This is a genomic window from Streptomyces sp. NBC_00572, from assembly GCF_026341815.1.
Lineage (GTDB): Bacteria > Actinomycetota > Actinomycetes > Streptomycetales > Streptomycetaceae > Streptomyces.
Genome location: NZ_JAPENX010000001.1, coordinates 6,432,289 through 6,547,631 on the forward strand (window position 1 = coordinate 6,432,289; position 115,343 = coordinate 6,547,631).

The 115,343-nt window shown below is 72.1% G+C and carries 83 protein-coding genes and 1 pseudogene (2 of these 84 only partly in view); 44 read left to right on the top strand and 40 right to left on the bottom strand.

Annotated features, from left to right (window positions below; genetic code table 11):
- Positions 1 to 966: the 3' portion of an ABC transporter ATP-binding protein gene (locus tag OG514_RS29275; RefSeq protein ID WP_266899961.1), read on the top strand. The gene continues 843 nt to the left of window position 1, outside the view; 966 of the gene's 1,809 nt are visible here — the last part of the coding sequence; the start codon falls outside the window, past its left edge; its stop codon occupies positions 964 to 966.
- Positions 967 to 1,025: 59 nt separating this feature from the next.
- Here OG514_RS29275 and OG514_RS29280 read toward each other — a convergent pair whose 3' ends face one another.
- Entirely contained in the window at positions 1,026 to 1,730 is a 705-nt protein-coding gene (locus OG514_RS29280) for a MarR family winged helix-turn-helix transcriptional regulator (RefSeq protein ID WP_266899963.1), read from the bottom strand.
- A 26-nt stretch (positions 1,731 to 1,756) separates the two neighbouring features.
- Complete coding sequence (locus tag OG514_RS29285) at positions 1,757 to 2,704, bottom strand: methionyl-tRNA formyltransferase (RefSeq protein ID WP_266899965.1); 948 nt, start codon at positions 2,702 to 2,704, stop codon at positions 1,757 to 1,759.
- A gap of 239 nt (positions 2,705 to 2,943) precedes the next feature.
- Here OG514_RS29285 and OG514_RS29290 point away from each other — a divergent pair, with 239 nt between their 5' ends.
- The 4 genes from OG514_RS29290 (at position 2,944) to OG514_RS29305 (ending at position 20,155) form a co-directional block, all read left to right on the top strand.
- Positions 2,944 to 4,320: a lysine N(6)-hydroxylase/L-ornithine N(5)-oxygenase family protein gene (locus OG514_RS29290; protein WP_266899967.1), complete on the top strand. Its 1,377-nt coding sequence runs from the start codon at positions 2,944 to 2,946 to the stop codon at positions 4,318 to 4,320.
- A 160-nt stretch (positions 4,321 to 4,480) separates the two neighbouring features.
- On the top strand, positions 4,481 to 5,491 hold the full coding sequence (locus OG514_RS29295) for an iron-siderophore ABC transporter substrate-binding protein (RefSeq protein ID WP_266899969.1): 1,011 nt from the start codon (positions 4,481 to 4,483) through the stop codon (positions 5,489 to 5,491).
- A gap of 133 nt (positions 5,492 to 5,624) precedes the next feature.
- Complete coding sequence (locus OG514_RS29300) at positions 5,625 to 19,949, top strand: non-ribosomal peptide synthetase (RefSeq protein ID WP_266899971.1); 14,325 nt, start codon at positions 5,625 to 5,627, stop codon at positions 19,947 to 19,949.
- Entirely contained in the window at positions 19,946 to 20,155 is a 210-nt protein-coding gene (locus OG514_RS29305; RefSeq protein ID WP_073904918.1) for an MbtH family protein, read from the top strand. The genes OG514_RS29300 and OG514_RS29305 overlap by 4 nt, the downstream gene beginning before the upstream one ends.
- Before the next feature lie 177 nt (positions 20,156 to 20,332).
- Here OG514_RS29305 and OG514_RS29310 read toward each other — a convergent pair whose 3' ends face one another.
- Positions 20,333 to 22,168, bottom strand: a complete 1,836-nt coding sequence (locus OG514_RS29310) for an ABC transporter ATP-binding protein (protein ID WP_266899977.1) — start codon at positions 22,166 to 22,168, stop codon at positions 20,333 to 20,335.
- Positions 22,169 to 22,242: 74 nt separating this feature from the next.
- Positions 22,243 to 23,940: an ABC transporter ATP-binding protein gene (locus OG514_RS29315; RefSeq protein WP_266899979.1), complete on the bottom strand. Its 1,698-nt coding sequence runs from the start codon at positions 23,938 to 23,940 to the stop codon at positions 22,243 to 22,245.
- A 227-nt stretch (positions 23,941 to 24,167) separates the two neighbouring features.
- Here OG514_RS29315 and OG514_RS29320 point away from each other — a divergent pair, with 227 nt between their 5' ends.
- The 5 genes from OG514_RS29320 (at position 24,168) to OG514_RS29340 (ending at position 29,160) form a co-directional block, all read left to right on the top strand.
- Positions 24,168 to 25,268 carry an iron ABC transporter permease gene (locus OG514_RS29320; protein ID WP_266899981.1) on the top strand — a complete coding sequence of 367 codons (1,101 nt, stop codon included), beginning with the start codon at positions 24,168 to 24,170 and terminating at the stop codon, positions 25,266 to 25,268.
- Complete coding sequence (locus OG514_RS29325) at positions 25,265 to 26,383, top strand: iron chelate uptake ABC transporter family permease subunit (protein WP_266899982.1); 1,119 nt, start codon at positions 25,265 to 25,267, stop codon at positions 26,381 to 26,383. Before OG514_RS29320 ends, OG514_RS29325 begins: the two co-directional genes overlap by 4 nt.
- The gene (locus OG514_RS29330) at positions 26,380 to 27,300 is read left to right on the top strand and encodes an ABC transporter ATP-binding protein (RefSeq protein WP_266899983.1); all 921 of its coding nucleotides are present in this window, start codon (positions 26,380 to 26,382) and stop codon (positions 27,298 to 27,300) included. The genes OG514_RS29325 and OG514_RS29330 overlap by 4 nt, the downstream gene beginning before the upstream one ends.
- A gap of 64 nt (positions 27,301 to 27,364) precedes the next feature.
- Complete coding sequence (locus OG514_RS29335) at positions 27,365 to 28,936, top strand: amidohydrolase (RefSeq protein WP_266899984.1); 1,572 nt, start codon at positions 27,365 to 27,367, stop codon at positions 28,934 to 28,936.
- Entirely contained in the window at positions 28,933 to 29,160 is a 228-nt protein-coding gene (locus OG514_RS29340) for a hypothetical protein (protein WP_266899985.1), read from the top strand. The genes OG514_RS29335 and OG514_RS29340 overlap by 4 nt, the downstream gene beginning before the upstream one ends.
- A 290-nt stretch (positions 29,161 to 29,450) precedes the next feature.
- Here the strand turns inward: OG514_RS29340 and OG514_RS29345 are convergent, their stop codons facing one another.
- The 6 genes from OG514_RS29345 to OG514_RS29370 form a co-directional block, all read right to left on the bottom strand.
- Positions 29,451 to 30,662 (bottom strand): acetylornithine transaminase, encoded by a 1,212-nt coding sequence (locus tag OG514_RS29345; RefSeq protein ID WP_266899986.1) that lies wholly within the window; start codon positions 30,660 to 30,662, stop codon positions 29,451 to 29,453.
- The gene (argB, locus tag OG514_RS29350; protein ID WP_266899987.1) at positions 30,659 to 31,642 is read right to left on the bottom strand and encodes an acetylglutamate kinase; all 984 of its coding nucleotides are present in this window, start codon (positions 31,640 to 31,642) and stop codon (positions 30,659 to 30,661) included. The genes OG514_RS29345 and argB overlap by 4 nt, the downstream gene beginning before the upstream one ends.
- A gap of 17 nt (positions 31,643 to 31,659) precedes the next feature.
- Positions 31,660 to 32,811: a bifunctional glutamate N-acetyltransferase/amino-acid acetyltransferase ArgJ gene (argJ, locus tag OG514_RS29355; protein ID WP_266899988.1), complete on the bottom strand. Its 1,152-nt coding sequence runs from the start codon at positions 32,809 to 32,811 to the stop codon at positions 31,660 to 31,662.
- Entirely contained in the window at positions 32,808 to 33,848 is a 1,041-nt protein-coding gene (argC, locus tag OG514_RS29360) for an N-acetyl-gamma-glutamyl-phosphate reductase (protein ID WP_266899989.1), read from the bottom strand. Before argC ends, argJ begins: the two co-directional genes overlap by 4 nt.
- Before the next feature lie 221 nt (positions 33,849 to 34,069).
- Complete coding sequence (locus OG514_RS29365) at positions 34,070 to 34,852, bottom strand: hypothetical protein (protein ID WP_266899990.1); 783 nt, start codon at positions 34,850 to 34,852, stop codon at positions 34,070 to 34,072.
- 250 nt (positions 34,853 to 35,102) lie between these two features.
- Complete coding sequence (locus OG514_RS29370; RefSeq protein WP_266901003.1) at positions 35,103 to 35,741, bottom strand: beta-glucanase; 639 nt, start codon at positions 35,739 to 35,741, stop codon at positions 35,103 to 35,105.
- A 309-nt stretch (positions 35,742 to 36,050) separates the two neighbouring features.
- Between OG514_RS29370 and OG514_RS29375 the strand changes: the two genes are divergently transcribed.
- The 5 genes from OG514_RS29375 to OG514_RS29395 all read left to right on the top strand — a co-directional run bounded on the left by OG514_RS29375 (position 36,051) and on the right by OG514_RS29395 (position 41,116).
- Entirely contained in the window at positions 36,051 to 36,695 is a 645-nt protein-coding gene (locus OG514_RS29375) for a TetR family transcriptional regulator (RefSeq protein WP_266899991.1), read from the top strand.
- A gap of 9 nt (positions 36,696 to 36,704) precedes the next feature.
- The gene (locus OG514_RS29380; protein WP_266899992.1) at positions 36,705 to 37,478 is read left to right on the top strand and encodes an SDR family NAD(P)-dependent oxidoreductase; all 774 of its coding nucleotides are present in this window, start codon (positions 36,705 to 36,707) and stop codon (positions 37,476 to 37,478) included.
- Positions 37,479 to 37,529: 51 nt separating this feature from the next.
- Entirely contained in the window at positions 37,530 to 38,570 is a 1,041-nt protein-coding gene (locus tag OG514_RS29385) for an NAD(P)-dependent alcohol dehydrogenase (RefSeq protein ID WP_266899993.1), read from the top strand.
- A 98-nt stretch (positions 38,571 to 38,668) separates the two neighbouring features.
- Entirely contained in the window at positions 38,669 to 40,297 is a 1,629-nt protein-coding gene (locus OG514_RS29390; protein ID WP_266899994.1) for an FAD-dependent monooxygenase, read from the top strand.
- A 105-nt stretch (positions 40,298 to 40,402) separates the two neighbouring features.
- Positions 40,403 to 41,116 (top strand): TetR/AcrR family transcriptional regulator, encoded by a 714-nt coding sequence (locus OG514_RS29395; protein ID WP_266899995.1) that lies wholly within the window; start codon positions 40,403 to 40,405, stop codon positions 41,114 to 41,116.
- A gap of 187 nt (positions 41,117 to 41,303) precedes the next feature.
- On the opposite strand, the gene OG514_RS29400 is transcribed toward OG514_RS29395, so the two are convergent.
- Positions 41,304 to 44,018, bottom strand: a complete 2,715-nt coding sequence (locus OG514_RS29400; RefSeq protein WP_266899996.1) for a patatin-like protein — start codon at positions 44,016 to 44,018, stop codon at positions 41,304 to 41,306.
- Between the two features lie 116 nt (positions 44,019 to 44,134).
- Positions 44,135 to 44,494: a hypothetical protein gene (locus tag OG514_RS29405; protein ID WP_266899997.1), complete on the bottom strand. Its 360-nt coding sequence runs from the start codon at positions 44,492 to 44,494 to the stop codon at positions 44,135 to 44,137.
- A 131-nt stretch (positions 44,495 to 44,625) separates the two neighbouring features.
- On the opposite strand from OG514_RS29405, the gene OG514_RS29410 reads away from it, so the two are divergent.
- Positions 44,626 to 45,306, top strand: a complete 681-nt coding sequence (locus tag OG514_RS29410; RefSeq protein ID WP_266899998.1) for a hypothetical protein — start codon at positions 44,626 to 44,628, stop codon at positions 45,304 to 45,306.
- 118 nt (positions 45,307 to 45,424) lie between these two features.
- Here the strand turns inward: OG514_RS29410 and OG514_RS29415 are convergent, their stop codons facing one another.
- Positions 45,425 to 46,984, bottom strand: a complete 1,560-nt coding sequence (locus OG514_RS29415) for a polysaccharide lyase family 1 protein (RefSeq protein ID WP_266899999.1) — start codon at positions 46,982 to 46,984, stop codon at positions 45,425 to 45,427.
- 456 nt (positions 46,985 to 47,440) lie between these two features.
- Between OG514_RS29415 and OG514_RS29420 the strand changes: the two genes are divergently transcribed.
- Positions 47,441 to 47,815: a VOC family protein gene (locus OG514_RS29420; RefSeq protein WP_266900000.1), complete on the top strand. Its 375-nt coding sequence runs from the start codon at positions 47,441 to 47,443 to the stop codon at positions 47,813 to 47,815.
- A gap of 42 nt (positions 47,816 to 47,857) precedes the next feature.
- Here OG514_RS29420 and OG514_RS29425 read toward each other — a convergent pair whose 3' ends face one another.
- From OG514_RS29425 to OG514_RS29435, 3 genes are all read right to left on the bottom strand, one after another.
- Positions 47,858 to 49,171 (bottom strand): amidohydrolase, encoded by a 1,314-nt coding sequence (locus tag OG514_RS29425; RefSeq protein ID WP_266901004.1) that lies wholly within the window; start codon positions 49,169 to 49,171, stop codon positions 47,858 to 47,860.
- Between the two features lie 491 nt (positions 49,172 to 49,662).
- Positions 49,663 to 50,958, bottom strand: coding sequence for an amidohydrolase family protein (locus OG514_RS29430; protein WP_266900001.1), 1,296 nt, complete (start codon positions 50,956 to 50,958; stop codon positions 49,663 to 49,665).
- 162 nt (positions 50,959 to 51,120) lie between these two features.
- Positions 51,121 to 51,876 carry a GntR family transcriptional regulator gene (locus OG514_RS29435; protein ID WP_266900002.1) on the bottom strand — a complete coding sequence of 252 codons (756 nt, stop codon included), beginning with the start codon at positions 51,874 to 51,876 and terminating at the stop codon, positions 51,121 to 51,123.
- 259 nt (positions 51,877 to 52,135) lie between these two features.
- Between OG514_RS29435 and OG514_RS29440 the strand changes: the two genes are divergently transcribed.
- A complete protein-coding gene (locus OG514_RS29440) occupies positions 52,136 to 53,797 on the top strand; it encodes a BCCT family transporter (protein WP_266900003.1) in 1,662 nt (553 codons plus the stop codon).
- Positions 53,798 to 53,813: 16 nt separating this feature from the next.
- Here the strand turns inward: OG514_RS29440 and OG514_RS29445 are convergent, their stop codons facing one another.
- The 3 genes from OG514_RS29445 to OG514_RS29455 form a co-directional block, all read right to left on the bottom strand.
- Complete coding sequence (locus OG514_RS29445; protein WP_266900004.1) at positions 53,814 to 55,103, bottom strand: sugar ABC transporter permease; 1,290 nt, start codon at positions 55,101 to 55,103, stop codon at positions 53,814 to 53,816.
- Positions 55,103 to 55,885: an ATP-binding cassette domain-containing protein gene (locus tag OG514_RS29450; RefSeq protein ID WP_266900005.1), complete on the bottom strand. Its 783-nt coding sequence runs from the start codon at positions 55,883 to 55,885 to the stop codon at positions 55,103 to 55,105. The genes OG514_RS29445 and OG514_RS29450 overlap by 1 nt, the downstream gene beginning before the upstream one ends.
- Before the next feature lie 112 nt (positions 55,886 to 55,997).
- A complete protein-coding gene (locus tag OG514_RS29455) occupies positions 55,998 to 57,086 on the bottom strand; it encodes a substrate-binding domain-containing protein (protein ID WP_266900006.1) in 1,089 nt (362 codons plus the stop codon).
- Positions 57,087 to 57,335: 249 nt separating this feature from the next.
- Between OG514_RS29455 and OG514_RS29460 the strand changes: the two genes are divergently transcribed.
- A complete protein-coding gene (locus OG514_RS29460; RefSeq protein WP_266900007.1) occupies positions 57,336 to 58,100 on the top strand; it encodes an ankyrin repeat domain-containing protein in 765 nt (254 codons plus the stop codon).
- Positions 58,101 to 58,127: 27 nt separating this feature from the next.
- Here the strand turns inward: OG514_RS29460 and OG514_RS29465 are convergent, their stop codons facing one another.
- Both OG514_RS29465 and OG514_RS29470 read right to left on the bottom strand, forming a co-directional pair.
- On the bottom strand, positions 58,128 to 62,327 hold the full coding sequence (locus OG514_RS29465; protein WP_266900008.1) for a bifunctional nitrate reductase/sulfite reductase flavoprotein subunit alpha: 4,200 nt from the start codon (positions 62,325 to 62,327) through the stop codon (positions 58,128 to 58,130).
- A 163-nt stretch (positions 62,328 to 62,490) separates the two neighbouring features.
- Positions 62,491 to 63,264, bottom strand: coding sequence for a hypothetical protein (locus OG514_RS29470; protein ID WP_266900009.1), 774 nt, complete (start codon positions 63,262 to 63,264; stop codon positions 62,491 to 62,493).
- A 192-nt stretch (positions 63,265 to 63,456) separates the two neighbouring features.
- On the opposite strand from OG514_RS29470, the gene OG514_RS29475 reads away from it, so the two are divergent.
- Positions 63,457 to 63,909, top strand: coding sequence for an SRPBCC family protein (locus tag OG514_RS29475; protein ID WP_266900010.1), 453 nt, complete (start codon positions 63,457 to 63,459; stop codon positions 63,907 to 63,909).
- Between the two features lie 119 nt (positions 63,910 to 64,028).
- Here the strand turns inward: OG514_RS29475 and OG514_RS29480 are convergent, their stop codons facing one another.
- From OG514_RS29480 to OG514_RS29490, 3 genes and pseudogenes are all read right to left on the bottom strand, one after another.
- Positions 64,029 to 65,279: a serine hydrolase gene (locus tag OG514_RS29480; protein ID WP_266900011.1), complete on the bottom strand. Its 1,251-nt coding sequence runs from the start codon at positions 65,277 to 65,279 to the stop codon at positions 64,029 to 64,031.
- A gap of 139 nt (positions 65,280 to 65,418) precedes the next feature.
- Positions 65,419 to 66,300: a DUF4436 domain-containing protein gene (locus OG514_RS29485; RefSeq protein ID WP_266900012.1), complete on the bottom strand. Its 882-nt coding sequence runs from the start codon at positions 66,298 to 66,300 to the stop codon at positions 65,419 to 65,421.
- A 62-nt stretch (positions 66,301 to 66,362) separates the two neighbouring features.
- A pseudogene (locus tag OG514_RS29490) lies at positions 66,363 to 67,547 on the bottom strand (agmatine/peptidylarginine deiminase).
- Between the two features lie 403 nt (positions 67,548 to 67,950).
- Here OG514_RS29490 and OG514_RS29495 point away from each other — a divergent pair.
- From OG514_RS29495 to OG514_RS29520, 6 genes are all read left to right on the top strand, one after another.
- A complete protein-coding gene (locus OG514_RS29495; RefSeq protein WP_266900013.1) occupies positions 67,951 to 69,507 on the top strand; it encodes a serine/threonine-protein kinase in 1,557 nt (518 codons plus the stop codon).
- Positions 69,508 to 69,581: 74 nt separating this feature from the next.
- Positions 69,582 to 70,163: a TetR/AcrR family transcriptional regulator gene (locus tag OG514_RS29500; RefSeq protein WP_266900014.1), complete on the top strand. Its 582-nt coding sequence runs from the start codon at positions 69,582 to 69,584 to the stop codon at positions 70,161 to 70,163.
- A 291-nt stretch (positions 70,164 to 70,454) separates the two neighbouring features.
- Entirely contained in the window at positions 70,455 to 70,943 is a 489-nt protein-coding gene (locus tag OG514_RS29505; RefSeq protein ID WP_266900015.1) for a DUF1269 domain-containing protein, read from the top strand.
- Positions 70,944 to 70,995: 52 nt separating this feature from the next.
- Positions 70,996 to 72,090 carry a chemotaxis protein gene (locus OG514_RS29510; protein WP_266900016.1) on the top strand — a complete coding sequence of 365 codons (1,095 nt, stop codon included), beginning with the start codon at positions 70,996 to 70,998 and terminating at the stop codon, positions 72,088 to 72,090.
- Between the two features lie 63 nt (positions 72,091 to 72,153).
- Positions 72,154 to 72,795: an FxLYD domain-containing protein gene (locus OG514_RS29515; RefSeq protein WP_266900017.1), complete on the top strand. Its 642-nt coding sequence runs from the start codon at positions 72,154 to 72,156 to the stop codon at positions 72,793 to 72,795.
- Between the two features lie 17 nt (positions 72,796 to 72,812).
- Positions 72,813 to 73,316 (top strand): DUF1269 domain-containing protein, encoded by a 504-nt coding sequence (locus OG514_RS29520; protein WP_266900018.1) that lies wholly within the window; start codon positions 72,813 to 72,815, stop codon positions 73,314 to 73,316.
- A 73-nt stretch (positions 73,317 to 73,389) separates the two neighbouring features.
- Here the strand turns inward: OG514_RS29520 and OG514_RS29525 are convergent, their stop codons facing one another.
- Together OG514_RS29525 and OG514_RS29530 are read right to left on the bottom strand one after the other, a co-directional pair.
- On the bottom strand, positions 73,390 to 74,652 hold the full coding sequence (locus tag OG514_RS29525; RefSeq protein ID WP_266900019.1) for an arginine deiminase: 1,263 nt from the start codon (positions 74,650 to 74,652) through the stop codon (positions 73,390 to 73,392).
- Between the two features lie 67 nt (positions 74,653 to 74,719).
- Entirely contained in the window at positions 74,720 to 76,180 is a 1,461-nt protein-coding gene (locus OG514_RS29530; RefSeq protein WP_266900020.1) for a basic amino acid/polyamine antiporter, read from the bottom strand.
- A 635-nt stretch (positions 76,181 to 76,815) separates the two neighbouring features.
- Between OG514_RS29530 and OG514_RS29535 the strand changes: the two genes are divergently transcribed.
- The 3 genes from OG514_RS29535 (at position 76,816) to OG514_RS29545 (ending at position 80,822) form a co-directional block, all read left to right on the top strand.
- Positions 76,816 to 78,225 carry a family 2B encapsulin nanocompartment shell protein gene (locus tag OG514_RS29535; protein WP_266900021.1) on the top strand — a complete coding sequence of 470 codons (1,410 nt, stop codon included), beginning with the start codon at positions 76,816 to 76,818 and terminating at the stop codon, positions 78,223 to 78,225.
- Between the two features lie 342 nt (positions 78,226 to 78,567).
- On the top strand, positions 78,568 to 79,923 hold the full coding sequence (locus tag OG514_RS29540) for a family 2 encapsulin nanocompartment cargo protein terpene cyclase (RefSeq protein ID WP_266900022.1): 1,356 nt from the start codon (positions 78,568 to 78,570) through the stop codon (positions 79,921 to 79,923).
- A gap of 14 nt (positions 79,924 to 79,937) precedes the next feature.
- Positions 79,938 to 80,822, top strand: coding sequence for a geranyl diphosphate 2-C-methyltransferase (locus OG514_RS29545; RefSeq protein ID WP_266900023.1), 885 nt, complete (start codon positions 79,938 to 79,940; stop codon positions 80,820 to 80,822).
- Positions 80,823 to 80,895: 73 nt separating this feature from the next.
- On the opposite strand, the gene OG514_RS29550 is transcribed toward OG514_RS29545, so the two are convergent.
- Positions 80,896 to 81,801 (bottom strand): adenosine kinase, encoded by a 906-nt coding sequence (locus OG514_RS29550; RefSeq protein WP_266900024.1) that lies wholly within the window; start codon positions 81,799 to 81,801, stop codon positions 80,896 to 80,898.
- 273 nt (positions 81,802 to 82,074) lie between these two features.
- Between OG514_RS29550 and OG514_RS29555 the strand changes: the two genes are divergently transcribed.
- The gene (locus OG514_RS29555) at positions 82,075 to 83,217 is read left to right on the top strand and encodes a S1 family peptidase (protein WP_266900025.1); all 1,143 of its coding nucleotides are present in this window, start codon (positions 82,075 to 82,077) and stop codon (positions 83,215 to 83,217) included.
- Positions 83,218 to 83,317: 100 nt separating this feature from the next.
- Here OG514_RS29555 and OG514_RS29560 read toward each other — a convergent pair whose 3' ends face one another.
- Complete coding sequence (locus OG514_RS29560; RefSeq protein WP_266900026.1) at positions 83,318 to 83,773, bottom strand: cupin domain-containing protein; 456 nt, start codon at positions 83,771 to 83,773, stop codon at positions 83,318 to 83,320.
- Between the two features lie 147 nt (positions 83,774 to 83,920).
- Between OG514_RS29560 and OG514_RS29565 the strand changes: the two genes are divergently transcribed.
- Both OG514_RS29565 and OG514_RS29570 read left to right on the top strand, forming a co-directional pair.
- Positions 83,921 to 84,802, top strand: a complete 882-nt coding sequence (locus OG514_RS29565; protein ID WP_266900027.1) for a LysR family transcriptional regulator — start codon at positions 83,921 to 83,923, stop codon at positions 84,800 to 84,802.
- Between the two features lie 113 nt (positions 84,803 to 84,915).
- On the top strand, positions 84,916 to 85,974 hold the full coding sequence (locus tag OG514_RS29570) for a chitinase (RefSeq protein ID WP_266900028.1): 1,059 nt from the start codon (positions 84,916 to 84,918) through the stop codon (positions 85,972 to 85,974).
- 93 nt (positions 85,975 to 86,067) lie between these two features.
- Here OG514_RS29570 and merB read toward each other — a convergent pair whose 3' ends face one another.
- Positions 86,068 to 86,313, bottom strand: a complete 246-nt coding sequence (gene merB, locus OG514_RS29575; protein WP_266901005.1) for an organomercurial lyase — start codon at positions 86,311 to 86,313, stop codon at positions 86,068 to 86,070.
- 35 nt (positions 86,314 to 86,348) lie between these two features.
- Between merB and OG514_RS29580 the strand changes: the two genes are divergently transcribed.
- Positions 86,349 to 86,753 carry a heavy metal-responsive transcriptional regulator gene (locus OG514_RS29580; RefSeq protein WP_266900029.1) on the top strand — a complete coding sequence of 135 codons (405 nt, stop codon included), beginning with the start codon at positions 86,349 to 86,351 and terminating at the stop codon, positions 86,751 to 86,753.
- 314 nt (positions 86,754 to 87,067) lie between these two features.
- Complete coding sequence (locus OG514_RS29585) at positions 87,068 to 87,949, top strand: DUF1684 domain-containing protein (protein WP_266900030.1); 882 nt, start codon at positions 87,068 to 87,070, stop codon at positions 87,947 to 87,949.
- Between the two features lie 51 nt (positions 87,950 to 88,000).
- Here the strand turns inward: OG514_RS29585 and OG514_RS29590 are convergent, their stop codons facing one another.
- The 3 genes from OG514_RS29590 to OG514_RS29600 form a co-directional block, all read right to left on the bottom strand.
- Positions 88,001 to 89,371, bottom strand: a complete 1,371-nt coding sequence (locus tag OG514_RS29590; protein WP_266900031.1) for a hypothetical protein — start codon at positions 89,369 to 89,371, stop codon at positions 88,001 to 88,003.
- 76 nt (positions 89,372 to 89,447) lie between these two features.
- A complete protein-coding gene (locus tag OG514_RS29595) occupies positions 89,448 to 91,403 on the bottom strand; it encodes a BTAD domain-containing putative transcriptional regulator (RefSeq protein WP_266900032.1) in 1,956 nt (651 codons plus the stop codon).
- Positions 91,404 to 92,006: 603 nt separating this feature from the next.
- A complete protein-coding gene (locus tag OG514_RS29600; protein ID WP_266900033.1) occupies positions 92,007 to 92,360 on the bottom strand; it encodes a hypothetical protein in 354 nt (117 codons plus the stop codon).
- Positions 92,361 to 92,566: 206 nt separating this feature from the next.
- Here OG514_RS29600 and OG514_RS29605 point away from each other — a divergent pair, with 206 nt between their 5' ends.
- From OG514_RS29605 to OG514_RS29630, 6 genes are read left to right on the top strand one after another with little or no spacing between them, the layout of a single operon-like run.
- Positions 92,567 to 93,166 carry a flavoprotein gene (locus tag OG514_RS29605; RefSeq protein WP_266900034.1) on the top strand — a complete coding sequence of 200 codons (600 nt, stop codon included), beginning with the start codon at positions 92,567 to 92,569 and terminating at the stop codon, positions 93,164 to 93,166.
- Between the two features lie 25 nt (positions 93,167 to 93,191).
- Entirely contained in the window at positions 93,192 to 93,914 is a 723-nt protein-coding gene (locus tag OG514_RS29610; protein ID WP_266900035.1) for a hypothetical protein, read from the top strand.
- Between the two features lie 7 nt (positions 93,915 to 93,921).
- Complete coding sequence (locus OG514_RS29615; protein ID WP_266900036.1) at positions 93,922 to 95,502, top strand: radical SAM protein; 1,581 nt, start codon at positions 93,922 to 93,924, stop codon at positions 95,500 to 95,502.
- Positions 95,499 to 96,587, top strand: coding sequence for a hypothetical protein (locus OG514_RS29620; RefSeq protein WP_266900037.1), 1,089 nt, complete (start codon positions 95,499 to 95,501; stop codon positions 96,585 to 96,587). The genes OG514_RS29615 and OG514_RS29620 overlap by 4 nt, the downstream gene beginning before the upstream one ends.
- Positions 96,562 to 97,170, top strand: a complete 609-nt coding sequence (locus tag OG514_RS29625; RefSeq protein WP_266900038.1) for a hypothetical protein — start codon at positions 96,562 to 96,564, stop codon at positions 97,168 to 97,170. Before OG514_RS29620 ends, OG514_RS29625 begins: the two co-directional genes overlap by 26 nt.
- A gap of 11 nt (positions 97,171 to 97,181) precedes the next feature.
- Complete coding sequence (locus OG514_RS29630) at positions 97,182 to 98,576, top strand: M48 family metallopeptidase (RefSeq protein ID WP_266900039.1); 1,395 nt, start codon at positions 97,182 to 97,184, stop codon at positions 98,574 to 98,576.
- 17 nt (positions 98,577 to 98,593) lie between these two features.
- On the opposite strand, the gene OG514_RS29635 is transcribed toward OG514_RS29630, so the two are convergent.
- Positions 98,594 to 99,157, bottom strand: coding sequence for a hypothetical protein (locus tag OG514_RS29635; RefSeq protein ID WP_266900040.1), 564 nt, complete (start codon positions 99,155 to 99,157; stop codon positions 98,594 to 98,596).
- Positions 99,158 to 99,378: 221 nt separating this feature from the next.
- Between OG514_RS29635 and OG514_RS29640 the strand changes: the two genes are divergently transcribed.
- Positions 99,379 to 100,626 (top strand): MFS transporter, encoded by a 1,248-nt coding sequence (locus tag OG514_RS29640; RefSeq protein WP_266900041.1) that lies wholly within the window; start codon positions 99,379 to 99,381, stop codon positions 100,624 to 100,626.
- Between the two features lie 99 nt (positions 100,627 to 100,725).
- Here OG514_RS29640 and OG514_RS29645 read toward each other — a convergent pair whose 3' ends face one another.
- From OG514_RS29645 to OG514_RS29675, 7 genes are all read right to left on the bottom strand, one after another.
- Positions 100,726 to 101,118, bottom strand: coding sequence for a hypothetical protein (locus OG514_RS29645; protein ID WP_266900042.1), 393 nt, complete (start codon positions 101,116 to 101,118; stop codon positions 100,726 to 100,728).
- Between the two features lie 132 nt (positions 101,119 to 101,250).
- Positions 101,251 to 102,855 carry a hypothetical protein gene (locus tag OG514_RS29650; protein WP_266900043.1) on the bottom strand — a complete coding sequence of 535 codons (1,605 nt, stop codon included), beginning with the start codon at positions 102,853 to 102,855 and terminating at the stop codon, positions 101,251 to 101,253.
- 52 nt (positions 102,856 to 102,907) lie between these two features.
- Positions 102,908 to 104,809, bottom strand: a complete 1,902-nt coding sequence (locus OG514_RS29655) for a DUF2264 domain-containing protein (RefSeq protein ID WP_266900044.1) — start codon at positions 104,807 to 104,809, stop codon at positions 102,908 to 102,910.
- A 27-nt stretch (positions 104,810 to 104,836) separates the two neighbouring features.
- On the bottom strand, positions 104,837 to 107,284 hold the full coding sequence (locus OG514_RS29660; RefSeq protein WP_266900045.1) for a polysaccharide lyase 8 family protein: 2,448 nt from the start codon (positions 107,282 to 107,284) through the stop codon (positions 104,837 to 104,839).
- Between the two features lie 67 nt (positions 107,285 to 107,351).
- The gene (locus OG514_RS29665) at positions 107,352 to 108,626 is read right to left on the bottom strand and encodes a M60 family metallopeptidase (RefSeq protein WP_266901006.1); all 1,275 of its coding nucleotides are present in this window, start codon (positions 108,624 to 108,626) and stop codon (positions 107,352 to 107,354) included.
- A gap of 310 nt (positions 108,627 to 108,936) precedes the next feature.
- Complete coding sequence (locus OG514_RS29670) at positions 108,937 to 110,034, bottom strand: LacI family DNA-binding transcriptional regulator (RefSeq protein WP_266901007.1); 1,098 nt, start codon at positions 110,032 to 110,034, stop codon at positions 108,937 to 108,939.
- A gap of 251 nt (positions 110,035 to 110,285) precedes the next feature.
- A complete protein-coding gene (locus OG514_RS29675) occupies positions 110,286 to 111,272 on the bottom strand; it encodes a hydroxyacid dehydrogenase (protein ID WP_266901008.1) in 987 nt (328 codons plus the stop codon).
- Between the two features lie 349 nt (positions 111,273 to 111,621).
- Here OG514_RS29675 and OG514_RS29680 point away from each other — a divergent pair, with 349 nt between their 5' ends.
- From OG514_RS29680 to OG514_RS29690, 3 genes are all read left to right on the top strand, one after another.
- Positions 111,622 to 112,623, top strand: a complete 1,002-nt coding sequence (locus OG514_RS29680) for a sugar ABC transporter permease (protein WP_266900046.1) — start codon at positions 111,622 to 111,624, stop codon at positions 112,621 to 112,623.
- Positions 112,624 to 112,828: 205 nt separating this feature from the next.
- On the top strand, positions 112,829 to 113,689 hold the full coding sequence (locus OG514_RS29685) for a carbohydrate ABC transporter permease (protein WP_266901009.1): 861 nt from the start codon (positions 112,829 to 112,831) through the stop codon (positions 113,687 to 113,689).
- Positions 113,690 to 113,741: 52 nt separating this feature from the next.
- Positions 113,742 to 115,343, top strand: the 5' portion of a protein-coding gene (locus tag OG514_RS29690) for an extracellular solute-binding protein (RefSeq protein WP_266900047.1). The gene runs 114 nt beyond the window's last position; 1,602 of the gene's 1,716 nt are visible here — the first part of the coding sequence; the start codon lies at positions 113,742 to 113,744; its stop codon lies off the right edge, out of view.

A 115,343-nucleotide genomic window follows, 5' to 3' on the forward strand; every position in this document is an offset into this window, starting at 1 on the left:
CTCTACGCCTTCGCCCTCATGGACCCGATCACCGAACTCAGCCAGAACGTGACCACCCTGCAGTCCGGCATCGCCGCGGCCGAACGTATCCGGCAGGCCGACGCCCTGCCGACCGAGCACACCTCCCCGTCCTCGGGCGAGGGCACGGTTCCCGGCGCACGCACCAGAGCCTCCGGTGTACGGGCCGAGGCTTCCGGCGGAGACAGCGAGGCGGCCGGTGACGACATACCCGTCCTGGAGCTGCGGAACGTCACCGCCGCCTACGGTCCCGACGCCGCCGCGGCCGTACGGGACGTCGACCTCGTCATCCCCCGGCGCGGCCACACCGCCGTCGTCGGCCCCTCGGGAGCGGGCAAGACCACCCTGCTCTCCCTGGTCCTGCGGTTCCTGGAGCCGACCGGCGGTGAACTGCTCCTCGACGGGCGGCCGTACCGCGACCACGCCCATGCCGACATCCGGGCCAGGCTCGCGTACGTCGAGCAGGACACCCCGGTGGTCCCCGGCACGATCCGCGACAACCTGCTGCTCGCCCGCCCCGACGCCACCCCGGAGGAACTGCGGCGCGTGCTGCACGACGTACGGCTCGCGGAGAAGGTCGACGCGCTGGACGAGGGCCTGGACACGCCCCTCGCCGCGGCGAACGTGTCGGGAGGGGAGCGGCAGCGCATCGCCCTGGCCCGGGCGCTCCTCGCCACCCCCGACGTCCTGCTCCTGGACGAGGCGACCGCGCAGTTGGACGGCCTGACCGAGGCGGCCGTGCAGGAGTGCGTGCGCTCCCGTGCGGACACCGGCGCCGTGGTGACGATCGCCCACCGCCTGTCGACGGTGGTCGACGCGGACACCATCGTCGTCATGGAGGCGGGCCGGGTCCGTGCGCGGGGCCGGCACGAGGAACTCCTCGCCTCGGACACCCTCTACCGCGACCTGGTCGAGTCCCTGCGCATCGCCGCGCACACCGGCGCCTGAGGACAGGAGGGGCGGGTGTTGCCGCGCCGGCCCGGCGCGGCAGCACCCGCCCGTGCCGCTCAGGTCGAGGAGACCGGTCGCTCGCGCGCCAGGTCGGCCGGTGCCGGTTCGAGATGGCCGTGCACCCGGCGCAGCAGGGAGGCGAGTTGCTCGCGCTCCCCGGCGTCGAGGGGGGCCAGGATCTCGTCGTCCGTCCGCGCGATCTCCGCGTTCAGACTCCGGAGCGACGTCTCGCCCTCCGGGGTGAGCCGCACGACGACACGGCGCCGGTCCGCGTCGTCCCGGACGCAGTCGACCTGTCCGATCCGGACCAGGTCGTTGACGACCTTCACCAGGTCGCTGGCGTTCATGGCCAGCCGGGTGGCGAGGGCCGTCTTCATCTGCGGGCCGAGGTCGGCGAGCAGCGCCATCACGGTGAGGTGCCAGAGCCGTAACCCCCGGGCCTCCAGCGTCTCCGCCAGGCGGCGGCGCGCGGCCCTGCCGACGGCGTGCATGAGATACGCGTTGAGGTCGAGCACGCTGGGCGGCGTCATGCTCTGCGAGGGCGGCGTGATGGTGCGGGAGGGCGGGGCCACCCCCGGGACCGCACCAGGGCCCGGGTGCGTACTCGTGCCCGCGCCTGTCAGCGCGTCGAGGGTCAGGTCGGTGTTCGCGAGTGACCCGAAGACCTTCGCCCAGTCCATCGGCACGCTCGCGATGCCGACGACGGCGAACGTCGCCCCCGAGAGGTCGTGCGCGACACCGGAGACGACCGGCTGTTCCATCGGCTGCTCCTCACTCTCCCCGCTCGTCAGGGGCGGCCGGTGAGGTAGCCGCCCATGGAGGTGAAGTACTCGGTCGCGGGCAGCTCGCGGCCGTCCTCCGTCCGGACGCGGGTGATGGCCAGGCCGTGGTTGCGGCCGGTGCGCGCGTCGGCGCCGGCGACGATCACGACACCCTCGCCCTCGCGGTAGAAGACACGGCCGGGCGTGCCGCCGTAACGGCCCTCGGAGACCACGGCGGAGAGGACTTCGAGGCGCTTGCCCCGGTGGAAGGTGAAGGCGCTCGGGTAGGGCGCCGACTGGGCGCGGACCAGGCGCTCCAGGACGTCGGCCGGCCAGTTCCAGTCGATCCGGATGTCCTCCTCGGCACGCTTGTGGAAGAAGCTGGCCCGGGAGCGGTCCTGGCGGGTGAACTCGGCCTGGCCGGAGGCGATCTGGTCGAGTGCGCCGATGGTGACCGGGGCGATGAGGTCGACCGTCTTGTGGAAGAGGTCGGTGGCCGTGTCGGTCGGTCCGACGGGCACGGCCCGCTGCTGGACGATGTCGCCGGCGTCGAGCACCTCGTCCATCATGTGGGCCGTGACGCCGACTTCGGTCTCGCCGTTGATGAGGGCCCAGATGAGCGGCGAGAAACCGGCGTACTTGGGCAGCAGCGAGTCGTGGATGTTCAGCGTGCCGTGGCGGGGCAGGTTGTAGATGTGCGGCGGGATCCACGTACGCCAGTTGTTGGCGACGATGATGTCCGCGTCGGCCTCCTTGAGCCGCGCGAACAGCTCTTCGTCGTCGGGCCTGTTGCGGATGACGACCGGGACGCCGTGCTCCTCCGCCAGGTCGGCGACCGAGTCGCTCCAGATCTTCTCGTAGGCGTGCTCGCTCTTGGGGTGCGTCACGACGAGAACCACGTCGTGTTCGGAGTCCAGGAGCGCTTGGAGGGTGCGATGGCCCCAGGTCTGATAGCCGAACATGACGACCCGCATCGGGTTCCTCCTCGGAAGAGCGATTGACCGCCAGCAAGTAAAGCAAGGCTTACCTAACAGTGCAACTGGCTTGATTTATGCGGTCGTTCGGGACGCGCGTCCAGGCGTTGTCCGCTTTGCCCCGTCGACAGCATCGCTAGATCAGGTTAGCTTTACCTAAGTTCCGCTCGGCTGTCGGCAACACCGCTGTGCCCGACGCCGGTTCCCCCTCAGCCTTCATCCCGCACGATGGGAGTGACATGTCGCAGGTTCCTCCTGGTGACGCACCTCTGGTCCACGACCTCATTGGCATCGGCTTCGGCCCGTCCAATGTGGCCATGGCGATAGCGCTCAGCGAGCACAACGCCCGCGTCGGAAGGCAGGAAGCGGTCACCGCCCACTTCTTCGAGCGCCAGCCACGGTTCGGCTGGCACCGCGGCATGCTGATCGACGACGCGACCATGCAGGTGTCCTTCCTCAAGGACCTCGTGACGCTGCGCAACCCGACCAGCGAATACAGCTTCCTCTGCTATCTGCAGAGCAAGGGCCGGCTGATCGACTTCGTCAACCACAAGAACCTCTTCCCGCTGCGCGTCGAGTTCCACGACTACTTCGAGTGGGCCGCGTCCAAGGTCGACGACATGGTCTCCTACGGCCACGAGATCATCTCGGTGGAGCCCGTCGAGCGCGACGGCGTCATCGAATACCTCGACGTGACCGCCCGCTCGGGATCCGAACTGGTCGTCCACCGCGCCCGAAACCTCGTCCTCGGTACGGGACTTCGCCCGCGCATGCCGGAAGGCGTCGAGCGCAGCGACCGCGTCTGGCACAACTCCGACCTGCTCGCCAAAGTCGAGGGCCTGGAGGGCACGAACCCCGAGCGGATCGTCGTCGTGGGCGCCGGACAGAGCGCCGCCGAGAACGTCGCCTATCTGCACCGCCGTTTCCCCGAGGCCGAGATCTGCGCCGTCTTCTCCCGCTACGGCTACAGCCCCGCCGACGACAGCGCCTTCGCCAACCGGATCTTCGACCCGGGTGCCGTCGACGAGTACTTCACGGCACCGGACGACATCAAGCGCAAGCTGATGGACTATCACGGAAACACCAACTACTCCGTGGTGGACATCGACCTCATCGACGACCTGTACCGCCAGGCGTACCAGGAGAAGGTCCTCGGCACCGAGCGCCTGCGCTTCATCAACATCTCCCGGCTCACCGGCGTCGAGGACGGCCCGGCCAAGGTCCGCGCCTTCGTCACCTCCCTCGTCACCGGCGAGGAGACCGTGCTCGAAGCCGATGTCGTCGTCTACGCCACCGGATACAGCCCCGCCGAGCCCCTCGGGCTCCTCGGCCCGGTCGCCGACCGCTGCCACCGCGACGACCAGGGCCGCGTGCGCGTCGAGCGGGACTACCGGCTCGCCACCGACTCCGAACTGCGCTGCGGCATCTACCTCCAGGGCGGCACCGAGCACACCCACGGCATCACGTCGTCGCTCCTCTCCAACACCGCGATCAGGGTCGGCGAGATCCTCGACTCGGTCCTCGACCGGGCCTCCGACGCCCTCGCCGCCACCGTCATGGCACCCCCCGCCGACGAGATCCGGCCCATGGCCGACGGCGTCGGCACGGCGCGCTGACGCCACCCCCGCTCCACCCCCCACGCAACACAGCCACCCCGCCGGGCGGCACCCTTCGCACCCGGCGGGCGTGGCACGCACTGTGAATCCCCCGAAAGGAACGTCCGTGTCCGCTGGTGCACGTCCCGCTCTGGCTCGGTTCGCCAGAACCGCCCCCCGTGTGGCTGTCCTCGCGGTGGCGGCTCTCGCCCTCGCCGCCTGCGGCGGAGGGACCGAGAAGACCGAGTCGCCGTCCGCCACCACCTCCTCCTCGGCCTCGGCCGACGGGGGCGGCAAGCCCGCCGCGTTCCCCGTCACGGTGGCGCACAAGTACGGCTCCACGACGATCGACAAGGAGCCGAAGACGATCGTCACCCTCGGTCTCTCCGACCAGGACGCGGTCCTCGCGCTCGGTGTGAAGCCGGCCGGCTCCGTCGACTGGTTCAAGGAGAAGCCGTACGGCAAGTGGCCCTGGACCAAGGACAAGTGGGGCTCCACCCAGCCCGCGATCGTCGGTGAGCGCGACGAGTACAACATCGAGAAGATCGCCGCGCTCAAGCCCGACCTGGTGATCGCCCAGTACTCGGGGATGAAGAAGGAGCAGTACGACACGCTCTCCAAGTTCACCAAGGTCGTCGCCCAGCCCAAGGACCACCCGGACTACGGTGCGCCCTGGCAGACGATGACCCAGCAGATCGGCAAGGCGCTCGGCAAGGATGCCGAGGCCACCAAGCTGATCGCCGACATCGACGCCCGGTTCAAGGCCGCCCGCGACAAGCACCCCGAGTGGGCCGCCAAGACGCTCGCCGTCGCCGACAGCTTCGAGGCCGGCAAGTACTCGGCGTTCACGAAGACCGACCCCAAGTCGATCTTCTTCCAGGAGCTGGGCTTCAAGCTCAAGCCGGAGATCGACACCCTGGCCAAGCCGGGCTTCAACGTCGCCGAACTCAGCGCCGAGAAGCTCAACGTCCTCGACGTCGACCGGCTCGTCTGGGTGACCTCCAGCACCGAGGCCAACGACCGCATCAAGGCCGAGCCGCTCTACAAGAAGCTCAAGGTCAACCAGGAGAAGCGCGACCTGTTCGTGCCCTACCAGGGCCCGGACATCGGCGCCGCGTTCTCCTTCAACACCGTTCTGTCGATCCCGTACGCCATCGACGAGATCGAGCCGCTCCTCACGGCCGTCAAGTGACGCCCACCAGCTGACGCGCCACCGACCCACGAACCGACCCGACCGACGGCGTGGCGGAACCACTCGCCACGCCGTCGGCGGTTCGTGCCGTCACCGCCTGCCACGCACTCCCAGGGAAAGGCCACTTCGTACGATGTTTGACGTCGAGCCGTCGGACCGGAACACCCCCTCCGGCCTCCCCGTCACCGGCGGGCAATCCGGCGTCTGGCTGGCCCAGCAGATCGAACCGGACAGCTCCGCCTACAACATCGTCTTCGCACTCCACCTCCGCGGCGCCCTCGACCTCGACCGGCTCACCGCCGCCGTCCGCCAGGCCGTCGAAGAGGCCGAGTGCCTGCACGTACGGGTCACCCCCGGCGACGACGGGCCGCGCCAGACGCCCCGTACCCCCACCCACCCCGTCGACGTCACCGTCGTGGACCTGCGCCATGCCGTCGACCCCGACGAGGCCGCCGCCGCGTGGGTGGCCGCCGACCGCGACCGGCCCGTCGACCTCGCGCTCGACCCGCTCTTCGCCCACGCCCTGCTGCGGCTCGCGGACGACCGCGTCCTGTGGTGCCAGCGCTACCACCACATCGTGGTGGACGGGATGGGCGTCGCCCTCATCACGCGCCGCGCGGGCGAGCTGTACACGGCCGGGGAGGCGTCCCGGCCCCGCGACTGGTCCCTCGCCCGGCTCGTCGCCGCCGACCGCGCCTACCGCGCGTCCGAGCGGCACGCCGCCGACCGCGCCTGGTGGCTGGAGCGGATGGCGGGCCGGACCGAGCCCGTACGGCTCGTCGACCGGGCCGCCACCCCCATGACCCGACGGCTCCGGCGGACCTCCGAGCTGTCCCCGGAGACCGTCCGACGGCTGAACGCCGCCGCCCGGACCGCGGGCGTACGACCGTCCCGGCTCCTGCTCGCGGCCGTGGCCGCCCATCTGCACCGCGTCAGCGGGGAGCAGGACCTCGTCCTCGGCCTGCCGATCGCCGCCCGCGAGGACGAGGTCTCCGCGACCGTCCCCGGCATGGTGTCCAACATCGTCCCGCTGCGCCTCGCCGTCCACCCCGGCACCACCGGCGCCGCCCTCGTGGCCCAGGTGCGCGACACCGTCGCCGCCGCCGTCGCCCACGGCCGCTACCGCGCCGAGGACCTCGCCAGGGAACTGGGCCTGGTCGACGGCGTCCCGGAACTCGTCGGCCCCACCGTCAACATCCTGCCCCGCTCCGAGGACCTGCGCTTCGACGACCACGAGGCCGAACTCCGCCCGGAGTGGCTCGGCCCGGTCAGCGACCTCGCGTTCAGCTTCGCCGAGGGCCCCGACGGCCGGGGACACACCGTCCACCTCGACGCGGACGCCGACGTCTGCGACGCGACCACGCTCGCCGACCACGAGCGCCGCTTCCTCGCCCTCCTCGACTCCTTCGCCGGGGACCTCGACCGTCCCGTCGGCCGTATCGAGCTCACCTCCGACACCGAACGCGCCGGGCTCCTCGAAGAGTTCGGCGTCGCGCCCCGCAAGGTCCCCGAACTGTCCTGGCCCGCCGCGTTCGAGCGGCAGGTCCGCCGCACCCCCGACGCCGTCGCGCTCGTCTGCGAGGACCGGGAGCTGACGTACGCCGAACTCGACGACGCCACCGACCGGCTCGCCCGGCTGCTCCGCTCCCGAGGCGTCGGCGCCGAGGACGTGGTGGGCGTGGCCCTGCCCCGCTCGCCCGAGCTGGTGGTGGCCCTGCTCGCCGTGATGAAGGCGGGCGCCGCCTACCTGCCGCTGGACGCCGACCACCCCCGGGACCGCATCGCCTACATGCTGTCCGACGCCCACGCACGCACCGTCGTCACCGTGCGCGACCTCGCCGGTGAACTCCCCGACACGGCGGGCGTCGGCCGGCTGCTCCTCGACGACCCGGCCACCGTGGACGCCCTCGCCGCGGCGACCGACGTCGGCCCCGGACCCGCGGTCGCCCTCGACCAGGCCGCGTACGTCATCTACACCTCCGGCTCGACGGGCCGCCCCAAGGGCGTCGTCGTCTCCCACGACGGCGTCGGCAGCCTCATCGCCACCGCCACCGACCGGATCGGCATCACCGCGGAGAGCCGGGTCGTGCAGTTCGCCTCCGTCGGCTTCGACGTGACGGTCTGGGACCTGATCATGTCGCTGTGCGTCGGCGGACGGATCATCCTCGTCCCCGCCGAGCGCCGCGTGGCCGGCCCCGCGCTCACCGAGTACATCGCCCGCCACCGCGCCACCCACATGATCCTGCCGCCCTCGCTCGTCTCCGCGCTGCCGCAGGAGTGCGAACTCCCGCAGGGCGCGGTGCTGATCGTCGGCACGGAAGCGGTCCCCAGCGAACTGATCGCCCGCTGGGACGGACGGCTCCGCGTCGTCGTCGCCTACGGGCTCACCGAGGCGACCGTCAACTCCACGCTCTGGCTCGCCGACCCCGATCGGCCCGGCCCCGCCCCCATCGGCCGGCCCGACCCCAACACGCGCGCGTACGTCCTCGACACCGCGCTCCGGCCCGTCCCCGTCGGCGCGGAAGGCGAGCTGTACGTCTCCGGGCGCGGCCTCGCACGCGGCTACCTGGGTCGTGAGGGTCTCACCTCGGAACGGTTCGTCGCCGATCCGTACGGCCCTCCCGGCACCCGCATGTACCGCACCGGCGACCGGGTCCGCTGGGGCGCCGACGGCAACCTGGAATTCCTCGGGCGCGCCGACGGCCAGATCAAGATCCGCGGCCACCGCGTCGAGCCGGGCGAGATCGAGAGCGCCTTCATGGCCTGCGAGGGCATCGCCCAGGCCGCCGTCCTCGCCCGCGAGGACCACCGGGGCGTGAAGCGGCTGGTCGCGTACCTGGTACCGGAGGGAGGGGCCGACGAAGGCGACGAGGCGGCCGTGACCGCCGCACGCGCGCGCGTGACCGACGCGCTGCCCGACCACATGGTGCCGACGGCGGTCGTCGTCCTCGACGGCCCGCTGCCGCTGACTCCCAACGGCAAGCTCGACGCCAAGGCCCTGCCCGAGCCCCGCTGGACGTCCCTGACCGGCACCGACACCCCGAGCACCCCCGCCGAACACGCCCTCGCCGCGCTGTTCGCCGACCTCCTCGGCCTGCCGGCCGTGGGCGTCCACGACAGCTTCTTCGAACTGGGCGGCGACAGCATCGTCGCCATCCAGCTGGTCAACCGCGCCCGCGAGGCCGGTCTCGCCATCACCCCGCGCGACGTGTTTCGCAGCCGGACCGTGGCGGCCCTCGCCCGGACCGCCGGAGAGACCGTCGCGGCCCCGGCGCGGCCGCGGGTGGAGCTCGACGCGGACGCACTGCCCGTCTCCCCGCTCCAGGAAGGTTTCTTCTTCCACTCGGAGTTCGACCGGCAGGCCGCGGACCTCTACTTCGTGCAGGAACTCCTCGACCTGACCGGGAACGTCGACCCCGTCCGCCTCCGCCACGCACTCCAACTCCTCCTGGACCGGCACCCGCTGCTGCGCGCCGCGTTCCGCCAGCTGCCCGGCGGCGGGGTCGTCCAGCGGCTCGCGGACCACGTCACCCTCCCGTGGCGGGAGGCCGACACCGCCGTGACCGGCCTCGACGACATCCTCCGCGCCGACCGGGCCGAGCAGTTCGCCCTCGACCGGCCGCCGCTGCTGCGCGCCACCCTGGTCCGGGACGGACAGCGCCACCGGCTGCTGCTCACCCTGCACCACATCGTCGCCGACGGCTGGTCGGTCGCCGTCCTGCTGCGGGAACTGACCGACGCCTACCGGGGCGTCGAACTCCCGGAGCCCGCGCCCCCGGAGCCGTACCTCTCCTGGCTCGCGGGCCGCGACCGCGACACCGCACGCGAGGCATGGCGCCGGGCGCTCGACGGCCTCACGGGCCCGACCCGGCTCCCGGCGCTCACCACCGGCGACGGCGCCCCCCGGACGCCCGCCCGCCCCGAGCACGTCGACACCCGCCTGCCCCACGACCTGACCGGCGCGCTGGCCTCCTACGCCAGGACCCACGGGCTGACCCTGAGCAGCGTCTTCCACGGTGTGTGGGGCCTGCTGCTCGGCGCCCTCACCGGCGGCCGGGACGTCGTCTTCGGCACCACCGTGTCCGGGCGGACCACGGAGGTCGCGGGCCTCGACTCCGCCGTCGGCCTGTTCATCAACACCGTCCCCGCCCGGGTGACCGTCCGCCCCGAGGAGACGCTGACCGAGCTGCTCCGCCGCGTCCAGGACGAGCACTCCGCCCTCCTCGACCACCAGCACCTCGGACTCGCCGACATCCAGCGGATCGCGGGCGGCGGTGAACTCTTCGACACCCTCGTGGTGTTCGAGAACTACCCCGTCGGCGAGCGGGACGGCGCCGGGGAACCGCTGATCACCGGCGCCGAGGTCTTCGACGCCGTGCACTATCCCCTCGCACTCGTCGTCGAGCCCGCCGACGCCGGTCTGCTGCTGCGGTTCAAGCACGACGCGGGCCGCCTCGACCAGGTCGCGGTGGCCGTCCTCGCCAACCGGTTCACGGCCCTCCTGCGGACCGTGGTCGCCGAGCCCGCCCGGCTCGTCGCCCGGACCGACCTGCTGTCCGCCCGCGAGCGCGAGCACCTCACGGAACTCAACGCCACCGCCAGGCCCGTACCCGAGGCGACCCTCGCCTCGCTCTTCGCCACGTGGGTCGTCCGTACCCCGGACGCCCCGGCCGTGGTCTTCGACGACTCCACCCTCAGCTACGCCGAACTCGACCGGCGGGCCGAGGCGTTGGCGCGACGACTGCGGGCACGCGGCGCCGGTCCCGAGCGGTACGTGGCCGTCGCGGTGCCCCGCTCGGCCGAGCTGATGGTCGCGCTGCTCGGCGTCCACAAGGCGGGCGCCGCCTACCTGCCCGTGGACCTCGACTACCCCGCCGACCGGGTGGCGTTCATGCTCGCCGACTCGGGCGCCCGCCTCGTCGTGACGACCGCCGAGGCCGCCGGGCGGATCCCTGCCGCCGCCGACCTCGAACACCTCGTCATCGGGGCGGGGGAGCCCGAGGAGACCCCGGCGGGGGAACCCGGGGAGACCTTCGCGGGGGAGCCCGTGCGGCCGGCCGGCCCCGACCACCCGGCGTACCTCATCTACACCTCGGGTTCCACCGGCCGGCCCAAGGGCGTCGCCGTCACCCACCGCGCCATCGTGAACCGGCTCGCCTGGATGCAGAGCGCGTACGGGCTGACCGCCGACGACCGGGTCCTCCAGAAGACCCCGTCCAGCTTCGACGTGTCGGTGTGGGAGTTCTTCTGGGCGCTGACCGAGGGCGCCACCGTCGTCCTCGCCCGCCCGGACGGCCACCGCGACCCGGAGTACCTGGCCCGCCTCATCGCGGACCGGGGCATCACCACGACGCACTTCGTACCGTCGATGCTCGCCGCGTTCGTCCAGGTCATGGAGTCGACCGCGGACGCCCCCGACTGGGCGGCGAGCCTGCGCCGGGTGTTCTGCAGCGGCGAGGCCCTCACCGGCGCCGACGCCCGCCGCTGGTGGGAGCTGACCTCCCGCTCCGGGCGCGCGCCCGTACCCCTGCACAATCTGTACGGCCCCACCGAGGCGGCCGTCGACGTCACCTTCTTCCCGTACGAGGGCGGCACCGAGCCGGCCGTGCCGATCGGCCGGCCCGTGTGGAACACCCGGCTGCACGTCCTGGACCCCTTCCTGCGCCCGGTGCCGGACGGGGTGTCCGGTGAGCTGTACCTCGCCGGTGTCCAGCTGGCCCGCGCCTACCACGACCGTCCCGGGCTCACCGCCGAACGGTTCGTCGCCGACCCGTTCGGAGCGCCGGGGGAGCGGATGTACCGCACCGGCGACCTGGTGCGCCGCCGCGCGGACGGCGCCGTCGAGTACCTCGGCCGCACCGACCGCCAGGTCAAGATCCGCGGCAACCGCGTCGAACTGGGCGAGATCGAGACCGCGCTCGCCGCGCTGCCCGGTGTGGCCCGTGCCGCCGTCGTCGTCCGCGACGGCTCACTCGTCGGCTACGCCGTCCCGGCCCCCGGCACCGCTCCCGGCGCGGAGCCCGCATCCGAGGCCCTGCACGCGGCCCTCACCGAGGCGCTGCCCGCCGCGATGGTGCCGGGTGCCGTCGTCGTCCTCGCCGAACTGCCGCTGACGCCCAGCGGCAAGCTCGACCAGAACGCCCTGCCCGCACCCGAGATCGCGCCCCGGGCCGCCGGCCGCGCACCCCGCGACGACCGCGAGCGAGCGCTGTGCGAGATCTTCGGCGACGTCCTCGGAGGCCGGCGGACGAGCGTCGACGACGACTTCTTCATGCTCGGCGGCGACAGCCTCAGCTCGATCACCGTCGCCACCCGCGCGCGTGAGCGGGGTCTGACGCTCAGCCCCCGCGACGTGTTCGAGCACCGCACCCCCGCCGCCCTCGCCGCGGCCGCCACCACCCTCGGGGACGCCGAGGCGCCCCCGACCACCGACTCCACCGAGGTACCCGTGCACTCCGACGGTGTGACCGTCTCCGCCTCCGACGCCGGGCAGGCAGCCGCCGCGCTCCAGGCCGTCCTCGCCCTCCAGCAGCAGTCCGGCGCGGCGGTCGACCCCGCCCTGCGGGCCCTCCTCGACCAGTTGACCGCCGCCGCGCCGCCCACAGAGCCCCCGGCTCCCGAGTCCCCGGCCCCCGCCCCGCTCGGCGGACCGGAGCTCACCGAGGAGGAGACCGCGCGGGTCCACGCCGTCGCCGGGCTGCCCGTCGCGGACATCTGGCCGCTCTCCCCGCTCCAGGAGGGCATGTACTTCCACGCCACCTACGACGCGGGCGACGCACTCGACGTCTACCAGTCGCAGGAGACCCTGGACCTCGACCGCCGGATCGACGCCGACCGGCTGCGCGCCGCCTGCCGGACCCTCCTCGACCGCAACACCGGGCTGCGCGCCGGATTCACCAGCGACGGCCTGCCCCGCCCCGTCCAGTTCATCGTGGACGGCGCCGAGATCCCGCTCGTCGAGGCCGACCTCTCCGGACTGGCCGCCGAAGAGCAGCGGACCCGCACGGAGGAACTCCTCACCGCCGACCGCAGGCAGCGCTTCGAGCTGTCCGCCGCCCCGCTCTGCCGCCTGCTCCTCATCCGCCTCGGCGACGGCCGGGACAAGCTCGTCGTCACCCACCACCTCATCCTCTGGGACGGCTGGTCGGCCTGGCTGTTCCTGGAAGAGCTGTTCACGCTGTACGAGCGGGCCGGCGACCCCACCGGTCTGCCGCTGCCAGGTTCGTACCGCGACCACCTCGCCTGGCTGGAGGCGCAGGACACCACCGTCGCCCTCGACGCCTGGCGCGGGGCCCTCGCCGGTTTCCACGAGCCGACGCTGCTCGCCCCGTCCGGGCGCGACACCGGCCCGGTCATCCCGGTGGACTTCGACGCCTTCCTCACCCAGGAGGCAGGCGACCGGCTGCGGGCCGTCGCCCGCAGCCACGGACTCACCCTGAACACCGTCCTCAACGCGGCCTGGGCCCTGGTGCTCTCGGCCATGACGGGCCGCGCCGACGTCGCCTTCGGCACGGCCGTCGCCGGACGCCCGGCGGACGTCCCGAACGTGGCCGGCATCATCGGCATGTTCCTGAACACGATCCCCGCCCGGGTCGCCTTCACCCCGGACGAGCCCCTGCTCGCCCTGCTGCGCCGCATGCAGTCCGAGCGCGCCGCCGTCATGCCGTACGAGCACGTGGGCCTGGGCACCCTCCAGCAGGAGTCCGGCCACCGCCGTCTCTTCGACACCCTCTTCGTGCTCCGCTCGGCCGACGGCGAGGACCGCGCCGCCGCCCTCCGCGACCGCCACGGCATCACCGACGTGTCGAACGTGGACGGCACCCACTTCCCGCTCACGCTGATCGTCACCCCGGGCGCCCGCCTGAAGGTCACCCTGGCCGCCCGCCCCGACCTCTTCGACGCCGACGCCGCCGGCACGATCCTGGCCCGGTTCACCACGGTCCTCGACCGCCTCGGCCAGGCCCTCGCCGGGCCCACCGCCGCATCCGCCCGCACCGCCGGCGTGGACCTGCTGCTCCCGGAGGAGAGCGCCGCCCTGGGCACCGCCCGGGAGTCCGGTCGCGAGCCGGTGCCGGACGAGACCGTCGCCGACATGCTCACCGCCCAGGTCGCCCGTACCCCCGACGCGGTCGCGCTGGTCTTCGGCGAGCGCGCCCTCACGTACGCCGAACTCGACGCGCACGTCAACCGGCTCGCCCGGCTGCTGCTCGCCCGGGGAGCCGGGCCGGAGAAGGTCGTGGCGCTGGCGCTGCCCCGGTCGATCGAGATGGTCGCCGCACTGTTCGCCGTGCTGCGGACCGGCGCCGCGTACCTGCCGCTCGACCTCGACCACCCCGCCGACCGGCTGCGGCTCATGGCCGAGGACACCGGACCGCTCTGCCTGCTGTCCACGACCGCCGTCGCCCCGACGCTGCGGCGGGAGGACGGCCCCGTCGCCCTCGAAGTCCTCCTCGACGACGAGGCCGTGCTCGCCGAACTCGCCGCGCTGTCCGGGGACGGGATCGCCGACGCCGAGCGGCCCGCCTTCGCCCACGGGGTGCCGGACCGCCTGGAGTTCCCGGCGTACGTCATCTACACCTCCGGCTCCACCGGCCGCCCCAAGGGCGTCGTCACCCCCTACCGGGGTCTGACGAACATGCAGCTCAACCATCAGAAGGAGATCTTCGACCCGGCCATCGCCTCCGCCGGCGGACGCCGCCTGCGCATCGCGCACACCGTGTCCTTCGCCTTCGACATGTCGTGGGAGGAGCTGCTCTGGCTCGTCGAGGGCCATGAGGTCCACGTCTGCGACGAGGAACTCCGCCGCGACGCCGAAGCCCTGGTCGCCTACTGCGACGAGCACCGCGTCGACGTCGTCAACGTGACCCCCACCTACGCCCAGCTCCTCATCGAGGAGGGCCTCCTCGACCGGGACGAGGCCGCGGGCAAGCACCGGCCGGCACTCGTCCTGCTCGGCGGCGAGGCCGTCTCCGACACGGTCTGGACCCAGCTGCGCCGCACCGAGGGCACCTACGGCTACAACCTCTACGGCCCCACCGAGTACACGATCAACACCCTCGGCGGCTCCACCACCGAGAGCGCCACCCCGACCGTCGGCCGGCCCATCCGCAACACCCGCGCCCATGTCCTCGACACCATGCTGCGACCCGTCCCGCCGGGCTGCCCCGGCGAGCTGTACATCGCGGGCACCGGCCTCGCCCGCGGCTACCACGAGCGGGCCGCGCTGAACGCCGAGCGGTTCGTGGCCGACCCCTTCGGCGAGCCCGGCGAGCGGATGTACCGCACGGGCGACCTCGTACGCCAGCGCCCCGACGGCCTGCTCGACTTCCTCGGCCGCACCGACGACCAGGTCAAGATCCGCGGCTACCGCATCGAACTCGGCGAGATCTCCACGGCCCTGTCCGACCACCCCGAGATCGCCCACGCCGCCGTCGTCGTCCACGAGACCGCGGGCACCAAGCGACTCGTCGGCTACTTCGTACGGGAGGAGGGCACCGAGTCGGACGAGGAACTCGTCGCGCACCTTCGCGACCACCTCAAGTCCCGTCTGCCCGACTACATGGTCCCGTCCGCCCTGGTCCCCGTCGCCACCCTGCCGCTGACCGTCAACGGAAAGCTCGACGTCAAGGCCCTCCCCGCCCCCGACCTCTCCGGCACGGGCCGGAGCCGCGCCCCCCGCACCCCGCGGGAGGAGACCCTGTGCGGGCTCTTCGCGGAGGTCCTCGGCCTGCCCGAGGGCAGCGTCGGCATCGACAGCGACTTCTTCGACCTCGGCGGGCACTCGCTCCTCGCGACCCGGCTCGTCAGCCGGGCCCGCACCGCGCTCGACGCCGAGCTGGCGATCCGCGACCTGTTCGAGGCGCCCACCGTCGCCGAACTCGTCGAGCGCGCGGCCGCCTCCCGAGGCGCCGCCCGCCCGGCTCTGGTCGCCGCAGAGCGCCCCGGCGAACTGCCGCTCTCCCACGCCCAGCAGCGCCTGTGGGTCATCCAGCAGATCGAGTGCACCTCGGCCGCGTACAACTTCCCGCTGGTCATGCGGCTGAACGGCACCTTCGACCGCGAGGCGTGGAGCGCCGCCCTCGCCGATGTGACCGACCGCCACGAAGCACTGCGCACCCTCTTCGCCGAGCGCGAGAGCGACGGCCAGGCGTACCAGCGGATCCTGCCCGCCGGTTCGGCCGCCCCGGTCGTGGAGCACGTGCGGGCGACCGAGGACGAGGTGCCCGGCATCGTGGACGCCGCCGTCCAACGGCCGTTCGACCTCGCCGCCGAGCTGCCGATCCGCGCCACGGTCGTGGAGGTGGCACCCGACGAACACGTCGTCGTCCTGCTGCTCCACCACATCACCACCGACGAGTGGTCCGACCGCCCCTTCCTGCGGGACCTGACCACCGCGTACACCGCGCGCCTCGACGGCGGCGCCCCCGACTGGGAGCCGCTGCCCGTCCAGTACGCCGACTACGCCCTCTGGCAGCAGACGCTCCTGGGCGACCCGGCCGACGCGGAGAGCCTGGCCGCCAGGCAGCTGGAGCACTGGCGTACGGTCCTGGCCGGCGCCCCCGAGGAACTGGAACTGCCCACCGACCGGCCGCGGCCCGCCCGCCCGGCGTTCACCGGGGCCGAACTCGACATCTCCTTCGACCGCACGGTCCACGAGGGCCTGCGACGGCTCGCCCGGGACACCGGCGCCAGCATGTTCATGGTGACGCACGCGGCCGTCGCCGCACTGCTCCACCGGCTCGGCGCGGGCACCGACATCCCGCTCGGCGCGCCCATCGCCGGGCGTGGTGACGAGGCCCTGGACGAGCTGGTCGGCTTCTTCGTCAACACGCTCGTACTCCGCACCGACCTCGGCGGCGACCCCAGCTTCACCGAACTCCTCGGCCGGGTCAGGGAGACCGACCTCGCCGCCTTCTCCCACGCGGACGTGCCCTTCGAGTCGGTCGTGGAGAAGCTCAACCCGACCCGCTCCCTCTCCCGGAACCCGCTGTTCCAGGTGATGGTCGGCTACCACGCCCGCACGGACGAGGCACTGCGCCTGCCGGGGCTCCGGGCCGGCTATCTGCCGCACCGCATCGGCACCGCCAAGTTCGACCTCGTGTTCGGCTTCACCGAGCACACCACCGCCGACGGCGCGGGCGACTCGCTCGGCTGCCGCCTGGAGTTCGCCACCGAACTCTTCGACCAGGAGACCGCCGAACGCATCGCGGACCGCCTCCGCAGGCTCGTCGGGATCCTCGTCGAAGCCCCCGACGAGCCGCTCTCCCGGGCAGGAATCCTCACCGACGAGGAGCACCGACTCGTCCTCGAAGGCTTCAACGGCCGGCCCCGCGAGGTCGACGAGGAGACCCTGCCCGCGCTCTTCGCCCGGTGGGTGGCCGAGAGCCCCGACGCCGTCGCCGTCGTCGAAGGCTCCCGCTCGGTGACGTACGCCCAGCTCGACGCCCGCGCCGACCGGATCGCCCGGCTGCTCGCCGTCCGCGGGGTCGGCGCCGAGAGCGTCGTCGGCGTGGCCGTCCCGCGCTCGGTCGACATGATCGCCACCGTCGTCGCCGCCCTGAAGCTCGGAGCCGCGTTCCTGCCGCTGGACCTCGTCCACCCCGGCGACCGCCTCAGCTACATGATCGAGAACTCCGGCGCCGCCGTCGTGGTCGGCACCGAGCCCGTCGCCGGGAAGATCCCGGACGCCGACGGGGTACCGGTGGTCCTCCTCGACGCCCCCGACATCGCGGCCGAGCTGGACACCCTGCCCGGGACCCCGCCGGTCGGCGGACCCGTGGGCCTCGAACAGGCCGCGTACGTGATCTACACCTCCGGCTCGACCGGCCGCCCCAAGGGTGTCGTCGTCCCGCACGAGGGCATCGCCAGCCTGGTCGCCACCGCCGTCGACCGGATGGGCCTGGAACACGACAGCCGCGTCCTCCAGTTCGCCTCCATCGGCTTCGACGTCTTCGTCTTCGAACTCGCCATGGCGCTCTGCCACGGCGGCCGGCTGGTCCTCATCACCGAAGAGGCCAGGGTCGCCGGACCCGCCCTCACGGACTTCCTCGAAGACCAGCGGATCACCCACATGATCCTGCCGCCCTCGCTGGTGTCCGCCCTGCCGCCCGGCTGCCGACTGCCCGAAGGGTCGACCGTCCTGGTCGGCACCGAGACCGTGCCGCCGGACCTCTTCGAACGCTTCGGCGCCACCGCGAACCTGATCTGCGCGTACGGGCTCACCGAGGCGACCGTCAACTCCACGCTGTGGCCCGCCCGTGAGCACGGCGGCCGCGCCACCGGCCGGGTGCCCATCGGCCGCCCGGACCCCAACACCCGCTGCTACGTCCTCGACGAGCACCTCCGGCCCGTCCCGCCCGGTGTGATCGGCGAGCTGTACGTCGCCGGCCGCGGCCTCGCCCGGGGCTACCTCGGGCAGGCCGGGCTCAGCTCGGAACGGTTCGTCGCGGACCCGTACGGCGCCTCCGGCAGCCGCATGTACCGCACCGGCGACCGTGCCCGCTGGCGCGCCGACGGCAACCTCGACTTCCTCGGCCGGGTCGACACCCAGGTGAAGATCCGAGGCTTCCGCATCGAGCTGGGCGAGATCGAGGCCGCCCTCGCGGGCCACCCGACGGTCGCCCAGGCCGCCGTCCTGCCCGACCGCGACGGCGACATCGTCCGCCTCGTCGGCTACGCCGTCCCCGAGCCGGGCACGGACCTCGCCCTCGACCCGCAGGAGCTGCGCGCCCACGTCGCCGCCGTCCTGCCGGAGTACATGGTCCCCGCCCTCGTCGTCCCCCTCGACGGCCCGCTGCCGCTCACCCCGAACGGCAAGCTGGACCACAAGGCCCTGCCCGCACCGGACTGGTCGGCCATGACCGGCGACGCCGCTCCCGCGACCGAGACGCAGGCGCGGATCGCGGAGCTGTTCTGCGAGATCCTCAAGCTGGACTGCGTGGGCGTGCACGACAGCTTCTTCGCCCTCGGCGGCCATTCCATGGCCTCGATGCGTCTCCTGGGCCGCATCCGGGCCGAGTTCGGCGTCGAGCTGAGCATCCGCGACGTCTTCGACGCGCTGACCGTCGCCGGGATCGCCGGAAAGCTGGACGGTGCGAGCGCCGCCCGGCCCGCCCTGCGCCCGGCCGAGCCCGGGGCCCTCGACGGTACGGACCTGCCGGTGGCGCCCGTACAGCAGTGGCAGTGGCAGGCGTACCGGCGGAGCCCCGGCTTCGACCACGCGCTCGTCCTGCGCTCGCCCGGCGGCCTGGACGCCGACGCGCTGGCCTCGGCGCTCGCCGATGTGACCAGCCGTCATGAGCCGCTGCGCACCGCCTTCGCCGAGGCCGACGGAACCCTGCTCCGCCGGACCGTCGAAGCCCCGGTCCTGGCCGTGGAGCAGTGCGCGGACCTGGACTCCCGACTTGCGGAACTCGCCGCCTCCACACCAGAGTTGAGGCAGGAGCCTGCGCTGCGGGCCCGGCTGCTCACCGACCCCGACGGCGCCCAGGCGGTCCTGCTCACCCTGCACTACCTCGCCGTCGACGAGTGGTCCGTGGTCCCGCTGTTCCGCGACCTCACCACGGCGTACCGGGCGCGTACGGCCGGAGGGACGCCCGACTGGCAGCCGCTCCCCGTGAGTTACTCCGACTACGCCCGCTGGGCCCGCGAGGTCCTCGGCGACCTGACCGATCCCGAAAGCCGGGGCGGACGCCAACTGGCGTACTGGCGAAGCACGCTCAAGGACGCACCGCGCGAGCTGGCCCTGCCGACGGAGGCCCGGACCTCCGTCCCCGGCCGGGGCGGGCGCCAGAGCGCGGGCATCGTCGAGTTCGTCCTCGACGAGCGCCTCCACGCGGACGTGGACCGGCTCGCCCAGGCCACCGGCACCAGCATGTTCATGGTGCTGCACGCGGCCCTCGCGGCCCTGCTCACCAGCCATGGAGCGGGCACCGACCTGCCCATCGGCACGATGGTCGCCGGGCGCGACGACGACCAACTGGCCGACCTCGTCGGCTGCTTCTTCAACACGGTCCTCCTGCGCACCGACACGGCCGGCGACCCGAGCTTCGCGGAGCTCCTGACCCGCGTACGGGAGACCACGCTGAGCGCCCTCGACCGGCAGCAGGTCCCCTTCGACGAGGTGGTTCGGACGGCCGGTCTGCGGCCCGAGGGGCCCCAGGTGATGGTGATCCACCACGAGCAGGCCGACCTGGCACGCCTGGAGGGCGGCGTCGGAGACCTCCTCGCCGTACCGACCGGCTCGACCCGGGCCGAACTGACCCTCAGCTTCTACGAGCCCCGTGGCGAAGGCCCCGTGCACTGCGGGCTGATCCACGCGACGGAGCGGCTCGGCGCGGCGAAGGCCCGCCGGCTCGCCGAGGAGCTCCAGACCCTGCTGCGCACCGTGACAGACGACTCCGAACAGCCCCTGTCCCAGCTGTTCGGCGTGACACACAAGAGGAGTGAGAACGCATGAGCACCAACCCGTTCGAGGACCCGCAGGGCCGCTTCCTGGTTCTGGTCAACGACGAGAACCAGCACTCGCTGTGGCCCTCCTTCGCCGAGGTCCCCGCCGGGTGGCGGACCGTCTTCGGCGAGGACACGCGCGAGGGCTGCCTGGCCTACGTGGAGGCCCATTGGACCGACCTGCGCCCGGCGAGCCTCATCGCCCTCCAGGACTGACGCACCGACACCGAGACCGGCACCACCGGCCGCCCGCGGGGGAGTACCCCTCGCGGGCGGCCGTGTACGTGGGGGCGGACGGTGACGGACAGCGGAAGGGAGCAGGGGAAGGGGGACAGCGGAAGGGGGCGGTACGACGATGCGTCGTACCGCCCCCTGGCCCTCGGGAGAGTCCCCTCAGCTGACCGGTGAGACCGAGAGGTCCGAGTCCGAGTCCGCGGCCGGCCGCGGCACCTGCTCCCCGGGCTCCCGGCGGCTGGCGGACCAAGCGGCCCACAGGTCGGCGTACCGGCCGCCGGCCGCCACCAGTTCCTCGTGGGTGCCGGTCTCGACGACCCGGCCCTGGTCGAGCACGACCACCCGGTCGGCGGCCGCGGCCTGCGGCAGCCGGTGCGCGACGAGCAGCCCCGTGCGGCCCTCAAGGGCCCGAGCGGCCGCGTCCTCCAGGACGCGCGCTCCCGCGCTGCCCGCGTCGGCGGTGGCCTCGTCGAGGATCGCGATGGGCGGATCCGCCAGCACGAGCCGCGCCAGGGCCAGGTGCTGCGCCTGGGTGACCGTCAGTCGGTGCCCGCCCTCGCCGACGACCGTGGCGAGGCCCTCGGGCAGCGCCTGCGCCCATTCCAGGGCTCCGACCCGGTCCAGCGCCGCGTGCAGTGCCTCGTCGTCGGCCTCGGGCCGGGCGAGGCGCAGGTCGTCGGCGAGGGTTCCGGCGAAGACGTGCACCTCCTGGCTGATGAGTGCCACGGCGCGGCGGACCCCGGCCGGGCCCAGTTCCCCGGCGTCGACCCCGCCGAGCGCGATCGAGCCCTCGATGGGGCTGTGCACGCCGGCGATGAGCTTGGCCAGGGTGGTCTTGCCGGCGCCGCTCGCGCCCACCAGGGCCACCCGCTCCCCGCTCCCCACCCGCAGGTCGACCTCGTGCAGGACCGGTGCGCCGGAGCCGTACGCGTGGCTGAGCCCGGACACCTCGACCGAGCCGTCGGCGAGGGCGCGCGCCTCGCTCTCGGCCCGCTCCGCGGGGAGGTTCGACACGCCGACGAGACGGGCGAAGCTCGCCCCCGCCGACTGGGCGTCGTCCAGCAGGTAGAGGGTCGCGTTGATCGGGTTGAAGAGGCTGTGGAAGTACAGCGCGGCGGCCGTGGCCGTACCGATGCTGACGGAGTTGTCGTCGACCAGCAGGAACCCGGTCGTGAGCATCGCGGCGAGACCGATGAACTCTCCGAGGTTGAGGCGGGAGAAGAACCCGGTGACGATGTGGATGCCCCGCAGGCCCAGGTCACGGGCGGCCCCGGACCGCTTCTCCAGCAGCTCGGTGTGGGTGTCGTCGAGGCGGAACGCCCGTACGGTCCGGACACCGCCGACGCTGTCGAGCAGCTGGTGCTGCAGGGCGCCGGTGGCGACGCGGTGCTCGCCGTACACGGGCGCGGCCCGGCGCATGTACCAGCGCACCGACATCACCTGGACCGGGGAGGCGAGGAGCGCCGCGATCAGGAAGCGCCAGTCGAGGACGGCGAGCCCGACGAAGGTGAGCAGGATGGTCAGGGCGGAGCGGCTGAACTCCGGCAGCGCCTGACGCACCGACTTGCCGATCATCGACACGTCGCTGGTGACCCGGGAGACCAGGTCGCCCGAGCCGGCCGCCTCGACCCGGTCGAGCGGCAGCCGCAGCGCCCGCTCGATGAACTGCTCCCGCAGCGCGGCCAGGACGGTCTCGCCCAGCCGGGCCACGAGGGTGCTGCCGACGGCCGCGGCCGCGCCCCGCGCGACGGCGACGACGACGAGCAGGACCAGGGGGACGGTGAGTGCGGCCGCGCCCTTCTTGTCGACCACGAGGTCCACGATGTGTCCGAGCAACGGAGCGGTGAGCAGTCCGACGGCGGTGCCGGCGACGAGGACGGCGATCGCCACCGCGGCGAGGAGCCGATGGCCGTGCAGCATGGTGCGGAGCGCCGCGACGGACTCGGCGCCGGTGGCGGTCGGCAGGAGCACGCGGTCCGGGCTGGTTCCGCTCATGGTCTGTTCCGTCTCCCTCGTCCGTCCTTCGTCCGGCTGCGGCCGGCTGTCGGTCCGTGTCTCGTCGGCGAGCGTCATGCGAGCACCGCCGCACGGTACGTCGCGTCGGCCGCGAGGAGTTCGGTGTGGCGGCCGGTCGCCCGTACGGCGCCGTCCTCCAGGACGATCACGCGGTCGGTCACGGCGAGGAGAGCGGGGCTGGTGGTGACCAGGATCGTGGTGCGGTCGCGGCGGACCTCGCGCAGCCGGGCGGCGATATGGGACTCGGTGACCGTGTCCACCGCGGTCGTCGGGTCGTGCAGTACGAGGACGGGCCGGTCGGCGGCGAGGGCGCGGGCGAGGGCGACGCGCTGGCGCTGACCGCCGGAGAGCGAGCGGCCGCGTTCGGCGAGGAGGGTGTCCCCGCCGTTCGGCAGGAGCCGGGCGACGTCGTCGGCGGCCGAGGCCTTGAGAGCCCGCTCGACGGCCGGGGCGTCGTCGGCGGCCCCGGCCCGGACGTTGTCGAGCAGCGTGCTCTCGAACAGGTCGGCGTCGTGGTGGGCGACCAGGACGACCCGGCGCAACGCGTCGGGGTCGAGCGAGGTCAGCGGCGTGCCGTCGAGCTCGACGGCGCCCTCGGAGGGGTCCGCCTCGCGGGCCAGGCAGACGAGGAGGTCGTTCGCGGCGGCGGCGTCCCGGGCGACGATCCCGGTCAGGCTGCCGGCCGGGAGTTCGAGGTCGACGCCCCGGAGCGCGCCGAGCGTCACCCCCCGCAGGGTGACATGTCCGGCGGCACCGTCGGCGGGCACGTCGTGTCCGGTCCCGACGGCCTCGGGCGAGGCGAGCACTTCGGCGATCCGTTTGGCCGAGGCGCGGCCCTGGGCGAGCTCGGCGTTCACGTAGCCGAGGAGCTGGAACGGGCCGAGGAGGAACTGCGCGAGACCGACGGCGGCGACCAGGTCGCCGACGCTGATGCTGCCGTCCATGGCGAGGTACGCGCCGACCACGCCGATGACGGCGATGAAGACGCCGGTCAGGGCGAGGACGGCGCCCTCGTGTCCGGCCCGGCTGCGCGCGGCGCGCAGGGCGGCGGACAACGAGTCCTGGCTCGTGGTGCGGTAGCGGGCCACGGCCGCCGACTCGGCGCCCATGCCCTTGAGGACGCGGAGTCCGGAGACGAGGTCGGCGGCGACGCCCGAGGCGTGGGCGGCCCGCTCCTGCTCGGCCTCGCTGCGCTGTTCGAGGGGCCGGCTGATGCGGTGCCCGAGCCACAGCAGCGGCGGGATGCCGAGGAGGACGAGCAGGCCGAGGGGGACGGAGATCCTGAGGAGTGCGACGGCGCTGATCACGAGGGCGGCGACCGCCGACACCCCGTACGCGATGACGGTGGCCACCGAGCCCACGCGGCGGGCGTCGTTGGTGGCGATGCTGGTCAGCGCGCCGGGGAGGCGGTTCGCGTCGGCGCCGCCCCGGGGGTCGAGCACCCGGGTGGCCAGGTCGAGCCGGAGCCGGTGCGCGGCGAGTTCGCCGCTGCCCTCGGTGATCCGGGCGCTGGTGCGGTAGCAGGTCGACAGGACCAGGAAGAGCACGGCGAGGACGATGAGCAGGCGCAGCAACGCCGAAGAGGAGCCGGTGGCGACCGCGGTGTCGATGGTGGCGCCGATGACCACCGGCACCAGGGCTTCGCAGCCTTGATGGGTCATACCGAGCAGAGACGCCGTGATCACTCGGCGGCGTTGTCCTCTGATCGCCTGGCGGAGGACAAGTCCCCCCGTCGGTACGCCCGTTGGCATGAGACTCCTTCGCGGAGGTAGGTGGCCGGTTAGGTAAGCCTACTCTGAGTTCGGTAGGGGTCGGGGTGGGTCGCGGGGAGGTTGGAGGGCCCCGGTCGGGGTGCCGGACGGGTCCTGTCCGGCGCGTTGACCACTCGACACGGTTCGGTTAGCCTCACCTAAGTCGCGATCCGTCGGTCTGTGCGCCGTGGGCTCTCGCCGTACATCTGTACCGCCGCCAGGGGGAGTTGTCGTTGTCCGTCGAATCCCGGGTGGTGTCGGGACAGCAGGCCGAGGAAGACCCCGTGGACAAGGCCGTCGATCCCGCCGGGCCACCGCGCATCGGCCGCGTCGGGACCGCGTACCGGGGCTTAGGCCTGGTCCTCGCCCTCGCCGCGCTCGTCCTGGTCGGACTCCTCAGCGTCTGGGTGGGCACCAGGGGCATCCCCTTCACGGCCACCTGGAACGCCCTGTGGAATCCTGACGGCTCCGAGACCTCGGTGATCATCCACGACTACCGGATCCCCCGCACGCTCCTCGGCATCCTCGTCGGCACGGCGCTCGGCCTGGCTGGCGCCCTCATGCAGGCCCTGACGCGCAATCCGCTCGCCGACCCCGGCATGCTCGGCGTCAACCTGGGGGCCTCCGCCGGCGTCGTGGTGGCCATCGCCTTCTTCGGCGTCGCGGCGCCGATCGGCTACGTGTGGTTCGCCCTCGCGGGCGCCGCCGCCGCGTCCGTCGGGGTGTACCTGCTCGGCTCCTCCGGACGGAAGCTCGCCTCCCCCGAGCGGCTCGTCGTCGCCGGCGCCGCCCTGACCGCCGTGCTGTACGCCTTCAACTGGGCGGTCCTGCTGCTCGACCCGAGGGCCTTCGACCAGTTCCGCTTCTGGACCGTCGGCTCCCTCGCGGGCCGCTACGACGACATCGTCCTGATGGCACTGCCGTTCATCGTCGTCGGCCTGGTCGTCGCCCTCGTCCTCGCCCCGTCGCTCAACGCCCTGGCCATGGGCGACCAGGTCGGCCGGGCCCTCGGGGTGAACGTCGGCCTGACCCGCGCCCTCGGCGCCGTCGCCGTGATGCTCCTCTGCGGGGCGGCCACCGCCGCCGCCGGACCGATCGGCTTCATCGGCCTCGCCGTCCCGCACATCGCCCGGTTCGTCGTCGGCCCCGACCAGCGCTGGGTGTTCGCGTACTCGATGCTCATCGCCCCCGTCCTCCTCGTCGGCTCGGACGTCGTCGGCCGGGTGCTCGGCGCCCCCGGCGAGGTACAGGTCGGCATCGTCACCGCGTTCATCGGCGCCCCTCTGTTCATCACCCTGTGCCGTCGCCGAAAGCTGGTCATGCTGTGACTGCCGTACGGGAGGCGAAGGCCTCCGCGCCCGACCCGGCGCCAGGACCCCCCGGCGCTGCGGGCAGGCCCCGAGTCATCAGCGGTCGGGTCGTCCGCACCCGGTCCGGGGGCATCTCCCTGCGCGTACGGAGCCGCACCGTCGCCGTCACCGCCGCCCTCCTCGCCGCGCTCGTCGCCGTCGCGGGCGTCACCCTGACCACCGGCGACTTCGACCTGTCCGTCGGCGAGGTCCTCCAGGCGCTCACCGGCGAAGGCACCGGCATCGCCGACTTCGTCGTCAACACCCTGCGCATGCCACGACTGGTGACCGCGCTGTGCGTCGGCGCGGCCCTCGCCGTGAGCGGGGCCATTCTCCAGAGCATCACCGGCAACCCGCTGGGAAGCCCCGACATCATCGGCTTCACCAACGGCTCCGCAGTCGGCGCACTCGTCGTCATCGTCGTGCTGCACGGCAGCATGACGCAGATCGCCCTCGGCGCGCTGATCGGCGGCCTCGCCACGGCCCTCGCCGTCCACCTCCTCATGGTCGGCCGGGGCATCCAGGGCTTCCGCCTCGTCGTCGTCGGCATCGGCGTCAGCGCCCTGCTCCTCGCCGTCAACTCGTACCTGATCACCCGCGCCACCTTCCAGGAAGCCCTGGAGGCACAGGCCTGGCTCATCGGCAGCCTGGGCAACCGGCTCTGGACACACGCCAATGCCATCGGCATCGCCGTCGCCGTCCTGCTGCCCCTCGCCTTCTTCCTCTCCCGCCGCCTCTCCATGGTCGAGATGGGCGACACCACCGCCATGGCCCTCGGTGTCGACGTGGCCCGCACCCGCACCGTCCTGCTCGTGATCAGCGTCGCCCTGGCCGCCTTCGCCACCGCCGTGACCGGACCCATCTGGTTCATCGCCCTGGCCGCACCCCAGGTGGCCCGCAGGATCACCGGGTCGTCCGGGCCCGCGCTCCTGCCGTCCGCCCTCATGGGCGCGGTCATGCTCGCCCTGAGCGACCTCGCCGTGCAGCGCCTCTTCGCCCCCGCACTCCTCCCGGTGGGCACGGCGACCGGCTGCGTCGGCGGTCTCTACCTCATCTGGCTGCTGGTCTCCGAGTCGCGAAAGAGCCGCGCATGACTGCGAACAACGACAACCGTCCCGTCGCCGGCCGCGAGCCCCGGCTGCGCGCCGAGCACCTCACCCTCTCCTACGACCAGCGGACGGTGGCGACCGACCTCTCCGTCGACATCCCCGACCGCTCCTTCACGGTGATCATCGGGCCCAACGCCTGCGGCAAGTCCACCCTGCTCACCGCCCTCGCCCGGATGCTCAAACCGAAGGCCGGACAGGTCTACCTCGACGGCGCCGCCATCGCCTCGTACCGCTCCCGCGAGGTAGCCCGCAGGCTCGGCCTGCTCCCGCAGTCCTCGACCGCCCCCGGCGGCATCACGGTCGGCGACCTGGTGGCCCGCGGCCGCTACCCCCACCAGGGGATGCTCAAGCAGTGGTCCGCCGAGGACGAGGCCGCCGTCGTCGAGGCCATGCGCCAGACCGGCGTCCTCGAACTCGCCGACCGGCCCGTCGACGACCTGTCCGGCGGCCAGCGCCAGCGCGTCTGGCTCTCCATGGTCCTCGCCCAGCAGACCTCCATCCTGCTGCTCGACGAACCGACCACGTTCCTCGACATCGCCCACCAGGTCGAAGTCCTCGACCTCTGCGCCGAACTCCACGCCCACAAGGGCCACACGGTCGTCGCGGTCCTCCACGACCTCAACCAGGCCTGCCGCTACGCCACCCACCTGATCGTGATGCGCCCCGGCGGCATCATCGCCGCCGAGGGCGACCCGAAGACGGTCATGACCGCCGAGCTCGTCGAGGACGTCTTCGGCCTGCCCTGCCGGATCATCCCCGACCCCGAGACCGGCACGCCCCTGATGGTGCCCGCCGCACCCAAGTGGTACGCCCCCGCGGCAGCGGGCCCCGAGCACACCGACGAGAACGCGAACGGCAGCGGGCACGCCACGGCGGACACCGCGATGGCCAAGACCTCCTGACGACAGCACCGCACCACAGGCGACAGCGACAGCACCAGCGACCGCGACCGGGAACGGACTGCCCATGCTCTGTACGAGGCTGACGAACGCGCGCATTCTCACCATGGATCCGGACCGCCCCGTCGCCCACGACATCGGCATCTGGCGCGGCCGGATCGTGGGCCTCGACGCGGCCGTGACCTCGCTGCCCGCCCGCGAGACCGTCGACCTCCAGGGCGCCACCGTGCTGCCCGGCTTCATCGACAGCCACGTCCACCTGGCCTGGGCGGGCCTGAAGGCCGACACCCCGAGCATCGCCCCCTGCGAGCGCGTCGAGGACGTCCTCGACGTCGTGGCGGCGGCCGTCACCCGCAAGGAACCCGGCGCCTGGGTGGACATCGCCGGTTACGACCAACGGGCCCTGGGACGCCATCTCACCGCCACGGAACTGGACCGCGTCGCCCAGGGCCGCAAGATCTTCCTCATGCACGACTCCGGACACGCCTGCGTCGTCGACAGCGCCGTCCTCGACCTGCTCCCGGCCGAAGTCCCGCACCAGGACGGCTTCCTCGCGGAGAGTGCCATGACCGCGGTACGGCGGCTCCGGTTGCCGTACTCCCAGGAGGAACTCGCCGACGCGATCGAGCGGGCCGGCCGCGCCTGCCTCGCCGAGGGGATCACCGCCTGCGCCGAGGCGGGCATCGGAGGCGGCCTCCTCGGCCACAGCCCGGTCGAACTCGGCGCCTACCAACTCCTCAGGGACCAGGGCCGGCTGCCCCTCCGCGTCCAGCTCATGGCCGCCGGCGACACCCTCCACCCGCTCGCCGCGCACCGCGACGACGGCATCCCGCGCTCCCTCGACCTCGGCCTGCGCACCGGCTTCGGCGACGACTGGCTCTCCCTCGGCGCCCTCAAGATCTACACCGACGGCGGCATGATGGCCCGTACGGCGGCACTCACCGACCCGTACGAGGGGATGTCCACCTCCGGACAGTTCCAGGACGACCCCGAGCGGATCGCGGAGCTCATCGTCGACGGCCACCTCGCCGGCTGGCAGCTCGCCGTCCACGCCATCGGGGACCGCGCCGCCGACCTCGCCCTGGACGCCCTGGAGCGGGCGCAGGAGCGCAGGGCCCGCCCGGACGCCCGGCACCGGGTGGAACACGCCGGTCTGATCCGCCCGGACCAGCTCCCGCGTTTCGCCCGGCTCGGCGTCAGCGCCGTGGTCCAGCCGAACTTCCTCCGCTACTTCGGCGACGACTACGCGGACGTCATGGGGGAGCGGCGGGCGCCCTGGATGTACCGGGGCCGGGGATTCCTCGACCACGGCGTCACCCTCGTCGGCAGCTCCGACCGGCCCGTCACGGACGGCTCGCCGCTCCGCGCGATCCAGTTCATGGTCGAGCGCGCCTCGACCTCCGGCCGGCCGATCGGACCGGACGAGGGCGTCACCGTCGACGAGGCCCTGCACGCCTACACCGTGGCGGGTGCGTACGCCTCCCACCAGGACGACAGCGCGGGCAGTCTCACGCCCGGCAAGCGCGCTGACCTGGTGGTCCTCGGCGACGATCCCCGGGCCGTCGGCACCTCACGGATCGGGGACATCGAGGTCGTGGCGACGTACGTCGACGGGCGCACCGAGAAGGGGAAGGCATGAGCGGCGGAGAGCACGGCCTCGCGGCGTTCGCGGCCCTGTGGGAGGTGCCCGCGTCACCGCCCCGGTGGGTGATCTGGCACCCGGACGCGGACACCATGGTCTTCGACAGGGAGCTCAACCTCCCCGTGCACGTCGACGACGCGTCCCTGGACGAGGTGCTGCGCCGGATGCGCGAGGCCGGCGTGCCGGAGAGCGAGGAGTACCCGGGGCGGGCGTGCGGGTAGGGGGACGGCCGGTCAGTCGGTGTACGTGAACTCGTCGGCCGGGCCGGCGGGGGACAGGTAGCCGTTCGTCAGCACCCTGACGCCCGTCGTCTTGCTGCGGGCCGAACCCGACGACGGCGCCCTCACACTGATCAGCGTCGGCGAGTGGTAGGGGGCGCCTGCAGCTGCTCCAGATACGTCGAGTCGGCGCGCTGGTATCCGACTTGGGCCAGGAAGTCGTCAATCTATTTTCCGCCAGGGGCGTCTGAGGTCATATCTGCCCCCACGCCGCCCAGGGCCAGGCGATTGGGCTACGACCTGTCCGCCGGATCAGGGTCGGACACGATCTGGCGCCGGTCCAAGATCCCCGGCAGCGCCTCCACCAGCTCCCCGATCTGGCGCGCCGAGACCGTCAGCGCCGGAGCCAGGCGTACGGTCCCGGGACCGGCGGCGTTGACGAGGAACCCGGCCTCCTGCGCCGCGCCCTGGACCCGGGCGGCGACCGGCTCGGTCAGGACGACACCGAGCAGCAGCCCCGCGCCCCGCACCTCCGCCACCAGGGGGTGCTTCAGCGCCTCCACCCCGGCCCGCAGCAGCTCACCCATGCGCACGGTGTGCTCCAGGAGGCCCTCGGCCGCGATGGTCTCCAGGACGGCCGAACCCGCCGCGCAGGCGATCGGGTTGCCGCCGAAGGTGGACCCGTGCTGGCCGGGACCGAGCAGCTCGGCGGCCGCTCCGAACGCGACCGTGGCACCGATCGGAAGGCCACCCCCCAACCCCTTGGCCAGGGTCACCACGTCCGGGTCCGCACCCGCCTCGGCCTGGTGCGCGAACCAGTGCCCGGTCCGGCCGATCCCGGTCTGCACCTCGTCGAGGACGAGGAGGCTCCCCACGGCGCGGGTGATCTCGCGGGCGGCCCGCAGAAACCCGTCGGGCGCGGGGATCACGCCCGCCTCACCCTGTACGGGTTCGACGAAGACCGCCGCCGTGTCCTGCGAGACGGCCGCGCGCAGCGCTTCGACGTCGCCGAACGGCACATGGGTCACGTCCCCCGGCAGCGGCAGGAACGGCTCGCGCTTCGCCTGCTGACCCGTGACCGCGAGGGCGCCCATCGTGCGGCCGTGGAAGCCGCCCTCCATCGCGACGACCCGCGTGCGCCCGGTCCGCCGGGCGGCCTTGAACGCAGCCTCGACCGCCTCCGCCCCGGAGTTGGAGAAGAACACCCGGCCCGGCCTGCCGAACCGTCCGAGGAGCCGTTCCGCCAGGGCGACCGGCGGCTCGGCGACGAACAGGTTCGAGACATGACCGAGCCGCGCGACCTGCTCGGTGACGGCCGCGACCACGGCGGGATGGCCGTGTCCGAGCGTGTTGACGGCGATCCCGCCGGTGAAGTCCGTGTACGCGCGGCCGGCTTCGTCCCAGACCGTGCAGCCCTCGCCGCGGACCAGGGCCAGCGGAGGAGTTCCGTACGTGTCCATCATCACGGCACGCCAGCGGTCCGTGAGCGGGGTGGAGCCGGTCATGCGGGGATCTCCTCGTCGTCCTTCGATCGGTTCTGTGCGTGGTCCTGCGCGTCGTCGGGCAGGACCGTGGTGCCGGGGTTCTCCTCCGTGAGGACGCCCCGGAGGACGGCGTGCGGCGTGCGACCGTCGAGGACGTGGACCCGGCCGACTCCCGAGCGGACCGCCCGCAGGCAGCCCTCCATCTTCGGCAGCATCCCGCCCGCGAGACCGGGCAGCAGCGCGTCCAGTTCGCCGGCGGTCAGCCGGGGGATCACCTCGGTGCTGCGCGGCCAGTCGGCGTAGAGCCCGGGGACGTCCGTGAGCATCACGAGCCGGTCGGCGCCGAGGGCGACGGCCAGGGCCGAGGCCGCGAGGTCGGCGTTCACGTTGTAGATCTGCCCGTCCGTGCCGCGCGCCACCGGGGAGACGACCGGTATGCGACCTCCGGCGAGGAGGTTCCGGACGGTGTCCGGCGCGACGTTCACGATGTCGCCGACGAGACCGATGTCGACCGGCCGACCGTCCACCCAGGCCGGGCGGCGTACGGCGGTCAACGTGTGGGCGTCCTCGCCCGACATGCCGACGGCGAAGGGCCCGTGGGCGTTGATGGCACCGACCAGGTCCCGTTGCACCTGCCCGGTGAGCACCATGCGGACCACGTCCATGGCCTCCGGCGTCGTCACCCGCATGCCCGCCTCGAACCGGACCTCCAGGGCGAGCCGGTCGAGCATCGAACTGATCTGGGGACCGCCGCCGTGCACCACGACCGGGTGCAGACCCGCATGCCACAGCTCGACGACGTCCTGGGCGAAGGACCGCCGGAGAGCGGGGTCCACCAGGGTGCTGCCCCCGCACTTCAGGACGACGGTCCGACCCTGGAGCTCCTCCGACCACGGGACGTCCGTGGTCGGCAGGACCCCGGCGGTCGCCCCCCTCGCACCCCGCACGGTGGCCACACCCTCCGCGTCCCGCACGGCGGGCTGCTCACCGAGCGTCCTCATTCCCGTACCCCCTCCGCTCATGAGCTGTAGGCGCTGTTCTCGTGCACGTACTCGGCCGTCAGGTCGTTGGTCCAGATCGCGGCCGACGCGTCCCCGGCGCGCAGGTCGACCGTGATCGTGATCAGGCGGCCCGACATGTCGACCTTCTCCCTGGGTTCCCCGGCCGCGCCGTCCCGGCAGACCCAGACGCCGTTGATGGCCACGTCCAGGCGGTCGGGGTCGAAGGCCGCGTCGGTCGTGCCGATGGCCGAGAGCACCCGGCCCCAGTTGGGGTCCTCGCCGTGCAGGGCGCACTTGAGGAGGTTGTTCCTGGCCACCTCGCGGCCCACGGTCACGGCGTCCTCCTCGGACGCGGCGCCGACGACCGCCACCTCGATCTCCTTCGACGCGCCCTCGGCGTCCGCGATCAGCTGCCGTGTCAGGTCGAGACAGACGGCGTGCACCGCCGCGGTGAGGTCCTCGTCCTCCGGGGTCACCCCGGAGGCGCCCGAGGCGAGCAGCAGCACGGTGTCGTTCGTGGACATGCAGCCGTCGGAGTCCACCCGGTCGAAGGTGGTCCGTACGGCCGCGCGCAGCACGGAGTCGAGCGCCGGCCCCGCCGCGACGGCGTCCGTGGTGAGGACCACGAGCATGGTGGCGAGACCGGGGGCGAGCATGCCCGCGCCCTTCGCCATCCCGCCGACGGTCCAGCCGGACCGGGACACGACCGCGGTCTTGTGCACCGAGTCGGTCGTCTTGATGGCGACGGCCGCGTCCCGGCCGCCGTCGGAGGTCAGGCGGTCCGCCGCGAGGGCGATGCCGGACGCGATCCGGTCCATGGGCAGCGGGACACCGATGAGCCCGGTGGAGCAGACGGCCACGTCGGCCGGAGCGACACCGACGGCGAGGGCCGTGAGCTCGGCCATCGTCCGTGCGTCGTCGGCTCCGGCAGGGCCGGTGCAGGCGTTGGCGCCGCCGGAGTTGAGGACGACCGCGGAGACCCTGCCGTCGGCGAGGGCCCGGCGCGACCAGTGGACCGGTGCGGCCTGGACGCGGTTGGAGGTGAAGACTCCTGCGGCGGCCGGTGCGGGGCCCTGGTTCACGACCAGGGCGAGATCGGGATCGCCGGACGTCTTGATGCCGGCGGCCACCCCGCTGGCGAGGAATCCTCGGGCGGCGGTCACGGTCACGGAGCCACTCCATTCATGGGCAGGCCGAGCCCTTCGGGCAGGCCGAGGGCGATGTTCATGCTCTGCACCGCGCCACCGGCGGTGCCCTTGGTCAGGTTGTCGATCGCGCTCACGCAGATGAGGCGGCGGGCGGCCGGATCGAGGGCCACCTGCACCTGCACGGTGTTGGATCCGAGCACCGAGGCCGTGGACGGCCACTGGCCCTGCGGTAGCAGCCGGACGAACGGTTCGTCGGCGTACGCGGCCTCGAAGACCTCGCGCACCTCGTCGAGACCGCCGTCGGCGGCCACGTGCGGGCGCAGCCGGGCGGAGCAGGTGGCGAGGATGCCGCGGGGCATGGGCGCGAGGGTCGGGGTGAAGGACACGGTCACCGGCTCGCCCGCCACCAGGGACAGGTTCTGCGTCAGCTCGGGGGTGTGGCGGTGGCCGCCGCCGACGCCGTACGGGGTCATGGACCCCATCACCTCGGAGCCGAGCAGATGAGGCGCGGCCGACTTCCCGGCGCCCGAGGTCCCGCTGGCGGCGACGATGACGACCTCGGGTTCGACCAGGCGCGCGGCGTGTGCTGGGTAGAGCGCGAGGGTGACCGCGGTCGGGTAGCACCCCGGCACGGCGATCCGGTTGGCTCCCTTCAACTCGTCCCGGGCGCCGGGCATTTCGGGAAGTCCGTACGGCCAGGTCCCCGCGTGCCGGGTGCCGTAGAAACGGGTCCACTCGGCCGGGTCGCGCAAGCGGAAGTCCGCCCCGCAGTCGACGACGAGGGTGCCGCCGCCCAACTCCCCGGCGAGCGCCCCCGACTGCCCGTGCGGCAGGGCGAGGAACACGACATCGTGCCCGCCGATCGCCGCCGCCGATGTCTCCGCCAGCACCCGGTCGGCGAACGAGGCCAGCTGGGGCTGCACCTGTCCGAGGGTGCGCCCGGCACTGCTGTGCGCGGCCAGAACGCCGACTTCGACACCGGGATGTGAGGCAAGCAGGCGGAGGATCTCCCCACCCGCGTAGCCACTGGCTCCGGCCACCGCGACCCGTAAGGTCATGCTCTTCCGTCTCTCCTGATGAATGGGGACGTGGCACACGACGGGGGGTGGTCACCCCAAGTCGGCGCACAGGAACTTAACTTAGCCTAACCTAAGTAGTTCTGGTGCGGAACTGCCGCGATCTCGCACGCCGGTGGGGTGGGCGAGGGCAACTGCTCATCAGGTGGGACAAGTTGACGGTGAGATCACCGCCCGTCAGGGCGGGGACCCCTGCGCCGTCGTCAGGCCGGGGACCCCCACGCCGTCGTCAGCCCGTCCAGCCAGGCCGGCGGGAGCTCGGCCGCGTCCCACTCCTCGTGCAGGGCCGACGGTGTCACGGCGAGACGTTCCAGGACGGCGACGCTGGTGGGGGAGTGGATGAGGGAGTAGCGGCCGTGGATCGCGATCGGGCTGCCGGGGCCGTACTCCGCGTACAGCCGCTCCAGGTGCGCGTGATGGGCGGTGGCGAACTCCGTCAGCCGCCCCGGGTATCCGGCCCGCTGTCGGGGACTCATCGTGCGCAGGACCGCGCCGAGCACCTGCTCGGTGACCTCGGGGTCGAGGTCGGACACATCGGTGTACGAGAGGTAGAGCGGCGTGACGGCCACCCTGGCCCGCTCCATCTCCGCCCTGCGGACGGGGGAGCGCTCGTCCGGGGATTCGGTCGACGAGGCGGTGGTGACGGCGCGGACCAGCGCCCGCTCGGCGATGGCGCCGAGCTCCTCGGTGACGGCCAGGACGCCGTCGGCCCAGCCGGACGCGTAGGGCTCCTTCCTCGGCTCCTCCTTCCTCTCTTCCGCCTCCTGCTGCCCCTCCTGTGCTTCCGTCGGCTCCGGGGCGCTGCGCCGGGCTTCGGTGATCTCCGCGTGCGCGAGGGCCAGCGCGCCGGCCTCGACGAGCCCGATGAGCTCCTCCGCGTCACCGGTGTAGACCCCTGCCCGGGCGAGGAGCTGGAGGAGCGTGCTCTTCGCGTTGAGGACGCTGGCCGCGTCGAGCTGCTGCCGTCCCTCGTCGGCGCTGTTCAAATGGGGGCCCTCCTCGTCGTACGGGCGGCACGGTGCGGGTGCGCGGAACGTTCTGTTCGAGCCTACGCAACGCCCGTTCGCTCAGAGCCCGCATCCCCCCTCCATCGCGCGCGTCGCCCACGAGCGAAGCGCCCGCGCGGGTGGCCCGTCACGTCACCGCCCGGCTCCCGCCGGCCGTCCGCGCGGACGATGCGGAGCCCCGCCGGCGCGACCGCGGGCCTGACCCGATGCGAGTCGATCCGAAGCGAGCTCAGTTCCTGTACACGCGCAACGCCGTCACCTCGTACGACATCTGCGACGTGTCCGGGGTGGGCGCCGGGTGGTAACGGCCCGCGCAGACCGACAGGTTCACGATGAGGTGGGCCCGCCAGGAACGCCCCACCCCACGGCGGTCGTCGAAGACCCGCGCGCCGTTCACCCACCACACCACGTTCCGGGCGCCGAACTCGACCCGCAGGTCGACCCACGCCCCGGGGCGTACGGCGGGGTCGCGGAAATAGAGGTGGCGCCCCCGGATCCGGTTCGACAGTTCGAGGAGGTCCGGATTGTCGGGGTGGTACTCGAAGACGTCGATCTCCTGGCCCCCGTCGAGCCAGGTCCAGATCGCCGGCCAGGCGCCCGTCTCCGCGGGCAGGCGCACGCGCGCCTCCAGGACGTCATCGGTCTGCACCAGGAAGGCCTCCGCGCTGCCCTCCGTGGTGAGCAGCCCCGCGTTCCAGTTCCCGTCCGGGCGGCGGGTTGCCCGGAAGATCCCGGTCCGGCTGTACGAGGAGTCCTCCACCAGGTGGTCGAGCTTGTTGTCGCCCGGATTGGTCGGCCCGCCGTCGGGATAGGCCCAGGAACGGCCCGCGACCCACTGTTCGGCGGAGGAGAAGTCCGCGTCGAGCACGAGCCTCCCCGGTGAGTGCGCGGGCCCCCGCCCATCCGTTCCTCCGACCGCTCCTGCGTCGGAGTCGGAGTCGGTGCCGCGTCTGAACAGCCGGTCGAAGAAGTCGGACAGCACGGCACGCTCCTCTCGCACGGGCACACGTCGGCCCGTAAGCGAATTGCCCCACACTGCCCCATCCATGCAAGGAAGGTCACTCATTGGCGACAAGTCGTCACAACAGTGTTGGTCTCCGCGGTGTCGGTTTCATCGCCACAGCGCCTAGATCTCCCTAATGTCCCACTGGGACATTAATCGGTGTACGGTGCAAATATGGGCACGGAGCGAGAACGCCGCAGCCCGCGGCGCGGCCCCAAGGGGTTGCGGACACGGGAGGCACTCGGTGAGGCCGCGCTGAAGCTCGTCCTGGAGCACGGCACGGCCGGGGTCTCCGTCGAGGACGTCACCGACACGGTCGGCGTCTCCCGACGCACCTTCAGCCGCTACTTCGCCTCCAAGGAGGAGGCCGTCCTCGACGGCATCCGCGCGGACTGCACACGGATCAACGAGGCCCTCGCGGCCCGTCCCGCGAGCGAGGCCCCGCTCACCGCCTACCGCGCGGCCCTGCGGAGCTGGCTCGCCGACCCTGTCGCCCCGGCCTGGCACCGCCGTGACGGAGTCCGGGAGCTCTTGCTTCTCGCCGAGGGGGAGGCGTCCCTGCGCGCCGTGCTCCGCCGGATCCTCCTGGAGGGCGAGGCCGCGTCGGTCCGGCTCGTCGCGGCCCGACTCGGCGTCGATCCCGAAGGCGACCTGCGGCCCGCCGTCGCCGTCGGATCCGGCGCCGCCACGCTCCTGGCCGCCACCCGCGCCTGGGTGCTCGGCGGCCCCCGGGAGGCGCTGCCCACCCTCGTGGAGGAGGCCTTCGCGCTGCTCGCGACGGAACCACCCCCCACGGACGAACCCCGTACACCCCTGTAAGGAACCACCATGACGCACCCTCGGACCATCGACCCCCAGGAGTTCGCCGGCAGGATCGCGCTCGTCACCGGCGGCGCCTCCGGCATCGGACGTGCCGTGGCCCGCCGCCTCGCGTACGCCGGTGCCGCCGTGGCCGTCGCCGACCACGACGCCGACCGCGCGGCCGAAGCCGTCACCGAACTGACCGATCGGGGCGCCAAGGCCCTCGCCGTACGGATGGACGTCACCGACGACGACTCCGTCAGGGCGGGCGTCGAGGCCACGGTCGCCGCCTTCGGCGGCCTCCACCTGGCCGTCAACAACGCGGGCGTAGCCGGAGCGCGCGTCCCGCTCGCCGAGACCCCGGCGGAGGAGTGGCGACGCGTCGTCTCCACCAACCTGGACGGCGTCTTCCACTCGCTGCGCCACGAACTCCCCGCGATCCTGGCCGCCGGCGGCGGTGCCGTCGTGAACATGTCCTCCATCCTCGGCACCAACGGCTCCGCCGGCAGCGCCGCGTACGTCGCCGCCAAGCACGGCGTCGTCGGCCTCACCAAGACGGCGGCGCTCGAGTACGCCTCCCAGGGGGTACGCGTCAACGCCGTCGGCCCCGGCTACATCGACACGCCCCTCCTCGCCGGCATCGGGCAGGAGGCCTACGACGCCCTCGTCGCCCTGCATCCGGCGGGCCGACTGGGCCGCGCCGAGGAGGTCGCCGAGCTCGCCGCGTTCCTGCTCTCGGAGCGTGCGTCCTTCGTCCACGGCAGCTACCACCTCGTCGACGGCGCCTACGCCGCCCGCTGAGGCACCCCGACTCCGCACGTCCGCGCCACGCGAGAGGAAGAGGAAAGCGTCATGAAGGCATTGCAGTACCGCACGGTCGGCGCCCCGCCCGAGGTCGTCACCGTTCCCGACCCGGAACCCGGGCCCGGCCAGGTGCTCCTGAAGATCACCGCCGCCGGGGTCTGCCACTCCGACATCGCGGTCATGAGCTGGTCCGCCGACCAGCTGCCCTTTCCGCTGCCGCTGACCCTGGGGCACGAGGGTGTCGGCACCGTCGCCGCCCTCGGCCCCGGCGCCGGGGGATTCGCCGTCGGTGACGCCGTCGCCGTCTACGGCCCGTGGGGCTGCGGCAGCTGCTTCATGTGTGCCCAAGGCAAGGAGAACTACTGTCTGCGGGCCGCCGAACTCGGCATCAGGCCGCCCGGACTCGGCGCCCCGGGCGCCATCGCCGAGTACATGATCGTCGACAGTTCCCGCCACCTCGTCCCGCTCGGCGGTCTCGACCCCGTCCAGGCCGTCCCGCTCACCGACGCCGGCCTCACCCCGTACCACGCGGTCAAGCGGTCCCTCCCCAAGCTGGTTCCCGGGAGCACCGCCGTCGTCATCGGCGCGGGCGGGCTCGGCCACGTCGCCGTCCAGCTCCTGCGGGCCGTGACGGCGGCCCGGGTCATCGCCCTGGACGTCTCGGAGGAGAAGCTCGCCCTCGCCCGCACCGTCGGCGCGCACGAGACGGTCCTCTCCGACGCCGCGGCAGCCCCCACGGTCCGCGAACTGACCGGCGGGCGCGGTGCCGAGGTCGTCCTCGACTTCGTGGGCGTCCAGCCCACCGTGACGGCCGCCGGCGCGATGGTCGCGGTCGAGGGCGACATCGTGATCGTCGGTCTCGGCGGCGGCACCCTGCCCGTCGGATTCGGCGCCCTGCCGTACGAGGTCTCGGTCACCTCCCCGTACTGGGGGACCCGGCCCGAGCTGATCGAGGTGCTCGACCTGGCCCGCTCGGGCGCGGTCGACGTCCACGTCGAGACGTACGGCCTGGACGAGGCGCCGAAGGCCTACGAGCGGCTCCACGAGGGACGTGTCAACGGCAGGGCGGTCATCCTTCCGCACGGCTGAGCGCGCCCGATCTCCCGAGCTTTCGGATACGTTGTATCCGTAAAACCGAGGTGCGCGTACCCCTGCGCGCACCCGGGGGACGGCAAGGAGCGTCGGACATGCCGGAAGCGAAGGAAGCGGTCGCGGTGGTCGCGGAGGTCACAGAGACGACGGCGGTCATGGCGGTGAAGGCGGCAGACACCGCCGTCACCGCCGTCACCGTCATCGGCGCGGGACCCGTCGGGCTCGCCCTCACCCTCGACCTCGCCCGCCGAGGCATCGCGGTACGCCTGGTGGAGCGCGACGAGAAGCGGTTCCAGGGCTCACGTGCCAAGGGCGTCCAGCCCCGCACCCTGGAAGTCCTCGACGACCTGGGCCTCGCCGACGCCGCCCGCGCGGCAGGTGGCCCCTACCCTCCGATGGGACTGCACCTCGGCCCGTTCACCAAGGGCTGGCGGATGCACGCCACCGCCCCGGACAGCATCGGGACTCCCTACCCCGACGTTCTCCTGCTCCCTCAGTACGCCACCACCGCCCTCCTCCACGACGCCGTCGAACGCCTGGGAGTACGCGTCGACTTCGGCGCCCGCGCCGTGGAGATCACCCAGGACGAGGAGGCGTGCACGGTACGCCTGGAGGACGGCCGGCTGCTGAGAAGCCGTTACGTCGTGGGCGCCGACGGCGGCTCCAGCACCGTCCGCAAGGCCGCGGGCATCGCTTTCGAGGGCACCACCGACGAGACCGACCGGATGATCCTCGTGGACGCCGCCGTCGACGGCCTCTCCCGCGACCACTGGCACATCTGGCCCCGCCCCCGCGGCCGCAGCGTCGCGGCCTGCCCCCTGCCCGGCGCCGACGGCCGCTTCCAGATCATGATCAAAGTCCGGCCCGGCGACCCTGTCGACCTCACCGGGACCGCACTCACCACCCTCCTGCGCCGCCGCGTCGGACCCTCCCTCACCCTCCGCGACATCAGCTGGTCCTCGGTCTTCCGCCCCAACATCCGCCTCGCCGAGCATTACCGCAACGGCCGGCTCCTGCTCTGCGGCGACGCCGCCCACGTCCACACGCCCGCCGGGGCGCAGGGCCTCAACACCGGCGTCCAGGACGCCCACAACCTCGGCTGGAAACTCCAGCAGGTCCTCGCAGGCGCCGACGACGCACTCCTCGACAGCTACGAGCAGGAGCGGCGACCCGTCGCCGCCCAGGTCCTCGGCCGCTCCACCGAGCTGTACGAAGGCCTGCGCCGCACTCGTCCCAGCGGGCTCACCCGGGGCCCGGACGAACACCAGCTCGGCATCTCCTACTTCGGCGGCCCGCTCGCCCCCGCCGACGCGGCCCGCACGGCGACGCTGCGCTGCGGCGACCGCGCCCCCGACGCCACCCTGCCCGGGGCCATGGGCACGGCGAGCCGCCTCTTCGACCTCTTTCGCGGCCCGCACTTCACGGCCCTCGCGTTCGGAGCCCGCGCCGCGGCCGCCGTCGACCGCCTACCCTGGCCGCCCGGCGGTGTCCCGCTGCGCCGCCACACCGTGCTGCCGCACACCACACCCGGTACAGCACAGGAAGCGGCCCTGCTCGCGGCGTACGGAATCACCGAGGACGCCGTCGTACTCATCCGCCCGGACGGCTACGTCGGTCACATCGGTCACGTCGCAGGTACGGCGGACGGGCCGGGCGGCGACGGCACGTCGGATCCGCGGCCCACGATCGGCCTGATGACCGCCGGGGTCGGGGCCGAGTCCTGACAGGGCCGGTCGACCGATACGGTGTCACCGCACCACGGATGGCCGCCGGGAGCCGCGACGCGCAGGGCGGCGCCGCCCCGGCACAGCGAGAGAGGGCCCCACCGCATGGCCGCCACCCCGCCACCCCCCGGCAGCCCGGCCTGGTGGGCCGCCCGCCCGGCCCCCGCCTCTGCCGCGCCCCGGCGGGGTCGGCCCTCGCTCGACACCGCGGACATCGTCACCGCGGCCCTGCGCCTGGTCGACGAGCACGGCACCCAGGCGTTCTCCCTGCGCATGCTCGCCGAGGCCCTCAACTCCGGTACGGCCACCCTCTACCGGCACTTCGACGGCAAGGACGAGATCCTGGCGTACGTCGTCGACCGCGTCCTGGGCGAGGTCGACCTCGACGCGCTCGCAGGCTCCGCCGACTGGCGCGAGGCGCTCACGGTGACGGCCCATCGGTTCCACGACACCCTGCGCCGCCATCCGAACACCCTGCCGCTGCTCATGGCGTACGTCCCCGTCGGCCCCCACGGACTCGCCCGACGCGAACGCGTCCTGGCGACCCTGCTGACGCACGGCCTGCCGGCCGACCTGGCCGCCCGCGCCTTCACCGCCGTCACGCACTACGTCATCGGCTTCACAGCCCAGCAGTACGGACCTGCCGCCGCCCCCGACCACGGCGCCGAACTCGCCGCCTTCTACGGTGGCCTCGACCCGGCCTCCTACCCCGCCCTCCTCCAGGCCGCCCGGTCCCTCACCTCCGTGGCCGTCGCGGAGGAGTTCGACTTCGGCCTCACCCTCCTCGTACAGGGCCTCACGCACCTCGCCCCGGCCTAGGGGGTGTCTTGTCGATCAGCCGCCGCGGAGGCCCCACTCGTCGAGGCCGCCGTACACATGGGCTTCGAGGCACTGAGGTGCGTCAAGGCCGACGGCCTCGCCGCGATAGACGGCGATGCCCGGAGAATCTCCGGCAGGCCTCGCCGCGGACGCCCGGACCACCATCAGGTGATCCGGAGTGGACCGCTCAGCCGGCTTCCCCGGCGGGGCGCTCCGTGCCGGCGCACTTCTTCTCGTGCCGTCGCGCTCGCCGTTGCCGCCATCGTTTGGTGCACCAGCTGACGGCCACGGTGGCCAGGAACTCGGCCAGGAACACCAGGGCCACTCCGAGACCGGCGAGGACCAGCATGAGCCAGCCCCAGTCGTCGTGCCAGAGCCACTTGATGAGGCCCGCGACCGCAACGGCGCCCATGACGGCGACGCCGTACGACACGATGGCCGTCCACACCGTCCACTGCAGGATCGCGGCGGGGTCCTTGGTGACCCGCCACCACCAGAGCCATCGTCCAGGCAGGCCGGCGAGCCGGGACGGCCATGGCCAGTGCACCGGGGGCACCTTGCGGCCGAACCCCCGCCAGAACATGGTCCGGCCCGCTTCCGCCCAGGGCCCGTGGATCGGGGAGCCCTTGCCCACCAGGATGCTGAGCACCGCTTCGAGGATCCTTCCCGCGGTGTGCCGTCCCTGGCCGGTCTTCAGATAGTCGGTGAACAGCTGTTTGTCGTCCGGCTCGGAGAGCTCGTCGAGGTTGCGGCTCATCCGCTCCCTGCCGATCTCGCCTGCGAGGATGGCCTCGTGCAGCTCCAGTTCGAGGGAGCGGCGCTCCTGGTGGCCCGCGACGAACAGGCGCAGCAGGTGGTGCGCTCCGTCGAGCCGCCCCCACGTGAAGTCGGACTCGCGCCAGAGCGGGTCGACGAACGCTCCGAAGTGGTCGAGGCGGACCCCGTACAGCTTGCGCTCGCCGAGGGGCGCGTACTTGTCCAGGGGGAAGACCGGACTGTGCGCGTCAGGGCCCAGCCGCAGGAACTCGAACTGGGACGTGTGCTCCACCAACTCCTCGGGTGAGGAGAAGGACTCTGCGACCACTTCGGCGACGAGGCAGGCTTTGAGAACGGACCGCCGGCGCTCTTCGTCCGGCCGCTCCGGATCCTTGCCGGGGCCGGCCGTCGCCCTCGCGTAGGCGTCGAGGGCCGCCTCGACCTGCTCGCCGAGGACACGGTCCAGGCCGAGTTCCTGGTAGATCGAGTTCATCGTGGCGAGCGGACCTCGGTCGGCCCCCTTCCTCCTGGCGGGATCGCCTCCGGCCGTGGCGGCGTTGCGCAGCAGCCCGAAGACGCGGTCGATCACGGCGTGCACGTCCCTGACACAGGTGCTGAGTTCCTCCAGGCCCCCGGCGAGACGGTGGTCCTCCAGCTGCCGTTCCTGTGCCTCCTCCTGGGTGGGGTCGCAGGGGGGCGCGGTCCCCTCACCCCTCGTCGCCTTCAGTCGATGTTCGAGGTCCGCCACGAGTGTCCACAACAGTCGCTCCACACCGTGGACGCCCCACTCCCAGGGGCTGGGGCTCGGCTCGCGCAGCGCCAGCGCGGACGCCGGCACCCATCCCTTCGGCGGTGCGCCGGTTTCGAGGATGACCTCGGCCTTCTCGTGCGGGATGCCGATCAGGGGCCTGACCCCGCGTCCCTCTTCCCGTAGTTGCCGGATCTTCCACACGGCGGCGACGATGCGGCTGTGCCGGTACTCGGTGAAGAGGTGCTCGGCGACGGTGAGCAGGGTTGCGCGCTGGGCCTCCCCCTTCTCGGGGTCGAGCTGTCGCTCGAAGAGATCCTGGTGGCGGGTGTGGGAGTGTCTGCCCATGCGCTCGCGAAGCTCGGTCGTGCCGGTGCGGAAGTCCGCCTCGCGTGGGTAGTTGATGGCCGTGCCGAGGACCGACGGCCATTCGGTGGCCCGCGGGGGCCGGTTCTCGACATGCCGCTGGGCGACGCCGGACGAGGGCACCACGAAGACGAGGACTCGCCGCACCGGGCCGTCGACGTGCCGGTCCGAGATCGCTTCGAGCACCGGCCCGAAGGGAGCGTTGTTGAGCAGGCCCCCGTCGACGATCCAACTGGCCCGGTCCCGGCCGCGACTCGGGATCTGGGGGTGGGGCCGGACACGCTGTTCCAGCAGGGGCGACTCGTCGACGGGTGCGAAGGCCAGCGGGAATCCGGCTGAGGCGCGGGCCGCCAGGCTGAGTCGGTCAAGAACCTTGTCGTCCAGGAAGTCCCTGCGGCCCTGGGGCTCTGTCTTCCAGATCTCGCACGGGGCACTGGCCTTGCGGAAGACGACCGCGTCCGGGTCGTGCTGGAACTTGTAGATCCTGCGGTGGTCGGCCACGTCGAAGCGGCCGCCGAAGCCGTCCTGGAAATCCTCGGGCAGGCCGTCGAGCGCTGTCGCGGTGACGAAGAGCGTCACCGGCTCGGCGTCGCGCTCGCTCCCGTCCATGCCGTGCAGGATGTCGCTGATGGTCTCGTGGAAGAACCGGCCGTCGAGGACACTGTTGTGCGGCGGGTTCCTCAGTAGTTTGTCGTCCGTGAGTGCTGCCGCGTTGCGCCACGTCCTGCGCAGATTCGGCAGTGCTGTTCCCCGACCGATCGCGGCAGCGAGCAGGGAGCCGTTGAGGCCGCCGGCCGATGTGCCCGCGATGACGTCGACGAGGACATGTGTGTTCGCCTCGCGGACGACACGTTCCCAGAGCTCGAAGACGGGCCGGTCGCTCGGGTCGACGTGTTCGGGGATGCCCGAATGGACGGCGCGGGAGGCCCGCCGGAGGAGGTCGATCTCGTGCGTCACCCCGCCCATCCAGACGGCCAGGCTCACACCGCCGTTGAGAACGAGGGCAAGACGTGTCTGCTCGAGAGCCGTCATGTCCGCAGAGTATGCATATTCACGCATACGTCGGAGTCATGTCTACGGCGTGTCCGTCGCTCCGGGTCGCCCGGCCGGCGGTATACGCCGGAGTCGGCCCGATCCGGAGTCCCCACTCACGAGACCATGATCGTCCAGGCGCCGACGAGCGAGGCCAGGTACAGCAGGACGCCGAGCGGGAGATGCACCCACGGTGTACGGCCGCGCCGCCAGGCCATCAGCCCGAGCCCTGTGGAGACTGCCGTGGCGACGCCGAGACCGATCCACGGCAGTGCCCACATCGACAGCATTCCGAACGTGGTGCAGACGGGAGCCGGGTTGTCGGTGCCGCAGCTGTCGGTCGCGAAGATCGAGAGGTAGAAGGCGAACATGTCGATCATCAGGCCGCCCCCGGTCAGCACCGCGATCGTCACCAGGTATCCCGTGGGCCACCTGCGCCGGGTGTCGCCCGGGGCGTTCCGCATCCGAGTGCTCATGAGACCTCGTTCCGCTCCGTCTTGTGCCGTGAGAACACGGTAGGAGCGGCGGCCCCGGCCGGGGATGAGCACAGGTACTCATCTCCGGGTGGGTGACGCAACGATCACCGGCCCGACTCGTTGGTCACGCCATGAATAACGTGACCACCACCAGGCGCCGGATCCACATCCTGGCCACCGGACTCGCCGCCCTCGTCCTCGGCGTCACGGGTGCGCAGAGCACCCAGGCCGCCCCCGTCGACCAGGACTGCCCGACGGCGGAGATCTTCGCCACCGACAACACCTCGATCATCACGGACCCGGACGACCCCCGGCTCCGGACCCGTCTGACGCGCTTCGACCACGAGGTGCGGGCGATCATCCGCGCCCACGGTGCGCGGCCGGCCGCCTCGACGCTCCTCGACGGCGTCTTCTGGTCCGACGACCTGAAGCAGGCCACGTACGAGCGGTCCCGGGAGTTCGACGTCAACAGGGTCGGGCGGGACGGTCTCCAGCACATCGCGGGCGTCATCGCCAAGGAGTACGACCAGGAGTCCGTGCTCACCTTCCGCTGTCTGCCGAGGACGTCACCGGAGACCGACGCGGTCGAGATCGAGGTGCCCGGCGTACGGGCGAGCAGCCTGCGCGAGGCGCTGGTGGCCGACCCCGAGGCCCGGGAGAAGCTGGGTGGCGGCTCGGTCACCCTCGACGGCCGCCTCGTCCTGGTCGCCCCGATCGCCGATCTGCCCCTGGCGCGAAAGTTCACGGTGTCGCTCGGCGCCGACTGGAACGAGGCCGAAGTGCGTTACGGCGACCGGGAGTTCGTGAGCTGAACCGGAGGTACGCGCGCGGGGCGCCGCCGGTCCGGCAGACCAGGTCCACCGGACCAGCAGGGCGCCCGCCGGTCCGGCAGACCGGTCCACCGGACCGGTCTGCCGGACCCCGGAGCGACTATCCGGCGTAGGTCTCGAACTCGGCGACGCGGGGCGTGCCGGTCGAGCCGACGATCTCGAAGGTGATCTTCTTCAGTGCTGTGCGGGGGACGGCGATGACACCGGCCCCGCTGCCGGAGGTGAGGACGGCTCCGGTGTCGCCGTTGAGGACCCTCCAGGACCCGATCGCGCCGGCCGAGCCCGCCGCCTCACGGATGGTGATTCCGGAGACGGTCGTGGCGGAGCCCCACTTGATCGACACCGATCCGGTCGCGCCCGCCGGTGACCAGTAGGTGCCGAGGTCGCCGTCCCGCACGTTGCCGTAGCTCGTGCCGTCGGCCTTGCTCGAACCGTCGGAGCCCGCCCCGATGCTGAGGTTGGTTCCGCCGGGCTGGGTGGGTTCGGGCGTGGGGGTGGTGGGGCCGGGCGTGGGAGTGGTCGGCTGGGTGGTGGGGGTGGGTGTGGGGGTCTGCGGTGAGCAGCTGCCGTCCGACACCTGAAGCCCCTTGCCGGCTCCTGCCGTTCGGCTGAGAAGGTTCGGAACGCAGTCGGCGGCGTCGAGGGTGTAGGCGTACGGGATGGCGATGGTGGTGTTGGACTGCGGGTCCGGTCCGGCCGGGTTGTTGTCGGAGCTGCGGGCTGACCAGGTCACGTTGTCGAAGATGTTGCCGCCGACCTGCCAGTACCCGGCGGCGTCCGTGTAGAAGGTGCCCAGGACGTCCTTGGAGTCCTCGAAGTAGTTGTTGTCCACCTTGGCGTGCGCCCCGGCGCGGGAGTTGATGCCGGACTCGTTGATCCGTAGGTAGTGGTTGTTGTACATGTGGGCGGTGCCGCCGCGCAGGAGGGGGGCGCGCGAGTCGATGTTCTCGTACAGGTTGTGGTGGTACGTGATGAAGCTGTTCGACAGCTCGGTCTCGCTCGAACCGACGAGGCCGCCACGGCCGGAGTTGCGCAGGACGCTGTAGGACAAGGTCACGTACTGGGTGTTGTCCTTCATGTCGAAGAGGCCGTCGTAGCCCTCCGATTCGCCGCCCGACGCCTCCAGGGTGGTGTGGTCGACCCAGACGTTGCGGACGTCGCTCTCCATGCCGATGGCGTCACCGCCGTTGGAGATCGGCGAGCCGGACTTCTTGACGTTCCGTACCGTCACGTTCTGGATGATGATGTTGCTGGACTCGCGTATGTGGATACCGAGTTGGTCGAAGACGGCGCCTGCGCCGACCCCGACGAGGGTGACGTTGCTGATCTGCTTGAGCTCGATCACGCCGGCGGCGGTGTTGCAGCTGGTGCCCGAGACCTTCGCGGTGTTGGCGTGGTTGATCGTGCCCTCGACCTCGATGGTGATCGGCGTGCTGCTGCTGGCCCGTGCGCACAGGGCCGCGTGGATCGCGGTTCCCGTGGTGGCCCGCACGGTCTGCCCGCCGGCGCCGCCGGTGGTCCCGCCGTTCTGCGTGGCGTAACCGGTGGGGCCGCCGGTCGCCGCGGATGCCTGGGGCATCGACAGCACCACGCCGGTCGTGGCCGCGAGGGCCAAGGTGGCCAGTGCCGCGTGGAGCCGGAGTGCGACTGGTCGTTTCATGCTCGCCGTCCTTTTCGTCTTCGAACGCTGGGGGTTGTTCCTGCGTGCCGTGCTCGCGCAACGCGGTGCCGCGCTGCGCCCGTGCCGTGCCTGTGGAACGCCGTTCGGTGCAGAAGAAACCGTCCATGGGCAGCCTTCGGCGGGGCGGCCCATGGACGGACAGAAAGCGCTTTCTTTCCGGGAGAATAGGGTGACCCCGGGGGAGTGGCAAGGCTCTGCGCAACACCTCGGCGGGCGCGATGCGCTTGTCGCCGCCGTCTTGATCACGTAGCGTCTTTCGACGTGAACACCGGACCGGCGATTCGACGCCATACACAGACGGGCCATCCGGTGGACGACTGATCGCTCCGTGGGTGCGCGACAAGCACCCCCACGGTTCGGCACGAGGACCCCCGTCAGTGCTCAGGCACTGCGACAAGTCCCCTTTCGTGTCGAATCAACAGCGAGGTCATCCGTATGGCAGTCACCTTCAACCACACCATCATCGCGGCCAAGGACAGCGCCGAGTCGGCGCGCTTCTTCCGGGAGTTGCTGGAACTCCCCGAGGCGCCGTCCTGGGGCCCCTTCGTCAACGTCCAGCTCGCCGACGGCGTGCTGATCCAGTTCGCCGCACCCCCGGTCGAGATCCAGATGCAGCACTACGCCTTCCTCGTCGACGACGAGCTCTTCGAGCGGGCGTACGCGCGGCTCTGCGACCAGGGGATCGAGCACTGGGCCGACCCGCAGATGAAGCGCCCCGGCGAGACGAACACCGAGCACGGCGGCCGGGGGGTCTACTTCAAGGACCCCGCAGGTCACGCGTTCGAGCTGATCACGCGGCCGTACCTGTAGAAGGTCCGGGCGGGTAGAGCCGGTCCATGGCCGGTCGCGGGATCAGTCGAGGAACTCACCGTCGCGGGCCACGACGACACCGCCGTGCACCACCATGTCGCGCCGGGGCATGTCCACGACCACCTGAGGCAGGCACTCGCCCCGGACGAGCACGAAGTCGGCCGGGGAGCCGGCCTTGAAGTCGGCGTGTGCCAGGCCCATCACGTCCGCGCCGCCGTGCGCCGCGACGCTGTAGCAGTCCGTCAGCTCCTCGTCGAGACGTACGTCCGTCACCCAGCCGAGGATGTGCGCGCGGTGCATCATGTCGGCGTTGCCGAACGGGCTCCACGAGTCACGCACGCCGTCGGAACCGAGCCCGACGCGCACCCCGTGCTCGCGCAGTCGCGCGATCGGCAGGACCAGCGAGTCGGACGGCGCGACCGTGGTCAGGGCGATGTCCTGATCACCCAAGTCGGTCGCGATCGAACCGAGTTCACGGTCCGTCAGGCCCGGCAGGCAGAACACGTGGCTGACGGTGACCTTCCCCGCGAGGGAGAGGGCGCGCGTGCGGTCGACGATGCCGCGCATCGCCTTCATGCCCTTCTCGCCGCGATCGTGCAGATGGATGTCCACGCCGACACCGTGTCGGTCCGCGATGCCGAAGACGACGTCGAGCTGCTCGTCGAGAGCGTCGTCGAAACCGATCGGGTCGATGCCGCCGATCATGTCGATGAGCCCCTCGCGCGCCGCCTTCTCAAGGAGCGCGGCCGTACCCGGGGTGCGGATGACACCGTGCTGCGGGAAGGCGACGATCTGGACGTCGAGTGCGTGACGCAGCCGCTCACGGGCCGCCGCCACACCCTCCACCCCGGCCAGACCGTAGGCGGGTGCCACGTCGGCGTGGGCGCGCATGCCGCGGGTGCCCCGGGAGACGGCGTGCGACATCAGCCCGTACGCCCGCTCGACGACCGGTCGCCGCTGGCTGCGGAACAACTCCACGTCCTGCGCGACGTAGTCGGCGATGCCGCTCGCCGGCCGCCGCGACACCCAGGAACCGCCCCAGGTCGTCTTGTCGGGGTGGATGTGCGCGTCCACGAGCGACGGCAGCGCTATCCGGCCGCCCCCGTCGACGACCTTCGCGCCACGGGGCGCCGGGCGGTCCGAGACGCGGCCGTCGACGACCACGAGGTCCACGGCCTTCGCCCTGCCGAACGGACGCACGTTACGGAAGACCACGGTCCTTTCCCGGCGCCCCGAAGCGCCGGAGGGCGTTGCGGCTTGGGCGGCGCCCGGGGCAGCGGTCACGGCTTGCGCGGGCGTGGCGGTCGCGGCAGCGGTGGCCGTAGCACCTGCCAGCGCGGCGGCTCCGGCCAGCATCGTGCGACGGGAGAGGGCGCCGGCGGAGAGCACGGACGGGGACGAGGAGGGGGACGGCGACGAGGAGGAGGACGAGGACGGGGTCGGCTGCATGGGGACTCCTTCGAGGGGACGGTGGTGCGGACGGGGGCGGTGCGGGCCGGACGGGAGTGGAGGCCGGCACGGGGAACCAGGGCAGGGGGCATCGAGCCGCGTGTGGCGCGAGCGGCTCGCAGTGGCGCTCTCCGGCGCAAGGTGGGCAGGCGGAGGGCGGGCAGGCGGAGGGTGGCCCGGTGGCCGCAGCCCGACGGGGCGGGGTGTGGCGGGGCGGGTCGAGCGGGCTTCGTACAGGCCGTGGCCGGTCGTGCGGGTCGTGGCGCAACGCGAGTCGGTGGCCTGTCGGGGTCAAGCCCGACGTCGGCGGCCCGTCGGCGCCAAGCTCGGCCTCGGTGTCACCGCCCCCGACACCCGTTGCGTACGGCCAAGGCTCAGGCCACGCGTACGGCCAAGGCTCAGGCCACAACCCCCGCCCGTACGACTGCAACCGGCTGCTTCAGCACCGTCAGGTCGGCGAGCGGGTCCCCTGCCAGGAGGATCGCGTCGCCCGCGTAGCCGCGGGTGAGGCGGCCCGCCGTACGGTCGATGCCCAGGAGGCGGGCGGCGCCCGTGGTCGCCGTGCGGATCGCGTCCAGGGGCGACAGGCCGGCGGAGTGCATCAGTGCCACCTCGCCGCCGATCGGGTCCACGACGCCGCCCGACGAGTCGGTTCCGGCGGCGAGCGGGACGCCCAGTTCGTGCGCGGTGAGGACCGCGCGCTTCAGGACCGGGAGGTAGGTGCGTCCGCGTTCGGCGAGGATCGGGTCCGAGGACTCCGCCAGGCCGGCGATGGCGGTGAGGGTGGGCGTGAAGTACGTGCCCCTGCGCCGCATTTCGTGCAGGGTGCGCTCGCCGACGAACGTGCCGTGTTCCAGGGAGCGGATGCCCGCCGTCACGGCGTCGTGGCAGCCCCGCTCGCTGTAGCTGTGGCAGAGGACGCCCTTGCCGCGCCGGCGGGCCGCCGCGACGATCTCGGCGAGCTGTTCGCGCGAGTAGACCTGGGCGAGCGGGTCCTGCTCGGGGAGCCCGGCGCGTTCGTTGACCCGGGTCTTGATCACGTCGGCGCCCCGGGCGAGGTTCACCTCCACCACGCGTCGCAGGGCTTCGGCGGAGCGCACACCGTCCTTGAGGCGGGCGAGCGGGGTGAGGTCGGGGTCGGCGAGCACGGTGTCGCCGAGGTTCGGGGTGACGAAGACGCCGGCGGCCTTCAGTCGGGGCGCGAGCGCGGGGCTGTGCCGGGCGAGTTCGCGGACGGCGATGTCCTGGTAGAACGCGGTCGAGCCGCTGCGCGCGCTGGTCACGCCCTTGCGGACGGCGTCCCGGGCCTCGGCGGCGGTGCTGAGGTGGATGTGGGCGTCCACCAGGCCCGGCAGGATCCAGCGGCCGTGGGCGTCGAGGACCTGGACGCCCTGCGGTACGGCGACGTCGCCCCGGCCGCCGGCCGCTCGGACGGTGCCGTCCTCGATGACGACGACGGCGTTCTCGGTGACGTCGCCGGTGGCCGGGTCGAGCAGGGTGCCGCCCTCGATCACGAGGTGGCCCACGCGCGCGGTGCCACCGGAGGCGCGGCGACCCGGGGCGGCTCCGTGGTCACCGACGGCGGCCGCCGCCTGGCCGGCCGCGGCCACCGTGCCGGCGAGGGCGGCCGCTCCGGCGAGGATGCCGCGGCGGGTCAGCTTGCTGGAGGGCGGCGGGGTGGCTTCGACGCACATGGGTGCTCCTTGGGGGAGTGGGCCGACGGCTTCCCCGTTTTGTATACCAAGCTGAAGGTGGCGGACAAGGGTGGTGATCGGCTCATCCGGAAACACCCGTTCCGTACCGTCAATGCGCGCAGGGCAGGTGCGTGATTGCTCGTCTTGGTATACGAATGACTCTCAGGGGCTCTCGGTGTGGTCCCCGAAAAGGGAGCGCAGGGCGACGGCCCTGCTGTCCCGTACGTGCAGCAGTGCGCTCGCCGCCGCCGCCTCCGTGTCCCCCGCGGCGATGTGGCGGTACATCTCGGCGTGCTGGGCCCGCATGTGCGCGGGCTCCTCGCGCAGACCGAAGACCAGCCGCAGCTGCCAGCTCAGCTGTTCCATCGTGCGGGCGAGCAGCGGGTTGCCCGACATGGCCACGAGGCTCTCGTGGAACGCCGTGTGGGCGGCCACCTCGCGGGTCGCCTCGTCCGCGGCTGCGGCCGACTCGGCCTGGTGCAGGGTGGCCTCAAGGGCGGCGAGCCCCTCGGCCGCGCCCGCCGCGCGCGCCCGCGCCGCCAGCCGGGCCGCCTGGACCGTGAGCGGCTCCCACACCTCGTACAGGTGCTCCACATCGATGCGCTCAAGCTGTCGTACGCGCACGCCGCTGTGCGGAAGCAGCTCAAGAAGCCCCTCGGTGACCAGTGCGCGCAGCGCCTCCCGCACCGGTACGCGGGACATGCCCAGCTCCTCGGCGACCTCCCGCTCGACGAGGCGGGCGCCCTGCGCGTACCGCCGGTCGACGATGCGCTGCAGGACGGCCTCACGCGCGCGCGTGCTGAGCGGGGTCGGCGCCGACCCCGGGGCTGACGCCGCTGCCGAGACCGGGGCCGGTGCCGATGCCGGGGTCGCTGCCGAGACCGGTGTCGCCGAGCCGGTCCTGTGTCTGTCCGCCACCTGTTCCGACCTCTTCCGTCGTGCGTTCGGGGTGCCCGGGGCGAGGATACGTCGGGCCGCCGACGGCCACCGGTCAAGCCGTCGGGGTCTGTTGGTCCGCACCGTTCGGGCTCGGCTGTGGTACTGCCTTACAGAGACATCGTCATGTTTGTGATGAATTGCCGCATTGCCGTGAAAGGTGCCATCTGTGTCGCAGGAAGATCAGAGGCCGGACGGTCGCCGAACAGGCGCCGAACGGGGTGGCAGGGAAGGGCTGCCGGTGACGGCGGACCTCCCGGGCCGCCCCGACCACCACCATCGCGCCCGTACCGACCGGGTCGTGTTCGGTGTCACCGCCGTCCTCACCGTGGCGTTCGTCGTCTGGGGTGCCACGGCCACGGACAGCCTGGAGAGCGCGTCGAGCGACCTCCTCGACGGGCTCATCCGCAACGGCGGCTGGGCGTTCATGCTGGCCGCGTCCGGCTTCGTCGTCTTCGCGCTCTGGCTGGCCATCAGTCGCTACGGCCGTATCAAGCTCGGCCAGGAGAGCGAGGGCCCGGAGTTCCGGACGGTGTCATGGATCGCCATGATGTTCAGCGCTGGTATGGGGATCGGCCTGATGTTCTACGGGGTGAGCGAGCCGCTCGCCCACTACGGCACCCCGCCGCCCGGCACCCACCCCGCGGACTCGGCCGAGCGCATGCAGACCGCCATGGCCACCACGCTCTTCCACTGGACGCTCCACCCGTGGGCGATCTACGCGGTCGTCGGCCTCGCCATCGCGTACTCCACGTTCCGGCGGCGGCGCCGGCAGACCATCAGCGCCGTGTTCGTCCCGCTGATCGGCGAGAAGGCGGCGTACGGCGGGCCCGGGCGGGTCATCGACATCCTGGCCATCTTCGCCACGCTGTTCGGCTCCGCCGCCTCGCTCGGGCTGGGCGCGCTCCAGATCGGCAGCGGCTTCGAGGAGCTGGGCTGGATGGAGAAGACCGGCACCGGGCTGCTCGTCGCCATCATCGCCGTACTGACCGTGGCGTTCGTCTTCTCCGCCGTGTCCGGTGTGGAGAAGGGCATCCAGTGGCTCTCCAACATCAACATGGTGCTCGCCGGGGTGCTCGCCCTGTTCGTGTTCATCGTGGGCCCCACCATCATCGTGCTCGATCTGCTGCCCACCTCGATCGCCGCCTACATCGACGACCTGCCGCAGCTGGCCGGCCGTACGGAGGCGACCAGTGGGGCGAACATCCATGACTGGCTGGGTAGTTGGACCGTCTTCTACTGGGCCTGGTGGATTTCCTGGACGCCTTTCGTCGGCATGTTCATCGCCCGGATCAGCCGGGGCCGCACGATCCGCCAGTTCGTCGGCGGCGTCATCCTGGTGCCCAGCACCGTCAGCCTGGTGTGGTTCGCCGTCTTCGGCGGTACGGCGATGAAGCTCAGCGAACAGGGCGACCTGGCGGGCGAGACGACCCCGGAGGGTCAACTCTTCGGCGTGCTGCAGGAGTTCCCGCTCACCGGCACCATGAGCCTGCTCGTGATGATCCTCGTCGGCATCTTCTTCGTGTCCGGCGCGGACGCCGCCTCGATCGTCATGGGCACGCTCTCCCAGCGCGGCGCCTTCGAACCCACCCGCCCCGTGGTGGTGTTCTGGGGCGTGGTGACGGGCGCGGTCGCCGCCATCATGCTCCTCATCGGCGACGGCCAGGGCGACGCCCTCGCGGGCTTGCAGAACCTCACGATCCTGGTGGCGGCACCCTTCGTCCTGGTGATGATCGGGATGTGCGTGGCTCTGATGCGGGACCTCCGCAAGGACCCGCTGATCGTCCGCGGTGAGGTGGGTGTGGAGGTCGTCGAACTCGCCGTGATCGCCGGACACGAGCAGTACGACGGCGACTTCGAGCTGAGGATCGGCCCCGGCACCCAGGACTCCGACGGGCCCTGAGTCACGCGCCGGACGCTCACGCCCTGCCCGCCGCCTTCTGGGTGCGGCGGGACAGGGAGTCGACCACCACGGCTGCCAGCAGGACCGAACCCGTGATCATGAACTGGACGGCGTTGCTGACGCCCATGATGTTCATGCCGGACTGGATGGACCCGATCACCAGCGCGCCCAGCAGCGCGGACCACACCGTGCCGCGGCCGCCGAAGAGGCTCGTGCCACCGATGACGGCGGCGGCGATCACGTTCATCAGGAGGTTGCCGCCGCCGGAGGTCTGGCTCGCCGACTGGATCTGCCCGGCGAGGAAGATGCCGCCGACCGCCGCCATGGTCCCGGCGATCGAGAAGACGGACATCCGGACGAACGGCACGCTGATGCCCGCCCTGCGCGCGCCCTCGATGTTGCCGCCCACCGCGAAGATCCGGCGGCCGTACGTGGTGCGCCGGAGCACGAAGTCCAGCAGCACCAGCACGATCAGGAAGATCAGCAGGGCCAGCGGCAGCCCCTGGTACTGGTTGAGGATGTACGCCGTGGCGAAGGCGAGGGCCGCGATCACGACGGTCCGCAGGACGATCTCGGCGATCGGACGGAACGGCACCCGGGCCTTCCGGCGGCGCCCGGCGTCCAGGAGCGAGGCCGTCAGGAACAGTCCGACTCCGACGGCCGCCGTCACATAGGCGGCCGCCGGGCTGTGGTAGATCGTCGAGTACAGCTTGGACACGATGCTCTCGCTCGGGATGTTGACGGTGCCGCTGCTGCCGAGCACCTGGAGCATGAGTCCGTTCCAGGCGAGGTTGCCCGCCAGGGTCACCACGAACGCCGGTACGCCGACTTTCGCGAAGAAGAACCCTTGGATGAGCCCGACGGCGGCGCCGCCGGCGATGGCGACGAGCAGCGCGAGCCACTGGTTCATGCCGTTCAGGACGTTGAGTACGGCGAAGATCGCGGCGCACAGACCGCTGACCGAGCCGACGGAGAGGTCGATCTCGCCGAGCAGCAGGACGAAGACGATCCCGATCGCGATCATGCCCGTGCCGACGATCTGCTGGCTGAGGTCGGACAGGTTCTGGGCCGAGAGGAACGTGCTGTTCAGGCTGCCGAAGACCGTCCAGATGATGATCACGGCGAGCACGACGGGCAGCGAACCCAGTTCGCCGCTGCGCATCTTGCGCCGGAACTCGTCGAGATACCCCTTGACACCCTCCTCGCGGACGAGGAGACGGGTGTCGACGGCGGGCACGGCGCCGGGTGCCGGTTCCTGGCCGGCGTCGTCGGCGGCGGAGGGGCCGCGGCTTCGGTCGCGTCTCATCACTCCTCCTCCTGCTCGGCCTTGCGCGCCTGGCGGCGGGTGACGGCGCTGTCGGTGGCCCCCGTGATCGCGGAGATGATCTCCTCGGTGGTCGTCGAGCGCTTGTCGAAGAAGCCGTTGTTCCGGCCGAGGCGCATCACCGCGATCCGGTCGGCGACCGCCATCACGTCCACCATGTTGTGGCTGATCAGGATGGTGCCGAGGCCCTGCTCACGGAGCCGCTCGACCAGGTCGAGGACCTCCGCGGTCTGCTCCACCCCGAGCGCGGCGGTCGGCTCGTCGAGGATGACGACCTTCGGCGAGCCGATGAGTGAGCGGGCTATCGCCACCGTCTGGCGCTGGCCGCCGGAGAGCGAGGCCACGGGGATGCGGACGCTCGGGATGCGGATGGAGAGGGTCTCCAGGAGTTCGCGCGCCCGCTGGTCCATGCGGACCTCGTCGAGGACGCCGAAGCGGCGCAACTCCCGCCCCAGGAACAGGTTGGCGACCACGTCGAGGTTGTCGCACAGCGCCAGGTCCTGGTAGACGGTGGCGATGCCGAGGTTCTGGGCGTCGTGCGGCCGGCTGATCGTGACCGGCCTGCCCTCCCAGGTGATGACGCCCTCGTCGGGCGGGTTCACCCCGGCGATCGACTTGACGGCGGTCGACTTGCCGGCGCCGTTGTCGCCGACCAGCGCGACCACCTCACCGGGGTGGACGTCCAGGTCGAAGTCCTTGAGCGCCTGGACCGCGCCGAACCGCTTGGAGATGCCCCGGAGTGTGAGCACGGGTGACTCCGGCAAAGGAACCGCCTCCTCCGCTCGCCCGCTCGCGCGGGTCCGAGCCCCGCCGGGACGGCAGTCGCCCGGGCGGGTCGTCCCGGGCCGAAGCGCCCGGGACGGAAACGCCGTGCCGCTACTGGAGGCCGGCCTCCTTGCAGGCAGCGGCGTACGTCGGGGTGCAGATCTCCTGAACCGTGTACAGGCCGTCCTTCACGACGGTGTCCTTGATGTTGGTCTTGTCGACCACGACCGGCGTGAGCAGGTTGGCCGGGACCTTCTGGCCACTGCCGCTGGTGACGGTGGTGGGTACCAGATCGGCCGGCAGCGGCTTGCCCTCGGCGAAGTCGACGGCCATCGTGGCCGCGATGTCCGCCTCCGGCTTGTACGGCTTCATGATGGTGATCGTCTGGGTGCCGAGCAGGATCCGCTGGATCGCGTCGAGCTGGGCGTCCTGGCCGGTCAGCGGCACGTTCATGCCCGCCGACTTCAGGGCGGTGGCGATACCGGCGGCCAGTCCGTCGTTGGCCGAGTAGACACCGACGATCTTGTCCTTGCCCAGGGCGCTGATCGCACCGGACATCTGCTGGTTGGCGTTGTTCGGGTCCCAGTTCGGTGTGTCGTACTCCTTGCCGATCTCCACCTTGCCGTCCAGGACCGAATGCGCGCCGGCCTTGAACTCCGCCGCGTTCGGGTCGGTCGGCGACCCGTTGTGCATCACGATCACGCCGCTCCCGGCCTTGTCGCCGAGCGCGTCGAGGAGCGCCTGGCCCTGAAGCTCGCCCACCTTGCGGTTGTCGTACGAGACGTACGAGTCGACCGGGCCCTGCGCGAGACGGTCGTACGCGACGACCTTCACGCCCGCGTCATGGGCCTTCTGAACGGAGGACTGGATCGACTTGGCGTCCACGGCGTCCAGGATCAGGACCTTGTCGCCCTTGGCGAGCGCCGTGTTCACCTGCTGCTGCTGGGTGGTGGCGCTCTCGGCGGCGTTGTAGTAGTCGATCTGGGCGTCGGGCGCCAGTTCCTTGATCTTGGCCTCGATGTACGGCCGGTCGAACTTCTCGTACCGCGTGGTCTTGCTCTCCGGCAGCAGCAGGCCGATCTTCACGTCTTGCCGCGCCGAATCCGCGCCCGGCTGGACGGCCCCGCTGGTCGCCACTGCGCCCAGGCAGAGGGCGGTGGCTCCGGCCAGGGCTATCGCGCCCCGCAATGTACGGGTCATGGGAGGCTCCTTCCGTACTCCGCCTTCCCGCCGCTGATGAGTGCGGGACGCAGGAGGCACATGCGGCCTATATATCGACATTAGCGTCAAGCTGAGGACCGGCAAGCGGGTGAACCGGCTCCGGCCCGGCGGCCGTACCACCCCGGACACGGGATCGCAGGTCGGGCCGGTGCGTGCCGTCCACGGACGCATCAGTGCAGGTCGGGCCCGGTTCGTGCGCCGACGTCTCCGGTGCGGCACCCTGTCGGCATGCCGAATCCGCATACGCTCAGTTCTCAGGATCCGGTGGCCGTCGCCGTCACCGAGGCCATCGTCACCGGCGACCTCGACGCCCTCCGCGGGCTGCTCGCCGAGCATCCCGGACTCGCCCGGGCCCGGGTCGTCGAGGAACGGGAGGGCTGCGGCCCGGGTGGCCGGAGCCTGCTGCACCTGGCCACCGACTGGCCGGGCAACCGGCCGCGCGGACCCGAGACCGTCGCCGTCCTCGTCACGGCCGGAGCCGATCCGGACGCCCGCTTCACCGGGGCCCACCGGGAGACGCCCCTGCACTGGGCGGCGAGCAACGACGACGTCCCCATGATCGACGCGCTCGTCGCCGCCGGAGCCGACATCGAGGCCGACGGATCCGTCATCGCCGGCGGTACGCCGCTGGCCGACGCCCGCGCCTTCGGGCAGTGGCGCGCGGCCCGCCGACTGCTCGAACTGGGCGCCCGCCCCACCTTCCAGGACGCCGCGACCCTCGGCCTCCTCGACCTGGTCGAGGCCCGCCTCACCACCGACCCCGCCCCCTCGCCCGAGGAGATCACCCAGGCGTTCTGGGGCGCGTGCCAGGGCGACCGGCTCCCCGTCGCCGTACGACTCCTGGAATCCGGCGCAGACCTCGACTGGATCGGCTGGAACGACCTCACCCCGCTCGACATCGCCCGCGCGGAGAAGGCCGAGGAGGTCGTCGGCTGGCTGACGGCGCAGGGCGCACGGACCCGCGCGGAGCGCGCGGCGGCCGACGGGAGCTGAGCCCGGCCGCCGCTCCTCCACCGGGCCTCAGTACACGTCCCGGACGTACCGCTTGTCGGCGGCCAGCTGCTTGACGTACACCCCTGCCGACTCCTCGTCGAGCCCGCCGTGCGTGACGGCGATGTCGCGCAGCGCCCGGTCGACGTCCTTCGCCATCCGGGCCGCGTCGCCGCAGACGTAGAAGTGCGCGCCGGACTGGAGCCAGGACCACAACTGCGGCCCGTGCTCCCGCATCCGGTCCTGGACGTAGACCTTCGCGCGCTGGTCGCGGGAGAAGGCGGTGTCGAGGCGGTCGAGCGTGCCGTCGGCGAGGAGCGCGGTGAGCTCCTCCTCGTAGTAGAAGTCCGTCGCGCGGTGCTGCTCGCCGAAGAACAGCCAGTTCGGCGCGCGGTGGCCGAGCGCCCGGCGCTCGTCGAGGAAGCCGACGAACGGCGCCACGCCCGTGCCGGGGCCGACCATCACCATCGGGGTGGTGGGGTCGGCCGGGGGCCGGAAGTGCGGGGCGCGCTGGACGAAGACCGGGACGGGGGCCCCGGCTTCGGCGTCGGCCAGGAACGGCGAGCAGACGCCCTTGCGGGGGCGCCCGCGAAGGTTCTCGTAGCGGACCACGGACACGGTCAGGGACACCTGGTGGGGATCGGTGAGCGGGCTCGACGAGATCGAGTACAGACGCGGCCTGAGGCGGCCCAGGATGTCCGCCCACTCCTGCGCGGCGGCGCGCACGGGGTGCTCGGCGAGGACGTCCACGGCCTGTCGGCCCCAGGTCCACTGGGCGAGCCCGTCCTTGTTGTCCGGCCGGAGCAGCCGTTTCAGGTTCTGGTTGCCGGTCCGCTCGGTGACGAAGCCGAGGAGGGCGGGGGTGGCTCGGGTGATGTCGAGGTGGCGGTGGAGGGCCTCGCCGAAGGGAACGGGATCGAGGCCGGGCAGTTCCACGGGGGAGTCCGCGTCGAGACCGGTGACGGCCAGCCATTCGGCCACGAGTTCGGGGCAGTTGACGGGCTGCACGCCGAGCGCGTCGCCGCTCTCGTAGCCGAGCGGCGCCCCGCTCTCACTGGTGTCGAAGGTGAACCGCCGCACCTCCTTGACCGCGCCCGGCAGGCTGAGCAGCCGGTTGCCGACGAGCCGGGCGGCGGTGGTGGCCGGGCCGGAGCGACGGGCGGGGGACGGGGTGGGAGCGGGGACCGGGGCAGGGGCCGGGGACGGTGCCGTCGGCTCGTCGGAGAGACCGGCCAGGACCTGGTCCAGCCAGGCGAGGGCGGAAGGCTCGTAGTCGGGTTCGCAGTCGGTACGGGGCGCCAGGCGGACGCCCCCGAGCTCGTCCAGGCGATGGTCCAGGCGCCGCCCGTGCCCGCAGAAGTCGCCGTACGAGGAGTCCCCGAGGGCGAGCACGGCGAAGCGGCGACCGTCGAGGCGCGGGGTGTCGGGCGCGGCGAGCGCGTCCCAGAAACCGGAGCCGTTGTCGGGCGCGTCCCCGTCCCCGAACGTGCTGGTGATCAGCAGCAGATCGGCGGCCGGCGGCAGGGTCGTGAGATCGGTCTCGTCCATGCCCGCGAGCGCGGCCCGGTGGCCCGCCGACAGCAGCCGCTCGGTGGTGGCGGCCGCGAAGTCCTCGGCGTTCCCCGTCTGCGAGGCCCACAGCACGACGACCTCGCGGCCCGCCGCGTCCACCCGGCCGACCGCGGGGGAGTGCGGCGCGCGTGAGTACAGGCCGGCCAGGACCCCGTTCACCCAGTGCGCGTGGTCCTCGCGGAAGGGTGCGCCGGGCGGCAGGACGGGCACACCGGGCGCGCCCGTCTCCAGACCGGCGAGGAAGCCGACGAGATACTGCCGCTCCTCGGCGGTGAGCACGGGCGGCGGGGTCGGTGCGAGGCCGAGGGCGGCGGCGGGTCCCGGCGGCAGGCCGCCGCTCGGGATCACGACCTTGGGGACGACGGCTGAGGGAGCCACGGCGGCCGGGGGCGGAGCGGCGGGGGCCAGGGCGGCCGGGGCGGTCGCGGCCGGGACCGCCGACTTCGTGAGCGCCACCGCGCACACCTTCAGCTCGGGCTGGAAGGAGAGCGGATCGACGGCGTCGTTGGTGACGGCGTTGACACACAGGTCCTCGCCGAAGAGGTCGCTCCAGTGGAAGGGGGCGAAGCAACTGCCGGGCGCCACCCGGTCGGTGACCACCGCGGGGAGCACGGCCTTCCCGCGCCGCGAGGCGATCTCCACGGGGTCGGCCTCCGCGATGCCCAGCCGCAGGGCGTCCTCGGGGTGCAGCTCGACGAACGGCGCCGGGTTGAGCTTGTTGAGCTTGGCGACCTTTCCGGTCTTGGTGAGGGTGTGCCACTGGTGCTGGAGACGGCCGGTGTTGAGGACGAACGGATAGGCGTCGTCGGGCATTTCGGCAGGGTCGATGTGCGGCCGCGGGTGGAAGACGGCCCGCCCGCTCGCCGTCGGGAAGACGGGCCCCTTCCCTTGTCCCGCCCGCTGCCCCTGCCCCGGCTCCTGTCCGTGTCCCTGCCCCTTGTCGTCGGCGGCGCCGTCCACGTACCGGATCGGGTTCCGCGCCGGGCCCCCGCTCGCGGCCGGCCACTGGACGGGGGTCGTGCGCAGTCGCTCGTACGACGCTCCGCTCAGGTCGTATCCGGTCTTCGGGTTTCCGGCGCGCTTGATCTCCTCGAAGATCTCCTCGGCGCTGTCGTACGAGAACGCCTCCTCGTATCCCATCGCGCAGGCGACACGGGCGATGATCCGCCAGTCGGCGAGGGCCTCGCCGGGCGGGTCGACGGCCGGTCGGGTGAGGGTGAGGTTGCGCTCGCTGTTGATCAGTACGCCCTCGGTCTCGGTCCAGAGCGCGGCGGGCAGCACGACGTCCGCGTACGCGTTGGTCTCGGTGTCGGCGAACGCGTCCTGGGTGATGACCAGTTCGGCCGCCCGCAGGCCGTCGACGACGGTGCCGCGGTTGCCGACGGAGGCGACCGGGTTGGTGCAGATGATCCAGCACGCCTTGATCGCGCCGTCCGCCATCCGCCGGAAGAGGTCGACGGTGCCCTGCCCGGAGCCGTCCTCGCGGATGCTGCCGGGCGGGAGGCCCCACAGTTCCTCGGTGAAGGCCCGGTCCTCGGCGACCAGGACCGAGCGCTGCCCGGGGAGACCGGGGCCCATGTAGCCCATCTCGCGGCCGCCCATGGCGTTGGGCTGACCGGTCAGGGAGAAGGGGCCCGAGCCGGGGCGGCAGATCGCGCCGGTCGCCAGGTGCAGATTGATCAGGGCGTTGGTGTTCCAGGTGCCGTGGGTCGACTGGTTGAGGCCCATGGTCCAGCAGCTGGTCCACTCGCCCGCCGTGCCGATCCACTCGGCGGCCGTACGGAGGTCGGCCTCGGGTATGCCGGTGATGCGGGCGACCGTGGCGGGTGGGTAGTCGGCCAGGAACGGGGGCATCGCCTCCCAGCCCTCGGTGTGCGCTGCGACGAAGGCGGGATCGGTGTGCCCGTTCTCGTGCAGGAGGTGCAGGAGCCCGTTGAGCAGCGCCAGGTCCGCGCCGGGCTTGATCCGCAGGAAGAGGTCGGCCTTGTCGGCGGTCGCGGTCCGGCGGGGGTCGACGACGATCAGCTTCGCCCCGGCCTTGACCCGCTCCATCATGCGGAGGAACAGGATGGGGTGGCAGTCGGCCATGTTGGAGCCGATGACGAGGAAGACATCGGCCCGGTCGAGGTCGTCGTAGGAGCCGGGCGGGCCGTCGGCGCCGAGGGAGAGCTTGTAACCGGTGCCGGCGCTGGCCATGCAGAGCCGCGAGTTGGACTCGATCTGGTTGGTGCCGATGAAGCCCTTGGCGAGCTTGTTGGCGAGGTACTGCGCCTCCAGGCTCATCTGTCCCGAGACGTAGAGCGCGACGGCGTCGGGCCCGTGCTCGTCGACGATCGCGCGCAGTCGGCGCGCGGTCTCGGTGATCGTCCGGTCGGTGCCGGCCGGGACGGGATCGGACCCCCGCTCCTCCCGTACGAGCGCGGAGGTCAGACGGCCGGGGGCGGCGAGCAGGTCGGCGGTGGTGGCGCCCTTGGTGCACAGGCGCCCCCGGTTGGCGGGGTGGTCCTTGTCGCCCGTCGCCCTGAGGACGGTACGGCGCCCGTCGGGCCCGGCGCCGATGTCGAGGAGCATGCCGCACCCCACACCGCAGTACGAGCAGACGGTCCGCACCTGGTCGGGCGTACCGGTCCGGGGGTCCGCCGTGTCCTGTGGGGTCACCGGGGCGCCTCTCTGTGGAACCGTTCGAGCCCCGACCGTACGAAACGGCCGTTACACCCGTGTCAACCGGGCCGATCATGGTCCGTAACACTGGTCACACAGCGACCCGGGGCGCTCTGTGAGAACCCCGGGTACGCGCGCGTGCCGGAACGGGCGCGGGAGGTCACGACGCGGCGGAACCCCCGGTGGCGTCGGTGGCATCGGCCGTGCGCAGAAGTCTCAGGAAGGCCTTCAGACCGGTGATGATCTCCTCGTTGTCGGTGAGACGGTTCACCGTCGCCTCGAACTCCCGCGCCAGCGCGGCGATCTTCCGGTCGGTCTCGTCGGCGCGCTGATGCGAGGAGAGGGCGACGGCGTCGACCGTACGGCGCAGCTCGGCGAGGGCCCGGTACTGCTCCTCGGCCTTGCCGCCGAGCACCGAGGCACCGCTCTCCAGGGCGGCGACGCGTCCGGTCAGCGCCACCACGTCGTCGCGCGGGAAGGTCACGTCCCGGAGCAGGACGCGGAGCCTGCGCCGCAGCTGCCCGAAGTACGCGCCGGCCGGCCGGAGGAACGTACTCAGGAGGAAGAAGCCGGCGAACCAGTAGCCCGCCCCGCGGCCGGTCGCCGCGGCCACGGTGAGCGCCACGCCGGCCGTCACCACATGCCCGGCGACGGCGACCCGCAGCATCACGCGCGCGATGCGCCGCGCCTCGGTGTCCCGTTCCTTGGAGACGGTGATTCCCTTGTCCCGGCTGAGCGCGATCTCCGCGAGGACCGCATTTGCGCGGAAGTACAGATTCCAAGGAGCGGTGAGGAGGAGCAGGAGCCAGAGCAGCCCCAGAGCCCCCGCGCCCACGGCGAGCACCGTCCCGGGCGGCGCCCCCACGGCGTACGCGAGTACCAGCGCGCCGACCGCGAGCCCCGCGGCCACGAACACACCCACGACCTTGCTCATGTCGCCCCCTCCGAGCCGGTTCACACCCTGGCGACATGGTCCCGCCGGGCCTCGCCCGCGGCCATGAGTACCGCTACTCAGATCGGGCTCGGCGCCCGGTCCGTCGCCGGTTTCCGACGGTGGCGGAGCACCCGGGGCCGTGGGACGATTCGTATGAAGCACCAAGTCCATGTGGGGGACGAAGAAGGCGCCATGCCTGTCATCACGGAAACCATCGACATTTCCCGCAGGCCCGCGGAGGTCTTCTCCTACGTGACCGACCCGACGCATCTGCCCGAGTGGCAGGAGAGCGCGGTCTCGGTCCGCAAGCTCGGGAGCGAGCCCCTCGCGGTCGGCTCGAAGGTCGCCGTCACACGGCGCCTCGGGCGGCGGGAGTTCACCTCGACCATGCAGGTCATCGAGCTCGACCCGCCGCGCCACTGGCACGTGCACGGGATCGACGGACCGGTACGCGGCGACATCCAGGGCACGATCGAGCCGCTGGACGACGGAGAGCGCTCCCGCCTGACGCTCGCCCTGGACTTCGAGGGACACGGCATCGGCAAGGCGCTCGTCCCCCTCGTCGTCCGGCCGCACGTGCGGAAGGAGATGCCCAAGGACGAGCTGACGCTCAAGGGGATCCTGGAGAGCGACGCGGTGTCCTGAGGCCCGGTGCCCTGAGCGGCACAGGCCGGACGTGCGCCGTGCGGTGACCCGACGCGTGAGGCTCCGCCGACGGACGGCGGAGCCTCGACGTGGAGCGTGCGGAGTGCGCGGACCGGGGCTCAGTCGATCGCGAGCGGGTCCCCCGGGGCCAGCGCGGCCGCGATCCGGGTGGCGACCACCTCCGCCTGGTTGCCGTCCGGCGTGGTCGCCGTCTTGGTCGCGGAGACCGCGATGGCGAGACGCTTCGAGGGCAGGTACGCCTGGATGGCCGCGTAACCCGAGAACGACGGGTTCTGCAGGATCCAGCCGTTGACCACGATCACACCCAGACCGAAGTGCTTGGCCTCGGTCTGCTTCAGACAGATCGTCGCGGGACAGGTCGCGGTCGCGCCGCCGAGGCCGACCGTGCCCGGGTTGAGCAGGGTGCGGTACGAGCGGGGCGACAGGAGTTCGCCGCTGCCGACGCCCTGCGCCGAGCGGGCCAGGTCACAGATGTCGGTGGTGATGACCGCGCCGGGCGCGGTGGTCCACGAGGGGTTCCAGAACGTCGACTCCTCGTACAGGCCGCGGTCCGAGGTGAAGGCGTGCAGGACCGGACGCGGGATCTCGGGAGTGAAGTTGTTCTGCGTGTTGCGCAGCTCCAGCGGCCCCGTGACCTTCTCCCTCACCAGCCGGTCGATCCGTACCCCGGTGATCTTCTCCAGCGCCTCGACCAGATAGACGTAGTTGGCGTGGGAGTAGCTCCAGCTCTTGCCCGGCTCGTACCAGAAGGAGTGCCGGAGCGGATACGCGACCAGCTCCTCGGGGGTCCACGCCCGGAAGGGGTGGGCCTCCAGTTCCTTCACGAACTCCGGATCGGTGACGTAGTCGTGCAGGCCGGTGGTGTTGCTCGCCAGCATCCGCAGGGTGATCTTGTCGGCCTTGGGCAGGTCGGGCAGCCAGCGCTCCACGGTGTCGTCGAGCCGGACCCGCCGCTCCTCGACCAGCTTGAGGAGGGTCGTCGAGATGTGGGCGAAAGCCACCGAACCGGCGCGGAACTGCATGTCCGGCTCGGCCGGGACGCCGGTCATGGATTCGCCGAGCGCGTCCGTGAGGACCTCGCGCCCGTCGATCGTGACCTTCACCTGCACGGCGTTCAGGTGGAGGTCCGCCTTGGCCTTGCGGGTGATGTCCAGGACCCGGCGGCCCTTGCCGTCGAGGTGGCCCTGGGTCCGCACGCAGTCGGATCCACCACGGCCGCCGGGACCCCCGGCCAGCGCGGGTGCGACCGCGGTCGCCTGGACCGTGAGGGCGAGGAGAGCGGCGCAGAGCAGAGCCCTGCGGGACCGCGCACGCGGGCGCGTGCGCGGGGAGAGGGGGGTGTGCGTCATGCCTCGCACTATGTCCGGGGGACCGTGCGCCCACGGCTGAACACTCCGCAGACCACGCCAGACCCGCCCATGTGGGGCAGACGACAGCGCCGTCCGGACGCGTCAGGGGCGACGGCGTCTGCGTCTCCGCCCGGGTGCGTCACGGGACGGGCGTACCGCGCGGGGGCGGCGGGTCCTCCGCCCGTACGGCCCGCACGACCACCACGATCACGCAGAACGCGATGAGCGTCTCGGCCCAGAAGAACGCCAGGTAGTCGAGGAGACTGCCGATGGGCGGCGCGCCCGGGGCGGTGTTCCGGAAGGCGGCCAGGGCGAACAGCGTGGCCGCCATCCAGCCGAGCGCCGGCCAGGTCAGCCCCATGCGCCGCCGCACGAGGTGCCAGCCGCCCATGAGGACGGCGACGGCGAGCGCCCACATCGCCAGCATCATGAACACGGCGAAGACGAGCACGCTGCGGGAGCGCGCCACCTCCGTCGCGAACACGGCCGCACCGTTGATCTCCGAGCTGTCGACGGCCAACGAGAACGGGGCGTCCCGATTGGAGAGCGTCATGCGTACGGGGACGCTCTCGCCGCCCTGCACGGCGCCGAACTCCATCTCCGTCTCGTACGCGTCGAACGGATAGTCCGTGATCGCGCCGCCCGTCAGCGTGACGGGCACGTCGACGGTCGCGATCCTGCTGTGCGCGGGGAACGTGAGGTCCCCGCGCACGGAAGAGGAGGTCTGGAGCGTGAGGTTCTCGGCGGGGGAGATCCCGCCGGCCTCGCCGAGCGCACCGCGCGGAGTGACGAGGAGGCGCAGGACCAGCTCCCGGCCGGCGGCGTCGACGCGTTGGACCGAGGCGTCGATGTCGATCCGGTCGGGCGCCTGTACTCCGGCGGTGTAGCGGGTGTCCAGGTCCTGGCGCTCGCCGAACTGGAGCCACAGCCCGCAGAGCACGGCCGCCGCGACGGTCAGGAGGACGAGTCCCGCGCTCAGCGGCCCGCCGGGGGGCCGTGGTTGACGTCGCTTCAGGGACACGCACGTGCTCCAGAGGGGGGGAGAAGAGTGAAGGGGAGAGCGGAGAGGGGAGGGAGAGAGCGTCAGGCGGCGGGCTTGCCCGGCTGGTCGTGGGTCGAGCAGTGGATGCCGCCGCCACCGGAGGCGATGGTGTCGATCGCGACCATCACGATGTCGCGCTTGGGGAAGTGCTCCTGGAGGATGCTCTTCGCCCGGTTGTCGGCGGTCCGGTCGCCGAACTTGGGGATGAAGACGGCGTCGTTGGCGACGTAGAAGTTGGCGTATGTCGATACGAAGTCGTCGCCTTCGCCGGTGATCCGGTCGAGGTCGGGCTGGGGGAGGTCGATGATCTCGAAGCGGCGGCCCCGGGCGTCGGTCGCTTTTTCGAGGACGGAGCGGGCCTGGTCGGCGGAGCGGGACCAGGAGTCCGGGGGTGTGCCGGGGAAGGCCTGGTCGAGGAGGACCACGCCGGGGGCGGTGAAGCGTACGAGGCTGTCCACGTGCGCGTCGGTGATGTCCTGGCCGCGTACGCCGGCGAGCCAGACGACCTTTTCCACGCCGAGGGTCTCGATGAGTTCGTCCTCGATCTGGTCCCGGGTCTTTCCGCGGTTGCGGTTGTCGTTGACGATCGAGCTCTCGGTGACGAGGAGGGTGCCCTCGCCGTCGGTCTCGAACGAGCCGCCCTCGGCGACCAGCGGCGCGACCTCGCGGGGGATGCCGTACTTGCGGAGCAGCAGACGGCCCACCTGGGAGTCGTTGGTGTGCTCCTGCTTGTTGCCCCAGCCGTTGAAGTTGAAGTCCACCCCGATGAGCTCGTCGCCGTCCTCCACGAAGACGGGCACGGTGTCACGGGCCCACAGGTCGTCGACCGGCATCGGGATGACCTCGACCTGCGAGCCGCACGCCCGCTGGGCCGCGGCGACCTGGGCGGGCCGGGCCATCATCACGACGGCCTCGTACTCGGCGACGGCGCGGGCGATACGGGCGATGTCCTCCCGTACGTAGGGCAGGTCGTCCCCCCAGGCGGAGGGGAGCGCCGGCCACTACATGAACGTACGGGTGTGGCTCTCCCACTCGGCGCCGAAGCGGCGCTCACCGGCCTTGGCCGCGGGGCCGGCCGAGCCGGTGGCCGGTCGGGTGGAGGCATCGGTGGCACCGGCCGGGGTGGACTCGCCGGGGCCGCAGGCCGTGGCTCCGAGGGCGAGAGCGCCGCCGAGACCTGCGAAGGCGCGCAAGGTCGAGCGGCGGGAGGGCGGGAGGTGGGACACGCTGTGCTCCGATCACGGGCTGGCGAGACTATCCAGCGGCGGCGGGCGGATCGTCATGACGCGCACGCGGCGTGGCGGGATTCGCGGGCCTGGGCTTCACACGGGTGGCCGATGTACGGAGACGGGATACCCGGACGTGAGTGGGGGTGGGCCGTGGCGCCACTCTGACACTGACTGGATTTTCAGTCAAATTAGGGAGGCGGTTTCTCATCGACACGCCTCCGTCGCGACTCTTCCGAGAACAGCCGACCCGCATGACCTCGGAAACCTCGTGTTGACTGAAACTTTAGGCAACGGCACGATCAGGTGCAGGGCGCGCCGTGCGCCCCTACGCGCACCACCGGGCCGCGGTGTCTCCCACCCCGCCCCGGGGCGCCGTCCCGCACCGCCGAAAGAGCCGCCCATGTCCTCCACCCACCCCGCCGGGGCGCAGCCCGCCCACGCGCCGCTGTCGCTCGACGACCCAAGCGAGATCGGCGGCTACCGGGTGCACGCCCGCCTCGGCTCCGGCGGGATGGGTGTCGTCTACCTCGCCTACACCCCCGGTGGGCGACCCATCGCCGTGAAGGTCGTCCGCGAGGACTTCGCCGCCGACCCCGAGTTCCGTCGGCGGTTCGCCCAGGAGGTCGCCAGCGCCTGCCGTATCCACGGGCTCTTCACCGCGCAGGTGGTGGACCACGGCGTCGACGAGGCCGTCCCGTGGCTCGCCACCGCGTACGTCCCGGGTCCCTCCCTCCAGCAGGTGGTCGAGAGGCACGGACCGCTCCCTGCGCGCACGGTCCTCCTCCTCGTCGCGGGGATCGCGGAGGCCCTCCAGGCCATCCATGCCGCGGGAGTGGTCCACCGCGACCTCAAGCCCGCCAACGTCCTGATCGCCGAGGACGGCCCCCGCGTCATCGACTTCGGCATCGCGCGGGCGGCCGACGCCACCGGGCTCACCGGCACCGGGCTGCGCATCGGAACCGCCGCCTACATGGCGCCCGAGCAGGCGCTCGGCCTTCCGGTGACGTCCGCGACCGACGTGTTCGCGCTCGGTGCGCTCGCCGCCTACGTGGCCGGGGGCGCCCTGCCGTTCGGGACGGGGCCCGAATCGGCCGCGCTGTACCGGGTGGTCCACGAACCGGCCGACCTCTCCCGCGTATCGGGGGAGCTGCGCGCCCTCCTGGGCTGGTGCCTGGCCAAGCGGCCGGAGGAGCGGCCCACCCCCGCCGAGCTGATCGCGGCCGTACGCGAACATGCGGCGGTCGGTGCCACGCCGGAGTTCTCCGAGGGCTGGCTGCCGGGAGCGGTGAGACAGGAGATCGCGGGCCGGGGGGCGGGTACGGCTCCCGCGCATCCCTCGGACCGCACGCCCCCGCCCCTGCATGCCCAGCCCACGAGCACGGCCACCCCCGCGCCGGTCCGGCCGCCCACGCAGCGGGTCCCGGCGGACGAGGGCGCGAAGGAGTCGCGGCGCCGGGCCCGCCGACGGGGTGGGCGTACGGCCCTGCTCGCCGGGGCCACCGCCGCGGTTCTCGCGCTGGCCGGCGGAGCCGTGTACTACCTGTCCGCCCCGGAAGGCCCGTCCGACGCCGCCCCCGAGGTCACGTACACGCATGGCTTCTCCGACGTCGAACTGACGGCACCCGACAACGGCTACGAGTTCGATCTCGCCACCGGGAAGGTGGTGCCCGCCGAGACCGCCGGCTGGTACCTCGCCCGTGAGGGCGAGGAGCTCGTCGTGCCCGAGAACACGGACGCCTTCGTCGCCTCCGGCGACTCGCTGAGCCCGGCGGAGTGCGAGCGGGGGATCGACTCGGAACCGGTCACGCGCCTGCCGCTCGACGACCTCGCGGACGAGCGGCCGTTCTGCGTCCGCAGCTCCGACGGCGAACGGCTCGTCATCGCCCGGCTGGTCGAGGCGGGTCCCGCCGGTGGCCCGGTCACGGTCGTCGTCGGCCAGCACCGGGTGAACCGCTGACCGGCAGACCGTGCCCGGGCGGCGGAGCGACGGCGACGATCACATCGCCCCCACGTCCGGATAGGGTTCACGGCATGTCGTCTCGCAGTACTCAGATCCTGGAAGCGGCCGCCCGGGTGATCGCCCGGCGCGGGGTGCGCGGCCTTCGCGTGGAGGAACTGGCCGCGGAGGCCGGGGTCTCCACCGGCCTGATCTACTACCACTTCAAGGACCGCACCGGGATCCTGCGGCACACGCTCGAGTTCATCAACGACCGCGCCGAGCGGTACACGACCTCGCGGGACCCCGACGCGGAGCCGCTCAGCCCCCGCGAGGAGCTCGACGAGGTCCTCCTCCTGGAACTCCAGGACACCCCGGAGGTGCGGGAGAACAGCTCGGCCTGGGGCGAGCTGCGAGCCAGCGCCGTCTTCGACCCCGTCCTGCGCGAGGACCTCGCGCGGGCGACCCTGATCTGGGTGCAGGAAGTGGCCGCGCTCCTGGGCCAGGTGCAGCCCATGGCGCCGGCGGCCGCGCTCGCCGCCGCGGGGGAACGGCTCACCGCCCTCCTGGAGGGCCTGAGCATGCGCTGGCTGAGCGGCGGCCTCACGATCGACCACGCGCGCACGCTCCTGCGGGAAGCGGTCGACGTGGAGCTCACCTCACTGCGTCAGCGGTAGCCCGCACCGCACCCGGCCGTAGACCGTGCCCGGCGCCTCGCCCCCTGCGACGGTCGTCGCTTCCAGGGCCCGGCCGCGCCGCGAGTCGACCCTGCCACCCTCCCCGTGCGCCTCCGGACGTCGGCATCGGCCCGCGCGGCCGGACGCACCCGTATGCCCGCCTGAAGGGCCCACCGAGTCGCGACCATGTACATATCGGGACAAGATGACACTTCGTGGCCCTGGAGAGGCCCTCCGTGTCTCTCCGTCGGAAGGGAGACCCCGAGGATCCCCTTCCCCGAGGAGGCGGGAATGGCTGAACTCATCGTCATCGGATACGACGACCCCGAGGTGGCCGAGCAGGCCTACGGCACGGTGCTGGATCTGCAGCGCGACTATGTCGTGCACCTGAACGGTCTCGCGATCGTCTCCGTGGACGCCGACGGCAGCACGCACGTCGACACCAACAGCAAGGTCGTCGGCGCCTCCGCTGCCTCCGGCGCCATCTGGGGAGCCATCTTCGGCCTCCTCTTCCTGCTCCCGGGCGTCGGACTCCTGGCCGGAGCGGCCCTCGGCGGCCTCATCGGCAGGATCAGCAAGTCCGGAGTCGACGACGGGTTCCGCCAACAGGTGGAGGACCTCCTCAAGCCCGGCACGGCCGCCGTCGTGATCATGACCTCGAAGCTCACCGACGACAAGTTCACGGTGGCCATGCAGCCGCACGGTGGCACCGTCCTCAAGACCTCGCTCAGCGACGAGGACGAGAGGGAACTGGCCGAGCAGCTCGCCGGTCCCCAATAGCCGGGCCCCCTCACCCCGCAGAACAGCCGGAATTCGCCAGGAAGGCTTCCCCATGGACCCCGTGCTCAGCAGCGACGTTCTCGCGAAGCTGCGACAGCCCCGCCCGTACCCCGCCGTGTCCCTCGTGATGCCCACGCACCGCCGCGAGCCGGACAACGCCCAGGACCCCGTGCGCCTGCGCAACCTCGTGGCCGCGGCGGAGAAGGCGATCCAGGACGACCCGGCGGTGACCCGCGAGCGACGCGGCGACGTCCTGGACCAGCTGCGCCGGGCGGTGGCCGAGACCGACCTCGCGCACGCCGAGGACGGCCTGGTGATCTTCGTGGCCCCCGGGGAGCACTACGTGTGGACGGTGGCCCGGTCGGTCCCCGAGCGCGTCGTCCTCGCCGACACCTTCCTCACCCGGAACCTCGTCGCCGCCCAGGCCGCCGAGCAGCCCTCCTGGGCGCTCGCGGTCGCGGCCGACCGGGTCTCGCTGTGGAGCGGCAGCCCCGAGCGGGTCACCGAGCACACCGGGGACGGCTTCCCGTTCACGCGCAGCCTCGAAGACCCGGACGCGGAGCGCAAGGAGCGGATCGGCGACCTGCCCAGCACCTTCCAGGACGAGGCCACCCGCCAGTTCCTGCGCGAGGCGCACACGGCACTGCGCGCCGTACTCGCCTCCGAGCCGCGCCCGCTGTACGTGATCGGCGAACCGGCAGCCCTCGCACTTCTGGAAGACACCGGGCCGCTCCAGGCGGGCGCGACACCCGTCCACCACGGAGGTCTCGCGCGGGGACCGGCCACGGCGGTCCACGAGGCCGTCGAGCCGGCCCGCGTCGCCCGTGAGGCCGCGGCGGCGACCACCGTCCTGGCCGAACTCGACGCCGCCCGGGGGCGTCGCGAGTTCGCCGGCGGCATCGACGAGGTGTGGCAGGCCGTGAAGGACGGCCGGATCCGGCTGCTCGCCGTCGAGGACCACTACCGGACCGTCGTACGGGACGAGGGGGGCCATCTGGAGCCCGCCGAGCCCGGCGAGCCCGAGGCGCGCGACGACATGGTCGACGAGATCGTCGAACGCGCCCTCGACACCGGAGCCGAGGTCCAGTTCGTCCGCGACGACGCCCTGCTCGACATGGGCCGCATCGCCGGCGTCCTGCGCTACTGACGCCGGCACCTGCTCCCACTTCCCCATCGACTCCGGCACCGACGACGAAAGAGGACGCAAGCTGTGAACCCCACATCGACGCGCGCGAGGCGGTCGGTCCGCGCACGCGCGGTGACCGCGGCCGTCGCCGTCGTCGTCACGGGCCTCGGCGCCGCCGGACTCGTGTCCTGCGACACCGGGAACGACGACACCGGCGGCCCCACCTTCAGCGAACGGCCCACGGCCCCCGACACCGCCGGCTTCTCGGGCGAACTGCCGTCCTCCGTCGCCTCGTCGGCGGCGGAGGTGGTCGAATCCGCCCGCGCGTCCGCCTCTTCGGCGGCGGCCTCGGCCTCCGCGCGGGAAGCCGAACGCAAGGCGTCCATCGGGGCGGAGATCGAGCGTACGCGCCAACAGGCCGAGGACGAACTGAAGGACGTGAAGGCCCCGGGCAACGCGCTGAACGAGGTCGCGATGACCGGCAAGCCGCGCGCGGACACCGGCGGCGTGCTGACCGTCGTCCTGAACATCACCAACAAGACGGACGAGGAGGCCTCCTACGCCGTGCAGGTCGACTTCCTCGACGCCTCGGGCAATGTGGTCGAGACGCAGTTCGTCGGTGTCGAGGACCTCGAACCGGGCGAACGCCAGCAGCCGTTGGTCATCAGCAGGCAGCCTCCCGAGCCGGTGCTCACCCCGAGACTCACCAAGGCGCAGCGGTACTGACACAGGAGGAGAGCGGTATGTCCGAACTCATCGTCCTCGGCTACGACGATCGCGCCGTCGCGAACAGAGCCTTCGACGCGGTGCAGAAGCTCGAGGGCAGCCATGTGATCGAGCTGACCGGACTCGCCATCGTCTCGGTGGACGCGGACGGCAAGACCCATGTGGACACCCCCGCGCGGAGGAAGGGGGAGGCCGCCCTCTCGGCCACCGCCGGTGCCCTCTGGGGGATGGTCTTCGGCATGATCATCCTCACGCCGGGCATCGGCGTGGTGGGCGCCGCCGTCGGCGGACTCATCGGCAAGCTGAACCAGATGGGTGTCGACAACAAGTTCCGCGACAAGGTCCAGTCGCTGCTCGCACCCGGCTCGTCCGCCGTCGTGGTCATGGCCTCGAAGGTCACCGAGGACAAGTTCGCCGCGGCCGTCGAGCAGTTCGGCGGAACCGTGCTGAAGACCTCGCTGTCGGAGGAGAGCGAGCGGGAGCTCGCCGAGCAGCTGGCGGGCACGGGGTCTCAGGACTGACGGCTGACCCTGCTGACCGGGACACAGGGAACCGGCCACCCCGAGGCGGGGTGGCCGGTTCTTTCACGCGTCGTCAGAAATCGACCGCGTCGCGGATCAGCGGGCAGGTCATGCAGTGGCCGCCGCCGCGACCCCGGCCGAGCTCGGCACCGACGATGGTGATGACCTCGACCCCCGCCTTGCGCAGCAGCGTGTTGGTCTGGGTGTTCCGGTCGTACGTGAAGACGACACCGGGTTCGAGGGCGACGGCGTTGTTGCCGCTGTCCCACTGCTGCCGTTCGGAGGCGTACACGTCGCCGCCGGTCTCGATGACCTGGAGCTTCGGCAGACCGAGGCCCTTGGCGACCACGTCCACGAACGCGGTGCCGCCCTCGTCGGTGATGTCCACGCCGGGGGCCTTGTCGCCGGGCCGCAGGGTGAAGGTGTGGACCGAGTCCATGATCTTCGGGTAGAGCGTGACGATGTCCCGGTCGGCGAAGGTGAAGACGGTGTCCAGGTGCATCGCGGAGCGCAGCTTCGGCATGCCCGCGACGATGACCCGGTCGGCCGCGCCGTTCTCGAACAGCGAGGCGGCGACCTGGGTGATGGCCTGCCGGGAGGTGCGTTCGCTCATGCCCATGAGGACGACCCCGTTGCCGACGGGCATGATGTCGCCGCCCTCGAAGGTGGCCTGGCCCCAGTCCTGCTCGGGGTCGCCCCACCAGACGGCGGCGTCCTTGTAGTCGGGGTGGAAGCCGTAGATCGCCTTCATGAGGAGGGTCTCGCCGTGCCGGGCCGGCCAGTACAGCGGGTTCAGCGTCACGCCGCCGTACAGCCAGCAGGTGGTGTCCCGGGTGTAGAGCGTGTTCGGCAGCGGCGGCATCAGGTACTCGCGCACCCCGGTCGCCTCGCGGGCCAGGGAGACGTACCCGGAACGGAACTCCCCGGGGAGGTCGGCCGTCGACAGGCCGCCGATCAGGTAGTCGGCCAGATCGCGCGGTGCGACGGAGTCCAGGAAGGCACGGGTGTCGTCGATGAGACCGAGGCCGACCTCGTTGGCGATGATCTTCCGGTCGAGGAGCCAGGCCCGCGCCTCGGGGATCGCCATCGTCTCGGAGAGCAGATGGTGCAGCTCCACGACCTCGACGCCGCGCTGGGTCAGTTTGTTGACGAAGTCGGCGTGGTCGCGCTGTGCGTTCTCCACCCACATCACGTCGTCGAACAGCAGGTCGTCCGAGTTGGTCGGGGTCAGCCGGCGGTGGGCGAGCCCCGGGGAGCAGACAAGGACCTTGCGGAGTCGTCCGACCTCGGAGTACACGCCGAGCGCGGGCTTGGCGGACGCGTCGTTGCTGGTCATGCGGGGCCTTTCGAGTACGGGTGACGAAGGGAGGGGCGGACGAACGGAGGGGCGGGGGAGGAGGGGCTCAGAGACTGATCCAGCCGGCCGCGAGGGCCACGACCCCCATGACGGCGCCGGCGATGGAGACGACGAGGATCACCAGCTCGCGCGGGGAGAACAGCTGTCGGCCCTGCTCGCGCCGGGCCTTGACGAACAGGAAGGTCGCGGGCGCGTAGAGGATGAAGGAGACGAGTACGAACTTGAGCCCGGCCGCGGACAGCAGGAACGCCGTGTAGATCGTGGCGAGGACGCCCACGACCAGCTCCCGCCGGGTGCTCTGCCCGGTGACCTTCTCCCGCGCGGGTCTCAGCGCGATCTTCACCGCGAACGCCGCGGCGAGCAGGAACGGGATCAGGCTCAGCGCGCTGGTCAGGTCGAGGGCGAAGTTGAACGCGTCGTCGGAGAAGGCCGTGACGACCAGCACGGCCTGGCTGAGGGCCGTGGTCATCAGGAGGGCCGGGACGGGGACGTCGTCGCCGCTGGAGCGCCCCAGGAAGCGCGGCATGTCGTCGTCCTTGGCCGCCACGAAGAGCACCTCGGCGGCCATCAGGGTCCAGGCCAGATAGGCGCCGAGGACCGAGATGATGAGGCCGACGCTGACGAAGACCTTGCCCCAGGTACCGACGGCGGCCTCCAGGACGCCCGCCATGGAGGGCTGGCGCAGCTCGGCGATCTCGCTCATGGGCATGATGCCGTACGACACGATGGTCACCGAGGCGAAGACGGCGAAGACGCTGAGAAAGCCCAGGATCGTGGCCTTGCCCACGTCCTCGCGGCGCTTGGCGTGCCGGGAGTAGACGCTGGCGCCCTCGACGCCGAGGAAGACGAAGACGGTGGCGAGCATGGTGCCGCGGACCTGGTTGAACAGCGAGCCCGCGTAGTCGGCGCCGCCCCAGTTTTCCGCGAAGACGGACGCGTCGAAGGAGAACAGGGCCAGGATGACGAAGACGATGATGGGCACGACCTTGGCCACGGTCACGATCCGGTTGATCGCCGCGGCCTCCTTCACCCCGCGCCTGATCAGCAGGAAGAACGCCCACAGTCCGACGGAGGACAGGACGATCGAGAGCGCGGTGTCGCCGTCGCCGAGCGCCGGGGCGATCGCGCCGATCGTGGACATGATGAGCACCCAGTACGTCACGTTGCCGACGCAGGCGCTGGCCCAGTAGCCGAAGGCCGAGAAGAAGCCCAGGTACTCGCCGAAACCGGCCTTCGCGTACGCGTAGACACCGGCGTCCAGGTCGGGGCGGCGCACCGCGAGCGTCTGGAAGACGAACGCGAGCATCAGCATGCCGAATCCGGCGATCGCCCAGGCGATCAGCGCCCCCGCGACACCCGTCTCCTGGGCGAACCTCCGGGGCAGCGAGAACACGCCGGCGCCCACCATGGACCCGACGACCATCGCGGTCAGCGTGACGAGCGTCAGTTTCGCCGTGGGCGGGGACCCGGCGGTGGTGGCGTCCGTACTGGTACCAGCGTTCGACATGACCTACCTCGAAGGCGATTCGGTGAGGTCCCCGGGCGGCCCGGTCGTCGGGCGCTTCTCGATCGTGAAGCCGGTGATGCCGTGGAGGACGCTCGGAGTGGGACTGGCGTGGTGGAAGACCGCGTAGGGGGCGTCCGGCGGGCCATGGTTCGTTCGTCTTCGGCGGGTTCGCCGCCCTTCCTGCCCACCCCTTGAGGCGACGAGAGATGACTGGAAGCCGAATCTAGCCCGGAGGTGACGTTTTGTCACAGTAGAGAACGATTTGACGCCGCTGGTGGCAGGTGTGTCGGAGTTCCGGCGGGGACGGGCCGAACGTTGACGCGGTGCTCGAACCGGAAACGGGACGGACGGACGGCCGGACCCATGGGCTCTCGGCCACATGGCCCGAATATCGCAGTTCACCTGCTTAAACCTCACGGCGGGCAAGATCGCCGTTTCGAGGTAATGCCCTCGATCTGATGGGGTGCGCGGGGTGTACCGGCCGTTACTGTTCCCCGGGATCTGGACGGATTCCCAGAGCTTTATCCCCCTTTTCCCCTTTCATCGCTTTCACTGCTTTCTCGCTTTTCTCCTCTTTCACTGACCAAGGCACCCGTGTGCCGGTCACCACCCCCCTGCGAAGGAGAGCCCGCCTCATGACCGTTGACACGAGCCCGGACGCACAGCTGGACGCGCCGAAGCAGTCCAGCCTCAGCACCGCGGCCGCCCGGAACCTCGCCACCACGACCAAGTCCGCCCCGCAGATGCAGGAGATCAGCTCCCGCTGGCTGCTGCGGATGCTCCCCTGGGTCGAGACCAAGGGTGGCGCCTACCGGGTCAACCGCCGGCTGAGCTACACCGTCGGTGACGGGCGCATCGAGTTCGTCCAGGACGGTGCCCGCGTCCGGGTGATCCCCCGTGAGCTCGGCGAACTCGCGCTGCTGCGCGGCTTCGAGGACGAGGAGGTGCTGAACGCGCTGGCCGGCCGGTGCGTCCAGCGCGACTTCAGCGCCGGCGAGGTGCTCGTCGAGCGCGGCGCCCCCGCCGAGGAGATCCACCTCGTCGCCCACGGACGCATCAACCAGACCTCGCTCGGCAAGTACGGCGACGATGTGGCCGTGGCGGTACTCGCCGACGGCGACCGCTTCGGTGAGAACGCCCTTCTGGACGCCGACGCCCGATGGGACTACACCGCCACCGCCGAGACCTCCGGCACGCTGCTCACCCTCTCCCGCGCCGAGTTCGCCGCCGTGCTGGCCTCCGCGCCGGGCCTCCAGGCCCACATCGAGGAGTTCAGCTCGCTTCCGCTCCAGCGCCAGAACCGTCACGGTGAGGCCGAGATCGCGATGTCGGCCGGCCACACCGGCGAGGTCGCGCTGCCGGGTGCCTTCGTCGACTACGAGCTCAAGCCCCGCGAGTACGAACTCTCCGTCGCGCAGACCGTTCTGCGGGTGCACACCAGGGTCGCCGACCTCTACAACGGGCCGATGAACCAGACGGAGGAGCAGCTCAGGCTCACCATCGAGGCGCTGCGCGAGCGCCAGGAGCACGAGCTGATCAACAACCGGGAGTTCGGCCTCCTCCACAACGCCGACTTCAAGCAGCGGATCCAGACCCACTCGGGCCCGCCCACCCCGGACGACCTCGACGAGCTCCTCTGCCGCCGCCGCGGCACCAAGCTCTTCCTCGCCCACCCCCGGACGATCGCCGCGATCGGGCGCGAGTGGAACGCCCGCGGACTCAACCCGGGCACCGTCGACCTCGACGGTCAGCAGGTCCTCAGCTGGCGGGGAGTCCCGCTGCTGCCCTGCAACAAGATCCCCATCACCAAGGAGAACACCAGCTCGATCCTCGCCATGCGTCTCGGCGAGGACAACCAGGGTGTCATCGGCCTCCGCCAGACCGGTCTTCCGGAGGAGTACGAGCCCGGACTCTCGGTGCGCTTCATGGGCATCAGCGAGCAGGCGATCATGTCGTACCTCGTCACCACGTACTACTCCGCCGCCATCCTCGTGCCCAATGCGCTGGGCGTGCTCGAGAACGTGGAGATCGCCCGCAGGCACTAGGGGTGTTTCGAAAGTCCCGCACAGCACCCGCGGCGCCCGGCACGCCCCCTCGCCGCACCGGCCAAAGACCCAAGTAGCTCCTCCCCCACTCTCGGCTTCGCTCGAGCGGGGGGACCCCCATCGAGGGCCTTCGTCCGGCACGCCGAGGGCACGCACCGGACACCGCGGGCACCGCACAGGACTTTCGAAACACCCCCCAGGGCGTCTCGCCGATCAGTCCGGGCTCGCGGCGCCTGGCACGCACGCTCGCCGCGTTGGCGGCCACGGCAGCCCGGACCCTCCCGGGCCGGCCGAGCGGGCCCGGGACCCCGGACAGCCCACCCCCTCACCAAGGAGTCACGGATGCCCGAACCCGGGCTTTCCCCTCTGCAGTCGAGCCTGCCCACCGCCGCCGCCCACTTCGGGATCCATGTACTCGGACGGGCGGCCGATCCCACCGAGACGGCCGGGGCAGCCGCTCTCACGGCCGCGGCCGCCGTCGCGACCGGTACCGGCACCGCACCCCTGGTCGCTTCCGCGCCCGTGGCCGCCACCGCGCCCGTGGCCGCTCCGGCTGTCGTGGCCGCTCCGGCGTCGCCGGTCGGCGCCGTCGTGACCGCGCCGCCGGTTTCCGAGCCGGGATTCGTCCTGCCGGGACCCAGCGGCCTCGGCACCGCCGGACTGTCCCTGGCCCGTCACGAGGCGGTCCCCGAACTGCCGGAGCCTCCGGCGCCGGTGGAGGGCCGGCCGATCCCCGGCCTGTATCACCACCCGATTCCCGAACCCGACCCGGTGCGGGTGGACGAGGTCAGCCGCAGGATCAAGTCCTGGGCACTCGACGAGGTGCAGCTGTACCCCGAGGACTGGGAGGGCGAGTTCGACGGATTCTCCGTCGGGCGCTACATGGTCGCCTGCCACCCGGACGCCCCGACCGTCGAGCACCTGATGCTCGCCACACGGCTGATGGTCGCCGAGAACGCCGTCGACGACTGCTACTGCGAGGACCACGGCGGTTCGCCCATCGGCCTCGGCGGACGGCTGCTCCTCGCGCACACCGCCCTCGACCCCCTGCACACGACGAAGGAGTACCAGCCGCTCTGGGCGGAGTCGCTCCACGCGGACGCCCCGCGGCGCGCCTACCGCTCCGCCATGGAGTACTTCGTCAACCAGTCGACCCCCTCCCAGGCCGACCGGTTCCGGCACGACATGGCCCGACTGCACCTCGGCTACCTCGCCGAGGCCGCCTGGGCCGAGACGGACCACGTGCCGGAGGTGTGGGAGTACCTGGCGATGCGGCAGTTCAACAACTTCCGCCCCTGCCCCACCATCACCGACACCGTCGGCGGCTACGAACTCCCGGCGGACCTGCACGCCCAGCCGGCCATGCAGCGCGTCCTCGCGCTCGCCGGAAACGCGACCACCATCGTGAACGACCTGTACTCGTACATGAAGGAACTCGCCAGTCCCGGCAAGCACCTGAACCTGCCCGTGGTGATCGCCGAGCGCGAGGGCGTCTCCGACCGGGAGGGCTATCTGAAGGCCGTCGAGGTCCACAACGACCTCATGCACGCCTTCGAGGCCGAGGCCGCCGCCCTCGCCGCCGCCTGTCCCGCCCCGACCGTGCTGCGCTTCCTGCGGGGCGTGGCCGTGTGGGTGGACGGCAACCACTACTGGCACCAGACCAACACCTATCGCTACAGCCTGCCCGATTTCTGGTAAGAAATGGATTATCTGTGACCAGCACCGAGTACACCACCGTCAACGGCGCCGCCACCTTCGTTCCCTCCCCGGCGACGCCCTATCAGGGTGACATCGCCCGTTACTGGAACAACGAGGCCAGGCCCGTGAACCTGCGCCTGGGTGACGTGGACGGGCTCTACCACCACCACTACGGCATCGGCGACATCGACCACGCCTCCCTCGGGGACACCGAGGACAGCGAGTACGAGAAGAAGCTGATCAGCGAGCTGCACCGGCTGGAGTCCGCGCAGGCCGTGGTCCTCCTGGACAACCTCGGCGTCATCGGGCGCGACGACACGCTCGTGGACGCCGGCTGTGGTCGCGGCGGTTCGAGCGTCATGGCCCACCAGCGCTTCGGCTGCAAGGTCGAGGGCGTCACCCTTTCCTCCACGCAGGCCGAGTTCGGCAACAACCGCGCGAAGGAGCTCGGCATCGACGACCACGTCCGTGCCCAGGTCTGCAACATGCTGGACACCCCGTTCGAGAAGGGCAGCATCGCCGGCTCGTGGAACAACGAGTCGAGCATGTACGTCGACCTCGACGACCTCTTCGCCGAGCACTCCCGCTTCCTCAAGGTCGGCGGCCGCTACGTGACCATCACCGGCTGCTGGAACCCGCGCTACGGCCAGCCCTCGAAGTGGGTCTCCCAGATCAACGCGCACTTCGAGTGCAACATCCACTCCCGCCGCGAGTACCTGCGCGCGATGGCCGACAACCGCCTCGTTCCGCAGGCCGTGATCGACCTGACGCCGGACACCCTGCCCTACTGGGAGCTGCGCGCCACGTCGTCCCTGGTCACCGGCATCGAGGAGGCGTTCATCAACTCCTACAAGGACGGCTCCTTCCAGTACGTCCTGATCGCGGCCGACCGCGTCTGATCGGTCTGATCCGTCTGTGGCCGAAGGGCCGGGTCCGTCGTGTGACGGACCCGGCCCTTCCGGGCGTTCGCGGTCAGCGCGGCTCGCCGGCCTCCTTGAGGAGCCCGGCGCGGTCGATGGCGTCGCTCGCGGTGGCCGGCACGGTGCACGCGTAGGCGCCCGCCACCGCGCCGTAGAGAGCGCACCGGCCGAAGTCCTCGCCGGTCAGGCGGCCGAAGAGGAAACCGGAGGCGAAGGCGTCGCCCGCGCCGTTGGAATCGACCACCGGTTCGCGGGGCGAGACGGGCGGTACGTGCACGAGTCCGTCGGCGGTCAGCATGTACGCGCCCTCGGCTCCGGCGGTGGCGATCACGACCTCCGCCCTGCCCCGCTCCAGGATCCGGCGCATGGTCCGTTCCTTGTCCGCCAGGGCCGTGGTCGAGACGAAGACGATGTCCGCGCCGTAGGCGAAGGGCTCGTGGTAGGGGTTCTCCCCGTCCCAGTTGTGCAGGTCCGTGGAGATGCTGACGCCCGCTTCGCGCAGCTGCGGAAGGGCGAAGGCGCAGGGGTACGTGATCGAGACGTGGGCGTGACGGCTTGCCGACGCCAGGGAGCGGACCAGCTCCTCGGGCAGCCGGTCGGACTCCCGGGAGCGGCTGTCGTCGTAGAGCGAGAGCCGGCGGCCGTCGGGGCCGACGAGGTTGACGGCCCGCTTCGTCCCGCCGGGCAGGGGGACTTCGGTGAACCCGATGCCGCGGTCGCGGTGGAACGCGCGGACGAGGTCGCCGGAGGGGTCGTCGCCGATCATGTCGAGGTGATGGGTCCGCAGACCGAGCGCGCTCAGGCCCAGCGCCACGAAATCGCCGGTCTGCCCGGCGCGGGTCTCGATGCCCGGCCGGATCATGTAGCTGTCGGCGTACGGCAGGGGGAGCTCGGGGACGTACACGATCGTGTCGACGCCGGCGCCTCCCAGGACGAGGACGTCGTACTGACTGCTCATCGATGTTCCTCTCGTGCGCGGGGGATGGTTCAACTGCCGGTGATCGCTGGTGAGTCAAGCAGCCGGTGAGGTGGGTCGGCAAGATCTTGCAATCTTTTGCAGCAAGCGATGGTGGACGTTCGGCGGTTCCGGCGCGGACGCACAGAGATTCCGACCTCCGGCCGGAATCTCTGTGCGTGGTATGGACCTGACAAGCGAGGTCTCGCTACCGTGACTCCCGCGCTTGCTTGAGAGCGCTCTCAGCGCCTGCTCCCCCCACTACAGGAGGCTCCTGTGAAACGCACTTCCGCCCTGCGCGCCGCCGCTGCGGCCCTCTTACTCACCGTCGGACTCGGCGCCGCACAGGCCGCACCCGCGAGCGCCGTCCCCACCGCTGCCGAACCCGCCGCTTCGACGGGTCTCCTCGACGGCATGCGTCAGGACCTCGGGCTCACCGCGCAGCAGGCCGAGGAACGACTGACGGCCGAACGCGCCGCGGCCCGCGTGGAGTCCGAGGCGAGGGAGGCCGCGGGGGGCTCCTACGGCGGTGCCTGGTTCGACGCCCGCACCGGGCGGCTCGTCGTCGCCCTCACCGACCGCGACGAGGAGGCGGAGGTCAGGGCGCTCGGCGCCGACACCCGGCTCGTCCGGCACAGTGCCGGCGCGCTCGACCGCGCCAAGGCCCGGCTCGACGCCCGCACCGCCCCCGCGGGTGTCGCCGGCTGGCACGTCGACCCCCGCGCCAACAGCGTCGTCGTCACCGTCGTCCACGCCGACCGGAACGCCCCCGCCGTGCGTGCCTTCGTCGAGCGGGCTCGCGAGGCCGGTCCCGTCACCGTCGCCGAAACGGCGACCGCACCCCGTACGTACGCCGCCGGAACCGTCGGCGGCGATCCGTACTACACCGGCAACGTCCGCTGCTCCATAGGCTTCTCCGTCCACGGCGGCTTCGTCACGGCGGGGCACTGCGGCGGGGCCGGTGCCGCGGTCCGGGGCTGGGACGGATCCGCCATGGGGACCTTCCAGGGCTCCTCGTTCCCCGGGAACGACTACGCGTACGTGAGCATCCACAGCGGCTGGTGGACGGTGCCCGTCGTGCTCGGCTGGGGGACGGTGTCGGACCGGCTCGTCCGGGGCTCCGCCGAGGCGCCGGTGGGAGCCTCGATCTGCCGCTCCGGGTCCACGACCAAGTGGCACTGCGGCACCGTCCTGGCCAAGAACGAGACCGTGAACTACAGCCAGGGCGCCGTCCAGCAGATGACGAAGACCAGCGTGTGCGCGGAGGGCGGTGACTCCGGTGGCGCGTTCATCAGCGGCGACCAGGCCCAGGGCGTCACGTCCGGCGGCTGGGGCAACTGCTCGTCCGGCGGCGAGACCTGGTTCCAGCCCGTGAACGAGATCCTCGCCCGCTATGGCCTGACGCTGCACACGGCCTGACGGATCCCTACGGCCTGACGGCTCCGCCCGGCCTGCCTCTGCACCTGGTCCGGCTCTGCACCTGGTCCGATACCGCGCGGCTTGAGGCAGCCGCGCGGCGTCACAGGAAGTGCACGTCGTAGTGGTCCTGCCGGGAGAGGAGGTCGTCGAAGGTCTCCAGGCCCTGCTGGATGCGGCCCAGGGACCGGAAGTAGCCGAAGCGGGCGACGCCCGGCGTCAGGACCACGAGCAGGTCCGCGGTCGAGCCGGGAGCGGCACCGAAGGAATGCGGCACCCTGGGCGGGACGGAGACCAGCCCGCCGACGGCCACGGTCGTCGTACGGCCGTCCAGGGTGAACCGCGCGGAGCCGTCGAGCACGTAGAACACCTCGGTCGAGAGGGCGTGGTAGTGCGGCCGGGCGCCGGTCGCGCCCTCGCCGAGGACGAGACGATTGGCCCCCAGCGCGCCTGCCGTGTCGCCCGCGTCGGCCAGGAGGTGGAACCCGCCGCCGTGGGGGAGTCGAATCTCCTCGGCCTCTCCGGGACGTACCACCAGTGCCGTTCCGATCTCGGACATCGTTCCTCGCTCCTTCGTCATGGATCTTCGGTGTCGGGTTCCATTCGAGACCGGGAAGACCTGTCGCACCACAGGCGGTTGTCGAGGACAGACATCACCGTTCGTGATGAATGGGCCGCGCGAGGAACGAGAGGGGCGGAAAGCCTCATGGAGCTGCGCCAGCTGCGGTACTTCGTGGCCGTGGCCGAGGAAGGCGGCTTCGGGAAGGCCGCCGAGCGCCTCGGCATCGTCCAGTCGGCGGTCAGCCAGCAGATCAGGCGGCTCGAACGCGAGTGGGGCGTGGTGCTCTTCGAGCGCACCACCCGGCGGGTCGGCCTCTCCGGTGCGGGTGAACGGCTGTTGCCCGAGGCCCGCGCCGTACTCGCTGCCGCCGAGCAGGCGTCGCGCGTGGCTGCCGATGTCACGGCCGGTGACGACGGGATCCTGCGCCTCGCCGCCGTCCACGGACCGGGCGACCGGATCGACCGCGTCCTGGGTGAACTCGCCACCGGCGCACCGCACCTGCAGGTACGTCTGCACAGACTGCCGGTCGTCCGCCGACTGGCGGCGGTGCGTGCCGGAGAGCTGGACGCGGCCCTGGTCCGGGCGGTGCCGAGCGCGCCCGGTCTCGAACTGCTGCCGCTGTGGAACGATCCGCTGTACGTCGCACTGCCGGAGAGCCATCCGCTCGCGGCCGGGCGGGCGCTCCGGCTGGAGCAACTGGCCTGCCTCCCGCTCCGGCTCGCGCCCGAGGGCGGTAACCCTCCCTTCCATGAGCTGGTCACCGGCGCCCTGCACGCTGCCGCCGGGTCCCGACCGGTACCGGGGCCGCCGTTCACCGATCTCAGGGCGACCCTCGCCGCGATCGGCACGGCGCGGGCACCCTCGTGGACCCTCTTCTACGAGGTGCGCGGAGTGCCCTCGGTCCCCCGGGTGGCCGTCCGGCCGCTCACGGACCTCGCCGTGACCACGTCGCTCGCCGTACGACCGGGTCCGCCGGGCCCCGTGCTGCGACATCTGCTGCGGGCCCTGCACGCCGTGGAGCGGTAGGGGAGCAACACCGGGGCGCGCGAGGGTGGTTGACGAATGGTCTGGACCAACCTACGGTCTGCTGGAGCGCGCGCCATGCCCAGGACCATCCCCCCACGTCCCCAGGAGCACGCATGCCAGGCTCTCGTATCGCCCGTGTCCTCGGAGCGGGTCTCGCCGCCCTGCTCGCGGCCGCCGCCCTCACCGCGACCGCCACCCCGTCCGCCGCCGCCGCGGACACCTGTGCCCTCAAGCCCAAGCCCGCCGGAAAGGTGCTCCAGGGGTACTGGGAGAACTGGGACGGCGCGGCCAACGGCGTCCACCCGCCCTTCGGTTGGGCGCCCATCGACGACCCCCGCTTCGCGGCCCACGGCTACAACGTCGTCAACGCCGCCTTCCCCGTCATCCGTTCGGACGGGACGGTGCTGTGGGAGGACGGCATGGACAACACCGTCCGCGTCTCCACCCCGGCGCAGATGTGCAACGCCAAGGCGGCCGGAGCGACGCTCCTCATGTCCATCGGCGGCGCCGCCGCGGGGATCGACCTCAACTCCCGTGCCGTCGCGGACCGGTTCATCGCGACCATCGTGCCCATCCTGAAGACGTACAACTTCGACGGGATCGACATCGACATCGAGACCGGTCTTGTCGGCAGCGGCAGCATCGGCACCCTGTCCGCGTCGCAGGCCAACCTGGTGTACATCATCGACGGCGTCCTCGCCCGGATGCCCGCCGGGTTCGGACTGACGATGGCACCGGAGACCGCCTACGTCACCGGTGGCAGCATCGTCTACGGCTCGATCTGGGGCGCGTACCTGCCGATCGTCAAGAAGTACGCCGACAACGGGCGCCTGTGGTGGCTCAACATGCAGTACTACAACGGCAGCATGTACGGATGCTCGGGTGACTCCTACTCCGCGGGCACGGTCGCCGGGTTCGTCGCGCAGACCGACTGTCTGAACCGGGGCCTCGTGATCCAGGGCACCACCATCCGGGTGCCCTACGACAAGCAGGTCCCCGGCCTGCCCGCCCAGCCGGGCGCGGGCGGCGGCCACATGGCGCCGTCGCTCGTGGCCCAGGCATGGAACCACTACGGCGGGGCGCTCAAGGGCCTGATGACCTGGTCGGCGAACTGGGACGGGTCGAGGGGCTGGACCTTCGGCGACAACGTCAAGGCGCTCCAGGGGCGTTAGGCCCCTCGGAGCGGCGGATCCTTTCCGGGGAGGCCGCGGCGCGACGGCGCCGCGGTCGAGCCGGAACCAGGGATCGGGTGGCCGTCGTGGATCTCAGGGGGCGAGGAGGGGGCCGAAGGTCCGGCGGCCGATGCCTTCCGCGTCCGACAGGTCGACGATGCGGCCGGGGATGTCCGGGTGTCGTCCTGTCCAGACGTGGGCGCTCGCCGGGTCGGTGAAGAAGTTCAGCGCATCGCAGCAGGTGGACGCCGCGGGCCCGCCGCCGGGCCGCTGCCCGACGAAGACCACCGCGCTCGGCGGTTGCCAGCGCACGGTGCCGCCGGTCGAGGTGACGGTGATGGGGTCTCTGGAAGGTCAAGAGTTGATCTGGGGGTATGCGCATCGGTGACCTCGCCGCCCGCGCCGGGCTGACGACCAAGACGCTCCGCTTCTACGAGGACCGCGGTCTGCTCCCCGCGCCACTGCGGACCCCGGGCGGCTACCGCGGCTACCCCGAGCACGCCGTCACGCGTCTCGCGTTCGTCCGCGACGCGCAGCGCGCCGGTCTCACCCTCGCCGAGATCCGATCGGTCCTCGCCCTTCGCGACGACGGCCACCTGCCCTGCGCCCATGTCACCGGACTCATCCACGAGCACCTCGACGACATCGCCCGGCGAATGTCCGAGCTCGCCGCCACCCGAGACGTACTGCGCACCCTGGCCGACCGCGCCGCGGTCACCGACCCCGCCGCCTGCGAGGCGGAGGGCATCTGCACCATCCTCACGCCCGTACGGCCGTAACTCCGCGGTTCCACCGCGTCGTCCCATTCGGTGAACCTTTCACCAGGGCGCGGAAGTTGTGCTTTGCTGGCCGCATGACCCTGCTCGTGACGCGTCGACACGTGGACTACGTGCGCGTCACGACCACGGCCTGTACCGGCTGACCCGAGGCCCTCGTCCCGGCAGCCGGCCGTCGCCCGCGCGACCGCCGCGTCCCCGTCACCCCCTGAGCGTCACCCTCCGGCCGCCCTTCCGGGCCCCGTCGGCACGGGCGGGCGCGAGCGGCCTCCGGTGCAAGCCCCCCACGCGATGCGCAGACGACATCAGGAGGACCCATGACCACGCGTAACGCCCCCGTTCCCGCAGCCGAGGTCGACACCGACACCGACACCGACACCGACACCGACAGTGGTGTGAAGGCCTTCGTCGCCGAGTGGGAGGAGTGGCACCGCGACAAGGACGCCCGGCTCGCCGCCGAGCACGGCTTCCTCGCCATCACCGGCCTCCACTGGCTCACCGACGAGCCGCAGCGCGTCCCCGACACCCCCGGGGTCTGGTCGACCGGACCCGACGGCGTCACCGTCGAGCTCGACGAGGGCGCGGAACTCGTCGTCGACGGCACCGTCGTCCGGGGACGGCACGTCTTCGGCGTCATCCCCGAGCGCGGCGGCGTCGACGCGGTCTGGGGCGACATCGTCATCGAGGTCGCCAAGCGCGGCGGCCACGACGTGGTCCGGCCGCGGCACCCCGGCCACCCGCTGCGGGTGGCCTTCGCCGGAACTCCCGCGTACACGCCCGATCCGCGCTGGGTCGTCACCGGCCGGTACGTCCCCTTCCCCGAGCCGCGGCCGACCACTGTGGGTGCCTCCGTCGAGGGGCTGCGGCACGTCTACGACGCGCCGGGCCGGATCGACTTCCGGCTCGACGGCCGGGAGCTGAGCCTGACGGCGTTCAACGGGCACACGCCCGGCACCTTCACGGTGCTGTTCACCGACGCGACCTCGGGCGTCACCACGTACGCGGCCAACCGCAACCTGCGGATCGAGGCACCCGGACCCGACGGCGAGGTGGTCGTCGACTTCAACCGGGCCACCAACCTGCCCTGCGCGTACACCGACTTCGCGACCTGCCCGCTGCCGCCCGCCGAGAACCGCCTTCCCCTCGCCGTCGAGGCCGGGGAGAAGATCCCCCACGAGCGCGGCCCGATCAATCCCTGAGAGCTCCGTCGGGCGTCCGCTGCCCTGCCAGCCGGTTCAGCGCCGCCGCTGTCAGGGCGGTGATGGCCGGCGGCAGGGCCGTACGCACGTCCGGTGCGAAGAGCGGAGAGTGGTTGGGCGGGAGCCGGCCGGCCGTGGCCGCCCACTGGCGGGGGCTCGCGGTGCCGAGCATCCAGTAGACGAGGGGAACGTCCTTCTCTCCGTGGAGTGCGACGCCCGCGCCCCCGTACAGCGGGAAGTCCTCCGAAGCCAGGGACGGCGGCCAGTCGGCCACCCGGGCGGGGCCGTAGAGGGCGGTGTGGGCGGCGCGGACCGCCCGGGTCGCGGCCGGATCGCCGAACAGGGCAGGAGCACGGGAGACGGTCGAGACGTCGGGTTCGCGGGGACAGGCGGAGGTGGCGCATTCGGCCCGGACGATGCGCTCCACCGCCGTGAGCGCGCGGTCGAGGGAGGCGTCCGTGAGGGCGCGCAGTCCGACATCGCCGCGAGCGGTCCGGTCGGCTGGACCCCGGGCGTACCGGTGCCGAGCGCGAGACCGCTCCACAGCTCGGCGGCGTCCGAGGCGGCAGCACCACCGGCCGCCCCGAGCCGCAGGGCGGCGCAGGACCAGCAGGACGCCGACTCGGGGGTCATGGCCGGGCCGACGACCGCCGAGCCGCCGAACGTCCAGGCGGGCAGGAGCGTACGACCCTGCGGCACGCCCTCCCGCAGCAACGGCAGCAGCACGGCCGGGACGCCGGGCCCGGCGGCGGCCACCACCACGTCGTACCCCTCGTACGCGGACCAGCCCTCCCGAGGCCGGCCCGCCACCGGCCCGGGCAGCAGGGGCAGTTCGACGGGGCAGCCCTCCTCGGCGAGCGCGGCGACCTCCGCGCGGACGGCCGCGAACTCCTCCGGAGTCACACCGGCGGTGCCCTCGGCGAGGGAACGGTCGACGCCGATGGCGGCGCAGCCGTTCCGTACGAGGGAGAGCACGCACCAGCGGGCCACCGGCCCGTCGCCGATGACCGCGACCCGGGCCGCCCGGAAGCGGGCGAACCGGGCGTCGGCGGCATCGGCGTAGTGGTCGATGTAGGCGATCTGCGGGGCGAAGCGGGCGGCGACGGGCGGAGCGGGCACGGGCGCCGCCTCCTCCGGCGCCGGAACGGGACGGGCGAAGCCGCGCCCGTAGAGCGCCTGCACCAGCTCGCCCACCATGGCCTTCTGGGTGTCGCCGAAGCCCGCGCAGATCTCCTCGACCGCTCTGCTGCCGTCCAGGTACGGCATGAGCAGCGTGGCGAACCGGTAGCCGGACTTGGCGGTGAGCTGGAAACCGCCGTCGGCTTTGTGGAAGATCACGCCGTTCGGGGTCTGGGTGAACAGGACATCTCGACGGACTCGGGGCCGGGTTCCGGCGATCTCCGCGTACGACGTAAGGGTCATGCGTGCGTCACACCTCTCGTGGCAAGGCGAGATGGGGCCCGGGGTGGTGGGCGTCTCTGCGGGTGGGGCCGCGCCGTCACCTCAGGGCGGCGGGCCTGGTGCCGTCCAGCTGCGGGAACTCCCCGTCGCGGGGCGGGCGGAGGAGGGCGGCGGCGTGGCCGGGGGAGGGGCCCGCCGCGCGGCGGGCGTGCGCGCGCAGCAGATCGTGCGTCCAGAAGGCGCCCGGCTGGCCCTCCTCCAGGAAACCGGCGTCGAGGAGCCGCTCGACGACCTGCTCCGTCGTCTCCTCCGGAAGTCCGAGGACGGCGGCGGCCCGTGCGGTGGTGAGCGGGTCGTGGGGTGACGCGGCCAGCCGCAGATGGGCCTCGGCGAGCGCCGGCGGGAGCCGCTTCAGGGCCTCGTCCAGCCGGTGCGGCACCGACATCTGGGGATCGTCGGCGAGGCTGAGCCGGCCGACGGCGTCGTGCAGGAGCCAGTCGGTGTAGTCCGCGAGGCGGAGCCGGGGCCGGGTGAGCAGCCGAGCGGCGGCGATGCGCAGGGCGAGCGGATGGTGGCCGCACGCGGTCGCGAGGGGGAGCGCCGCGGCGGGCTCGGCGGCGATCCGCTCCCGGCCGACGACCGCGGTGAGGAGCGCCTGCGACTGCTCCGGATCGAGAGCGCCGAGCCGGTGCACGGTGCCGCCGTGGGTGGCGACGAGCGCGGCGAGCCCCATCCGGCTGGTGACGATCGCCGCACCGCAGGCGTGCGCGGTCAGCAGGGGGCGGACCTGATCGGGGCGGACGACATCGTCGAGGACGAGAAGGGCGGGGCCCCGGTGCGCCCCGGGCACGGCGGGCAGCGCCCGGCGGACTTCGTCGGCGGCCTCCTCCGCCGGGCGGGGGCTTCCGTCCGGACGGGTCAGCGGCACCAGGACGGACCCGCCGGGAAAGTGACCGCTCACCAGATGGGCGACGTGGAGCGCGAGGGCGGTCTTGCCGATGCCGGGCGCTCCGGAGAGGACGGCGAAAGGGGTTCGCGGTGATTTCTCGCGGGACCCACCGGCTGTCAACAGCCGCACCAGGGAGTCGACTTCACCCTCACGTCCGGTGAAGCCGGGCACGGTCGGAATCGGCGGAGGCGGGGGCGGGGAGGCGGGGGAGGCCTGGTCGGCAGAGGTGTGGAGGGCCTGCGGTCCGGGAGCCCCGGTCTGTTCCGCCGGCGCGGGAACACGGGACGGTACGGCGGCCGCCGGTGTCGGTAAGAGCCCGCCCGGGGACGTGGTCGCGGCGACCCGCGCCCGCGCGGCGTCGAGGCGGCCGAGGTCCTCACCCCGCAGGATCGCCAGTTCCAGACGCTGGAGTTCGGCCCGCGGATCGACGCCGAGCCGCTCCCTCAGATGCCCCTTGATCCTGCGGTACTCCGCGAGCGCCTCGGTCTGCCGGCCCGTCCGGTACAGCGCCTCGATCAGCTGCTCGGCGAACCGCTCGTGGGCGGGGTATACGCGCGTAACCTCCCAAAGATCAACGAGGGCTTCGCGACATCGGCCGTGCTCCAGTTCGATGTCGCAGACGCGCTCCAGGACCCGCAGCCGCTCCTCCGCGAGGCGGGGCACCTCGTCCCGGTGCAGCAGGTCGGAGGGGACGTTGGAGAGCAGGGCTCCCTGCCACAGGGCGAGGGCGGTCCGCAGGGTGTACGGCTCGGAGTCGTTCCCGGAGGCGGTGGCCTGCTCGACGAGGCGGCGGAAGTGGAGCAGGTCGAGCGTCCCCGGGTCGGCGTCGATGCGGTAGCCGCCCGCCACCGCGACGACGGCCTGGTTCTCGATGCCGTACTTGGCGAAGAGTCGCCGCAGTCGCAGGACACAGCTCTGCAGGGCGGTCTTGGCCGTCGGTGGGTGTTCCTCGCCCCAGACGATGTCGCGCAGGCGGTCGGTGGAGACGACGGAGCCCGGGCGGAGGAGCAGTGCGGCGAGCAGCGCGGTCGGCTTGGAGGGCGGGAGCGCCACGACGTCCCGCCCGTCGGTGACGCTGAGGGGCCCGAGCAGTTGGAATCGCACAGTTGTGTTCGCCTTCCTCGTCCGCTGGTGCCGGGTGGGTCCCCTACGGTCGGCCGGAGTCGTGCGGCGGCCGGGGGCGGGAGGTCGGGGGCCGGGCGGGTGCAGCGGGCATGGCGAACCACCGGGAAGGCAGAGGGACGGCACGAGGGAGGGGCGACGCGCTGGGCTGCTGAGGCTGCCGGAGCGGCCTGGGCGAGGGAGCGGGAGCGTGGGTGACCCCGGTCGGCGTCAGGGTCAGGAGGAACGTACAGCGGCGGCGACCGGGAGGGGACGGGGCCTGAGCCCTTCCGGACATCTGCGGGTGGGCGGTTGACGGTGCCGCGCGTGCGTGCAGCGATGCGGATTCGATGAGGACGAGGGGAGACGGTGATGAGGTCATGACACCCTCCGTCCGCTATCCGGACGACCCTCGGGAACGAGCCGCCACCCGCGGAAGATCGCCCATGAGGTACGCCGGAGGCAAAGAATGGCTGCTTCCCGACCACCCGGCATGAGCCTCGGCGGTCATGAGGGGCGAGGAATTCCAGGGGGTGTGACCCGGGTGGCCCGCCACCCTCGACCCTCCGCCCGACATGCCGCCGCGACCAGCGTGAACTACGCATCTCAGGAGAACATCCCCCGCGCGAACGGCGGGTGAGTCGATGCCCGTGGCAACCGGGGAGCCCGGACCGGCACCCGCCGCCAGGCCGACCAGGTGAGTTCCGGCCAACAGCGCGCGTCGATGGGAATCAGGGAACCGGAATCCGGAGACTGGAACGTGAACGGCCCCTGCACGGGCCGGAATTCGGGCGAGTGCGGCGTGGCCGCGATGTCGAGGAAGCTCGCCGCGTCGTCGACCTGGAACTCGGCGGGGCCGGGCGTGGCGGTGGATGCCGGCTGACGGGCGCCGCCGTCCACGGCGACTTCGCAGTCGCACGCCTCCGTCGCCGAACCATCGATGGTCGTGGCCGGCGGCAAGGTCCGCAGGGGTGCGTCCTCCCTGTGCGTCTGCTCAGGGGACAGCTGTTCGTACCCCACATGTCGGACCGCTGTTGGGATGGAGTGTCGGGAGTCGCGCGCCTGTTCCCCGGCGAGCCCATCCGGTCCTGCTAACGATGAAGCCATGGCGCTTCCGCTCCGGTCCCGCGAGGCGCTGAACCGACCCACCTCATCCGGAGACCAGGATGTTCGACGACATCGGTGCGCCGCTCCCACACGGTCTCACCGAGGCGTTCACCGAGACGGCCTCCCGCGACGGGCTCACGCTCGTCATCGGCACCGGATCGGTCGCCGCGGTCAACATCGGCGGCCTCCTCCATGAACTGTCGTCGGCACTTCCGGGACCGACGGCCGTGATCCTCACCGAGGCGGCACGGCGGTTCGTGACCCCGGCGGCGGTGCGCCACCTCGGCCGCTGCCCGGTGCTGACCTGCGAGACCACCGGCCCCGAGATTCGGCCGCTGCACGTCTGGCTCACCGACGTCGCCCGGCGGGTGCTGGTCTACCCGGCCTCGGCCGGGTTCCTCGGGCGGGTGGCCGGCGGCCTCGCGACCGACCTGGCCTCCACCACCTATCTGTGCGCGACGGGGATTCCCACCCTGGTCGTGCCGTCGATGCACCCGCGCATGTGGAACGGCGCCCTGGTACGGCAGAACGTCCGGCGGCTCATGGCCGCCGGAGCCCAGGTGCTGCCTCCCCGTGACGGTGCCGCACCACCGGTGGCGGAGGTCGCCGCGGCACTCGCCGCGCTGACCGCCGTACCGGCGCAAACTCCTCCCTCATGAGTCCCCCGAGAACGGAGCACAGCAGATGACCCCCCAGAAGACCAAGAGCGTCCCCCTCGTCCAGATCGAGGTCCTCGTCCCCGTGGACGTCCCGGCCGGGCAGCGCGCCCGCTTCGAGCAGTCCCTCGCCCGCTTCCTCTTCGGCAACGAGCGCGTCAGGCCCGAGCTGAGCGGCGTGCTGGCGGAGCACGGCGTCGACTTCAACCACCTCGCCTCGCTCGCCGCACGCGAGCCCCTCGGTGTCTGCCCGTCCCCGGGCGCCGTGGAGTTCGTCCCGAGCGACAAGCTCGCCGAGGTCTGCCGACGGCACGGCATCGACCTCACCTCGGGCGGCTGCGCCCTCATGACGTTCACGTACGACGCCTACGACGGCGCGGAGCGGCCCTCCGACGCACTGGAGATCAACATCAAGCTTCCCGGCACCACCGCACGGGACATCGCCGAGTCGGCCGAGCTCACCGAGGACGTGGCCACCGCCCTGTTCGGGGACTGCCGGCTCTCGGAGCGGGCCCGCGCCTATCTGCGCACCCACGGCGTGGACCTGGAGACGATCGCGGCGCACAACCGGGGCCTCCTCGGCGGCGACGGCGTCCCCTTCACCTCACGGGTCAGCCCGGAGATCCACGCCTATCTGAGGGACAGCGGGTTCGACGTCGACCGGTTCGGCCGCTTCGACGTCCGTCAGGTGGACGAGTCGGGCAACGACGAACTGCTGCCCTCGTCCTGGTCCAAGACCACCTGCTGCTGACGCCACGATGAAGTACAGCATCGCTCCGCTGCCCCGCTGGAAGGACCTGGACGGCGGCGAGCCGATCCGGGTCGCCCGCCACTACCGCATCCCCGTCGCGGACGACGAACTCCTCCTGCTGCCCCACGGACGGCCGGGCTGGCTCCGCCTGCCGGCCGCCCTCTACCCGATGCTCGACGCACTGGACGGCACGAGCGTCGCCGACTTCACCGCCTGGCCGGGTTTCCCCGACGCGGCCGGCACCGTGCGGGCGCTCTACGACGCGGGCCTGGTCTTCGTCGGCGGCCGCACGGGCGTCCGCGCCGTACCCGCACCGCGAGGCGACGGTGACGGAGACGGCTCACGTGACGGCGGGTCCGGCGGCGCCGAGCCGCCGACGGCGCTCCTCCTGAAGCTCACCGGCGCCTGCGACATCGCCTGCGACTACTGCTACGACTTCGACAGCGGACGCTGGCCGGGCCGGATGACCTCCGAGGTGGCCAGGCGGCTCATCACCGAATGCCTGGTTCCCGGGCGCCGTCTGACCCTGATGTTCCACGGCGGCGAGCCCATGCTGCGGTTCGGCCAGATCCGCGAGCTCGTGGAGTTCGCGGAACTGCGCGCCACCGAGGTGGGGGCGTCCGTGCACTTCACCGTCCAGACCAACGGCCGGCACTTCACCGAAGACGTCGTCGCGTTCCTGCGCCGGTACGCGTTCACGGTCGGCGTCTCCCTGGACGGGCCGCAGGACATCAACGACCGGCACCGCGTCGACCACCGAGGCCGTGGCACGTTCGCGCGGATCGCCGAGAACTTCGACCGCTTCCCCGAGTTCATGCGCGAGGAGGTCGGCTACATCAGCGTCGTCGGCACCGACACCACACCGGACGAACTCGACCGCGTGTGGGAGTTCTTCCGGAGCATGGGCGTGCACAGCTGGAAGATGCTCCCCGCCGACGCGGAAGGGCGCGCCGACGACAAGCCCGAGACCCAGCGCTTCCGGCAGACGTTCGCCGCCTTCCTCGGCCGACGGCTGACGGAGGTCCTCGACGGCGACCTCGAACCCCCGTACCTCACCAACCTGGTACAGCTGATCGAGCCGTTCCTCACCGTCGAACGCCCCAACATGTGCATGAAAATGCCCTGCGGTGCCTCCAACGACCTGCTGGTCCTCGACGCGGTGGGCTCCGTCCGTGCCTGCGACTGCAGTTACCATCCCGCGTTCCAACTGCTGCCCAGGGCCGCGGTGTCACCCCCACCCGGACGCACGGTCCTGCCGATCGCCGACGGCTCGCTGACCGTACGCAGCCGGAACACCCCGGCGGCGGCGGCCCTGCGCGACCGGGAGCAGTGGCTCCTCAACGACGCGCCGTGCTCCTCCTGCCCCTGGCTGCACCAGTGCGCGGGCACCTGCCCGGCCCGCGCCCTGATCAACAACGGCTCCCTGTACTCGGTGGACGAGCTCGAATGCACGACACGGCTCGCGCTCTTCCCCCGCGTACTGGAGGACGTGTCCCGTCCCGGTTCCGCGCTCCGCGCCTACTACGAGCGGGCGAAGTCCCAGGCGGCGGCCGGCGCACCCGACCTCGCCGCCGCGCCTCCGCGATGAGCATCCGGATCGCCGGCTCCGACTGGGACGTCGCCATGCTGCGGGCACTGGCCGCGCACCCGCCTCCTCCGTACGGCGAAGGGGCGCGGCACCGGTACGCCGTACGACTGCTCGCCGAGACCATCGGCGACGACGTCAAACTGTTCCTCCGGTGCCACGGCGCGCGGTACGCCGCGCGGTGGCGGCACCCCTCCGATCCGTACGTCGCCATGGTGAGCCGACTGGCCGGGTACTACCTGAGCCTGCACGACGTCCTGCGGCACGGACCGCGCGAGGTCCTCCCCGGATGGGACGAGGCCGTCGCCGAAGTGCGCGCGCACATCGGTGCGACGCGCCTCGTCCTGACCACCCAGCTCGGGCACGCGCTGATGGTGCCGCTGCTCGTGGAGGAGGCCACGGGCCGACCGGTCCTGCCGATCGTGCACGACCGGAACCCCCTCGTGCGGGAGATGTACGCGCAGCGGCTGCGACGGGGCGAACCCCTGCTGCTGACGCGGCTCGGGTCCGCCGACATCCGCCGCTGGCTGGGCACGGACGCCGTCATGGTCGCGAATCTGGACACCTGCTACCCCGGCACCCGGCAGGTACGCACCCTGTCGGTGCTCGGCGGCCGGCTGGACGTGCCGACCGGACTGCTGGCCCTGGCGGCACGACGGAACCTCCAGACGCGGGCCGTCGCCGCCCCCGAGGTCGCGGGCCGTATCGCCCCTCGCGTCGGGGACCGGCTGCCCGGTTCCCTCGACGCGGCCCTCGACGCCTACGGCGCGTGGCTGGACCGGTGCGTGAGCGCCGCCCCGGAGCAGTGGATGGCATGGGGCAGCCTCCTCGAACCGCACCCCCACGCACCCGACACATCCCGTGAAACCCCCCGATCGATCGACGAGACCGAAGGAGAAGGCCGTGGAGAACACCTTGGAGAACGCATTGGCGAGCACGCTGGAGCAGGAGGCGGAGCTGACACCGGCGAGGCCCGCGTCGGCGCGGTCATGGAACGGACAGCGGTCCAGCATGATGTCCCGCGCCGCGAACGTACGGCGCATCGACGCCCTGTTCCAGGCCATGGAGACGGATTTTCTGCTGCGTGAGCAGTTCATCACCGGGCCGTCCCGGATCCTGACGGAGTACCTCGACGTCCCGCCCGTATCGGCGGAGCAGGCCGTCTTCACCGACCGGCTCGTGTACGCGGTCTTCGCCAACCCGAAGCTGCTGCAGTGGCTTCAGGACTACGTGCACAGCCACACCGACAGGGTGCCCACCGGTGCGGAGTTCCTCACCGACTTCTGCGGGGCTACGGTGAGTCACGGCGGTCAGGACGTCGTCGCCGCCCTGCTCGAAGGCTGCGCGGCGGAGACCGGCATCCACGGGCTCACCGAGGACCTGCTGCACTACTTCGTCAACCTCCACGCCGCGCACACCCTTTGCGGCGACGAGAACGGCCGCCGGCAGGCCGACTTTCCCGGGGAGTCCCGGGAGGGCGTCGGGATCGAGCCCCGGGGCATCACACCGCTGACCTCCATCACCTGGACCACGTGGATCAGAACCACGCAGGTCGAGGACGCCCATGCGATCGGCGCGGACTTCGCGCCGCCGTATGCCACGGTGACCCTCGACGGTCTCGCCAGGTACGCGGTGGAGCTCCGGGCGCGCGGCGCGCTCGGGCTCGGATGATGCGGGCCCAGGTGCCGCGGGCGGTCGCGTCGTGGGACGCCGGTCCGGTGGTCGCCCGGGTGAGGGCGACCGCCGGCTCCGGCGGTACTGAGGAGGCGGCGCGCGTTCTCGGCGCCGCCCTCCGGGCCGACCCCCAGGACCGTTCGGCCCGGCGCGAGTTGGTGCTCCTGCTGGTGGCCTCGGGGCGCTGGGAGGAGGCGCTGCCGTGGTGCGACGAACCGCGCGCGGGCGCGGGTGCCGACACGGGTGCCGACACGGGTGCCGACACGGCTGTGGGCGCGGATGCGGGTACCGACGACGAGGAGTGGCTTCCCGAAGCGATCACGGTGGCGCTGGAACGTCGCGACTTCCCCCTCGCCGAGGGATGCGCCCTGCTCTTCGCCCGCCTGCGCTGGGGCTCCTCCGACCCCGCCGTGCGGTCGGTCGTCCCGCTGAGCGTGCCCAAACTGCGGCACGACATCGACCAGATGCTCCACCTCCGGCACCTGGGCGTGCTGGGTGCGGAGTACGACCCGGTCGTCGACGCCTACCGGTCGGTGCACGACCGGCTGGCGGCCGACGGCCCCGGGGCACGGGAGCCCCTCGACACCGACGCCAACCGGGCCATCGCGCCCACGTACAACCGTCTCCTGCACGTCCGGGACACCCCGCGCGTGGCGCGCGCCCTGTCCGGCCGCTGGGATCCCGCCACGGTCGAGGAACAGTACGTGGCGAACGCACCCGGCGTGGTGACCGTCGACGACTTCCTCAGCCCGGAGGCGCTGGACGAGCTGTACCGGTTCTGTCTGGAGTCGACGGTCTGGTTCGGCAACCGCTACGACCACGGCCGACTGGGCTCGCTCATGCAGGACGGCTTCGTCTGCCCCCTGCTCACCCAGATCGCCGAGGAACTGCGGGCCGCCCTGCCGCAGCTCATCGGGGACCGGTACCCGCTGCGCCAGATCTGGGGCTTCAAGTGCGGCCCCGACGTACCGGCCGACGTCACCACGCACGCGGACTTCGCCGCCGTCAACGTCAACTTCTGGATCACGCCGGACGCCGCGAACGCCGACGAGCACTCGGGCGGCCTGGTGGTGCACGACGTGGACGCCCCGCTGTCCTGGGGCTTCGACAGCTACAACGGCCGCCAGGACCTGATCCGCCCGTTCCTGCGCAGCCGCGGGGCCCGCAGCATCACCATCCCCTACCGGCAGAACCGGGCGGTGATCTTCAACTCCGACCTCTTCCACGCGTCGGACGCGGTCCGCTTCCGCCCCGGCTACGAGAACCTCCGCATCAACGTGACCATGCTCTACGGCGACCGGGAGGAGGAACTCCACCACCCGCGGCTGTCGGGCCCCGCCACACCGGGTCTCAGACCGGCCTGGCGTTCGGCCGCCCTCGCCCGCACACGAGCGAGGGCGTGACCCGCCCCGAACGGCCCTCATACCGGGCGGACGCGGTTCCGGCGACGGTAGTAGGCGACCGCGAGGGCGAGGGTGACGGGCCCCCACACGGCGGTGGGAGCGATGCACACCGTCGCGAGCGTCTCCCAGGCGTCGTTGGTGTACTCGACGGTGTCGGCGACGCCGTACGCGGTCAGTCTGCGTCCGTCGCCGATCGGAACGGCTGTGAACAGCACGGTGAGGATCAGACCGCCGACGACAGCGGGGACCACGGCTGCCATCGGCCGGACCCGCCTGCCGCCGATGAACGGTATCCAGGCGGGCGCCACCTCGCCCCACCCCCGGACGAGCCCGACGGCCAGGAGCGCGGCCACTTCCGTGAACACGCTGAGCCCGAGCACGTACGGGATGCTCACCCAGTACGGCGGCATTCCGCGCTCATGCACCTGCCCCATCTCGAAGTGGAGGGCGAAGGGCAGCCGCCAGAGACACGACGGCAGCAGCAGGAGCGGCAGCGCGTAGGCGAGGCGCATCGCCCAGCGTGGCACCGGCTGTTCGGTGTCACTGACGGGCGGGGGCGTGTGAAGGAGCTTCGGCGACATGGCTCCACCCTCGTGGAACGGGCGTCACGAGGAATCCTCCCCGCGGACCGGGCCGCTCCGCCGTGTGGGGGAGTGTCCGTCCCCCCGCGAGCACCGGCCTTGGCGAGCACCGTCTCGGGCGGCGTCGTCGACCGGGTGACGTCTGCGCGGTTGCCGCAGTTCGTGCCGCCCGGCCGGCGGTCGGCGGGGTTACGGTCCGCTGCATGAAAGGTGACCGTGGCATGGCCGACGACCCTGGCATGGACGACGACCCTGGCACGGAAGGTGACCCTCGCACCGAAGGCGAACGCAAGGGCTGGCTGCGGTGTCTGCTCGCCGGTGCCGTCTTCGTCGTGTGCATGGCCGGCACCACGTTGCCGACCCCGCTCTACCCCCTCTACCAGGAGAAGTTCGGATTCTCCGAGCTGACCGTGACCGTCGTGTACGCCGTGTACGCCTTCGGGGTCATCGGCGTACTCCTGCTCGCGGGCAACGCCTCGGACACGGTCGGCAGACGGCCCACCCTGCTCTGCGGCCTGGGATTCGCGGCGGCGAGCGCCGTGTGCTTCCTGCTCGCCGACACCGTGGGCTGGCTGTACGCGGGCCGTCTCCTCTCCGGCCTGTCCGCCGGTCTGTTCACCGGCGCCGCCACCGCGTACGTCATGGAACTGGCCCCGGCCGGAGGAGCGTCCCGGGCGACGCTCGTGGCCACGGCCGCCAACATGGGAGGGCTCGGCTGCGGCCCCCTGCTCGCCGGACTGCTCGCGGAGTACGCCCCCGATCCCCTGGTCCTGCCGTTCGCCGTGCACCTCGGCCTGGTGGCGATCTCCGTCGTCGTTCTGCTGTGGCTCCCCGAGACCGTACGGGAAAGGCGAGGTCCGGCCGCCGTACGGCCGCAGCTGCCCGCGCTGCCACCGCAGGTGCGAGCGGTGTTCGTACCGGCCGCGATCGCCGCGTTCGTGGGGTTCGCCCTCTTCGGGGTGTTCACCTCGGTGAGCCCCGCGTTCCTCGCCCGCTACCTGCACGTCGACAATCACGCCGTGAGCGGCCTGATCGTGGCCCTCGCCTTCTTCGCCTCCACGGCCGGACAACTGGCCGTCGACCGCGTCGGAGTGACGCGCTCGCTGCCCCTGGGCTGCGCGGTCCTCTTCGGCGGCCTCGTCCTTCTCGGGGCGGCGCTGTACACGGACCTCCTGGCGCTGGTCGTCCTGGCCGCCGTGGTCGGCGGCGTGGGGCAGGGCCTCGCCTTCCGCGCGGCCCTGTCCTCCGTCGCCGCCGCGGCGCCGCCGGACCGCCGCGCGGCGGTGATCTCGACGCTGTTCGTCGTCGCGTACACCGGCATCTCGATCCCGGTGATCGGCGTGGGCCTGCTGGCCGACCCGCTCGGCCTGGAGGGGGCAGGGCTGGTGTTCATCGCCTGCATGCTGGTGCTCGTCGCCTCCGCCGCGGCGTATCTGATCCGGCGACCGGTACCGGCGAAGGGACCGTGACCGGTGCCGACGACGGGACCGTGACCGGTGCCGACGACGGGACCGTGACCGGTACCGGCGAAGGGACCGCGACCGGTGCGCGGCCGCGACACGCCGGTGTCAGACGGCGACGAAGACGTCCCCGGCGGTGTCGCGGAGGACGAACCCGTTGTCGAGCCGGACGCGGACCCTCACCGGGATCTCCGCCTCCTGGTACGCGATCCACGCGGGTTCCAGGGCGGCGACCTGCTCCTCCAGCTGCGCCCTGCTCCCCGGCGGCATCTGGTGGCCGAAGTCGTCGAGGAGGGACTTGAGCCGTGCGCACTCGCGGACCTCCTTGGTCTCCTGCCGGTCGTCGTCCACCTCCTCGACGGTGCCCTCGGTACCCGCCGCCAGGGCCAGGAAGCCCACGACGGCGGCCGGCTCCGTCGGGGATTCCCCGGCCGGGGCGACCTGCCCCGTCAGGGCGAGCTCCACCGCGAGCTTCACGCGCCCGCCCACTTTCAGCGTCATCGATCCTTCGTCTCTCCGCTCGGCCGGGCCACGACCACGTACGTCCGCGGAACGGCCCGGGGGTGCCATTGTCCCGGGCCGTTCCGGTGCGGAGAGACAGGGGGCTCGTCGCCCCACCGCCGCCCCGTGCGATCAGCAGGCGGGAGGTGTCGTGCCGCCCACCGCGATCCGCAGGTCGGCGCCCTGGGTGCCCACCGAGCACACCGTGACGGCCGCGTCGGCGACCTCGTCCACCAGCGTCCTGCCCACGGCCAGCGGCGCGTCGTCGGTGGTGGACGTCGCCGGTGTCGCGTCCACGAGCCGGTTCTTCACCGTGCCGCCGGCGGTGACGACGCGGACGATGACGCCGTTGACCAGCGGGTCGGTCGCGAGGTAGTCGTCGTAGGGCGGAGTGGCCCGGCGGTACTCCAGGGACAGGACACTGCCGTCGGGGCGGCCGATCCGGAACTCCTGGGTGCCGCTCTCTCCCAGCACGCCCAGCTGATAGCTCCCGGCGGCCGTGACGCGCGGGACCTGGGAGTCCGGCACCCAGCCGGCGAACTGCCGGTAGTCGACCGGGTAGAGGTGCATCCCGCCGCCGCCCATGGTGTCGGTCGGATCGTCGCCCCCGGACACCGTGCACGCGCCGTTCACCGTCGTGACGGCGCCGGCGACCGGACAGGCCTTGAGCGTGTCGGAGTGCTGGAAGCCCAGGGAGTGGCCGAACTCATGCGTCCACATCCACGTCTTGTGCCCCACACCGTTGGAGAGGACCCAGGTGCCGGGCATGGCGGCAAGCCCCTCCCAAGGACACGCCGAGTGGCGGGAGATGTCGACGAACAGGTAGTCGTACGAATCCGGCTCGACGCCCCGCGCCCGCGCGGCGGCCCGTGCGGCGCTCAGGATGGCCGCTGACTCGCACCCGGTCGGGCGCGCCCCGAGGTCGACACCGGTCAGCATGTCTCCCGTGAGATCGAGCGCCCCGCCCGACACCTCCTGGAGATACGTCCGGAGGGACGGCGTGCCCGTCCCCAGGGTCGCCTGCTCGACGGGCCCGGGATCGACCGGCACGGCGTCGTCCCAGTGGGTGGCCATCACCAGCGCCCGCTTCTGACCGGTGACCGGGCGGGCCGGCCAGCCGGTGGAGAAGGCGGCGGCGTTCCAGAGACGCATGGAGGTGTACTCGCCCGCGGCGGGGGTGCAGGCGCCGACCTGGACGGTGTCGTTGCCGCTGAAGGTGCGGAGACAGTCCGCGAGTGCGGCGTCCGTGCGGTACTTGTTCCTGAGGAGGACGTAGCCGTTGCCCTGGTCGACGGCCTTCCAGAGACGCATGGAGGTGTACTCGCCCGCGGCGGGGGTGCAGGCGCCGACCTGGACGGTGTCGTTGCCGCTGAAGGTGCGCAGACACTCCGCGAGTGCGGCGTCCGTGCGGTACTTGTTCCTGACCAGGACGTAGCCGTTGCCCTGGTCGACGGCCTCCCACTGGCGCATGGAGGTGTACTCGCCCGCGGCGGGGGTGCAGGCGCCGACCCGGACGGTGTCGTCGCCGCCGAAGGTGCGGAGACAGTCTCCGAGGCCGGCGTCCGCGCGGTACTTGCTCTTGAGCGGTTGTGCTTGCTGCGCCTGCGCTGTCTGCCGTGTCTCCGGCGAGGGCGCCGCGGTCGCCGGCGTGTAGGAGAACACGGAGACGACCGCGAGAAGTGCGGCCGGTGCGGCCCACGCTCTCACCGAGGTCAGCGGGGCGAACCGTCGTTTCATCTCTCCTCCAAGGGCGTGCTGTCGGATGTGCGGTCGGCAGGAAGTCAGGGAGTCAGGCCGTCAGCGTTTCGCCGTCCGGGAACGTGATCCGGATCCGGTCGTCCGCCCCCCTCTCGCAGTGGATCGCCGCGCGCAGGGCCTCGGGGTGCACCGCGTCCCGGGTCAGAACCACCAGCGTCGCCTGCACGCGCGTGCCGCCCGCGTGCCCGGGATCGAACGGACCGGAGGTCAACAGGTACGGCGTCGCGGAATGCGGACCGAAGGCGTTGGCCTCGACCTCGCGGGCGACCTCGCCCTCCTCGTCCCAGCCGTACAGGCCCACCACCGCACTCGTGAGCCCCGCCTCCGTCCGCGAGAGCGCCCAGCCGGGACCCCGCAGGACGTGCGGCGGTGTGACGTCCGCGACCGCGAACCCGCCCTCGCGCACCCGTACCCCCTCGGGGGTACGCAGCCGGTGCACGCGGATCTCCCAGGGACCGTGCAACAGGCTCGTCGACTCGACGGGGAACTCCTCGTCGTACCCGGGGAGCCGTGCGGTGTGGCGGGACGAGGCCGTGCGCCCCTCGCAGGACACCGGATGGATGCGGCCGCGCCGGGACGGCGTGCCGTCGGCGGCGAGCAGCGCCAGATGACCGTCCACGGTGCGCTCCCACGCGTGGGGGGACGACTCCGGTGCCGTGGCCGTCGAGTACCCGAACTTCGCGTAGTGCGGATCGTCCTCGCCGGGACCGTCGGGCGGGTTGTGGTCGCTGCCGTGGTTGACGAGCCGGACGATGCCGTCGTGCGGGGTGCCGTGCAGCAGCCAGCCGGGGGCCGGAAGCGCCGTGTACTGCGTGCCCTCCTCCACCGGCAGGGGCCGCTCGCGCTCCGTCCACACGGGATGGTCCGCGGGCAGCAGCAGGCCGAGGAAGGCCTTGCTCGCCCAGTACGGGGACGCCGGTCCCGAGTACGGCTGGGTCGTCGGCAGATGGGTGCCGTACCACCCCAGGGGCAGCAGTCCCCGCTCGTCCGGGACGCCGCGCTCCACGAAGTGGCGCGCCGTCCCCGAGGCCAGGCGCCGGGTGAGACCGGGGGCGAGCGGTGTGCAGTCGGCGAGGGCGCCGAGCCACACCGGCGCCGTCGCGGCGAACCGGTACGTCAGCGAACGCCCCTGGTGTACGGGTGCCCCGTCGGCGCCGAAGAACTGCGGGTACGTGGACAGGAACCGGGAGAGGCGCTCCCGGTAGACCGCGCCCCGGCCGCCGTCCCCGTCCGGTCCGGCCATACGGGCCCACAGCAGCGGGTACAGATGCATGGCCCAGCCGATGTAGTAGTCGAAGTTACGGCCGTCGCCGTCGCTGTACCAGCCGTCGCCGACGTACCAGTCCTCGATGCGCTCCAGGCCGCCCTCGATGTCGTCCTTGCTGTGCGGTGCGCCGACCGAGGCCAGGAACTGCTCCGACACCACCTGGAACAGGCGCCAGTTGTTGTCCCAGGTCCGGGCCCCCACGAAGCCGGAGAGCCACTCGACCACCCGCTCCTGGACGGCGGTGTCGAGGGTGTCCCAGATCCACGGGCGTGTCTCGTGCAGACCGATGGCGATGGAGGCCGCCTCCACCATCTGCTGCGAGCAGTCGGTGAGCGCCGGCCAGGCTTCGGGGCCGTCACGCAGCGTGCCCGCTGTCAGACCCTGCGCATACCTTTCGATCAGATGTGGGTCGACCTTTCCGTCCGCACCCGCGATCCGGAAGGAGGCGAGCAGAAATGACCGTGCGTACCCTTCGAGGCCGTCGGAGACGACGCCCGACCAGCTGGTGCGGCCGGGCAGGCGGTACTGCGCGAACCCCGGGGTGGCGTACGGGACGAGCGCCTCCAACTGCCGGTCGGCGAGCGCCTCCCAGTGGGCACGGGTCCAGCCGGTACGGGGGGACAGGACGCGGTCGGTCGGCGGCAGGCGGAGATGGGGTGCGGGCACGAGGGCTCCTTTCGAGAGTCCGGTCGGTCAGAGCGGCTGTCGGACGAGCTCGGTCGTGTGGCTGTGGCCGCGCGAGCCGCCGACCCGGACCGTGAGCACGGTGCGGCCGCCCGGGGTGACGGTGACGGTGTCGTCGGCGCGGACCACGTGGCGGACGCGGAAGGGGAGTTCGACCGTGAGCTCCGTGCCCGTGCGCCCGGGATCGGCGACCGCCACCGACACGTGCCGGCCGGTGCGGCGTACGAGCACGGTGCCGGGCCCCGACAGGGAGACGCCTCCCGCGGTTCCCGTCTGCCAGAAGTGCGCGGCGAGCAGGCCGTGCCGGCGGGCCTCGACGGCCTGGACGGTGGCGTTGTTGGCGACCACGACGACGGGGCGGGAGAGCGACCAGACACCGGTCGCCGCGGCGCTCGCGCCGGGGAGCAGGACGTAGGAGTAGGACGCGGACGAGGGGGAGAGGCCGTGGTCGAACCAGAGGGTCAGGAAGCGACGGGTGATGGGGGTGGTGGTGCCGCCGGTGTCCGCGCCGGTGTTGAGGGCGCGCCAGGTTCCGGTGCGTTCCTCGCGAAGCGCCTGCAAGGAGCCGGTCGCTTCGGTGGCACCGCCCGACAGGCGGGGGAACACGAACCCGCCGAAGCCCTCCAGATGGGCCCAGCGGGCACCCGAGAGGTCGGCCCGCCAGCCCTGCTCGTCGGGCTGCCGCCGCCCGTCGACGGTGAAGCGCTGCCGCCCGTCGGCGTGCAGGTTCCGGTTCTCGACGACCGTCTCGACGGCCCGGCCGTCGCTCGCCGAGATGTCCGCGCCCAGCGCCACGACGGCGTTGTCGAGGAAGAACCACGCCTTCCTCGCCCGCAGCGTGCTGCCCTGCGCCGCCAGTTCCATCGCTGCCGCGCCGAACCGGCCGTCGAGCGCCGCGCCTCCCGCCACGGCGTTCGTGGGGCGGTACGTGCTGGTGCCGGCACTCGTGCCGAGGTCCGCGCGTGCACGGGTGTCCACGGTCGTGCCGGGGAGGCGGTACGGGTCGACGGCCGGCCAGAACCCGTCGCCGAAGGCCGCCGGGTCGTCGCCGTCGTACAGATAGGTCATGCCGTCGCCGGTGTACCAGCCGTGCAGGTTCTCGCCGTTGCCCGCCTCGTACGCGGCGATGCGCCGGGACGACAGGGACAGCGCACAGGCCCAGCCGGGCCGCCGGTGCACCACACGGTCCATGTCGGCGAGGACGAGGTGTCCGGTCGGCCGCTCGGCGGCCCGCACCGCGGGGTCGTCGAGGACGGCCTTGGCTCGGGCGAGCGCCGGAATCCCCACGAGCCCCTCATAGGGCGTCGCTCCGTTGCGGAGGATCCAGCCCTTCGCGAGCGACCGCCAGCGGTCGCCGTGGGCGGCGGGAGCGCCCCCGGCGAGCTGCAGGATGCGGGAGACGGTCACCGCCCCGTCGTCGTGGTCACGGGACCGCTCGCGCGACACCGCCCGGCCACGGACGGCGTCCATCATCACGCCGTCGAAGATCACCGGGGCGAACGACCGCTCCACCGCCTCGTACAGCACGGTCACGGCGGGATCGGACACCGCCCACTCCGACCCCGCGAGCAGTGCGATGAGCTGCCCCGCACCGCCGAGGAGCACGCTGCCGTAGGTGCCGGTGTAGGCGACGCTGCCGTGCTGGACGAACGACCCGTCCTCGTAGAAGCCGTCCCCGGACGTGACGTACCGGAAGAGACTGTTGCGCCCGCCGTCCCGTACGTCGGAGAGGCCGTCGCGGGCGAGGACCAGCGTGGCGGGGTCCCGGGCGAGGAGGCCCCGCAGGGCGACGATGACGGCCTTGTCGGCCCGGTTGGCGCCGGTCTCGGCCAGGGTCGGGATGTTCGTTCGACGATCGGGGTTCGGGCAGAACCGGGCGACGGTGGCGACATAGGCGGCCAAGTCGGCCGGGAGCAGATGCGCACGCAGCAGCACACAGGTGTCCATCAGCGCGCGGGGCGCGCCGATCTCCCAGAACCACCAGTTGCCGGACTCGGCGCGCCCCGGGTGGTAGCCGACGGTGTGCAGGAACCGCAGTCCCTCCAGGAGGGTGTCGAGCACGTCCTGGCGCCCCGTCAGCGAGGTGCCGGGGGTCGCCCAGGCGGTCGCGATCGTGCGCAGCCGCGGGTAGCTCTGGCCGAACATGCCGGGGTCGGACGCGGGGGAGAGATCCGCCCAGAGGGCCGTGCGCCCGTGTGTGCTGACGAACCGCTCCCACCAGGTGGTGGCCTCGGAATCGAGGGCGGCGAGCGCGTCGGCGAAGTCCGGGTCCGCGGGGTCGAAGGTGCCGCCGGTGAGCTCCTGTTCGGCCCGGTCGAGAAGCGTGTCGTAGGGATCGACGGAGTCGGCGGGGCCGTCGGCCGCCGCCGCGGCGGGAAGGGCCGCCGCCATGGGAAGGAAGGAGATGACCGGCGTGGCGCCGGCGAGAGCGAGCAACTGTCGTCTGGGGAGAGCCATGACCGGTAGCGCCTCCTGCTGATCGGCCGAGAATGCGGGGAGGGGGAGGGGGCGGGCGGGGAACGCGTCAGTCGGTGAGGGCGGACGGGTCGACGGCCGGCTGCGGCAGGCCCAGGGCCGCGAGTTCCGCCCGGCCCTGCTCGTCGATGGGGAACGCCCACCGGTTCACGAAGAAGTCGGTGAGGTCCCGGCCGGCCACGCGGCTGGCGTAGAGGGCGAGGTAGCGGTAGCGCTTCGCGGTCTCCGTGTAGTCCGAGGCGGGGTTCTCCTCGCGGACCAGCCGGTGCATCCGCGGCCAGAAGTCGGCCCCGAAGGCAAGCTCCAGCTGGCGCAGCGGCACGAGCTTCTCGTACGCCCCGAAGGACTTCTCGTACACGAGGCCGGGTCCGCCGAGCTTGGGCAGGGCCGACTGGAAGGGGGTGAGGCCGGTCTTCGAATCGGGCAGGAGGAGGTTCGAGGTCTGACCCAGGGCGCGCTGCACCGCGAGGGAGTAGATGTTCACGGTGACCTCGGTGAGGCCGGTCGGCTTGTAGGCCATCTGCTGGTGGGCGTGGCCGAGTTCGTGGTACAGGCCCCAGCCGCGGGTGCGCAGGCCCTGCACGGTGGTGGCCCGGTCCAGGTAGGCGCGCGGGAAGCCGTTGTAGGCGTGGGTGGCGAAGGCGCCGACCCCGGCCGGGACCACCGACACCTCGGTGAAGTGGAAGCGGCCGGACTTCGGCCGGTGCAGCGGCGAGGAACCGTCGAGGCCGCTGATGTCCTGCTCGGCCCGGACGATCTCTTCGAGCAGCGACAGAAGCGCCGCGTGGTCCTCGCCGCGGTGGAGGAGGGCGCCGTCGCGGGTCAGCGTGACGAGGGTGCGCGGGCCGTGGAGTTCGACCACCGGGACGTCGGTGAGGGTGTCCAGCTGTCGCTGGAACTCCGCCTCCCCGGTGCGACCGAGCGTGAAGACGGGCATCGGGCGGTACCCGTCCTTGAACCGTACGCCGGCCCGCTCGCCGCGTCCTTCCAGGGTGAAGTACACCGGTCCACCGTGCGGATCGGTCACGGTGTTGCTGCCGGGCTTGAGCGTGTACCTGCGGGGTTCCTTGAGCGTGCCGTAGTAGTCCCAGTGGCCGATCCACAGGGCCGGCACGAGCCCGTCGAACGGCAGGACGTCGAACCGCAGCGGGCTGTTCGCGGTGGCGTACCGGCCGGTGGGCTGGAACTCGCTCGCCCGCAGGGCGGACGCGAGGCGCAGCCGCTCGGCCTCGGCGGAAGGGCGTGCCGTCAGGGCGACCGTCGGCCCGCCGTGGGCGTGGGCCGTACCCGATCCGACGGCGAGCGCGGCACCGGCCGCGGTCATCGTGGCGAGAACCGAACGACGGGACGGGGCGGAGCGATGCGAAGGGGAGGGGACGGTGGAGGGGGAGGGAAGCGAGGAAAGCGGGGGAATCTGCATGGTTGTCGTCTCCTGGGGGCGAGGAGGTGCAGAAGGCGGGGTGTGCGCATCCCGGAGGCAGCCCTGTCTCGGCTCGGAACGGGGCGCGAGGTGCACGGCGCGAGGCTCGGGGAGCTGCGCGCCAGCATGTAAGCGTTTGCTGTCCGTCCGCAAGGGGTCAGGGCGTGTTTCTGTTCGTTACTGCGTCAACAGGCTCTCGTACACGCGCAATCGCTCAGGATCGACGGCGTTTCGCGGTGCGCGGCGGCGCCACCGAGTCGCGGACGACGATATGGGTCCCGAGCCGCAGGGTGCCGGTGGTCGGCGCGCGCCAGTCGTCCTCGTCGCCCCCGTCGACGGCGACCCGCACCGCCTGCCGCCCCAGCTCCTCCAGCGGTACGTGGACGGTGGTGAGCCGCGGCCGCAGTTCCTGGGCGACGGGCACGTCGTCGTATCCGACCAGGGAGACGTCCTGCGGAACGCCGATCCCGGCCTCCTCCAGGGCCTGGGCGGCACCGGCGGCGACGATGTCGTTCGCGGCGAAGACGGCCGTGAACCGCAGCCCCTCCCGGAGCAGCTCGTTCATCCGCCGGTAGCCGAAGGCGCGGCTGAACGCACCCGGCTGCTCCAGCTCCGGGTCGTGGGCGACCCCGCGCAGCTCCAGGGCGCGCCGGTGCCCGGCGATCCGGTCCCGGGTGGTGGAGAGCCCGGGAGGGCCGCCGAGGTAGAGGATCCGCTCGTGCCCCTGCGTCAGGAGGTGATCGGTGATCGCGAAGGCGCCGCCCTCGTTGTCGTACTCCACGCCGACCGTGGGCACGCCCTCGCCGAGCGAGGGCCGGCCGCAGAGAACCAGCTTGGAGCCTCCGGCGTCCAGGTCGTGGGCGCGCCGGGCGAGTTCGGCCCGGTAGGTACGGTCGGCGACGCTGCCGCCGACGAGGATCACGGCGTCGGCGCGACGCTCGTGCATGAGCTCGATGAAGGCGAGTTCGCGCTGGGGGTCGCCCTGGGTCGTGCAGACCAGGCAGAGCCGGTCGCCCGCCGCCGCCTCGCGCTCCACACCGCGCGCGATGTAGGCGTAGAAGGGATCGACGACATCGCTGATGATGATGCCCACCGTGCGGCCGGAGACCCCGGCGAGGGCGCGGGCATGCGCGTTGACCACATAGCCGAGCCCCCGCATGGCGGCCTCGACGCGCTCGCGTGTGGCGGCCGCGACCGGGTAGTTGCGGTTCATCACACGGGACACCGTCGCCGTGGACACCCCCGCGAGGCGCGCCACGTCCACGACCGTCGCTCGGCGCTGTCCGGCCGCCGTCGAATCCTGCCGGGACATCCGGTCCTCCCCCTGGAGCGTCTGGTCGTCACTGTGCGGGCCGGTCGGCGGCCTTCCCCGGAGGGTACGGCCCGCCGGCTCCCGGGCCTTGCTCCGCCCGGTGCCTCCGGACGGACGGTCCCGCCCCGCGTCGGGCCCCCAGCCTAGGCCCTGTCCTGGAGTGCGGTCGGGGCTGCGGTCGGGGCTGCGCTCGGGTACGGGACCGGGAGCGGCGCCGGGGGCCGTGCCGGCGGCGTGGTCGGGCCGCCCGGTCATGCGATCCGCTCCAGGTCCGACAGGAGTACGGCGTGGTGGAGCGGGACCCCGCGCGCGTAGCGGTCGAGTTCGTCGACGGCGAGCGCCCCGAGCCGCCCCGCCTCGTTGCCCTGGGCGCCGGCCAGGTGCGGGGTGATGAAGACGTTCGGCAGGTCCCACAGCGGGTGGTGCCGGGGGAGCGGCTCCGGGTCGGTCACGTCCAGGACGGCGTCGATCCGGCCGCTGACCAGGTGTGGGACGAGCGCCTCGGTGTCCACGAGCGGGCCGCGCGCGGTGTTCACGAGCAGGGCGCCGGGGCGCAGGAGCGCGAGGCGCCGCTCGTCGAGGAGATGGTGGGTGTCGGGGGTGGCGGGCGCGTGCAGGGTCACCACGTCGCTGGTGGCGACGAGGGTGTCCAGGTCGGTGCCGGTAGCCCCCAGTTCCCGCGCCTCGGCGGGGCTCACGTACGGGTCGTGCAGGAGCACCTCGGCGTCGAGGGTGCGCAGCAGCTCGACGACGCGTCGCCCGATGCGGGAGGCGCCGACCACACCGACCGTGATGCCGTGGGTGCCGAGCCAGTGCAGCCGGTCCAGATCGGCCGTGGTCCGGTGCGACCGGCGGGTGCGGAAGAGCTGGGCGAGCGGGAAGGCCCGCTTGGCGCCGAGGATGATCGCGGCGAGCGTGAACTCGGCGACCGGGACGGCGTTGGCGGCGGCGGCCGAGGAGACGGTGATCCCGCGTTCGTAGGCGGCGCTGCTCAGGAAGGTCTTCACGGTGCCCGCCGAGTGGATCACCGCGCCGAGCCGGGGGGCGCGGTCCAGGACGTCCGCGCCGACGGGCGGGCAGCCCCAGCCCGTCAGGAGCACCTCGCAGTCGGCGAGCGCGGCCGTCGCCGCGGGGCTGTCGAACTCCTCCACGGGGAACGGAAGCCGCAGGTCGGCGGCGTCCTCCAGGCGGGCTCGCACGACGGGCGGGAAGACGTCGTCGAGCAGCGCGGGATCCATGGCGAGGAGCGTCCGCGGGCGGCGGGGGAGCGTGGGCGCCCCGCCGTTCACGTCGGGCCGTGCCGACGGTTCGTCAGAGGTTCGCACCATGCCTCCGGATAGTAAACGTGTACTACAGATGACTGCGCACGCTAGGGACAGATGCCCTGGACCGTCAAGCAATCCCCCGTTGGCAGCCAGGAATTGGCCACCACGCAGCCCGAATGGCCAAGAATCAGGCCCAGTTGCCCCGGTCGAATCGCGAACGGATCCACACTCGCTCTTGACGCCTGGGTTAACCGCTTACTACGTTGCCGCCGCAGAACGTCACTTCGACTTCCCTGCGCCACCAGCCGAACAGGACTCCTCCATGGCTGACACAGCAACCCCGCTGCCCCGGAAGGGCCGGCGGCAGGACGCCGGGGCGACGGCACCGCCCGTCGCCCTCCGCGGGAAAGCGACCCTCTGGCAGCGGATCAAGCGCGACAAAGTCATGCTGCTGCTCTGCCTGCCGGGTCTGCTCTACTTCCTCGTCTTCCACTACGTACCGCTGCTCGGATACATCACGGCGTTCCAGGACTACCAGCCGTACCTCGGGTACGCGGACAGTGCCTGGGTGGGCCTGAGCAACTTCACGACGGCCTTCGCCGAACCGGCCTTCTGGTCGGCGGTCCGCAACACGCTGACCATCGCCCTCGTCGAGCTGGTCTTCTTCTTCCCCCTGCCGATCGCCCTCGCGCTCCTGCTCAACAGCGTCGTCAGCGACAGGCTCCGCCGCTTCGTGCAGAGCGTGGTCTATCTGCCGCACTTCATCGGCTGGGTCATCATCGTCTCGATCTTCCAGCAGGTCCTCGGCGGCGCCGGCGTCCTGCCCGAGCTGCTCGACTCGGCCGGCCTGCCCCGGTACGACATGATGAGCGACCCGGACGCCTTCCCCTGGCTGCTCACGCTCCAGCTGGTCTGGAAGGACGCGGGCTGGGGCACGATCATCATCCTCGCCGCGCTGCTCACCATCGACCGGCAGCAGTACGAGGCGGCCGCCATCGACGGCGCGGGCCGGATCCGGCGCCTGTGGCACGTCACCCTGCCGGGCATCGCGCCCGTCGTCATCCTGCTGCTCATCCTCAACCTCGGCCAGATCCTCTCGGTCGGCTTCGAGCAGATCCTGCTCCAGCGCGACGCCGTCGGCCCGGAGGCCGGCGAAGTCCTCGACACCTACGTCTACTTCCACGGCATCAAGGACGGCGACTGGGGCGTCTCGGCGGCCGTCGGCCTCGTCAAGGCGGTGGTCGGCACGATCCTCGTCCTCGGCGCCAACAAGCTCGCCCATCGCTTCGGCCATGAAGGGATCTACCGTGGCGCCGATCGCTGAGACCTCCCGCGGCGCCGACAGCTCCCGCGGCGCCGACAGCTCCCGCGGCGCCGACACCGCCCGTGCCACGGAGACGGCCGGCGTCGCGGACACCACCCGCCTCGCCGAGACCCCCCGCGCCCCCGGGACCGCGCCGCGCGCCGCCGGGACCGCGCCGCGCGCCGCCGGGAAGAACCGCCGTACCGCCGACGGCCGCCCGCCGTGGATGGAACGGCCGACCCGCATCGGCCTGGCCGCCAAGGGCCTCGCCCTCACCCTCGTGGTGGCGGCCGTCGCCTACCCCCTCCTCGGGGTCATCGGCACCAGCTTCGCCTCCCAGAACGACATCATCAGATCCGCGGGCCTCGTCCTCTGGCCCGACCACCCCACCCTGGACGCGTACCGCACGATCTTCACCGGCGGTGTCGTCACCCGCGCGCTCCTCGTCAGCATCGGCGTCACGGTCGTCGGAACCGGCTGCGCCCTGCTCCTCACCATCGGCATGGCCTACGGTCTGTCCCGGCGCGACGTCGTCGGCTCCCGCGTCATCCTGATGACCGCGCTCTTCACGATGCTCTTCAACCCGGGCGTCATCCCGAACTTCCTGCTCGTCAACGAACTCGGCCTCTACGACACCTTCGCCGCCCTGGTCATGCCGACCCTGGTCAGCGCCTTCAACCTGGTCGTCCTCCGCTCCTTCTTCATGAACCTCCCCGAAGAGCTGTACGACGCCGCGAAGGTGGACGGCGCGGGCGACCTGCGCATCCTCCTGCAGGTCGTACTGCCGCTGTCCAAGGCCGTCATCGCCGTCGTCAGCCTCTTCTACGCGGTGACGTACTGGAACGCCTTCTTCAACGCCATGCTCTACCTCGGCGACAGCGAGAAGTGGCCCCTGCCGATGGTGCTCCGCACCTTCGTCCTCCAGGGCCAGAGCCTCGACAGCGCCGTCGCAGGCGAGGCCGTCGCTCCCCAGCAGTCGGTCCAGATGGCCGTGCTCGTCGTGGCCGTCCTCCCCATCCTCTGCGTCTACCCCTTCCTGCAGCGCTACTTCACCAAGGGTGTGCTCACCGGCGCCATCAAGGGCTGACCCACCCCACGTCGCAAAGGGCTGACCCACGCCCCTCGTCACAGGAGTCCCCATGTCCCGGTCTTCCCGGTCTTCCCGGTCCTCCCTGTCCACTCCCTCCCTCCCGCTCGACCGCAGAACACTCCTCCGCCTCGGGGCCGGCGTCGGCCTGGGCGTCGCCGCCGCACCGCTGCTCACCGCATGCGGGGGCAGCGGGGCCGCGACGGAGAAGGCATCGGTCAAGAGCGGCTCGCTCCTGCCGAACACGATCCTGCGCGACCTCGGCATCACCCCCGACCACCCCGGCACCGCACAGGGCGTCCCCCAGGGATTCAGCCGGTACCCGGCCAAGCCCGTCCGCTCGGTCCCGGGCACTCCGCTCAAGGGGGCCAAGGCCATCACCGCCTCCCTGGAGACGTTCAAGCCGCCCGCCCCCGGACGCGACCGGAACGCCGCCTGGCAGGAGATCGAGAAGCGGCTCGGCACCACGGTCGACATCCAGGCCGTCGCCGCCGACGACTGGCCCACCAAGTTCTCCACCATGGTCGCGAGCGACACCCTCACCGACATCTTCATGTACCCGGAGACGGGCGGCGTCGACCACAAGGCCGCGTTCCTCGCCGCCAAGTGCGCCGACCTCACCCCGTACCTCTCCGGCGACAGGATCAAGGACTACCCGAACCTCGCGGCGATCCCGAAGGGCGCCTGGCAGGGCTCCATCTACGGCGGCAAGCTGTACGGCATACCGATCGCGCGCGCCGGCACCGGCGGCGCCGGGTACTACCGCCACGACCTGTTCGCCGCGGCCGGGGTCACCAGCCTCGACCAGATCGACGATGTGGACCGCTTCTTCGAACTGTGCAAGGAGCTGACCCGCCCCAAGGGGAAGCAGTACGCCATCGCCGCCGGCGTCACCACCCTGATCGCCATGTCGTACGGCGCCCCCTACTACTGGCGCATGGACGCCACGACCGGGAAGTTCACCCTCGACCTGGAGACGGACGAGTACCGGGCCGCGATCGAGATGGCGGCCAAGCTGTACAAGGCAGGCTGTTACTACCCGGGCACCGTGCAGATGTCGGGCGCCCAGAAGGCCCAGTACACCGACCTGTTCAAGAACGGCCGCGCCGCCTACGTCTTCGACGGCTGGCCCGCCTACCTCACCCCCAGCACCGGATACCTCGACGCGATGGCCGCGATCGACCCCACGTACGACGTCCGCCCGATGACGCCGATCGGCAAGGACGCCGTCGCCTGGAACAACAACGCACGGCTCAGCGAGTCCTTCGTCAGGAAGGCCGACGCCGGCCGCGTCAGGGAGATCCTCCAGCTCGCCAACTGGGTGGCCGCGCCGTTCGGTTCCGAGGAGTACACCCTCCTCGCCTACGGAGTCGAGGGCACCGACCACGAACGGGACGGCAAGGGCGCACCCATCCTCACCGAGCAGGGCAGCCAGGACGTCGCCGTCCCCTGGCAGCTGATGGCCTCGGCCACGCCCGCCCTCTACTCCGCCACCAACGCGCAGGGCGTCAAGCACCTCCACGACGCGTACGCGCGGCTCATCCCCAAGATGACCCCCGACCCCACGTCCAGCTACTCCTCGCCGACCTGGGACTCCAAGTCGTCCGGCACCCTCAACACCCTCAAGGGCGACTGGATCAAGGACATCGTCACC

Coding starts and splice junctions, on each gene's coding strand:
- OG514_RS29340 (WP_266899985.1), top strand. CDS start 28,933: ATGAGCGGCGGAGAGCACGGCCTCGCGGCGTTCGCGGCCCTGTGGGAG.
- OG514_RS29530 (WP_266900020.1), bottom strand. CDS start 76,180: ATGTCGAACGCTGGTACCAGTACGGACGCCACCACCGCCGGGTCCCCG.
- OG514_RS29400 (WP_266899996.1), bottom strand. CDS start 44,018: ATGACGGCTCTCGAGCAGACACGTCTTGCCCTCGTTCTCAACGGCGGT.
- OG514_RS29420 (WP_266900000.1), top strand. CDS start 47,441: ATGGCAGTCACCTTCAACCACACCATCATCGCGGCCAAGGACAGCGCC.
- OG514_RS29670 (WP_266901007.1), bottom strand. CDS start 110,034: ATGTCCCGGCAGGATTCGACGGCGGCCGGACAGCGCCGAGCGACGGTC.
- OG514_RS29685 (WP_266901009.1), top strand. CDS start 112,829: ATGGAACGGCCGACCCGCATCGGCCTGGCCGCCAAGGGCCTCGCCCTC.
- OG514_RS29580 (WP_266900029.1), top strand. CDS start 86,349: ATGCGCATCGGTGACCTCGCCGCCCGCGCCGGGCTGACGACCAAGACG.
- OG514_RS29280 (WP_266899963.1), bottom strand. CDS start 1,730: ATGGAACAGCCGGTCGTCTCCGGTGTCGCGCACGACCTCTCGGGGGCG.
- argC (WP_266899989.1), bottom strand. CDS start 33,848: ATGACCTTACGGGTCGCGGTGGCCGGAGCCAGTGGCTACGCGGGTGGG.
- OG514_RS29585 (WP_266900030.1), top strand. CDS start 87,068: ATGACCACGCGTAACGCCCCCGTTCCCGCAGCCGAGGTCGACACCGAC.
- OG514_RS29610 (WP_266900035.1), top strand. CDS start 93,192: ATGACCCCCCAGAAGACCAAGAGCGTCCCCCTCGTCCAGATCGAGGTC.
- OG514_RS29345 (WP_266899986.1), bottom strand. CDS start 30,662: ATGACCGGCTCCACCCCGCTCACGGACCGCTGGCGTGCCGTGATGATG.
- OG514_RS29405 (WP_266899997.1), bottom strand. CDS start 44,494: ATGAGCACTCGGATGCGGAACGCCCCGGGCGACACCCGGCGCAGGTGG.
- OG514_RS29665 (WP_266901006.1), bottom strand. CDS start 108,626: ATGACCGCGGCCGGTGCCGCGCTCGCCGTCGGATCGGGTACGGCCCAC.
- OG514_RS29505 (WP_266900015.1), top strand. CDS start 70,455: ATGGCTGAACTCATCGTCATCGGATACGACGACCCCGAGGTGGCCGAG.
- OG514_RS29675 (WP_266901008.1), bottom strand. CDS start 111,272: ATGGATCCCGCGCTGCTCGACGACGTCTTCCCGCCCGTCGTGCGAGCC.
- OG514_RS29385 (WP_266899993.1), top strand. CDS start 37,530: ATGAAGGCATTGCAGTACCGCACGGTCGGCGCCCCGCCCGAGGTCGTC.
- OG514_RS29520 (WP_266900018.1), top strand. CDS start 72,813: ATGTCCGAACTCATCGTCCTCGGCTACGACGATCGCGCCGTCGCGAAC.
- OG514_RS29560 (WP_266900026.1), bottom strand. CDS start 83,773: ATGTCCGAGATCGGAACGGCACTGGTGGTACGTCCCGGAGAGGCCGAG.
- OG514_RS29375 (WP_266899991.1), top strand. CDS start 36,051: ATGGGCACGGAGCGAGAACGCCGCAGCCCGCGGCGCGGCCCCAAGGGG.
- OG514_RS29390 (WP_266899994.1), top strand. CDS start 38,669: ATGCCGGAAGCGAAGGAAGCGGTCGCGGTGGTCGCGGAGGTCACAGAG.
- OG514_RS29650 (WP_266900043.1), bottom strand. CDS start 102,855: ATGAAACGACGGTTCGCCCCGCTGACCTCGGTGAGAGCGTGGGCCGCA.
- OG514_RS29565 (WP_266900027.1), top strand. CDS start 83,921: ATGGAGCTGCGCCAGCTGCGGTACTTCGTGGCCGTGGCCGAGGAAGGC.
- OG514_RS29445 (WP_266900004.1), bottom strand. CDS start 55,103: ATGAGACGCGACCGAAGCCGCGGCCCCTCCGCCGCCGACGACGCCGGC.
- OG514_RS29480 (WP_266900011.1), bottom strand. CDS start 65,279: ATGACGCACACCCCCCTCTCCCCGCGCACGCGCCCGCGTGCGCGGTCC.
- argB (WP_266899987.1), bottom strand. CDS start 31,642: ATGAGGACGCTCGGTGAGCAGCCCGCCGTGCGGGACGCGGAGGGTGTG.
- OG514_RS29680 (WP_266900046.1), top strand. CDS start 111,622: ATGGCTGACACAGCAACCCCGCTGCCCCGGAAGGGCCGGCGGCAGGAC.
- OG514_RS29425 (WP_266901004.1), bottom strand. CDS start 49,171: ATGCTGGCCGGAGCCGCCGCGCTGGCAGGTGCTACGGCCACCGCTGCC.
- OG514_RS29635 (WP_266900040.1), bottom strand. CDS start 99,157: ATGTCGCCGAAGCTCCTTCACACGCCCCCGCCCGTCAGTGACACCGAA.
- OG514_RS29495 (WP_266900013.1), top strand. CDS start 67,951: ATGTCCTCCACCCACCCCGCCGGGGCGCAGCCCGCCCACGCGCCGCTG.
- OG514_RS29315 (WP_266899979.1), bottom strand. CDS start 23,940: ATGCCAACGGGCGTACCGACGGGGGGACTTGTCCTCCGCCAGGCGATC.
- OG514_RS29525 (WP_266900019.1), bottom strand. CDS start 74,652: ATGACCAGCAACGACGCGTCCGCCAAGCCCGCGCTCGGCGTGTACTCC.
- OG514_RS29285 (WP_266899965.1), bottom strand. CDS start 2,704: ATGCGGGTCGTCATGTTCGGCTATCAGACCTGGGGCCATCGCACCCTC.
- OG514_RS29380 (WP_266899992.1), top strand. CDS start 36,705: ATGACGCACCCTCGGACCATCGACCCCCAGGAGTTCGCCGGCAGGATC.
- OG514_RS29395 (WP_266899995.1), top strand. CDS start 40,403: ATGGCCGCCACCCCGCCACCCCCCGGCAGCCCGGCCTGGTGGGCCGCC.
- OG514_RS29615 (WP_266900036.1), top strand. CDS start 93,922: ATGAAGTACAGCATCGCTCCGCTGCCCCGCTGGAAGGACCTGGACGGC.
- OG514_RS29415 (WP_266899999.1), bottom strand. CDS start 46,984: ATGAAACGACCAGTCGCACTCCGGCTCCACGCGGCACTGGCCACCTTG.
- OG514_RS29605 (WP_266900034.1), top strand. CDS start 92,567: ATGTTCGACGACATCGGTGCGCCGCTCCCACACGGTCTCACCGAGGCG.
- OG514_RS29640 (WP_266900041.1), top strand. CDS start 99,379: ATGGCCGACGACCCTGGCATGGACGACGACCCTGGCACGGAAGGTGAC.
- OG514_RS29470 (WP_266900009.1), bottom strand. CDS start 63,264: ATGAGCAAGGTCGTGGGTGTGTTCGTGGCCGCGGGGCTCGCGGTCGGC.
- OG514_RS29500 (WP_266900014.1), top strand. CDS start 69,582: ATGTCGTCTCGCAGTACTCAGATCCTGGAAGCGGCCGCCCGGGTGATC.
- OG514_RS29625 (WP_266900038.1), top strand. CDS start 96,562: ATGGAGACGGATTTTCTGCTGCGTGAGCAGTTCATCACCGGGCCGTCC.
- OG514_RS29460 (WP_266900007.1), top strand. CDS start 57,336: ATGCCGAATCCGCATACGCTCAGTTCTCAGGATCCGGTGGCCGTCGCC.
- OG514_RS29660 (WP_266900045.1), bottom strand. CDS start 107,284: ATGGCTCTCCCCAGACGACAGTTGCTCGCTCTCGCCGGCGCCACGCCG.
- OG514_RS29535 (WP_266900021.1), top strand. CDS start 76,816: ATGACCGTTGACACGAGCCCGGACGCACAGCTGGACGCGCCGAAGCAG.
- OG514_RS29540 (WP_266900022.1), top strand. CDS start 78,568: ATGCCCGAACCCGGGCTTTCCCCTCTGCAGTCGAGCCTGCCCACCGCC.
- OG514_RS29455 (WP_266900006.1), bottom strand. CDS start 57,086: ATGACCCGTACATTGCGGGGCGCGATAGCCCTGGCCGGAGCCACCGCC.
- OG514_RS29410 (WP_266899998.1), top strand. CDS start 44,626: ATGAATAACGTGACCACCACCAGGCGCCGGATCCACATCCTGGCCACC.
- OG514_RS29310 (WP_266899977.1), bottom strand. CDS start 22,168: ATGAGCGGAACCAGCCCGGACCGCGTGCTCCTGCCGACCGCCACCGGC.
- OG514_RS29300 (WP_266899971.1), top strand. CDS start 5,625: ATGTTTGACGTCGAGCCGTCGGACCGGAACACCCCCTCCGGCCTCCCC.
- OG514_RS29620 (WP_266900037.1), top strand. CDS start 95,499: ATGAGCATCCGGATCGCCGGCTCCGACTGGGACGTCGCCATGCTGCGG.
- OG514_RS29290 (WP_266899967.1), top strand. CDS start 2,944: ATGTCGCAGGTTCCTCCTGGTGACGCACCTCTGGTCCACGACCTCATT.
- OG514_RS29645 (WP_266900042.1), bottom strand. CDS start 101,118: ATGACGCTGAAAGTGGGCGGGCGCGTGAAGCTCGCGGTGGAGCTCGCC.
- OG514_RS29335 (WP_266899984.1), top strand. CDS start 27,365: ATGCTCTGTACGAGGCTGACGAACGCGCGCATTCTCACCATGGATCCG.
- OG514_RS29305 (WP_073904918.1), top strand. CDS start 19,946: ATGAGCACCAACCCGTTCGAGGACCCGCAGGGCCGCTTCCTGGTTCTG.
- OG514_RS29330 (WP_266899983.1), top strand. CDS start 26,380: ATGACTGCGAACAACGACAACCGTCCCGTCGCCGGCCGCGAGCCCCGG.
- OG514_RS29590 (WP_266900031.1), bottom strand. CDS start 89,371: ATGACCCTTACGTCGTACGCGGAGATCGCCGGAACCCGGCCCCGAGTC.
- OG514_RS29570 (WP_266900028.1), top strand. CDS start 84,916: ATGCCAGGCTCTCGTATCGCCCGTGTCCTCGGAGCGGGTCTCGCCGCC.
- OG514_RS29510 (WP_266900016.1), top strand. CDS start 70,996: ATGGACCCCGTGCTCAGCAGCGACGTTCTCGCGAAGCTGCGACAGCCC.
- OG514_RS29430 (WP_266900001.1), bottom strand. CDS start 50,958: ATGTGCGTCGAAGCCACCCCGCCGCCCTCCAGCAAGCTGACCCGCCGC.
- OG514_RS29475 (WP_266900010.1), top strand. CDS start 63,457: ATGCCTGTCATCACGGAAACCATCGACATTTCCCGCAGGCCCGCGGAG.
- OG514_RS29550 (WP_266900024.1), bottom strand. CDS start 81,801: ATGAGCAGTCAGTACGACGTCCTCGTCCTGGGAGGCGCCGGCGTCGAC.